The following is a 113249-nucleotide window of genomic DNA, read 5'->3' as shown; positions in this document are numbered from 1 at the left end:
CCTGGCGTTGCACAATCTGCATACCACGCTCTACCGGCGCTGGCGCGAGGCGCAGCTGCGCCACTGCGCGGCGACCGGCCGGCCAGGCAGCCTGACTTCCGACAACAACCGAAGGTGAAACAATGGATATTGCAATGATCGGCCTGGGCCGCATGGGCGCCAACATGGCCCAGCGCCTGCATCGCGGTGGTCACCGCGTCGTCGGCTACGACCCGGGCGAAGCGGCGCGCCAGCGCGCGGCCGAGGCGGGGCTGGAGGTGGTCGATTCGCTGGCTGCCGCGGTTGCCGCGCTGCCGGTACCGCGCGTGGTGTGGCTGATGGTGCCGGCCGGCGAGACCGTGGACCAGACCCTGGGCCAGCTGACCCCGCACCTGGCCGAAGGGGACATCGTCATCGACGGTGGCAATTCCAACTACCAGGATTCGATCCGCCGTGCCAAGGCGCTGGCCGCCGATGACCTGGGCTATGTGGACTGCGGCACCAGCGGCGGCGTGTGGGGCCTGCAGGAAGGCTACAGCCTGATGGTCGGTGGCGACGCGGCGGTGGTGGAGCAGATCGCGCCGCTGCTGCGCACGCTGGCACCGGCCGAGGATCGTGGCTGGGCGCGTGTCGGACCGTCCGGTGCGGGCCACTTCACCAAGATGGTCCACAACGGCATCGAGTACGGGATGATGCAGGCCTATGCCGAAGGCTTCGCGCTGATGGAGCGCAAGGAAGAGCTGCAGCTGGACCTGGCCCAGGTGGCCGAGGTGTGGCGCCATGGCAGCGTGGTGCGTTCGTGGCTGCTGGACCTGAGTGCCGACGCGCTCAAGCGCAACCCGTCGCTGGAAGGCATCGCCCCGTACGTGGAAGATTCCGGCGAGGGCCGCTGGACCGTGGCCGAGGCGATCGCGCTGGATGTACCGGCACCGGTGATTACTCTCTCGCTGCTGGAGCGCCTGCGTTCGCGCGAAGCCAATTCGTTCACCGACCGCCTGTTGGCGGCGATGCGCAACGAGTTCGGCGGCCACGCCATCAAGAAGTCGTAAGCCTTGCGCCGGGGTCAGGGTCCTTCGGCGTTGCCGAAGGGCTCCGCCCCCGGGCAGATCGACCGCCGTTTCCGATCATCCCAACGGCACCCGCCGCCCCTCGCGTGCGCTGCACATGCCCGCCTCCAGCAGCTGCATCAGCTGCAGCGCCTGCACATCGCTGACGGTCGGCTCGCCCTCGCCTCGCATCGCCGCTGCGAACTGTGCATACAGGTGGCGGTAATCGCCGGGCAGGTTGTCCACGGTGCTGCGCTGCACGCTGTCCTCGGCATCGCACTGCACGCATTCGCCATGCCGTGGGTCGATGCCCCAGCCCGGTGCCCCCGGCGCCACGCCCCGGCGCAGCTGGGCTTCCTGCACGTCCAGGCCATGCTTGATCCAGCTGGCGCGGTCGCCATGCACGGCAAAACGGGCGGTCGGTGCGGCCACCAGCGAACCGGCATGCACGATGGCGCGGTGCTGCGGGTAATGCAGCACCGCGTGGAAATAGTCGATGCCGGTGCCACCGCTGCGCTGCACGTCCAGATCGGCGGTGATGGCCTGCGGCATGCCGAACAGCACCAGCATCTGGTCCAGCAGGTGTGGGCCCAGGTCGTACCACAGGCCACTGCCGGGCCCCGCCTGTTCGCGCCAGCGCTCGCGTACCTGCGGGCGGAAGCGGTCGAAATGTGCGTGGCATTCGGCCACGTTACCCAGCGTGCCGTTGGCCAGCAGCTGCTGCAGGGTCAGGAAATCGGCATCGAAACGCCGGTTCTGGAACACCGTGGCGATGCGTCCGGCCTCGCGTGCCGCGGCCTGCACGGCCTGGGCCTGCGCCACGTCCAGCGCGAACGGCTTGTCCACCAGCACGTGCTTGCCGGCCTGCAGCGCCGCGATGGCCAGCGGCGCATGCTGGTCGTTGGGCGTGGCGATGACCACCGCGTCCACCGCGGGATCATCGAACACCGCCTGTGGCTGTGCCTGCACGTGCACATCGGTGAACTGCCGCAGCAACGTATCGCGCTGGCTGCTGACCACGCTGTGCAGCGCCAGGCCGGGGGTGTGCTGGATCAGCGGGGCGTGGAAGACACGTCCGGCAAGGCCGTAGCCGATCAGGGCCAACTGCAGGTCGGCAGGCATGGCGGGCTCCAGCAACGACGGTGGGGAAGGGCAGGGTAAACGACACGCGGCAGCGGCGGAACTCTGAACCGTTGCCGCACGCAGTCGCGCATTCACATCGGCATGACCACGGCGCTACGCGTGCCCAACACCCGCTTGCCGACACTGGCAGCCACATCCCTGAGGAGAACCGCACGATGCGCCTTTCGACCCGTACGCTGCTTGCTTCCGCCCTGGCCCTGGGCGTCGCGCTGTCCTCCACCGCGGCCCTGGCCAAGGACCCGGCAGCCAAATCCCCGCCCAAGACCGACGCGGCGGCCATGACCCATGCCGACCGCCATGATTCCAGCGAGCCGGTGACCGACAGCTGGATCACCACCAAGGTGAAGGCGGACCTGCTGGCGACCAAGAACGTGCCAGGCACCGAAATCAAGGTGGAAACGGTCAACGGCGTGGTCAGCCTGAGCGGTACTGTGGCCACCCAGGCCGAGCATGACAACGCCATCGCCAAGGCCAAGGCGATCAAGGGCGTCAGCCGCGTGGACGCGGCGGCGCTGAAGGTGAACGCTGCCGCCAAGCGCTGAGCCTGACCCTCACGCCACCACGACGGGCGCCCGCAGGGGCGCCCGTTTTTCGTTCAGGGAATTGAGCGGGGTGTGCATGTCGCGTGACCGCCTGCGCTATATTGCGGCTTCCGCCATGGTCGGCCCGGACCACCATGGCAGGCGTGGGTGCCCGACCGGCCCCGCCGTGGCCTTGGCTGACGAGGAACTATGGCGCTGGTTTTCAGTGACGACATCTGGGACCGCTGGCGGATGCCGGCCCTGGCGTTGGCCGCCGCCGCGATCATCGTGGTGCCTTGGTTGTTCCTGCGCAAACTCCAGGCCGACAGCGCGCAGGCCATGGCCTGGGTGAACCATACCCAGGCGGTGAGCGTGCTCGCCCAGCAGCTGCAGGCCGACGTGCGCGACATCGAGGCCGCGGCGCTGACCATGTCCAAGGGCGTGGACGGCCCCGGCCTGCGCGACCGCATGTCCAAGGCCGCCGAGATTCCCGGCAAGCTGGCCGAACTGGGCCGGATGACCCATGACAATCCGGACCAGCTGATCCGCATCGGCCGCATCGAATCGATGCTGGAAGGGCGGCTGGCGCTGGCGCGGCGGCTGGCCAGGGCCGAGCCGAACAGCGACCAGCGCGAACTGGTGAAGGACATGGCCACCCGTTACCCCATCCGCGCGCTGGTGGAGGAACTGCAGGCCAGCGAGCAGGCCCTGCTGGCCAAGCGTGCCCAGGAAGCGCAGCGACAGCGCCGGCAGACCGAGTTCGTTGCGTGGAGCTCGCTGGTCGTGCAGCTGGCACTGCTGGGCCTGGTGCTGTGGCTGCTGCGCCGCCAGGTGGGGCGGCGCCTGCAGGCCGAACGGCAGTCGCTGCGGGCGGCGGCGCGGGCGGCATCGGTGCTGCAGACCGTACGCGAACCGATCGTGCTGCTCGACCGCGAACTGCGCGTGCAACTGCACAACCCGGCCTTTTCCGAGCTGTATGGCCTGGCCGACGAACGGGCCGATGGCCTGCTGCTGGAACACGTGGGCGCGGGCAGCTGGTCCGACCCGCTGGTGCGGCAGCGCCTGTCCGACGTGCTGCTGCGGGGCCGCGAACTCTGGGATTTCGAGCACGAACAGCGCACCGCCGATGGCCTGGCGCGCTACATGCTGCTCAACGCGCGGCGGATGCCCCTGCCCGATACCGATGACGAAGTGGTGCTGCTGACCATCAGCGATGTCACGATGCAGCGCGCCGTGCAGCTGCGCGTGGAGGAACTCAACCGCCAGCTGGAAGGCAAGGTGGCGCAGGTGTCGGAAGTGAATCGTGAGCTGGAAGCCTTCAGCTATTCGGTTTCGCATGACCTGCGCGCGCCTCTGCGCCATGTCGCCGGTTTCTCCGACAAGCTGGCCCGCCATCTCGGTGCGGCCGCCGATGACAAGAGCCGGCACTACCTGGAGGTGATCGCCGGTTCCGCCCAGCGCATGGCCGCGCTGATCGACGACCTGCTGGTGTATTCGCGGCTGGGGCGCGCGGCCATGCGCCTGCAGGCGGTGGACATGCAGTCGCTGGTGGCCGATACCCGTGCGATGCTCGATGCCAACATCGCCTCGGACAACGAAGCCAGCGGGCGCACCCACCAGGTCCACTGGCACATCGCACCGCTGCCGATGGTGGTGGCCGACGAGAACATGATGCGCCAGGTGTGGTTGAACCTGCTGGGCAACGCCGTGAAGTATTCCGGCACGCGCGAGCCGGCCCGCATCCGCGTGGACCACGTGCAGCAGCCCGATGGCAGCCATCTGTTCACGGTCGGCGACAACGGCGCCGGCTTCGACATGGCCTATGCCGGCAAGCTGTTCGGTGTGTTCCAGCGCCTGCACAAGGCCAGTGACTACCCCGGTACCGGCATCGGGCTGGCCAGCGTACGGCGGGTGGTCACCCGCCATGGCGGCCGCATCTGGGCCGAGGCCGAGCCCGATGCCGGCGCCACCTTCCACTTCCTCCTGCCGCCCGCGCTCGACGCGGAAAAACAAGGGCACACCGCATGACGACCCTGCGAACCATCCTGCTTGCCGAAGACAGCCCGCATGACGCGGAAATGGCGATCGATGCGCTGAAGGAAGCGCGGCTGGCCAACCCCATCGTCCATGTCGAGGATGGCGTGGAAGTCATGGACTACCTGCTGCGCCGCGGCGCGTTCGCCAGCCGCGAGGAGGGCCTGCCCGCGGTGCTGCTGCTGGACATCAAGATGCCCCGCATGGACGGCCTGGAAGTGCTGCAGCAGATCCGCGAGCACGACGAGCTCAAGCGCCTGCCGGTGGTGATCCTGTCCTCCTCGCGCGAGGAAAGCGATCTGGCCCGCAGCTGGGACATGGGCGTGAACGCCTACGTGGTCAAGCCGGTGGACGTGGACCAGTTCTTCGGTGCGGTGCAGACGCTGGGCCGGTTCTGGGCGGTCATCAACCAGGCACCGGAGGGCGAGTGAGGCCATGCCCTTGACTGGACCGGCACTGGGACGCCTGCGCATCCTGCTGGTGGAGGATTCACCGGAGGATGCCGAGCTGATGTCCGAGCAGATGCTCGATGCCGGCATGGAAGCCGCGTTCGAACGCGTGGAGAGCGAGGCGGAGTTGCGCCAGGCGCTGCTGTCGTTCCAGCCGGATATCGTGCTGTCGGACCTGAGCATGCCCGGCTTTTCCGGCGACCAGGCCCTGCGCATCGTGCGCGATGCCGCGCCGGAGATTCCCTTCATCTTCGTTTCCGGCACGATGGGCGAGGAGAATGCCGTGGAGGCCCTGCAGAAGGGCGCCAACGACTACATCATCAAGCATTCGCCCGCGCGCCTGCCCTCGGCGGTAGCCAGGGCCGTGCGTGAAGCACGCAGCGCGGCGGAGCGGATGCGGGTGGAAACCGAACTGATGCGTGCCCAGCGCCTGGAAAGCCTGTCGCTGCTGGCTGCCGGGCTCAGCCACGACCTGCGCAACATCCTGCAGCCGCTGCTGATCATGCCGGACCTGCTGAAGGCGCGTACCGACGATGCGCAGCTGCACCATCTGGCCGATGTCATTGCCGAATGCGGGCGCCGTGGCCATGAGATGGCCGAATCGATGCTGTCCTTCGTGCGTGGCTCGCGCAAGCCCAGCGAGCGCATCCGCATCGCCGACCTGTTCGGTGCGGTGGCACTGCTGCTGCGCAGCAACCTGCCGCAGGCGGTCATCCTGCAGGTGGAGGTGGCCGATGAGGCACTGGCCGTGGAGGCCAACTACACCGAACTGCAGCAGGTCCTGCTGAACCTGGCGCTCAATGCGATCCAGGCGATGCCCGAGGGCGGGCGGCTGTGCCTGGAGGCCTGCCAGGACACCGGGGTGGCCGGCGAGGATGCGCTGCGCATCTCGGTCATCGACGAGGGCACCGGCATGGATGCCGATACGCTTTCGCACCTGTTCAACCCGTTCTTCACCACCAAGGCCAACGGCACCGGGCTGGGGCTGATCTCCTGCAAGCGCATCGTCGAGGGCGTCGGCGGCAGCATCCAGGTGCACAGCCGGTTGGGGCAGGGCACGCGTTTCGACCTGCGCCTGCCGATGCAGCAGCACGCCGAAGGCCTGGAGCCGGTGGAGCAGCTGATCGCCGCCGGCAGCGGCCAGTCGATCCTGGTGGTCGATGGCGAAGCCACGCGGCTGTCGCTGCTGGGCAATGCCCTGTCCAGCCAGGGCTACCAGCTGCAGCTGGCTTCCGATGGCGCCGCCGCGCTGCGCTGGATGCAGCAGGAAGCCATGCCGGCACTGGTGATCGCCGATGGTGGCTCCAAGCTGCTGCCGGCCAGCCAGCTGCTGGGGGAAATGGTGGCACTGGGCTACCGCGGTCCGGCACTGGTGCTGGAAGACACGGGCGTGGAGCCGGCGGGTACCGCGTTCCTGGAGGGGATCGACGTGCACCTGCTGCGCAAGCCGCTGCAGATGCAGCAGGTGTTCCGCGCCGTGGCCGAGGCGCTGGGGAATGACGCGGGATAGCGCAGTGCGGCGCAGGAAGCGCAGTCGGCCGGCACGCGACGCTGTCGGCGTATGACGCGTGACATGCAGGGCCTGGCAGGGGGGCCGGGCCGTGGATCAACCACCACGCCCCCCGGTGGGCCCGGCACCTTCCCACGGGAACCGGGGCAGGCTGGCCACGGCCTGTTCCAGCCGGTGCGACCAGTTGCGGTGGATGTCCGCATACAGCGGTGAATCACCGGACAGGCGCAGCTGCTGGGTCAGTTTCAGGTCGCCATCGCGCAGCAGGGCCAGGTCGATCGGCAGGCCCACCGACAGGTTCGAGCGGATGGTGGAATCGAGCGAGACCAGCGCCGTGCGCGCAGCATCCTCCAGGCCGGTGGCCGGGGTGAGGATGCGGTCCAGGATCGGCTTGCCATACTTGGATTCACCGATCTGCAGGTACGGCGTTTCCGGCGAGGCGGCGATGGCGTTGCCCAGCGGGTAGACCATGTACAGCCCCGGACGCTCGCCGGCGATCTGCCCGCCCAGGATCAGCGTGGCCTGGGTGTTGACCCCATCATGGCCATGCCCGGCGTCGTGGCCATGCACCTGGCTGTCCACCAGCAGTGCGCCCACGTACCCGGCCGCCTCGAACAGGTGGCGGCTGTCGCGCAGGTTCGGCGTGCGCCGTTCCTGCGCATCGCGGTGCAGGCGCGAGACCAGCAGCTGGGTGGTGGCCAGGTTGCCGGCGGCCATCAGCACGAAGGTCGCCTCGCCGGGGTAATCGAACACATGCAGCTTGCGGTGCACGCGTACATCGTCCAGCGAGGCATTGGTGCGGGTGTCGGCGGCGAAGACCAGGCCCTCGTCCACCTCGATTCCAACGCAATAGGTCATGGCTGTGCCCTATCATGTGCGTCCCGGATTGTAGGCAGGCCACCGTGACGATGGCATGCCTGCGCCCCCCCCCAACGCCGCCGAACCGCATGACCACCGTGCTCCTGAGCCTGGGCAGCAACATCCAGCCCCGTCGCTACCTCCATGCGGCGGTGGAAGCCCTGCGCGAGCGCTTCGGCGCCATCGTGGTGTCCCCGGCGTACCGCACCGCTGCGGTTGGCTTCGAGGGGCCTGCGTTCGTGAACAATGCCGTGGCCCTCACCACCGACCTGCCGCTGCAGGTGCTGGACGATTGGCTGCACGCGCTGGAGGACGCCCATGGCCGCGACCGCAGCGGGCCGCGTTTTTCCGACCGGACGCTGGACGTGGATGTGGTGTTCTATGGTGACCTGGTGGTGGAAGGCCCGGGCCACCTGCGCATCCCGCGGCCGGAGCTCAAGCATGCCTTCGTGCTCAAGCCGCTGGCGGACATCGCACCGCACTTCATCGATCCGGTCAGTGGGCACGACCTGGCCACGCTGTGGCGCGCGCACCGGCAGCATGGGGATGCCTTCGAAACGGTGACGCTGGCCCCCGACGCGGTGGATTGACCCGCCACGGCGCTACCGGCCGAACGGATCGGCAGCGCCGGGCCAGGCCCGGCGGATGTCAGCTGACCGTCCGCCCGCCATCCACGCGCAGGGTGTGGCCGGTGACGAAGTGCGCCTCGGCCACCAGCCAGTAGACCGCTTCGGCAATCTCCTCGACGGTACCGGTGCGTGCCAGCGGCGTGCGCTGCAGCAGGGCCTGGCGGGCGAAATCATCCTTGCCCTGTTCCGGCCACAGGATCGCGCCGGGGGCCACGGCATTCACCCGCACCTTCGGTGCCAGCTCCAGCGCCAGCGCCCGGGTCGCCATTTCCAGCGCGGCCTTGGCCATGGTGTAGGCGGCATGGTCGCGCATGGGGTCGGTGCCATGCAGGTCGGTCAGGTTGACGATGCTGCCCTGCTGGCGGCGCAGGTGCGGTGCGGCGGCCTGCGCCAGCAGCAGCGGGGCGCGGGCGTTGACCGCATACAGCGCATCCATCGCCTCGGCGGTGATCTGCCCCAGCGGGGTGGGGAAGAAGTTGGAGGCGTTGTTGACCAGCGCATCCAGGCGGCCGAAATGCGCCACGGCCTGCTCGACCAGGTCGGGCAGGGTGGTGGCGTCGGCCAGGTCGGCCTGCAGCGCCAGCACGCTGCCCGGGCGCTGGTTGTCCAGGTCGAAGGCCAGCTGCTGCAGCTCGCCGCTGGAAGTGTGCGCGTGCAGCACCACCGACCAGCCACAGGCGTGGAAGTGGCGGGCGATGGCAGCGCCGATGCGGCGTGCGCTGCCGGTGATCAGCACTACCGGGGCGGTTTCGGTCATGAGGGGCCTCCTGGGCTCGGCTATCCTGTACCCATTGTCACCGCAATCGAAGACACCATGCAGTCCACCCTGCCCCTGCCCGAAGCCGATGCCCTGGCCCACAGCGACCAGCTTGCCGACGCGCTGCGCGCGGAAATCCGCGCCCAGGGCGGCGCCATCCCGTTCTCGCGTTTCATGGAGCTGTGCCTGTACACCCCCGGCTGGGGCTACTACAGCGCCGGGGCCAGCAAGTTCGGTGGTGGCGGCGATTTCACGACCGCCCCGGAAATGGGGGGGCTGTTCGCGGCTACGGTCGCCAATGCGCTGGCCCCGGTGTTCGGCCAGCTGGGGCCGCAGGCGCGCCTGCTGGAACTGGGCGGCGGTACCGGTGCCTTCGCCGAGGCGGTGCTGCTGCGCCTGGCCGAACTGCAGGCCGTGCCGGCCCGCTACGCCATCCTCGAGCCCAGTGCGGACCTGCGCCAGCGCCAGCGCGAGCGCCTGCAGCAGAACCTGCCGGTGGAACTGAGCGGCATCGTGGAATGGCTGGACCGCCCCTTCGATGACGACTGGGAAGGGGTGGTGTTCGCCAATGAAGTGATCGATGCGCTGCCGACCCCGCGTTTCCTGGTCAAGGACGGCGAGGTCTACGAGGAAACCGTGGCACTGGATGCGCAGGACGGTTTCGTGCGCGGCGCGCAGCCGGCCGACATCCTGCTCAACGGCGCGGTGCGGCACCTGGAGCGCTACCTTGAAAAGCCCTTCGCCGACGGTTACCGCTCCGAAGTGCTGCCGCACCTGCCGTACTGGCTGCAGGCCGTGGCCGGTGGCCTGCAGCGCGGCGCGCTGCTGTTCGTGGATTACGGCTACACCCGTGCCGAGTTCTACCAGCACGACCGCGACGATGGCACCGTGCGCGCGTTCTACCGCCACCATGTCCACAATGAGGTCTATCGCTGGCCCGGCCTGCAGGACATCACCGCCTCGGTGGACTTCACCGCCATGGCCGAGGCAGGCCTGCACAGCGGCTTCGACCTGGCCGGCTACTGCAGCCAGGCCAGTTTCCTGCTCGGCAACGGCCTGGACCAGGTGCTGGCGCTGGCCGATGAGCGCACCGACGAGGTGGGCCGCGTGCAGCTGCGCGACCAGGTGAAGAAGCTGACCCTGCCGACCGAGATGGGCGAACGCTTCCAGGTGATCGGCCTGCAGCGCGAGGTCGATTTCGAGCCGGCCTTCGAACTGGGTGACCTGAGCTGGCGGCTGTGAGCGTGCGCGCGGGGGCCATCAAGCCGCTGCGGCGGCCGGTGCTGTGGGCCACGCTGTGGTGGTTGGCGGTGCTGGTGGTGATCGTTGTCTGCCTGATTCCGCCACCGCCGATTCCCGTGCCGGAAAATGGCGACAAGGTGGAACACTTCCTGGCGTACTTCATCCTGGCCGGGAGCGCGGTGCAGTTGTATCGGCGTGGCCGGCCGCTGGCATGGGTGGGCGTGGGGCTGGTGCTGATGGGTATCGGCATCGAGTTCGCGCAGGGGGCGCTGACCGCCGACCGCGTGGCCGACCCGATGGATGCACTGGCCAACGGCATCGGTGTGCTGGCGGGCCTGGCCATCGCCGCCACCCCGCTGCGCGACCTGCTGCTGCGCTGGCGCGGATGATCCGCACCGGCATGGCGGCTTGAGGCGGCTGTAGATCCACGCCATGCGTGGATGCTGTTGGCACCCCGCGAAAATCCGCCAGGCATGGCCTGGCGCTACCGGGTACCGCGGGGTCTACACCAGACATGGCCTGGCGCTACCGGATGCCACGGGGTCCACGCCAGGCATGGCCTGGCGTGCCGCTTGGGCTACTTCAACGTCACTTCATCCAGCACCCACATCGCCGGGCGGGTGTCGCCGGTGAAGTTGATGCACAGGTCACCGCTGCCGGCCGTGCCCTTGGGCAGTGCGGCAGTCAAGGTGACGAAGCCGTCGGCATCGGGCGCGGCCGGCAGCGGGACTTCGGCCAGCACCTTGCCGGTGCAGTCGCCCCGGCGGATGCGCATCTCACCGTGCGCGCGCCTGGCCTTCTCGAACACGCGCTTGGGCTCGTCGTGGGCCAGCTGGAAGTAGTACGGAATGCGGCCGGCACGCACGCTCACCGAGGTGATGCCGTCCAGGTTGGCCTGCGGCCAGCGCCAGCAGGGGGTGAAGATATCCACCTTGAACACGGCGCGGGCGCCCTCGCGCGGGCCGTCATCTTCCAGCCGCAGCACCAGCCCGTTCTTGCCGGCGCAGTTGAGCAGTTCTTCGCTGGGGCGATGCAGCAGCGACTGGGCGGTGAAGCTGGCCACCGTCGGTGCGGCTGCCAGCATCTGGCCCTGGTAGAACGCGGCTGCCTGCACGGTGGCCGGCAGCGTGGCAGACAGCGGCTGCTGGTACAGCGGCGACTGTGCGGTCACCGGCTGACCGTCGGTGCGGTAGCGCACCTCATAGCCCAGCGGGTTGGCCAGCGAGACGGTCACCGTGTTCGCGGCGCGGTCATCGCGGTAGTCCACGCCCACTTCGAACGGGGTCTGTGCATAGGCCAGGCCCCAGGCGCGGTAGCGCTCCAGCTGCGAGGGCAGGCGGGCGAGGAAATCGCGGAAATCACGGCGCTCGGCCGGGCTCCAGCCGGTTTCGGCCACGGCGGCCAGCCGCGGGAACAGGTTGTGCTGCAGGCGCGCGTAGGTACGCGTGTGCTCGGTGAACATGTTGGCCTGCAGGCCCAGGATGTGGTGGCGCTTGTCGGCGGGCAGTTCGGCCGGCACCGGCTCGAAGCCGTACAGCTTGCCGAGGTTGACCTGGGTCGGCCGGCCCGGCGGCTCGTTCGGCGAGGCGGTCTGCAGGTAGTCCAGGTACAGGTAACCGACCGGCGACATCACCACGTCATGGCCGGTGCTGGCGGCTGCCAGCCCGCCTTCGGTGCCCTGCCAGGACATCACCGTGGCCTGCGGCGGCAGACCACCTTCGAGGATCTCGTCCCAGCCGATCAGGCGCCGGTCGTGTTGTTCCAGGAAGGTTTCCAGGCGCTTGATGATGTGGCTCTGCATGGCCATCTCATCCTTGATGCCGAGCGCGCGCATGCGCTGCTGCACCTGCTTCGATGCCTTCCACTGGTCCTTGACGGCTTCGTCGCCACCGACGTGCACGTACGTGGCCGGGAACAGCTGGATCACTTCTTCCAGCACGTTTTCCAGGAAGGTGACGGTGCTGTCTTCGACGTTGAACAGGTTCGGGAACACGCCCCATTCGCTGGTCGGCTTCAGCGGCGTGCTGATCGTGCCCAGCTCGGGGTAGGCGGCGATGGCGGCGGTGGCATGGCCGGGTACATCGATTTCCGGAATGACCTGGATATGCAGCCTGGCCGCATAGGCGATCACCTCGCGGATCTGTTCCTGCGTGTAGTAGCCGCAGTACGGATGCTCCTTGCCGGTGGCCGGATCGATGCCGCCATCGCCCGCCGGCAGGCGGCAGCTGCCGGCCTCGGTCAGTTTCGGGTAGCGCTTGATTTCCATGCGCCAGCCCTGGTCATCGGTCAGGTGCCAGTGGAAGGTGTTGAGCTTGTGCGCGGCCATCGCATCGAGCACGCGCTTGATCTCGTCCAGGCTCTGGAAATGGCGGGCCGAATCAAGCATGAAACCGCGCCAGGGGAAGCGCGGTGCATCCTGGATCTGCACGGCCGGCAGCGCGCCATGGCTGCCGCCGGTCGCCAGCTGCGCCAGCGTGGTGGCACCGTAGAACAGGCCGGCCTCGTTGCCGGCCTGCACCACCACGCCCTGCGCGGTGCTGTCCAGGGTGTAGCTCTCGCCGCTGTCGCGGAAGGTGGGGATGATCTCGAAGCGGATGCTGCCGCCCTTGGCCGCGCCGTTGCCGGTGGCCGGCGCCAGGCGCGGGCCGCCACTGCGGGCGAGCAGGTCGGCGAACTGGGCGGCCACCCGTTGCGCGGCCTCGCCCTCGGCCAGCAGGTGCGTGCCCGCGCCAAGCGTGATGCCGGTGCCGTTGCCGCGCTGCACGTTGGCCGGTGCGGGAATGAGCATCAGGCTGCCGGCGCGCAGCTGCGGGCCAGGGGCATCGGCGCTGGCCGGTGCATCGGCCGCCAGTGCCGGCAGCGCCGGCACGGTGGCCAGCAGGGTGCTCAGCAGCAGGAAGGTACGCAACCTGGCGCGGGTGGGCTTCGTCATCGGAAGGACTCCTGGGGTCTGGTGCGGTAAAGGCTATACATGAAAAACGCCGGGCCCGGAATGATCCAGGCCCGGCGTGCGTGCACTACGTAGCGATGATGCTGCCAGCGATCAGTACTTGAAGCGGAAGTTCAGGTAGTACTGGCGGCCGTTGCTGTAGAACGAGGTCGGGATGGCCGCGGTCTGGTAGTACTTGTAGGTCGGGTTGTTGAGGTTGAGCGCATCCAGGCTCACGCTCAGCCACTCGGTGGCCTTGTAGCTCAGCGACGCCGACAGGGTGCCGAAATCATCCTGGTAGTACGGGTTGGCGCCGGACAGACCGATCAGGAACGACGAGCGGCGGGTGTAGCTCACGCGGGCGCCGAAGGTCTCGTTCTCGAAGTAGGCACCGACGTTGTAGGTGTTCTTCGAGGTGCCCAGCAGGTTGTCGGTACCGTCAGCCCAGGTATGCGAAGTGCTGCCGTTGGCGTAGGTGTAGTTGGCATTGACGCCGAAGTACTCGCCGATCGGCTGCTCATACGCCACTTCGATGCCGCGCACCTTGCCGTCGGCATTCTTGGGACGCGAGATGTCATATTCCTCGAGCTTGTTGGTCAGCTCGCTGAACAGCATCTGCTTCTCGGTGCTGAAGGCCACGTAGTCCTTCAGGCGCATCGAGTACGCACCGATGGACAGCAGGCCGCGCGGCATGAAGTACCACTCCAGGTTGGCGTCGAAGTTGGTCGACACCACCGGCTTCAGCTTCGGATTGCCACCACCGCCGGTCTTGTTCAGGTCCGAGCCCCACGAGGACGCGCCCAGGGCCGAGAAGTCCGGCAGGGTCTGGGTCTGCGATGCGGCGAAGCGCAGCACCAGGTCGTCACGCAGGTCGAACTTCAGGTTGGCGCTGGGCAGGACACGGTTGTGCTTGTTCTCGAAGGCCTGACGCGTCCAGGCACCGAACAGGCTGCTCACGTCCGGCACAGTCGAGCCGGTAGCGGTCGCGTAGGTGTCGATGTCCTGCTTGATGTTGACGTAGCGCAGGCCGAAGTTGCCGCTCCAGCCGTCACCGGCGAAGTTGCTCTGCACGTAGGCGGCGAAATTCTTCTCGGTCACCTTCCATTCGGCGCCGTAGTTGTGGCGGCCGGTCGGGCCGTCATTGCCGGACAGCCAGGTGGAGTTGTTGGTGACCGCATTCTTCAGCGCGCCCGGGGTGTAGTACCACAGGTTGCGCGGGAAGGTGCCACCGATGTCGCCGGCAAAGCCGCTGGGATAGTTGCCGGTGGCACTGCCCTTGAGTGCCGCCCAGATGTTGCCCGGGGTGGCGCCTTCCGGCGACAGCGCTTCACGCTTGTGGTCGGCGTAGCGTGCACCGAAGTCGATCGAGGTCAGCGGGCCGGCGCTGTTGAAGTACTGGGTGAAATCCAGGTTGGCCCACTTTTCCTTGTCTTCAGCGGTAACCTGCTGGTTGCCCCAGGTACCGAAGCTGGTCACGCCATTGGGGCTGATGTCGCCGCCAACGTTCCAGTCGATCGGCGAGCCGTTGCCATGGGTCGCCCAGCTGGCACCGCCGCCATTGGCCACGGTCACTTCGGCGATGTACTGGCGCGGGGTTTCGCCGGTGCCCTTGGTGCTGCCGGCCTGGAACTTGGAGACCAGGTTGTCGTTGATCTGCCAATCGGCATCGAAGGTGATGTAGTTCGTCTTGGCGGTCGACTCGCGGTAGATCATGTCGTACACCGCGTAATCGGTGCCCGGCTTGCCCGCATAGGTCGCGTTGGTCAGCACGCCATCCTTGACCACATAACCTGGGTTCGGCGCCTGGTTCTTGGCAAAGCTGTTGCCGAACATCATGAAGTTGCGGTTGTAGTTGTTGGCCTTCAGCTCCGAGGTGAAGCCATTCAGGCCCAGGGTCAGCGAGTCGTTCGGCTTGAACTGCAGCGAGATCAGGCCGCCGTTGCGCTTGCGGGTCTGTTCAAACAGGGTCGAACCCAGCAGGCCGGGGACCTTGACGCCAACCAGATCCGGGTTGGTCTGTGCCACCGGGTCCTTGCTGGTGATGGTGAAGAAGCCGCCCGGGATTTCCTGCGCTTCGCGGCGCAGCTCACGCTTCTGGCTGAAGGCCTGCACCATCACGCCGAAGTTGCCTTCGTCGTTCTTGTAGTTGAACAGTGCCGACAGCTGCGGATCGGTCGACTTGGCCTGGTCCGAATACACCGCGCCAATGGAACCTTCGGCCGTGAACTGCTTGGCGAACTCCAGCGGCTTGCGGGTGATGATGTTGACCGTACCGGTGGTGCCGCCATCCTGCAGCTTGGCCTGCGAGGACTTGTTCACTTCCACCGAGCTGACCAGTTCCGACGGCAGCAGCGAATAGCTGACGCTGCGGCCCACGTTGTTGCCCTGGCTGAGCACGAACCAGTCCGCCGAGGCGACGGTGTGGCCGTTGATCAGGGTCTGGGTCAGGCTCGGGCTGGTGCCGCGCAGGCTGACACGGTCGGCTTCGTCGAAGCCGCCTTCATCGGCGCTGGACGAGCTGATGTTCACGCCCGGCAGGCGCTGCAGGGTGTCGGCCACGTTGTGCGCGGGCAGCTTGCCCACGTCTTCGGCGGTGACCACTTCCACGCGCGCGTTGGATTCGCGCTTGGTGTCCAGCGATTTTTCCATCGAACCGCGGATGCCGGTGACCTGCACGGTGTCCAGGTCCGTGGCGGTCTGCGGCGCCTGCTGCGCGTGCGCGCTGAAGGCAAGGCAGCTGACGATGGCTGCAGAAAGCAAAGTCTTGCGGGTGTTCATGATGTCTCTCCTCATCACTCGATGGTTGCCGGCTGCGGCGTTCGATTTACGGTTGCGTTGGCCTGCGCGGGTGTGGGGCATCCCGGCGGTGTCTGCCACGTGGTGCGTACTGCGTTTTCGGTGCTGCTGAAGCGGTAGCGCGTGGATGGATCTCAGGAGTCCTGGTGGCCCAGGTACCAGCTGGCGGCGCCGATGACGCCCAGCTGGCCGTGTTCGACCACCTTCACCGGGATGCGCTCGAGCTGCTCGCGCATCGGTCCCTTTTCCAGGTAGCGGCTGATGAAGGTGCTGTTCTTCAGGTAATCGCGGATCTGGGTGAGGATGCCGCCGGCCAGGTAGACACCGCCCTGCGCCCCGTAGAACAGGGCCATGTCGCCGATGGTGCTGCCGAGCAGGCCGCAGAACACATCCAGGGCCTGGCGGGCGAGGGCATCCTCGCCGGCGATGGCCGCGGCGGTCACTGCGTCCGGGCTGGCCAGCGTGGCCGGCTGGTCCTGCAGGGCGCACACCGCCGTATACAGGTTCATCAGGCCGGGGCCGGACAGGGCATGCTCGATCGACACATGCGCGCGGCTGCGCTGCATGTGGCGGACGATGGCCATTTCCAGTTCGGTGGTGGCCGCCAGGGTGGGCTGGCCGGCTTCGGTGGGCAGCACCACCGGGCCGTGCGCGGTGGGAATCCACAGCGCGGCGCCCAGACCGGTGCCGGGGCCGACCACCAGGGTCGGGCCGCGCGGCGCGCTGTCCGGCCCGCACAGGTGCAGCACGCCGCTGGCGTCCACCTGCGCGGCGGCATGGGCCACCGCTTCGAAGTCGTTGACGATGTACACGCGCTCCAGGTCCAGGTCGGCTTCGATCTGGCGGGCCGACAGCGGCCACGGCACGTTGGCGGTGATGACCGTGCCATCCTCGCGGGCGTACCCGGCCGTGGCCACCACGCAGTGCGCCGGGCGCGGGCCGGTGCCGATGAAGTCGGCCAGGATCGCGCTCAGGCCGGCATGGTCGGCATTGCGGTACTTGCGGTAATCCAGCAGCTGCACCGGGTGGGTGTCATCGCCGCTGGCCTGCACGCGGGCCACCCGCACATGGGTGCCACCCACATCGGCAGCCAGGAACACCGGCGCGGCGAGGGACAGGACATGGGCCGGGGCGGGGTGGCTGGCGGTCACGCGGGCTCCTGCGGATGAGGGAGGCCACCCCGTCACAGGGGGGCTGTTGGGCCGGAGTCTGTCGTGGTGCTGACAACGATGTCAACGAGTTCGTGACACTTTCGTTGCTGCGCCGCAACGATTGCGGTGGCCCGGAAACGTTTACACGGCGTGAATCCGCTTTTGCCGTGCAATCCGTTGTGCCGCTTGGCGCTTGGGGTTCCCGCGTATTCAGTACGACCCCGGATGTCCTGTGCTGCTCCGCAACATCGCGTTCACGGCATCGCGATGCGAAGTTGACAAACCGCGCCTGTCCATCGAAAGAATGTGACAACGTTGTTCCCAGCCACTCTCCGACGCCGCGCCGCGGCCGTCGCCGCAGGAGCCTTCCCGATGTCCGCTGTCTCAGCTGCAAGCGCGCGCCCGAACGTGGCCACCTCCATCGCCATCGTCGGCGTGCTGTTCTTCCTGATCGGCTTCTTCACCTGGCTCAACGGCCCTTTGATCACCTTCGTCAAGCTCGCCTTCGAGCTGGATGAGGTCGGCGCCTTCCTGGTGCTGATGGTGTTCTACCTGTCCTACTTCTTCCTGGCCCTGCCTGCCTCGTGGATCCTGCGCCGCACGGGCATGAAGAAGGGCCTGAGCCTGAGCCTGCTGGTGATGGCCGGTGGCGCGGCCCTGTTCGGCGAATTCGCCACCCAGCGCTGGTACCCGGGCGCACTGGGGGGCCTGTTCGTGATCGGCAGCGGCCTGGCCCTGCTGCAGACGGCCATCAACCCTTACATCTCCATCCTTGGCCCGATCGAGACCGCTGCGCGCCGCATCGCGCTGATGGGCATCTGCAACAAGATCGCCGGCATGCTGGCCCCGGTGCTGATCGGCACGCTGGTGCTGCACGGCATCGGTGACCTGGCCAGCGCGGTGGAAGCGGCCGATGAAGCCACCAAGGCCAGCCTGCTCAACGAATTTGCCGCCAAGATCCACACCCCGTACCTGGCCATGGCCGGCGTGCTGGTGGTGCTGGCGGTCGCCGTGCTGTTCTCGCCGCTGCCGGAAATCAAGCCGTCCGAGGCCAATGCCACCCCGGCCGGTGCCGGCGCCAGTGAACGCCGCAGCATCTTCCAGTTCCCGCACCTGTGGCTGGGCGTGCTGTGCCTGTTCGTCTACGTGGGCGTGGAGGTGATGGCCGGCGATGCCATCGGTACCTACGGTCACGGCTTCGACCTGCCGCTGGACCAGACCAAGATGTTCACCTCGCTGACCCTGTTCGCCATGCTGGTCGGCTACGTGGTCGGCCTGCTGCTGATCCCGCGCGTGGTCTCGCAGTCGCGTTACCTGACCGTGTCGGCCGTGCTGGGCGTGGTGTTCTGCCTGGGCGCCTGGGCCACCCATGGCTACGTGTCGGTGGGCTTCGTGGCGGCCCTGGGCTTTGCCAATGCCATGATGTGGCCGGCCATCTTCCCGCTGGCCATCCGCGGCCTGGGGCGCTTCACCGAAACCGGTTCGGCCCTGCTGGTGATGGGCATCGCCGGTGGCGCGATCATTCCGCAGCTGTTCGCCGTGCTCAAGCAGCACATCGATTTCCAGCTGGTGTTCGTGCTGCTGATGGTGCCGTGCTACCTGTACATCCTGTTCTACTCGGTCGTCGGCCATCGCGCCGGCCTGCCGCGCGACGCGGCCTGATCGGCGATCATGGACGCGCCTACCGCCCAGGAAACGCCCATGCGCAGAGCCACCATCAAGGACGTTGCCGAGAAGGCCAAAGTCTCCCTGAAGACGGTCTCCCGGGTCATCAACAACGAACCATCGGTGATGCAGGCCACCCGTGCACGGGTGCTGCGTGCCATCGCCGAGCTGGATTACGAGCCTGATCCGTCCGCGCGCAACCTGCGCAGTGGCACCACCTTCGTGATCGGGCTGGTGTATGACAACCCGAACCCGTACCACATCATCGGCGTGCAGAACGGTGTGCTGGCGGCGTGCCGGGAGACCGGCTTCGGCCTGCAGATCCACCCGTGCGATTCCAGCTCGCCGCTGCTGGCCGATGAACTGGCCGACTGGGTGCAGCGCTCGCGCCTGGCCGGGCTGGTGCTGACCGCGCCGATGTCCGAGCGCCGCGATCTGGTGCAGGCGCTGACCGCGCGCGGCATCAAGCTGGTGCGCATCATCGCGGCCACCGAAGACCCGGCCGATGGCGCCTGTGTCTACGTGGATGACCGCGAGGCCGCCTACGAGATCACCGAACACCTGATCCAGCTCGGCCACCAGCGCATCGGCTTCCTCTGGGGCGGCACCTCGCACCGTTCCTCCGGCGAACGTTATGCCGGCTACGAAGCAGCGCTGAAGGACTACGGCATGACCGTGGACAAGCACCTGGTGGTGCAGGGCGACTACACCTTCGATGATGGCTTCCGCGGTGCACGCCGCCTGCTGGCGCTGCGCGAGCCGCCGACCGCCATCTTCGGTTCCAATGACGAAATCGCCGCCGGCGTGCTGGCGGCGGCCAAGTCGGCCGGCATGAACGTGCCCTATGACCTGTCCATCGCCGGCTTCGAGGACAGCCCGTTCTCGCGCCAGTCGTGGCCGCCGCTGACCACCGCCAAGCAGGCCACCGAAGACATCGCCCGCCATGCCGCGCGGCTGCTGATCGCGCAGCTGCGCAACGATGCCTATGACGATGCGCCGGCGCCGCTGCACAACCAGGGCTTCGTGCCCCAGCTGGTGGTGCGCGGCTCCACCGCGCCGATGCGCCCGGCCGGCGCCCGTCCCCTCCCTCCCGAACCTGCCTGAGCCTGCCCATGCCGTTGCCTGATGCCTCCGCCACGATGATGTTCAGTGAAGCCGCCGAAGCGGCCGACGTCATCGCCCGCCAGTTCGCCCGCAACCACGCCACGATGGAAACCCTGGCCGCCTCGCTGCGCGCGGCACCGCCGCCGTTCGTGGTGACCTGTGCACGCGGCAGTTCCGACCATGCCGCCACCTACGGCAAGTACCTGCTGGAAACCCAGCTGGGCCGCGTAGTGGCCTCGGCGTCGCCGTCGGTCGGTTCGGTGTACGCCGCGCCGCTGCAGCTGCGCGGCGCGCTGTTCATCGTCATTTCCCAGTCCGGCAAGAGCCCGGACCTGCTGCGCAATGCCGAAGCGGCCAAGGCCGCCGGTGCGCGCGTGGTGGCGCTGGTGAACGTGGAGGATTCGCCGCTGGCGCAGCTGGCCGACACGGTCATTCCGCTGCATGCGGGTGCGGAAAAGAGCGTGGCCGCCACCAAGAGCTACCTGGCATCGCTGTCGGCACTGCTGCAGCTGGCTGCGTACTGGAAGCAGGACAGCGGCCTGCGCTCGGCGCTGGACCTGCTGCCGGCGGCCATGCACCAGGCCTGGCAGTGCGACTGGAGCGCGCTCACCGAAGGCCTGGTGGATGCGCACAACCTGTTCGTGCTCGGCCGTGGCCTGGGCTTGGGGGCGGCGCAGGAAGCGGCGCTCAAGTGCAAGGAAACCTGCAGCCTGCATGCCGAAGCCTACAGTTCGGCCGAGGTCAAGCACGGCCCGATGGCGCTGGTGGACCGTGGCTTCCCGGTGCTGGCGTTCGCCCAGCCGGATGAAACCGGCGCCGGTACCCGTGCCGTGGTGGAGGAATTCACCGCCCGTGGCGCGCAGGTGTGGATGGCCGGGGCCGGTGGCAACCTGCCGGTGGCCGCTGCGCCGCACCCGCTGTGCGCACCGCTGCTGACCGTGCAGAGCTTCTACCGCGCCAACAATGCGCTGGCCATCGCCCGTGGCTTCAATCCCGACCTGCCGCCGCACCTGAACAAGGTCACGGAGACGGTGTGATGGCAACGGTGCTGCGCAATGCCCGCATCCTGGCGGGCGATGACTTCCGCGACGACCTGGCCGTGGTCATCGAGCAGGGGCGCATCACCGCGCTGCTGCCCGATGCGGCCCCGCAACTGGGCCAGGCCGGTGAACAGGTGGATCTGGGCGGCGGCTGGCTGCTGCCCGGTTTCATCGATGTGCAGGTCAATGGCGGTGGCGGCGCGCTGTTCAACAACACGCCCGATGTGGCCGCGCTGCGCACCATTGCCCAGGCGCACCGGCGCTTCGGCACCACCGCGATGCTGCCAACGCTGATCAGCGACGACGTCGGCGTGATGCGCACCGCCATGGCCGCGATGCGCGAAGCCATCGCGCAGGGCGTGCCCGGTGTCATCGGCATCCACCTGGAAGGCCCGTACATCGCCCCGGCGCGCAAGGGCACGCACGATGCCAGCAAGTTCCGCGTGCCCGATGCCGAGGAGATCGCGCTGGCCGCGTCGCTGGACAACGGCGTGACCCTGCTGACCCTGGCGCCCGAGCGGGTGCCGCTGGAAAGCATCCGTGCGCTGGTCGAGCGCGGGGTGATCGTGGCGGCCGGGCATACCGCCGGCACCTACGAAGAGGTCCGTGCCGGATTGGATGCGGGCATCCGCGGCTTCACCCACCTGTACAACGCGATGTCGCCGCTGCAGGGCCGCGAGCCCGGGGCGGTCGGTGCCGCGCTGGAGGACCGCGACAGCTGGATCGGCATCATCGTAGATGGCGTGCACGTGCACCCGGGCAGCCTGCGGGTGGCGCTGGCCGCCAAGCCGCGTGGACGCCTGCTGCTGGTGACCGATGCGATGCCGCCGGTCGGGGCCGACGATCCCAGCTACGTGCTGTACGGGGAAACCATCACCGCCGTCGATGGCGTGGTGCGCAATGCCGCCGGTGCGCTGGCCGGCTCGGCGCTGGACATGGCCACCGCCGTGCGCAACACCGTGCAGCTGCTGGGCCAGCCGCTGGCCGAAGCGGCGCGCATGGCCTCGACCTACCCGGCGCAGTTCCTCAACGTGGATGACCGCCTGGGCCACATCGCCGAAGGCTACCAGGCCGATCTGGTGCTGCTGGACGATGCACTGCAGGTACGTGGCACCTGGATTGCCGGGGATTATCAAGCCGCATGAACGCCGTGCCCTCCGCTCGCCTGGGTTCCATCGATGCCCTGCGTGGCATCACCGTGGCCGCCATGCTGCTGGTCAACAACCCCGGTGACTGGAGCGCGGTGTTCGCACCGTTGCGCCATTCGGAATGGCACGGCTGCACGCCCACCGATCTGGTGTTCCCGTTCTTCCTGTTCCTGGTGGGTGTATCGATGGCCTTCAGCGTGATGCCACGCGCGGCCGCCCCCACCGCGCGGCCGGCGCTGGCACGGGGCGTGCTCGAACGCGCCCTGCGCATCGCCGTGGCCGGGGTGCTGCTGCACCTGCTGATCTGGTGGGGGCTGCACACCGCCAACTTCCGCATATGGGGCGTGCTGCAACGCATTGCGCTGTGTGCGGCACTGGTCGGAATGATGGCGGTGTACCTGCGCCCGCGCGCGCAGGCCGCCGTGCTGGTGGTGCTGCTGGTGGCCTATTCGCTGGTATTGCTGGAGGGCGGTGGCCTGGCCCCGTGGACCAACCCGGCCAGCCGTCTGGATACCACCCTGTTCGCGCCGTTCCTGTACCAGTGGCACCCCGACACCGGCCTGGGCCACGACCCGGAAGGTCTGCTCAGCACCGCTGGCGCGCTGGCCAGCACCGTGTTCGGCCTGCTGGCCGGGCAGCTGCTGCGGCAGGGGCGCACCGCACTGCTGGTGGGGACCGGCGTGGGTGTGGCCGTGCTGGGCGCGCTGCTGGCGGCCGCACTGCCGATGAACAAGCAGCTGTGGACGCCCAGCTATGTGCTGTGGACCGGTGGACTGGCGGCGCTGGCGCTGTGGCTGGCCCACGTGCTGGTCGACCGGCGTGGCTGGCCGGCCCTCGGCCGCCGGTTCGGCGTCAATGCCATCACCGCCTACCTGGGCAGCAGCGTGATGGCGGTCGGGCTGCTGGGCAGCGGTGCCTGGGCGTGGGGCTGGGAGCAGCTGGCCACCGCGATGCCCCATGCGCTGGAACTGGCCTCCCTGCTGCAGGCCCTGGCCTTCGTTGCGCTCTGGTGGGGTGTGGCGTGGTGGCTGGATGCGCGCCGCATCTACCTGAAGATCTGACCCTCCGGCCTGCCGATGGCGGGCCACACCGCGGCGGATGAATACGGGCGCAGGCGTGGCGTGGGCCGGCCGTGCTTGATCGGGCACTCACATCGGCGCAGGTACAACCGCCTACGGCGCCGGATGGGATGCCGCAGCGTCATGTACGGCTGTTCCCGCCCCCGGTTCCAGGAGTGCCGCATGTCCCGTGCCCTCTGCCGCCCACCGCGCCTGCGCCGCCTGGTTGTCGCCCTGCTGCCGTTGCTGTGCGTCCCCGTCGTGCTGGTGGCGGTGGCCCCCGTGGCCCGCGCCGGCTGTGATTCCAGCGCGCCGGTGGCGGGGCAGGCCGTCACCTGCAGTCCGGCAACCCCGAACCCGCAGACGGTCCCGGTGCAGGTCGGCCCAGGTGCCACCGGCGTCACCATCACGGTGCTTGCGGGCGCACAACTGGCCACCAGCAATGCCAACGCGGTGTACATCGATCCGGCCGGTGGTGCGGTCATCAACAACCAGGGCAGCATCGCCGCCAGCGGCACGGTGGGCAGTGGCACCGCAGCGGGCATCAACGCCGATGCCGTGGTGACGGTGAACAACGCAGCCAGCGGCAGCATCACCTCCGCACAGGGCTATGCGCTGTATCTGCTGGGCGGCAGCACGCTGACCAATGCAGGCAGCATCAGCGCACCGGCTGGTTACGGGGTGGCATTCAAGGGCGCCGGTGACAGTACGCTCATCAACCGTGGCGCCATCAACGGCGGCAGTGGCGGCGTGCAGTTCGGCAGCGGCAATGACTACATGGAGATGCACGATGGCACGGTGTCCACGGTGGAACAGGGCGCCGGGGATGACCGCCTGCAGGTGACCGGCGGCACCATCACCGGGCTGGTGCAGCAGGGCAGTGGCCGCGACGATTTCGTCATGACCGGTGGTACCGTCGGTGCGCTGCAGCAGGGTGACAACATCGATACCTTCCGCATGAGCGGCGGGCGCATCATCGGGGCCTTCGAAGATGGCGACCAGGCCTGGATGACCGGCGGGCGCATCGGCCGGGTCAACATGAAACTGGACAAGAACCTGTTCGACATGTCCGGTGGCACGGTGGATGGCAACGTGGTGACCGGCTTCGACACCGATACCGTGCTCATTTCCGGTACGGCCTACATCGGCGGCAACATCAGTGTCAGCGGTGGCGATGACAGCCTGACCCTCACCGATGGCACGGTGCGTGGCCAGGTGCTGATGAGTACCGGCAACGATACCTTCAACTGGAATGGCGGCGGCATCATCTACGGTGCCATCGATCTTGGGCCGGATGACGATGTGGCCACGCTGGCCAACCTCAACCAGTCCCACCTGGGCGCGCTGCCGCGGCTGGACGGTGGCAGCGGCAATGACCGGCTCAACGTCAGCAACGTCAAGACCGGTGGCGTCGGCCGCTTGCAGAACTGGGAGGCCATCAGCCTGGCCAACAGCACCGAGCTGACCTTCGATGGCGATCTGGTGCTCGGTGACAGCGCAACCGGCACCGGTACGCTCACCGTGGATGACACCAGCACCCTCTATGCGGGCAGTGGCGGCCATGCCATCCGCCCCTTCAACGGGGCGGCCCTGGTGGAGATGGTCAATGCCGGGCGCATCGATCTGACCGGGACGGGTGCCGGTGATGTGTTCACCGTGCGCGGAAACTATCGCGGCGACGGGGGCGGCCTGTACCTGCGCACGGTGCTGGGGGCGGACAACGCCATCAGCGATCGCCTGGTGATCGATGGCGGAACCGCCACCGGCACGACCGGTATTGGTGTCCTCAATGCCGGCGGCAGCGGTGCGGCCACCCTGGCCGATGGCATCCTGGTGGTGCAGGCCTTGAATGGCGCCCATACCGCACCCGGGGCGTTCGCGCTGTTCGCGCCCGTGGCCGCCGGTGCCTACGAGTACTTCCTGTTCAAGGGCGGTGTGAGCGCCGGTACCGGCGAGAACTGGTACCTGCGCTCGACCCTGGTGGCCGGGCCGGTACCTGCGCCCAATGGAGGCAACACCGCGCTGCCGCCTCCGCCCACGCCGCCGGGCACGCCCCCGCCGCCCATCGCACCGGCGCCGCCACCCCCGGTGGAAGGCGCCGCCGACCCGGACCTGACCGCCGGTGAAGCCACACCGCCGCCGCCGCCGCCGGAACCGGCACCGGTGGCACCGCCCAGCGATCCGCCGGTACCGGACGTGCCGGTGGCCGGCGGCAGCCTGCCCGGCATGGGCCCGCCGCCCACGCCCGGTGCGCGGCGGCCACGCGCGGCCCTCGTGCCGATCTACCGCCTGGAAACCGCCGCCTATGCCGCCGTGCCACCGGTGCTGCAGGGCCTGCAGCAGGCCAGCCTGGGCACCTTCCACGAACGGCAGGGCGAACAGCGGCTGCTGGTCGGGCAGGGGGCCGTGCAGGGCGGATGGATACGCATGGTCGGGCAGAGCAGCGAACAGCACTGGAAGGGCGACGCGCTGGCCGGTTTCGATGGTGATCTGCTCGGCCTGCAGGCAGGGGCGGATCTGTACGCCAGTGACGGCGATGGCTGGCACCAGCAGGTGGGCGTGCTGGTGGGCCGCACCCGCGCCACCGGCACGGTTAGCGGCCTGGCACTGGCGTGGGAAAACGTGCAGGTCGGGCAGTTGCGGCTGGATGACCGTCATGCGGGCCTGTACTGGACCGGGGTAGGCAACGCCGGCGGCTACATCGATGTGGTGCTGCTGCGCAGCCGCTTCCGCGGGGAGGCGTGGTCCACGCGCGGGCTGGGCATCAATGTGCGGGGCGATGGCACGGCCGCCTCGCTGGAAGCCGGCCGTCCGTGGCCACTGGGGGCGTCAGGCTGGTCGCTGGAACCGCAGGTGCAGGTGCTGTGGCAGCGGCAGTCGCTGGACGATGCACGTGATGCGTTCGCCGCGCTGCAGTTCGACAGCGACACCGCCTGGAGCGGGCGCATCGGCCTGCGTCTGGCCGCCGACCGTGGCCTGGCCGACAATGGCTGGCAGCCCTATTTCAAGCTGGATTACTGGCAGGCGGCCAGCGGTGAGCATCGCGTGCGCTTCGATGGCGAACCGATCCGCAGTGAACAACGGGCCCGCGCGTGGCAGGCCGGCGTGGGCATGGTCGGGCGCTTCAACCGCACGATCAGTGCGTACGCCGTGGCTGACTACACGGCCGATATCGGCGGTGGCCGCGATGCACGGCGGCGCACGCTGGAAGCCACCCTCGGCCTGCGCGCGGACTGGTAGCGCCGACGTTACATCATCCCACCCACGCAGCCGGTGCCACCAGCGCTCCCGCATGATCGGCCAGCACCACCACCGCATGCAGCAAGCCTTCCTCCTCCTGTGGCGGACGCTGCGCTGCTGCATCAGTAAAGGTGTAAATCGCGCCGGGGCGCAGGAGTTTCAATCCCGACACACCGCGCGATTTCCAACAGCGTATGCTGCTGTTTCTCTCTTCCGACGAAGGAGCGTCGAATGCCCGTTGATGTCCGCGTCACGACGCTGGCCTTGGCCGCAGCCGTTGCGATGAGCGCGCTGGCGGCCCCCGCCGCAGCCATCGAACTGCCCACACGGCAGGCACAGATCGAACTGGTGGACATGCTCGAACGCGAAGCGCTCTACCGCGACCGTGTGGATTGGCCGGAAATCCGTGCGCACATGAGTGCCGCACAGGATGATCCGGAAAAGATCCGCGATGTGCTGAAGGACGCCATCGACCGCAGCTCGGGTGGGCATGGTGCCTGGATGAGCGCGGAGCAGATGCATGCGCGGGGACAGCGCATTGGCCGTGTCAACGCCGCCGCTGCAGCGGCGGCGGGTGCACCTGCCACAGCCGTTGATGCGCCTCGTCTTGATCCGCGTATCGGCCGGGTCGGCATCGGCGGATTCGCCGTCGTGCCCGGTCCGACCGGGCAGCAACAGATGCGGGAACGCGCATCGCGCTGGCAGGCTGAGATCCGAGAGCAGGACAATGACACCCGCTGCGGTTGGATCGTGGATCTGCGCGGCAACACCGGTGGCAACATGTGGCCGATGCTGCTGGGCGCCGCGCCGCTGTTGAGGACCGCTGAGGGCGATGACCAGACCGTGGGTGGGTTCGTCACCACCGAAGGCCCCTCGCTCTGGCAATTGACCGCGTCCGGCGTGCGCCTCGGTACGCGCGTGATCGTCGATCTCGGTGCGCCCGGTTTCACATTGAAGCGCGGAGGCGCGCCTGTGGCTGTGCTGACCGGGCCGCGCACCGCCAGCTCCGGCGAGGCGACGGTGCTGGCCTTCCGTGGTCGTCCGGACACGCGCAGTTTCGGCGAGCCGACCCGCGGCGTGTCTACCGCCAATGTGGTGCGTCGATTGGTCGATGGCAGTTCGCTGGTGCTGACCACCAGCGTGATGCAGGACCGCAACGGCCACGGCGATGGGCTGAAGATCGAGCCGGACCAGTACACCGGCGGCGATGCGGCGACCGTCGCCGCCGCCCAGGCGTGGCTGCTGGCACAGCCTGCCTGCAGCGGTGGCTGACCGATGATGATGCTGATCGGCCAGCAGGAGCGCGTCGTGGTGGTCGGCCCGACCGAGGCCCATCACTGCCTGCGCTGCCAGACGGAAACCGACTTCGCCCCGCAGCTGCGCTACAGAATGGCGCGCATCGACCTGTTGTTCGGCTTCGCCTACCAGCGCCGCTACGAACTGGCCTGCACCCGCTGCCAGCACGGCTGGGTGCTGGACACCGTGGCCATGGACCAGCAGCTGGGTGGCGTGCCGATCCCGTGGCGTCACCGCTTCGGCTTGCCGCTGATGCTGGTGGTGGTGGCAGGGCTGGCGTTGCTGGGCTGGCTGTGGCGGTACGGACACATCGCCTGAAGCCCGGGGCTGGTAAAGTCGCACCCGTTAACCACCCTCGGACGCAACATGGAACACGACACCCCCTTCGAACCCCTCAACGACCTGGAAGCACGCCTGGTACAGGCCCAGGACGGCTCGCTGGCCGCACAGGATTTCCTGGACAGCCTGCTGGCCGACCAGGTCTTCGTGCTGCTGGATTCGCCGGTGGAAGCCGATTCGGAATGGGATGAATCGATCACCCCGCTGGTGCTGACCGCCGAAAGCGGCGAGCCGATGTTCGCGGTGTTCTCTGCCGTGGAACGGGCGTTGCCGTGGAGCGAGCAGCTGCCGCAGTTCGACAACGCCCTGCCGGTGGACGTGCTGTGGCTGCTGGGCGCCATGTCCGACGGCGTGGGCATCGTGCTCAACCCGGGCTTCGACCTGGGCATGGAGATGATTCCCGACGCGGTGGTGCACCTGAAGCAGCGCGCAGCGGCGATCACCCGCGCGGCGCAGTAAGCGGGCCGGTTTCAGCCCGCGCGTGCGGCGGCGATGGCGGCCGTACGTGCCTTGGCCAGCGCCTGGCCGATGGCCGGGCCCTGCAGGTGCGTGGTGTCGATATCACGTGCCTGTACCGACAGCGCCGCCCGGTGCAGGCGCACCAGGGTGTCCCCCTGCGGATAGGCGCTGTCCTCAAAGCCGAGCCGGCCCCGGTTGTCCGCGTCGCAACACAGCGCGATGCGGGCGATGCGCTCCGGGCGCCGGAAGGCATCCATGCGGCCCAGCATCTCCAGCACCGTGGCATCGCGCAGTTCATCGATGCGGTGCACGTTGAGGTGTTCGCGGCAGACCGTTTCGGCCAGCTGCAGGTGTTCGGTCGGCACCTTCAGGCGAGCGCACAGTGCCTTGAGCGGTTTCACCCCGCGCTGCTCGTGCATGATGTGGCGCGGCCATTCCTCCCGGGGCGTCAGCCCTTTGCCCAGATCGTGGGTGAGCGCGGCGAACCCGACCAGGTCGTCACCCGGTGCCAGGCGCGCGGCCATGTCGCTGACCATTTCCTGGTGCAGGCCGGTATCGATTTCCGGGTGGAACTGGGCACGCTGCGGCACGCCGTACAGGGCTTCCAGTTCGGGCAGGATCGGGCCCAGCGCCTGCGCGTCGTGCAGCGTGCGCAGGAAGGCGGAAGGGCGTGCACTGGCCAGGGCCTTGCGCAGTTCCTGCCACACCCGCTCGGGTACCAGGGCATCCAGTTCGCCGCTGGCGGCGACCTGGCGCATCAGGTCCATCGTCTCCGGCGCCACGGTGAAGCCCAGCGGCGCAAAGCGGGCCATGAAGCGCGCCGCGCGCAGTACGCGCAGGGGATCTTCCACGAACGCCGGGCCGACGTGGCGCAGGATCTTCCGTTCGATATCGCGCACGCCTGCATACGGGTCCACCAGGGTGCCGGTGGCTTCATCGCAGGCGATGGCGTTGATGGTGAAGTCGCGGCGCAGCAGGTCCTGTTCCAGCGTCACCGACGGGTCGGCGTCGACCACGAAGCCGCGGTAGCCTCGGCCGGATTTGCGTTCGGTACGGGCCAGGGCGTATTCCTCGCCGGTATCCGGGTGCAGGAACACCGGGAAATCGCGGCCCACGGCACGATAGCCCTGCGCCTCCATCTGTGCGGGCGTGGCACCGACCACGACCCAGTCACGGTCGCCGGCAGGGCGCTGCAGCAGGCGGTCGCGCACGGCGCCGCCGACAAGATAGATCTTCATGCCGGGCATGATCGCATGGTGGGCGCGCCCGGCGCCGGGCCACGCGGCCCCACACCGTGCGTGGATCGAATCCCTCACCACGCCGGTGGGGGCCGTGCCGTAGATCCACGCCATGCGTGGATTGAATCCATCATCACGCGGTGGGGGCCGCAGCCAGGCATGGCCTGGCGCTACCGTGCGCTCACGCCCGGGGCGATCAGTCCCCGCCCTGGTCGGCGTTGGCCGCGCAGGTGAAGGCCTTGCGACGGTCCTGCAGCTTGCCCAGCATGCGGTCGCCCAAGGGCAGCGCATCGCCGTTCAGGCGCCAATCGTAGATCACGCTGAAAGCCAGCACGCGCGCGACATATTCACGCGTTTCCTTGTAGCTGATCGTTTCGATCCACACGTCCGGGTCGAAATCCGGGCGCTGGCCCAGCCAGCGCGCGGTAGGGGTCGGCCCGGCGTTGTAAGCGGCGATGGTGACGTAGGGCTGGCCGTTGTACTTGTTCAGCAGTTGGCGCAGGTAGGCGCTGCCGATGGCGATGTTGGTGTCCGGGTCATACAGGCTGGCGGCACCGCCATACCCGGTCAGCCCGATCGATTTGGCCACCGCCGCACCGGTGGCCGGCACTACCTGCATCAGCCCCATGGCGTTGGCCGTGGAGCGTGCGCGCGGGGTGAAGGTGCTTTCCGCGCGGATTTCCGCCGCCACCCAGGCCGGGTCCAGCGCATTGCGGGCGGCTTCGCGGCGGATGGTGTCATCGTGGTGCAGCGGGAAGCGCAGTTCGTACAGGCGCTGCTCGTCCGGCTTGCGGCCCAGCGAGAACACGGCGCGGTCGAACCAGCCGTTGTCCTGGGCGACTTCCACGGCCAGGCGGCGCTGGGTGTCATCGAAGCGGCCCAGTGCATTGTTCCATTCGGCCACGGCCCAGCTGTTGCGGTCGATCTGGAACAGTTCCATGGCGCGCACGATGGCCGGATCGCGTGCGACGGTGGCGCGGGCCTGGGCGCTGTCGTTGGGCTTCCACGGGCACAGCGTATAGGCCTGCTGCAGCTTGTCGGCAGCCAGGAAGCCGTGGAAGGTGGAGGCGCGTGCGGCGTCGCGGAACAGCGGTTGTGCCTGTGCCGCCTGGCCGGTCTTTTCCAGCATGCGGCCTTCGAAGTAGCGCCAGCGCGAGTCGTTGCGCTGGGTCGGGCCCATCTTGCGGATGGCCGCCAGCGCGGCGGGCCAGTCACCGCGGGCCATGGCTTCGCGCGCACGCCATTCGTGCAGGCGCTCGTCATAGGCCGATTCGGGCACGGCGTTGAGGCGGCGTGCGGAATCGGGCAGGTACGAAGCCACGGTCCACAGCGCGATCTGGTAACGCACCTGGCCCTGCTGCGCCGCACTCAGGCCCAGGGCCTGCGCGTACTGCGGCAGCTGCTGTTCGGTCGCATCCGGGTTGGCCTTGGCCAGTTTCAGCAGGCCATCGGTGGCGATGCGTCGGCTGCGTTCGCTGCGCGGCCAGTTCAGTGCCTTGGCGCTGGGGGCATCGACGAAGGCCGCGTAGTCGTTGGCCATCGCCAGATCGGCAGCGGGCAGGCCACGCGCCGCGGCGCGCATCACCGCCGGCTGCTGCGCATCGGCGGCGGCATCCACGCGTTCCCAGCGCAGGGCATCGGTCAGGCCGCCCTGTGCCTGCAGCACGGCAAACACGGCATCGCAGCCATCGGGCAGGGCCTTGCCGTTCCTGCGCCACAGATCCTGTGCTTCGGTGGTCCACTGCGCATCGGCCTTGCCGGTGGCCTGGCGCGCGGTCAGCTGCGCGCAGCGCAGGCCGACATTGTCGGTGGGTACCCAGTTGGCCAGCAGGGTCGGCCAGTCCTGGCGGCGGGCCACGGCCGGCAGCCACACGCCGCGGAAATTGCTGGCCACCGGCTGGCCGTCATAGCGCTTGAGGAAATCCTGCGCCTGCACGTTGGTCACGGTGTCGATGTTGCGGCGCAGGCCGGCCAGTTCCAGCCAGCCATACAGCGGGTGGTTGCGCAGCGCGGCGGCCTGGGCCGGATCGAGCTGGCCGCGTTCGGCGGCGTCCAGCGCGGCGCGCATCTGCGCGCGCTGGGCATCGAGGGATTGGGCGGATGCGCAGGCAACCGTCCCCAGCAGGGTCGTGGCCAGCGCCATCAATGGCAGGACAGGGCGGAAGTGTCGGGTCATGCTGGCAGCATAGCGGCAACCGGCTGAATTCAACGTCGCAGAACGTAACCGCAGGCGCCGCCAGAACGCTGGCTGAATCAGCGTTCAGGCGTGCATTCCGGGCAGGGCGGGCGGCAGCGTAGTGTCGGCAACAGGGCAATCGGCCCGGCTGCAGGGAGCGGCACATGGCGTTCAATCGCGTGGAAGGACAAGGACCCCTGGCAGAGATCAACGTCACGCCGCTGGTGGACGTGATGCTGGTACTGCTGATCATCTTCATCGTGACCGCACCGATGATTTCCCGCCCCATCGCGGTGCAGTTGCCGCAGGCCACCGACCGGGCCATCGCGCGCCCGGACCCGCCGCCGCCGATCGAGCTGCGACTGGATGCGGCCAACCAGCTCAGCTGGAATGGCCAGGCCCTGGCCATCGGCGACCTGCGCGCACGCCTGCAGGCCGAGGCCGGTGCCAATGCCGGCAACCTGCCGGAACTGCGCATCGCCACCGACCCGGCGGCCGAGTACGACGGCATGGCCAAGATCCTGGCCGCTGCCGAAGCCACCGGCATGGAACGCATCGCGTTCGTGCGCTGACCGCATCCGGGGCCAGCAGGGAATGACACCGACGACGCCGGGTGCTGCCCGGCGTTCGTCGTTGTGGAGGAAGCGTCTAGTACTTTGGTGTTAGATCTGCGGCCATTTGACGTTATCTGCTTTCAGATTCGTCAAATTGACGTGAAAAGGTGTCGGGCGTCACGTCGCCGGATTTACCTCTTGTTTACAAAGGAGACGTTGCCGCGGTGCAGGGGATGCGGCAGCCACCGTCCCGACATTCCTTTGGAGAGAGAGCGAATGAACCATCTGCACCACCGCCCCTTGGCGGTCGCGGTCACGCTGTGCCTGGCCACATTCATGCCGCTGTCGGCATGGGCCCAGGACAGCAGCCGCAGCACCACGGACCTGGACCGCGTGGAGGTCACCGGATCGCGCATCAAGCGCGCCGAAGTGGAAGGCCAGACACCCATCCATACGCTGACCCGTGGCGACATCGAAAAGACCGGCCTGAATTCCATCGGCGAGGTCCTGCAGCAACTCACCGGTGCCGGCTCGGCGCTCAACGCCAAGTTCAATTCGTCCGGCAACTTCGGCTTCCCGCCCGATGGCAGTGGTGTGGGCGCCGGTTCGGCGCAGGTGAACCTGCGCCATCTGGGCGCCAAGCGCGTGCTGGTGCTGGTCGATGGCATCCGCTGGGTCAATGAATCGTCCGCGTCCGGCGTTGGCGCGGCCACCGATCTGAACACCATTCCGCTGGCCATCGTCGAGCGCATCGAAGTGCTGGAAGATGGCGCGTCGTCGCTGTACGGCTCCGATGCGATCGCCGGCGTGGTCAACATCATCACCCGCCGCGATTTCGATGGCGGGCAGGTGACGCTCAACTATGGCGAATACAGCAAGGGCGATGGCACGCAGAAGGGCGTGGACCTGGCCTGGGGCACGCGCGGTGACCGCTACAGCCTGTTCCTGGGCGCCAGCTGGACCAAGCAGGACCCGGTGTTCGCGCGTGACCGCGAACAGTCGCGTTTCCCGATTCCCGGCACCGGCCTGGCGTTCGGCAGCGGTGGCATTCCGCAGGGGCGTTTCATGTTCACCGACCCCAATACCGGCGCGGTGCAGAACATCGTGCCCAACACCGGGGTGAGCAACCCGCGCTATGACGGCAGTGCCGGGTGCAGCCGCACCGACGATTACCACTGCTTCACCACGGCCGATCGCTTCAACTTCGCCGAATACAACATGGTGCTGACCCCGTCCGAACGCAAAGGCGTGTTCGGCCAGTTCCGCTTCGACATCACCGACAACGTGCAGTGGTACGTCAAGGCACTGGGCAACCAGCGCAAGTCGACCAACCAGGCCGGCCCGGAACCGCTGTTCTTCGGCCCCGATGGCGCCACCGGCAACCCGCTGGCCGACAACATCGTGGTCTCGCGGTTGAACCCGTACAACCCGTTCGGCTTCGACCTGGTGTCCGGCGGCAACATGAGCCTGATCGGCCGGCGCCCGGTGGAAGGGGGCCCGCGCGTGTTCGAGCAGAAGGTCGATACCACGTATGTGGCCACCGGCCTGGTCGGCAATTTCCATGCGGCCGACCGCACGTGGGATTGGGACGTCAACGGCATGTACAGCAAGAACAAGGCCGAGCAGACCAACTACGGCAGCTATGACATCTACAAGGTGAACATGGCGCTGGGTGATCCGGCGGTCTGCGCGGCCACGCCCGGCTGCGTGCCGCTGAACATCTTCGGCGGTGCCGGCTCGATCACCCCGGACATGCTGAAGTGGATCCAGCCGGTGGTGCGTGACCGCAGCCAGAACGAACTGAGCCTGTTCACCGCCAACCTGTCCAGCGAACTGTTCGCGCTGCCGGCCGGCCCGGTGGCCTTCGCCACCGGTTTCGAATACCGCAAGTACAAGGGCGCCTACCAGCCCGATCCGCTGACGGTGATCGGCCACTACAACGGCGTGCCCTCGCAGCCCACCTCCGGCTCCTATGATGTCAACGAAGCCTACCTGGAGCTGAGCATTCCGCTGTTCGCCAAGAGTGCCATCGGCGAGAAGCTGGAACTGAGCCTGGCCGGGCGCTACTCGGATTACTCCACCTTCGGTGGCGAGTTCACCCCCAAGTATGGCCTGCGCTGGCAGGTGACCAATGATTTCGTGCTGCGCACCAGTTATGCCGAAGGCTTCCGCGCACCGTCCATCGGCGAACTGTACGGGTCGGCCGCACGTGCCGACCTGCAGCTGTTCGATCCGTGCTCGGTCGGCCTGGGCGGTACACCGCCGCGCGGCAGCGCCGCCAACTGCGCCACGCTGGGCGTGCCGGCCGGCTTCCAGCAGGCCAATTCGCAGATCTCGGTGACCACCGGCGGCAACCGCGAACTGGACCCGGAACGCTCGCGCAGCTTCAGTGCCGGCTTCGTGTGGAGCCCCTGGTTCGGCAGCAACGCCTCCTGGTCGGAACGCTTCGATGTGGAGGTGACCTTCTACCGCCACCAGATCGACGGCGCCATCCAGGCCATCAACGCGCAGACCCAGCTGGACCTGTGCGTGGATACGCTGGACCCGCTGTACTGCGGCGGCATCACCCGGGCCAGCACCGGTGCGGTCAGCAGCTTCAACAACCGCCTGACCAACCTGGGCTCGATCAAGACCGATGGCTGGGACGTGGATCTGTTCTGGACCCTGCCGCAGTCGAGCATCGGCCAGTTCAAGCTGGGCTGGCAGAACACCTTCGTCGGCCGCTACGAGGCGCTGGGTGCGGCCGGGCAGAAGCAGCCGCAGGGGCCGGGCATCGAGGTGGCCGACAGCGCCATTCCCGAATGGACCAGCAATGCCACGCTGAACTGGTCGCTGGCCAACTGGAGCGCAACGTGGACGGTGCGCCACATTTCCGAGTTGACCGAGGACTGCGGTGACGCGGTGGCCTTCCCGGTGTGCAGCAACCAGGCAGCCGGCACCAACACGCTGTCTGCCACCACCTTCCATGACCTGCAGGTGGGGTACCGGATCGACTGGATGAAGGGCCTGCAGCTGACGGCCGGGTTGAACAACGTGTTCGACAAGGATCCGCCGATCTGCCTGTCGTGCTCGTTGAACGGTTACGACGCATCGACCTACGACATCCCGCGGGGCCGCTACTGGTACCTGCGCGCCGACCTGCGGTTCTGACGGTGGGCACCGGTGCCGGGACGCCCCGCACCGGTGGTCTAGGACTAGTTGCAAACGTTGTTTTTTGTCGTGATCTGCAAAGTGTGTCGCGGATGACAGGGAGGGGCGGCAGGAATACTGCCGCTCCTTCCAACATCAAGGCTTTCCATGCAGATATCGACCTGGTTGCTGTTCGCCGCCGCCTGCTTCGCGTTGTGCGCGCTGCCTGGCCACAATCTCCGCCAGGTACTGGACCGTTCCAGCGAGCTGGGCCTGCACTGCAGCCGCGCCGCGCGCCTGGGGTGCCTGCTGGGGGCGGCGCTGCTGCTGGTGCTGGCGGTGCTGCTGCTGGGGGCCGTGCTGTGGCTGGCGCCTTCGGCGCTGGCCAGCCTGCGCGTGGCCGGCGTGGCGTGGCTGGCGTTTGCCTGCGTACGCGGCTGGCGGCGCCATGAGGCGGTGCTCGATGTCGGCGATGCGGCCGGCTGGCTGCGCCCGGCCCGTACCCTGCGGTTCCTGGAAGGGGTACTGGCCGGTGCCAGCAGCCCGCGCCTGCTGTTGCTGCTGCTGGCCTTCCTGCCACAGTTCATCGACGCCGGTTCCGGCCTGCAGCTGCAATGGCAGCTGCTGGTACACGCGGTGACCTTCGTTGCCGTGGCGGCGCTGTGCAACCTCGCCTACGCCCTGTTTGCCGTGCGCGGTGGGGACAAGGCCGTGCGTGCCCACTGGCGGTTGCCGCTGCAGCGGGCCAGCAGCGTGGCCATCGTGCTGCTGGCTGCGTCCGCACTGGCCTGAAGCCGGGTAGCGCTAGCGCGCATCCAGCGACTGCAGGTAAGCGCAGAACATGTCCGCTACCGCGTCGGCGTAGGCGGTGATGTCGGCGCGGGTTGGACGCGTGCTGGAAAAACGCTTGCCCACGCTGCTCAGCGTGGTGGCGATCAGCTCGCTGGCCAGCGCCTGCTGCTGCGGCGTGGCGGCAGGCAGTGCCTCGCGCATGAAGGCTTCCATCATGCCTTCGCCGGCGCTGCGCACCTGGCGTGCTTCGGGGGCATCGCGGTAGAGCGGGGCGGCATCGCTGAGTGCCACGCGCATTTCCACTTCCTCGCATTCGGAACGGATGAACGCATGCACCAGCGCGCGCAACCGCTGCAGCGGTGGTGCGTGGCCTTCCTGCAGCGTGCGCCGCAGCACGGCGGTGTTCTGCGCCCATTCGTCGGCCTGCAGGCGGAACAGGATCGCCGCCTTGTTCGGGAAGTACTGGTACAGCGAGCCGATGCTGACCCCGGCACGCTCGGCCACCCGTGCGGTGGTGAAGCGGGCCGCGCCCTGCTGGGCCAGAACCTGAGCCGCTGCCTCCAGGATCACCGCCACCAGCTCGTTCGAGCGGGCCTGCCGGGGCTGTTTTCTCGAGGAAATCTGCGGGGTTGCGGGAGTGCTCATGGAAGGCCCGGGCGGTCCGGGGAATGCGAATGGTGGGCCGCGATGATCGCACGTAGGCTGTAAATGCGACGAATCAATCGCATTCCAGGCGGCCCGCCGCCTCCCTACTGCCGGACGTTCCCCCGATGACAACCCTTACCTCCGAACCCCTGGCCACGCTGCTGGAGGACCTGTTCGACCAGGCCGATGCTGCCCACGACAGCAGCTTCGACGGCCTGAGCGCCGACGAGCAGGCGCGCCTGATGCACAGCCGCACCGACTACCTGGCCCTGTATGGGCGCCTGAAGAACCTGTGGCTGCCGGTGTCGCGTGATACCGGGCGGCTGCTCTACCTGCTGGCGCGCAGCAGCGGCGCACGCACGATAGTCGAGTTCGGCACGTCGTTCGGCATTTCGACCCTGCACCTGGCAGCGGCGCTGCGTGACAACGGCGGTGGCACGCTGGTCAGCAGCGAATTCGAGCCGGGCAAGGTGCAGCGTGCCCGCGCGCACCTGGCGGCGGCGGGGCTGGATGACCTGGTGGACATCCGCCAGGGCGACGCGCTGCAGACGCTGCGCCAAGACCTGCCTGAGCGCATCGATATGGTCCTGCTCGATGGCGCCAAGCCGCTGTACAGCGACATCCTGTTGCTGCTGGAAGACCGCCTTGCGCCGACGGCGGTGATCGTGGCCGACAATGCCGACTACGCGCCGGATTACCTGGCCCACGTGCGTGCGCCGGGACGCGGTTACCTTTCCGTGGCCGTGGGCGAGGAGGTGGAAGTATCGATGCGGGTTGGTTGAGCGCACCCGCCTGGCAGCAGGCGCCGGGCAGGGCCCGGCGCCCACCGGCGCGGATCAGAACGACCAGGTGAAGGTGATCGAGCCGTTGCGGCCATCGCCGAACGCACCGTAGCCATAGATCTGCGAGTAGTACTTCTTGTCCAGCAGGTTGTTGAGGTTCACCTGCACCGCGAACTGCGGGGCGATGCGGTAGCGCGCGAACGCACTGACCAGCGCATAGGCATCCTGCTCGAAGCGGCCGTAGGTGGCATCGGCGTAGTAGATGCGGTTCTGCCAGTTCACGCCGCCGCCGAAGGTCAGTTCGGCCAGCGACTGCGGCGTGTAGCTGGTGTAGGCCTTGAGCGAGGTCTGCGGCAGCTGGCTGTTGATGTCCTTGCCGTTGATGTCCTTGGCCACGTAGCGCGACGCACCGAAGGTGGCGTTCCAGCCCTGGGCCAGTTCACCGTTCAGTTCGAACTCGACGCCGCGGCTGACGGTGCCGCGTGCGGCGATGTAGGCGGTGTCGCCCGTGCCGGGAACCTTGTCCGGGGTGGCCTGGGCGACGTTGTCCTGCTCGATGCGGAACACCGACAGCGAAGCGTTGAGGCGGTTGTCGAACCAGGCCCCCTTCACGCCCACTTCGTAGCTCTTGCCGTCCACCGGGTCCAGGTAGCTGCCCTGGCGGTTGCGGGTGGTCTGCGGCTGGAAGATCTCGGTGTAGCTGGCGTAGGTGGACCAGGTGTCATTGATGTCGAACACCAGGCCCGCATACGGCGTGGTCACCTTGTGGCTGAACTGCATGACCACCGTGCCTTCGGTGGCATCAAGGCTGTAGTCGGTGTAGCGCGCACCGAGGATCAGCTTCAGCGGATCGGCCAGCGACAGGCGGGTCGCTGCGTAACCGGCCTTCTGGGTAATGGTGCCGCGGCTGAACTGCTGCATGGGTGCCCAGTTCGGCTCCGGGAACCGGCCGGTCCAGCCCAGGTAGCTGGGCATCGGGAGGGGGAAGTCGAATGCCCCGTTGTTGACGTACTGGCGCTTGTTGTAGCTCAGCCCGGCCATGAACTGGTGCTCGCGGCCGAACAGCTGGAACGGCCCGTCGATGTAGCCATCCACGCCGTTGACCTTGCGCTCGGTCTGGTAGTAGCCCGAATAGGGCACCACGCCGGCACCGGTGGTCTTGTCGAAACCGTAGATCGTGTAATACGGGTAGAACAGCTTGTCGTCCGAGTCGGTCTTGTCATGCGTGGCGCCGATCTTGAACTTCCAGCCGTTGGCGAAGCTGTGCTGCAGCGTGGCGAAGGCGCGCTTGGTGGTGGTGTCCCAGTAGGTCCAGTCAGTGGCCGGGTTGAAGGCTTCGTTGTAGTTCGTGCGGCTGCCGTCGGCATACCACATCGGGAAGCCGCCCCAGGTCACGCCGGTGGCGCGCTTCTGCTGGTAGTCGTAGCCCACGCTCAGCTGCGTGTCCGGGGTCAGGTCGGCATCGATGACCGCATAGCCCAGCGTCTTGCGCTGGTGGTAGCGGTCCATCTGGCCATCGGTGTCCAGGTAGCTGCCGATCACGCGGCCGCGCACCGAGCCGCTGGCGTTGAGCGGGGTGGTCACATCCACCGTGCTGCGGGTGCGGCCCCAGCTGCCCACGTTCACCGACACGCTGCCGGTCAGTTCGGCGCTGTCGGCGTGCTTGCGGATCAGGTTCACCGAAGCGGACGGGTTGCCGGCACCGGTGAGCAGGCCGGTCGCACCGCGCACCACTTCCACGCGGTCATACAGCGCCAGGTCCAGGCCGGAATCGCCGTAGCTCCAGTTCTGCACCATGGTGGTGGGCAGGCCATCGAACTGGTAGTTGTCGATGTAGAACCCGCGCGCGTAGAACTCGGTGCGCTCGCTGTCGGACTGGGTGCTGGTGACGCCGGTGGTGTTGGCCAGCACGTCGATGATGTCGTCGAGGTTCTGGTCCTCGATGCGCTGGTGGCTGATGATGCTGACCGACTGCGGAATCTCGCGCGGTGCCAGGTCGAAGCGGGTGCCGGCCGAGGTGCGGCGCACCGAATAGCCTTCGGCGCGCTCGCCCTTCACCACGACCTTGTCCAGCGTGGTCGGATCAGCCGCATCGGCGGCGAAAGCGGACGCGGCGGTGGCCATGCACAGGGCCGCGAGCACGGCGGCGGACAGGCGGTGCGGCAGGGGAGAGGCGGGGCGGGTCATCGGGGGTTCCTGGTCGGGCACGTGCGTGCGCCCGACCGGCTTCCCGGGTGGTCTGGCGCCGCGGCTGGGGGGATGTCGCGCCGTAGCGGGCCCTGGCGTCAGGGCGGTGGCTGGGCAGGGCGAACGGTGGCGCGCCGTCCTGGCGGCGCCGGAAACCCGGGCATGGTAATGGGAATTATTTCTATTTACAAATCGTGAATCCGCCGTGCGGCGTGGCGCGGTGGGCTGCTGCCCCGGCGGCATCAGCGCATCAGTGGCAGCGGATCGCGTGCCCCGGCCGGTCCGTAGAGCCCGAAGTGCAGGTGGGGGGGCGTGCCCTGGGCGTTGCCGCTGTCGCCGACATGGCCGAGCAGATCGCCGGCCTGCACGACCTGCCCCTGCGCCAGATTTTCCGCCCAGCGCTCCAGGTGCGCGTAGTAGTAGCGCTCGCGGCCCGGGCCGATGACCCAGACCTGGCGGCCGCCCAGCCCGCCCTCACGGATGCTGGCAACGACCCCGGGCGTGGCGCTGCGGACCGGGGTGCCACGGCGGGCGAAGATGTCGATGCCGGCGTGGTGGCGGTCGCGCCCGCGTGGGGCGCCGAACGTATCGGCGATCTGCCGCCACCGGACACCGTCCACCGGTACAGGCAGTGCCGTGGCCGGCGGCATCCGCGACAGTGACCACAGCATCTTCGCGGTGGTGGCCCATGGGCTGTTCCACAGCGCCAACGCCGCAACGCTGGCAATGGCCAGGCACAGGCCGCGCAGCAGCCAGCGGCGCAGGCGACGGGCGTTGCTTTGCATGTCCATGGCAGTGAAGTGTAGTCGAGCGATGCCCGCACCTCCCGGGAGGGCGGGATCCGCAGGAACGGGCAGTGCGGCCTGATGGGCGCAGTGTGGGCCGTGCGCCCCTCAAGGCGGCAGGGACTCGCTCAGGATGTGCTGCGCGCTGTCCGCCGTGGGCATGAAAGCCACAGCGTGGTCGCCGCCGGCATGAATCCACCATCCGGACCCTGCCGCCGTCGGCGTGAGTGCCAGGAGGTCTCCGGCCTTCAGCGCGGTGGCGGGATTATCCGGTCTCGCTGCCCACAGCATCGTGCCGTGTTGATCGGGGTGCCCCAGGGTTTCGACATCGATGTGATAGTCGCCATTGGCCTGCTGTCGGATTTCCTGAATCCGCAGGGGGGGCCGTGCCTGCGCCTTCTGCCGCGCTGCGGGGCCAGGGCGCTTCGGGTTGCCGGACGACGTGCCGACAGCGTCAACCGCCGCGCTGATCGCCAACGCGGGGGACGCGACCAGCCACAGGGATGCGTAGGTGGATGCGACACTTGCGGCCGCGCGCTTCTGTGCAGGGTCGTTGGCGGGAGCACAGGGTGACCATGCGAGCGCAAGCACAAGCGCGATCCGGGAGTGTCGATGCTTCCCGCTGAGGAAGGTGTTGATGGGGGCGTTCCGGTGGAGGCTCGATACAGTACCTTCCCGGTTTCCGCCCCGGGATTCCATACGAAACGTTGCAATCGGGATGAAGCCGGAGGCGGGTCGGTGGCCCGGCCAAGCCGGTTTCAATCCAGCGGCACTTGGAAACTCCGCTTCAATGTGCCCAGCGCCACCGAGGTGCGGAAGCGCTCGATGTTGTCATCGCCGCCGAACAGCCGCTCGGTGATCGCCTCGTATTCTTCCATCGACGCCGCCGAAAGCAGCAGCAGGAAATCGCCATCGCCGGTGATCGAATAGCACTGCTGCACGGCCGGGTCGTCCTGCACGCGGCGCTTGAACGGCGCTACCCGCGCGCGCTGTTCGCTGACCACGCGCACCTCGACGATGATGGTCAGCGGCCGCCCGACCTGGGCCGCGGCGACCACCGCCACGTTGGCGGCGATCACGCCGCTGTCCTGCAGGCGCTTGATGCGGCGCTGCACGGCCGGCGTGGACAGGTTCACGGCTTCGGCGATCTGCCGCTGCGGCAAGGTGTTGTCCTGTTGCAGCAGGGCCAGGATGGCGCGGTCGAAACTGTCCAGCACAGGGGGCGTGGCCATGGCGAGCAGAAATTGCACGGACGGGCTGTCAATTGAGCCAAGTGCTCGCCGCCGGCGCAATAGACTGTGCGTATGCAGACCTCTCGAATCGCGCCGCTGTTGCCGGCGCTGGCGGTGCTTGGCTCCGTCACCTCCCTGGCCATTGGCACCTCCTTCGCCAAGCAGCTGTTCCCGGCCATCGGCGCACAGGGCACCAGCGCGCTGCGCGTGGGGTTTTCCGCACTGTTGCTGCTGCTGTTCTGGCGGCCCTGGCGCTGGCGTACCGGGCGTGCCGATGCCGCCACCATCCTGCGCTATGGCCTCACCCTGGGGCTGATGAACCTGCTGTTCTACATGGCCCTGCGCACGATCCCGTTCGGGATCGCGGTGGCCATCGAATTCACCGGGCCGCTGGCGGTGGCCATGCTGTCCTCGCGACGGATGATCGATTTCCTCTGGGTGGGCTGTGCTGCCCTGGGGCTGCTGCTGTTGCTGCCGCTGGCCGGCGGCCCGGCGCTGGACCCCACCGGCGTGCTGTATGCACTGGGGGCGGCGGCGTGCTGGGCGCTGTACATCGTGTTCGGCAAGCGGGCCAGCCACCTGCATGCCGGCCACACGGTATCGCTGGGCCTGCTGGCGGCCTCGCTGGTGGTGGTGCCGGTGGGCGTGGCCCATGCCGGTGCGGCGCTGCTCGATCCGAAGCTCCTTGCCGCCGGCCTGCTGGTGGCGCTGGTGTCCAGCGCCATCCCGATGTCGCTGGAGATGATGGCGCTCAAGCGCCTGCCCAAGGAAACCTTCGGCATCCTGATCAGCATGGAACCGGCGGTGGCCGCGCTGTGGGCGATGCTGCTGCTGCATGAGCACCTGCATGGCCTGCAGTGGCTGGCGATCGGCTGCACGGTGCTGGCCTCGGTGGGCAGCACGCTGACCGCGCGACGCCTGAAGACCCCGGTGGTGGCCGCCCTGTAGATCCACGCCATGCGTGGATGGGTCTTTGTAGATCCACGCCATGCGTGGAGGTGCTTTTCAACGCAATGCACTGGCCGGCACGTCGATCGCCATCGCCAGGGCCAGGTGATCGGAAAACGCGGCCGGCACGGCTTCCACCGAACGGGGCTGCAGGGCGCTGCTGACCAGGATGTGGTCGATGGCGCGGTCCGGCCGCCAGCTGGGGAAGGTCGGCACGTTGCTGCCGGGGGGCTGCAGGGAGGTCTTCTGGTACAGCACCTGCATTTCCGGGCGTTCGGCCAGGCAGTTGAAGTCGCCCATCAGCACCGCGTTCGGGTGGTCGGAGAGCAGGTCGGCGATGAACGACAACTGGGCCATGCGCGAGGAGGTACCCAGCGACAGGTGGGCCACCGCGACGGCCAGGCCTTCGTCGCCATCACCGAACCGGGCCAGCAGCACGCCGCGCCCGCCGATGCGGCCAGGCAGGGCATGGTCCTGTACTTCCACCGGTTCGAGCCGGCTCAGCAGCCCGTTGGCGCTGGAGGCGACCCCACCCATGCGCCGGTTCGGCTGGTGGCTCCAGTAATTGAAGCCGGCGCGCTGGGCCAGGTAATGGGTCTGGTTGGTGAAGCCCGAGCGCAGGCTGCCCGGGTCGGCTTCCTGCAGGCCGACGATATCGTGGCCCCGGGCCAGCGTGGCAATGGCATCCAGGCTGCTGCGCTTGCGGCCCGCCGGCAGCGCATGTGACCAGCTGCGGGTCACGTAGTCGCTGTACCGGCGGGTGCTGGAGCCGGCCTGGATGTTGGCCGTCAGCAGGCGCAGGGTCCGTGTGTGGGGGGAACTCACGGCCGGGCTGCGTCGCTGCTTAGTGGGCGCCCTGGGCGGCGGCACGCTCACGGGCAATCAGGTGGTCGGTGATGCGCAGCATGTCGCCGAAGCTCTTGCCCTTGACCAGATACTTGCCATTGACGATGAGCGACGGGGTGCCGCTGATCTGGCTGCGCTGGGCGAACTGCTTGGCCGAATTGGTCTTGGCGTTCACCGCGAAGCTGCCCATGGTGGCGGCAAACTGCTTCGGGTCCACGCCGTAGCCGGCGTAGAACTTGGCGATGTCATCGACGCTGTCAGCGCCACGCTCGCCCTTGAGGGTCTTCTGTTCGTGGATGGCCAGGTACAGGGCTTCGTGGGTCTTTTCCTGCACGCCCAGGGTCTGCGCGGCATAGAAGGCACGGGCGTAGTTGTCCCAGGTGCCGCCGAACATGGCCGGGACGTAGACGAAGTTCACGTCACCGGGCAGGCCGGCCTTCCACGGGCCGACCAGCGGCTGGAACGCCGCGCAGGCCGGGCAGACGTAACCGAAGATCTCGACCACTTCGACCTTGCCCGCCACCGGCTGGAACGGCTGGCCGTTGGGGATGGTCTGGTAATCGCTGCCTTCCACCGGGGCCGGACCGGTCAGGGTGGTGCTGGCCGGTGCCGGCGTGGCGGCCTCGGCCGGTGCCTTGTCGCCTTCGCTGGCCGGCGCAGCACCTTCAGCCGGGCTGGCCGGTGCGGTTTCCGCCGGGGCCGGCGTGGTGGCCGGTTCGGCCGGTGCAGCGGTGTTGGCGGTGCCGTCCTGGGCCTTGCAGGCAGCCAGGATCGGCAGCAGCGCCATGAGCGCGAGGGCGTAACGGGTCTTCATTGAAGCGTCTCCAGCATCATGGTGGGGCCGGCGCAGGCGTCGGCCAGGGGGAAATGATGACATGCACCGGCGACGGTGCCGTGTCAAAGGGTCGGCCCCGGTTCAGCGAACCCGGGGACGGAGGCGGGCTCAGCGGGCCTTGCCGCTGCGCGCCTGCTCGATCAGGGCCGAGGCGATGCGCAGCTGTTCATCGAAGCTGTTGCCGCGCACCAGGTACTGGCCGTTGATGATCAGTGCCGGGGTGCCGGGCACTTTGGTGCGCAGGGCGAAAGCGCGCGCGGCATCGAACTTCTGCTGCACGGCATCGCTCCTGAGCGCCTCGATGTAGCGTGCCGGTGCGACCCCATAGTCCTTGTAGAAGGTGGCCAGCTCATCGGGGGAAACGTTCTGCATCGGCAGCGTGCCGGCCTCGTGCAGGGCCTTGAACACGGCGGCGTGGCTGCGCTTGGCCACACCCAGCTGGTCGGCGGCGTAATAGGCGCGGGCCCAGGCATCCCAGTGGCCACCGAAGGCGGCCGGCACCGGGGTGAAGCGCACGTCGGCCGGCAGCTTGGCGGCCCAGGCCGCCAGCTGCGGCTCGAAGTGGGCACAGTGCGGGCAGGTATAGCCGAAGACTTCCACCACTTCGATCTTGCCGGCCAGCGGCTGGAACGGACCGGCCTGGGCGATGCGTTCGTAATCGCGGCCCTCGACCAGCGGTACGGCGGCGGGGGCTGCCATGGCCGCCAGCGGCAGCAGGACCAGCAGGGACAGCAGCAAGCGGGGGAACAGCTTCATCGACACGCGTCTCCGTGAAAAAAACAACGCCGGCGCAACCGCCGGCGTGAAGGGAACATACCGCAGCTGCGGGCCGCCGTGGCGGCCCGTGCCGACCAGTGGTGGTCAGGGGGCGGCAGCCGGTTGCGCCGGAACGGCGTCGTCGGCGCGGTTGTGCAGGCCCTGCAGGTAGCTCGACAGCGCCTGCACTTCCTGTTCGGTCAGCTTGGACGCCACCGTGGCCATGATCTGGAAGTGCGCCTTGTCGGTCTCGCTGGTGTGGCCGGCCTGGTATTCCTGCAGGCGGCGGGCGACATAACTGGCGTGCTGGCCGCCCACGTGCGGGTAGGCCGGGCCCGGGTTGCCCGCGCCGGCCGGGCCGTGGCAGGCCATGCAGGCCGGCAGGCCGCGCTTGGCATCGCCACCGCGGTACAGCTGCTGGCCGATCTCGTAGAACTTCATGCCCTTGTAGGGGCCCTCGGCCACGGCCGTGTCATCGGCGATGCCGGCACCGGCCTTCTGCGTGGCGAAGAACGCGCCGATATCGCGCATGTCCTGTGGTGTGAGGTTCTGCACGAAGGGCACCATCGCCGCCGATGCGCCGGACGTGCGCTGGCCGTTGGCGATGAGCGCCATCTGCTGGGCCACGTAGCGTTCGCTCTGGCCGGCGATGGACGGGTACATGTCCAGCGTGGAATTGCCGTCGGCGCCGTGGCAGGCCGCGCAGGCGGCCGCCTTGCCCTGGCCGGCCTTGGCATCGCCCCAGGTGGTCTTCTTGAAGTCCACTTCCAGCGACGCGGTCTGGATCGGGCCGGTGTCGGGAAGCGGGGTGAGCGTGGTCTGCGCAAAGGCAGCGGCGGCAACGACAACGGCAGTGGCAAGGGCGGATACGGCAAGAACGCGAGCGTGGCGCATGCTGAAGCTCCGTTTGGACCGGGCCGGGCGGCGGCGACCGGCATCGCCCGGATTATCAACGCCGTTTCCGCGCACGGTCAACGAAGCAGCGCAGCATTTTCCGGCCCCGGGCCCCCGGATCGGGCGCGCGGCGCCGCAACATGCGATCCTATGGGCATGTCATTGCTCCTCGAACGCGCCCGTTACCACCTCTCGGCCCACAACGCGCGGCAGCTGCCGCCCGATGAAGGGGCCGAAGTGGCCTTTGCCGGCCGCTCCAATGCCGGCAAGTCCAGTGCCCTCAACGCGCTGACCCGCCAGAACGCGCTGGCCCGCGTGTCCAAGACCCCCGGCCGCACCCAGCAGCTGGTGTTCTTCCAGGTCACCCCCGAAGCCAGCCTGGTCGACCTGCCCGGTTACGGCTACGCCAAGGTGCCGCTGGAACTGCAGGCGCACTGGCAGGCCTTCATCGACAGGTATTTCCGCACCCGCGAAGCCCTCAAGGGTCTGGTCGTGGTGATGGACATCCGCCACCCGCTGAAGGACTACGACCGCCAGATGCTGTCCTATGCCGTGCAGCGGGGCATGCCGGCGCATGCGCTGCTGACCAAGGCCGACAAGCTGAGCCGCAGCCAGCAGATGCAGACTCTGCAGAAGGTGCGCAAGGAACTGCACTCGGCCTACGGCGACAGCGTCAGTGTCCAGGTGTTCTCCGGCGAGGACCGCACCGGCGTGGACGAGGCCCGTGCCGTCATCGGCGGCTGGCTGGGGCTGGCGTAACCCTGCCGTCGCCGCAGTTGCCGGGCCCGGCAACTGCGGGATGAGCCGCCGGCACTGGGCCGGCCTGTCAGGTGATGTGCGTGCCCAGCAGCCGGCCCACGCCGCCAGCGGCGGCCATGGCCAGCGCGCCCCAGAACATCACCCGCACCGCACCGCGCCAGGGCGAGGCGCCGCCGGCCCGGGCGGCCAGCGCTCCGGTCAGGCACAGGCCCAGCAGCGTGCTGGCCGTGGTGGCCAGCACCGCCTGCCCGGGGCTGGCGAACAGGGCCGTGAGTACCGGCAGCGCCGCACCACAGGTGAATGCACCGGCCGAGGCCAGCGCGGCCTGCAACGGGCGTGCGCGCAGGGTATCGGTGATGCCCAGTTCATCGCGCGCATGCGCCCCCAGCGCATCGTGGGCGGTCAGCTGTTCGGCCACCTGCCGCGCCAGGGCCGGCGCCAGCCCGCGGTGGCGGTAGATGGCCGCCAGTTCCTCCAGCTCGCTGTGCGGGTCCTCGCGCAGTTCACGGCGCTCCACGGCCAGATCGGCGTCCTCGGTGTCCGCCTGGGTCTGCACCGACACATACTCGCCGGCGGCCATGGACATCGCCCCGGCCACGGTGCCGGCCACGCCGGTGGCCAGGACGGTGCCGGCCGGCGCGCCGCTGGCCGCCACGCCCACGACCAGGCCCGCGACCGAGACGATGCCGTCATTGGCACCCAGCACGGCGGCGCGCAGCCAGCCGACGCGGTCGGCACGATGCAGCTCGGGGTGTCGCGAATGGCGGCTCATTGCGCTGAGTGTACGGGGGTCAAGACGCCGCCGGTAGGATGCTGAAACCCGTCACGGTCGCCTGCTGCTGCAGGGCGTCACGCTATAGTGCGCCCTTGCGACGGTGGGCTCCGATCCCCACCTCCCCACCTCTGCCCAGCGAGTCTGTCCCTTGTCGAGCCCCAGCCACGTCGCCGAGACGCCCATCACCGACCGTTCGCAACTGGTGGAGGTGCTTGCTTCCGGAGAAAAGCCCCGTGCGCAGTGGCGCATCGGCACCGAGCACGAGAAGTTCGGTTTCCGCCTGGATGACCTGCGCCCGCCCACCTTCGACGGCGAGCGTGGCATCGAAGCCCTGCTCAACGGCCTGACCCGCTTCGGCTGGGAGCCGGTGCAGGAGAACGGCCACACCATCGCCCTGCTGCGTGACAACGCCTCGGTGACGCTGGAGCCGGCCGGCCAACTGGAACTGTCCGGCGCGGCGCTGGAAACCATCCACCAGACCTGCGTGGAAACCGGCACCCACTTGAATGAAGTGGCACAGGTGGCCGGCGAACTGCAGCTGGGCTTCCTCGGCATGGGCTTCCAGCCGAAGTGGCGCCGCGATGAAATGCCGTGGATGCCCAAGGGCCGCTACAGGATCATGCGTTCGTACATGCCCAAGGTCGGTTCGCTGGGCCTGGACATGATGACCCGCACGTCCACCGTGCAGGTGAACCTGGATTACGCCACCGAAGCGGACATGGTGAAGAAGTTCCGCGTGTCGCTGGCGCTGCAGCCGATCGCCACCGCGCTGTTCGCCGATTCGCCGTTCACCGAAGGCCAGCCCAACGGCTACCTGAGCTACCGCTCGCATATCTGGACCGACACCGACGCCGACCGCACCGGCATGCTCGACTTCGTGTTCGAGGAGGGCTTCGGTTACGAGCGCTATGTCGATTACCTGCTCGATGTGCCGATGTACTTCTCCTACCGCGATGGCACCTACCACGATGCCAGCGGGCAGAGCTTCCGCGATTTCATGCAGGGCAGGCTGCCGGTGCTGCCGGGCGCGCTGCCGACGCTGCGCGACTGGTCCGACCACATGACCACCGCCTTCCCGGAAGTGCGCCTGAAGAAGTACCTGGAAATGCGCGGCGCCGACGGTGGCCCGTGGAGCCGCCTGTGCGCGCTGCCGGCGTTCTGGGTGGGCCTGCTGTATGACGACACCGCGCTGGATGCCGCCTGGGACCTGGTGCGTGATTTCACCCTGGCCGAACGCCATGCCCTGCGCGACGGCGTGCCGAAGTACGCCATGGGCCTGCCGTTCCGCAACGGCACCGTGCGCGACCTGGCCCGCGAGGCGCTGAAGATCGCCGTGGCCGGCCTGCAGCGGCGTGCGGCGCGCAATGCCGATGGCCAGGACGAGAGCAAGTTCCTGGACGTGCTGCAGGAAATCGTCGAATCCGGCCTGACCCCGGCCGAGCGCAAGCTGGCCCTGTTCCATGGCCGCTGGCATGGCGACATCGACCAGGTGTTCCGCGAGTTCGCCTATTGAGGCGTGGTGCCGGGCCTGGCCCGGTGCGCGCACGGCGGACATGAAAAACCCCGGCATTGCCGGGGTTTTTGCGTTTCACGCAGCGGTTGGATCAGGCCGCGTTCTTCAGCGTGGCCATGTCGATCACGAAGCGGTAGCGCACGTCGTTCTTCTGCATGCGGTCCCAGGCTTCGTTGACGTCCTTGATGTCGATCACTTCAACGTCGCTGACGATGTTGTGCTTGGCGCAGAAGTCCAGCATTTCCTGCGTTTCGGCCATGCCGCCGATGCCCGAGCCGGCCACGCTCTTGCGGCCGAAGATCAGGTTGCCACCGGTCAGCGGCGGGTCCATCTCGGTGATCACGCCGACCATGCACATGGTGCTGTCGCGCTTGAGCAGGCTCATGTACGGGTTGGTGTCATGGCCGACCGGCACGGTGTTGAGCAGGAAGTCGAAGCTGTTGGCGTGGGCCTTCATCTGTGCCGGGTCACGCGAGACCAGCACGTCATCGGCGCCCAGGCGCTTGGCATCGGCACCCTTCTCCGGGCTGGTGGTGATCATCACCACGGTGGCGCCCATCGCCTTGGCGAACTTCACGCCCATGTGGCCCAGGCCACCTAGGCCGATCACGCCGACCTTCTGGCCGGGGCCGACCTTCCAGTGGCGCAGCGGCGAATAGGTGGTGATGCCGGCGCACAGCAGCGGCGCGGCGGCCTTCAGGTCCAGCGTTTCGGAGACCTTGACCACGAAGCGCTGCTCGACCACAACGTGGTCGGAGTAGCCGCCCTGGGTGAGTTCGCCGCTGACGCGTTCGCGCGAATTGTAGGTCCAGGTCGGGCCCTGTTCGCAGTACTGCTCCAGGTCGTGTTCGCAGGCGTCGCAGGTGCGGCAGGAATCGACCATGCAGCCCACGCCGGCAATGTCGCCCACCTTCAGGCGGGTGACGTTGGCGCCGACCTCGACCACCCGGCCGATGATCTCGTGGCCCGGCACCATCGGGAACTGGGCGCCGCCCCAGTCGTCGCGGGCCTGGTGCAGGTCCGAATGGCAGATGCCGCTGTAGAGGATGTCGATGCGGATGTCGTCCGGACCCACCGCGCGGCGCTCGAAGCTGAAGGGCTTGAGCGGGGCGGTGTTGTCGGTGACGGCGTAACCACGGGCGAGGGACATGGGGAATCCTTGGCAGGGTTTGTGGGAAAGCGCTTTACAATACGCCCCGGGATCGGGCCCAAGAAGCCCGGATATCGGCATGATTCATCAAGTCTGGCAGGATAATCGTGGCTTCGGACAACCTCACCCATCTGGCCGCCTTCGCCGCCGTCGCCCGCCACCGCAACTTCCGTCGTGCGGGGGCTGAGCTGGGCTTGTCGACCTCGGCGGTCAGTTATGCCATCCGCGCGCTGGAGGAACGGCTGGGGGTGGGCCTGTTCCACCGCACCACGCGCAGCGTGGCCCCCACTGAAGCCGGCCAGCGCCTGCTGGAACGCCTGCAGCCTGCACTGGAGCAGGTGAACGAGGCGTTGGAAGAGATGAACCGCTTCCGCGCCGCGCCGGCCGGCCTGCTGCGCATCAACGCCACGCGTGCGGCGGTGGGCACCCAGCTGCGGCCGCGGCTGGTGCGTTTCCTGCAGCTGCACCCGGACGTGCGGGTCGAGCTGACCGAAGACGAGGACCTGGTGGACATCGTGGCCGATGGGTACGACGCAGGCGTGCGCCTGCATGAATCGGTACCGGAAGACATGGTGGCGGTGCCGTTGGGGCCGCCGCTGCGTGGCCTGATCGTGGCCTCGCCGGCCTACCTGCAGCGCCGGCCGGCGCCCCGGCACCCGCGCGAGCTGGTCCAGCATGAGTGCATCCGTTTCCGCTTCGTGAGCGGCCGCGTCTACAAGTGGCAGTTCGAGCGCGACGGCCAGGCGCTGGAGGTGGACGTGCCCGGGCGGCTGACCCTGGGCAACCAGAGCAGCATCATCGGTGCGGTGCTTGATGGCATCGGCCTGTCCTACGTGCTGGAGGACGCTGCGCGGCCTTATCTGGACGATGGCCGCATGGTGGCGGTGCTGGAAGACTGGTGCGATGTGTTCCCGGGCTTTGCGCTGTACTACCCCAAGCAGCGGCAGATGACCGCTGCCCTGCGGGCGTTCGTGGACATGCTGCGCGAGTAGCGCGGCCTGCGGGGAGTCACGACCGGGTGCGGGGCACCGTGTTTTCCCGCAGCAGGTGTACCGTGAACGCCGCTGCGGACTCCGCCGCCTGTTGCTGGTTCTGCGTCTTGTTCGTTGATTTCTTTCCATCCGCCCAGTCACAGACCGCCTTGACCAGCAGCCATTGGACATTGGCGTTCCGTCCGGCGACGTACAGCCCGGCGCCTTCCATCTCCCCGCCGATGGCTTCGGGTGCCATGGCCAGGATCGCATCCCGGTAGTCGAGGTTGTCGATCAGCTTTTCGCCGCTGAGGATGAGGCCGATCTTGAGCTTGGCAGCCTCCTGCGGCCAGCACAGTTGTGCATGCTGGACCCAGTTCAACATGGCCGGGGAAGCGGTGGCCTTGTCCCCGCGCAGCCTGATCGAACCATCGTTGTTGATCCGCTGCAGCTCGTAGGACTGGATCTGTCCGGAGACCAGCAGGGTGCCGATGGGCTGCTTCTTCCGGTCGGTACCAAAGGCGATGCCCACCATCAGCACGGCATCGGGCTTGATCGCCTCGATGCTGCGGCGGATGGACTCCTGCGATCCGTCCAGCCCGCCCGAACCCATGCCCGAGATCTGGTGGAAGACCTGGAAATCCCCCAGCATGCCGAAATCGCGGTAGGTGAAGTTGTCGATGCGGAGGGGGACTGCCTCCTGCCCGGTGGCCTGGACAAGCGCATCGCGCAACGCCCGTGATTCCACGTCGGTAACCGTGATGATGAGCAGGCGGGTGGAAGGGGTCGTCATGGTGGGCGGCCTGGAGGGGAGCGGAAGCGTGGAAGGCGGGGCGTGGGCGGTGGGCGCTGCGGCGGCGGTGTTCAACCGTGCCAGCAGTGCCGGCAATGCGAATTCCCGGGTGAGCAGGGACCAGATTTTCTGGCCGGAGATGCTGCCGGTGATGGACGCGGCGGGGTCACCGATGGCGGCGGCCAGATCGGCGCTGACAGGCTGGCGCCCGCGCAGCTGGTAGCGCGTCACGGCGGCCAGTTCCAGCATTGCCGCAGCATTGTGGAACCGCTTGAGGTTCATCCGTGCCGCATCGGGGGGGGCATGCGCCGGCACATAGGCGGCAAGCCCTTGCTTGTCGGCCAGCAGCAACGTGTCATCCAGCTGGTGTGCCTGGTTCTTCTCCAGCACGGTGCGCACGATGCCAGCGTTCAGGCCGGGATGCCCGGTCAGTGCACTTGCCAGGCGCTCGTTGACCGGTTCGCAGGGAATGCCCGAGGCCTGGACATGCAGTGCCGGCAGTATCTGCGGCGACGGGGCCAATGCCGGGGTCATGCTGCCCGATGCCGTGATGGCCAGGATCTGCCGGCTCAGTTCCCACAGGTCGTGCAGCGACGCCAGCTTCTGCAGCCCGCCCCAGTCGGTCTGCTCATCGATGTCCAGCATCGACAGCTGCACGGTCGTGCACAGCACCTGGCCATGCACGTGGAAGGCATAGTTGACGCCGGTGGACTGGCCGGGCAATACGAACGCATGGCGGTAGGGAAAGCGGTTTTCCGCAATGCCCAGGGCCGCCCGGACGTCGCGCAGCGCGTGGTGGAACCTGTCGGTGGGGGCCAGCACCACCGGTGCGTCCTGCAGATGGAAATCCCCGCCCAGCGAACGGACGAAGGTCCTGCCGCCTGCGCGGTTGAACAGACCATGGGGACGGCAGAGCTCATGCAATGCTGCGCCAAGCGGGAGAACCGTTTTCCACAGCAGGGTGACGTGAAATTTCATGCGTGTCCGGATGGGTGGGCAAGGAGGGCATCGAACCCTCTCTCTCCCGGAAAACCGGGCTCTCCAAAAGACATGCCCCCACAAGGCGGTGTCATGGCGTGGCCATCGCCGCATGGTAACCGGTGGTCGTGCGGACTTCCAAGGATGATGTGCCCGTGGCCATCCCGTGGCCACCGGCCGTGCGGGCCCCGGTGCAGGGGCGCCGCTGCCATCCGGCGCCCTTTTCATTATACTGTCCCCCAGTATAGTTCCCGCCGTGAGCCTGCCATGCCGCACTCCCCTGAAGAGAAGAAGAAGGTCCTGGCCCGGGTGCGCCGCATCCGTGGCCAGTGCGATGCGCTGGACCGGGCCCTGGAGGCGGGCGCCGACTGCGGACCGGTGCTGCAGCAGATCGCGGCCATCCGTGGCGCCGTGAACGGGTTGATGTCCGAAGTGATGGAAGCCCACCTGCGCGAGGAATTCGGCCAGCCGGCCGCATCTGCCGAACAACGTGCCGAACGCGTGCGTGACATGAGCGCCTTGATCCGCTCCTACCTGAAATAAGCCCTGGCGCCCCGCAGCGCCACCCCGTGTCCCCCGCTTTTCCTTGGAGAACCCACCATGAAATCCCGTGCCGCCGTCGCCTTTGGTCCCGGCCAGCCGCTGCAGATCGTCGAGATCGACGTCGCCCCGCCGAAGGCCGGCGAAGTGCTGGTCAAGATCACCCACACCGGTGTCTGCCACACCGATGCGTTCACCCTGTCCGGCGATGACCCGGAAGGCCTGTTCCCGGTCGTGCTGGGCCATGAAGGCGCCGGCATCGTGGTGGAGGTGGGCGAGGGCGTGACCAGCGTCAAGCCGGGCGACCACGTCATTCCGCTGTACACCGCCGAGTGCGGTGAATGCCTGTTCTGCAAGAGCGGCAAGACCAACCTGTGCGTGTCGGTGCGCGCGACCCAGGGCAAAGGCGTGATGCCCGACGGCACCAGCCGCTTCAGCTACAACGGCGCGCCGATCTACCACTACATGGGCTGCTCGACCTTCAGCGAGTACACCGTGGTGGCCGACGTGTCGCTGGCAAAGATCAACCCGGAGGCGAACCCGGAACACGTCTGCCTGCTCGGCTGCGGCGTCACCACCGGCATCGGCGCGGTGCACAACACCGCCAAGGTGCAGGAAGGTGACAGCGTGGCCGTGTTCGGCCTCGGCGGCATCGGCCTGGCGGTGATCCAGGGGGCGCGCCAGGCCAAGGCCGGCCGCATCATCGCGGTGGACACCAACCCGTCCAAGTTCGAACTGGCGCGCGAGTTCGGTGCCACCGACTGCATCAACCCGAAGGACTTCGACAAGCCGATCCAGCAGGTCATCGTGGAAATGACCACCTGGGGCGTGGACCACAGCTTCGAGTGCATCGGCAATACCAGCGTGATGCGTGCGGCGCTGGAATGCGCGCACCGTGGCTGGGGCCAGAGCGTGGTGATCGGCGTGGCCGGTGCCGGCCAGGAGATCTCCACCCGTCCGTTCCAGCTGGTCACCGGCCGCAAGTGGATGGGCACCGCCTTCGGCGGCGTGAAGGGCCGCAGCCAGCTGCCGGGCATGGTGGAAGACGCGATGAAGGGCGATATCGAGCTGGCCCCGTTCGTGACCCACACCATGGATCTGGACAAGATCAACGAAGCCTTCGACCTGATGCACGAGGGCAAGTCGATCCGCTCCGTCGTCCACTACTGAACCACGCCGGGTGGCGGGCCATCGTGCCTGCCGCCCCCGGGAGGAACCCCATGGAACGCATCGAACACCGCGCCTGCTTCGGCGGCTGGCAGGATGTCTACCGCCATCATTCGTCCACGCTGGGCTGCGACATGCAGTTTGCGATCTACCTGCCGCCGCAGGTGGCGGACGGACCGTTGCCGGTGCTGTACTGGCTCAGCGGCCTGACCTGCACCGAGCAGAACGTCATCACCAAGGCCGGTGCGCAGCGCTACGCCGCCGAACACGGGGTGATCGTCGTTGCGCCCGATACCAGCCCGCGCGGTGACGCCGTGGCCGACGCCGAGGGCTACGACCTGGGCAAGGGGGCGGGCTTCTACCTCAATGCCACCGAGCAGCCGTGGGCCAGGCACTACCGCATGCACGACTACGTGGCCCACGAACTGCCCGCGCTGATCGAGGCCAATTTCCCGGTGACCGGCGCGCGTGGCATCAGCGGCCATTCGATGGGCGGCCATGGCGCGCTGGTGATCGCGCTGCGCAACCCGGGGCGCTACCGCAGCGTGTCGGCGTTCTCGCCGATCGTGGCGCCCAGCCAGGTCCCGTGGGGCCAGAAGGCGTTCACCGCCTATCTGGGCCCGGACCGCAGCACCTGGGCAGCCTGGGATGCCAGCGCACTGGTGGCCGGCGCGCAGGAACGGCTGCCGTTGCTGGTGGACCAGGGCGATGCCGATGAGTTCCTGCAGGTCCAGCTGCAGCCGCAGCACCTGCAGCAGGCCTGCGCGGCTGCCGGGCACCCGCTGACCCTGCGCCTGCAGCCGGGCTACGACCACAGCTACTACTTCATCGCCAGCTTCATCGGCGAGCACATCGCCCACCACGCCGGCGCACTGCACGGCTGACACGGGCCGCGCATGGCCTGGGCGCCGGGCCGATGCCCGGCGTGCCGGGGCCCGGCATCGCCGCACGGGGGCGCTGGATCACGCCGCCGTGGCGGTACGGCACGCTATGGTGGGTGCAGACGGGCCTGCGACAGGGAACAGGCATGCCGGTACTGCTGGCGCTGCTGTACGTGCTCTGCCACGGCATGGTCGTGGCGTTCTGGCCGGGGACGGCCGGCGGGGGATCGTTCGTGTTCCTGGTCGCCGCGCCGTTGCTGGCGGCGGCGGCTTGTCTGCTGCGCGCCCGCCGCGACCGCGCCGCGCTGGGCTGGCGCGCCACCGCACTGGCGCTGCTGCTGTGGGCCGGGGGCATGGGCGTCAACATGATCGATGCGCTGGGCGCCGGCCGGGCCAACATCACGCCCACGGCCAGCCTGCTGCTGTACGTGCTGTATGGCGTGCCGCTGGTGTTCATCCTGGCCCGGGCGCGGCGCGAGCGCTGGAGCATCAGCCTCATCGACGGGGGAATGGCCGCCCTGCTGGGCGTGCTGTTCTTCGTGCACACCCGCTCCTTCGCCGACCGCATCGACGTCGACAGCCATGCCCTGGCGCTCATGCAGCGCATGTTCGACATCCAGAACCTGTGCATCGCCGCATTCGCGGTGGTGCGCTGGCTGGCCGGCGATGTACCCGAGCGCCGGGTCTTCTTCCGCGCGCTGGCGCTGTATGCACTGGCCTACCTGGGGGTCGCGTTCTACATCAACCATTACACCGCCGAGCAGTCCTTCGGCGCCTACAACGACCTGCTGATCGACGTGCCGTTCCTGCTGCTGGCCCTGCTGGCGCTGCGGCGGGCACCGGTACCCGGCGGGGTGCTGCACCCGCAGCTGTCGCGGCTGGTCCAGGCCGGAGGCCCGATCATCCTGCCGTTGCTGCTGCTGGTGGTGGGCACGCTGGTGGTGGACCATGCGCGCGCCCTGGCGCTGGCCGGCTTCGTCGTGGCCACGCTGGGCTTCGGCCTGCGCAGCACGCTGCTGCAGAGCGACCTGCTGGCCCGCCAGGCCGCGCTGGACCGCCTGGCCCATCAGGATGGCCTGACCGGGGTCGCCAACCGTCGCCAGTTCGATACCCTGCTGCAGGCCGAATGGAACCGCGCACGCCGCAGCGGCGCGGCGCTGGCGCTGCTGCTGGTTGACATCGATCATTTCAAAGCGTTCAACGACGCACATGGCCACCCCGCCGGCGATCGCTGCCTGCGCGCGGTCGCTGCCGTACTGCAGTCCACCGCCGGGCGGGCTGCCGACAGCGTGGCGCGTTATGGCGGGGAGGAATTTGCAGTGATCGTGCCGGCCAGCACGCTGTCAGGGGTGCTGGCGCTGGCCGAGCGCCTGCGCCTGGCGGTGGAAGCGCTGACCCTGCCCGAAGGCCCGGTCAGCATCAGCATCGGCGTGGGATACCTGCATCCCCCGGCGATGGCCAGTGCCGACCAGTTGCTGGCCGATGCCGATGCCGGCCTGTACGCGGCCAAGCGTGCCGGACGCAACCAGGTGGTCCTGCATGCGCGGGTGCTTGACGATGGGAGCAGCGGGGAAGGCGTGATCGATTGTTGACCGCGGTAGCGCCGGGGGGAGTACGGCCCGGGGACACCCCTCAGCGCACGTCGCGCAGTTCCCAGTGGTGGCCGGCCAGCAGGCGCAGGCGCTGCTTGAACACGTCACTGTCGATGCGGGTGGTGGCGACCAGGTTGATGCGCAGGTCCTTCTGTTCGCCGGTCACGGTGGCGTCCGGATCGGTGACCCCCCACTGCGGCTCCACCGCATCCGGATCGGGCTGCTTGGCACGCCAGCGCTCGAACAGGGTGCCGCTGCGCAGTGCGTCCTGCAGTTCCTCGGCGAAGCCGGCGGCGCCCTGCGAACGGAAGGACAGGTCAGGGTCGTTGCCGCGGGCCTTGGACGGGTCGGGCAGGCTGATGTGGTACTGCGCAGGCATGGTGATCTCCTTCTGGTACGGCAAGGCTGGCACAGGCGCGGTGGAATCGGCGTGCAGAGGTGGCCGTGCAGCCCACGGTCATTCGAAGCGGTGCGGCCCGTCGGCGAAGCCCACGGTCACCGCGCCCTTGCCGACGTTGACCATGCCGGTCAGGCTCATCACCGATTCGTACACCGTCACCCCGTGCGCGGCGCAGACCTCCTTCATCTGCGCATAGCCGGGCAGGGCGCGCAGGTCCTCCAGTTCACCGCCATAGCTGACACAGACGCTGGGGGTCATCAGGCCGGCACGCACGCGCTGGCCGACCACGCCGAACAGCTTCTGCACGGCGTTGTCGAAGCCCTTGATCTTGGCCACCGGGCCGGTTTCACCGCGGTAGCCGTGCAGCACCGGCTTGATGTCCAGCGCACTGCCCAGCGCGGCGCTGAGCAGGCCCACGCTGCGGTCGCCCTTGTGGCGGGCGCGGGCGCGCATGTAGTACAGGTCGCGGGTGATCATGTAGCCGTGCACGTTGCCGGCCAGTTCTTCCAGCCGCTCGCGGATCTGCTGCACGCTGGCACCACTGTCGCGCAGGCGCACCGCTTCCACTGCGGTCACCGCCTGGGCGGCGAACAGGTTCTGGGTGTCGAGCACGCGCAGGGCGAAGGGCGAGTTGTACCCTGCCGCCTGGCGCACCGGCTTGTAGTCGTTGAGGATGGCGAAGCTGGCCTGCATCGCGTTGTCGTGGATCGGGCTGCGCGTGCGCGTGATCGTCATGCAGAACACGTGGTCGTAGTCGATCACCAGGCGTTGCAGGAACAGGTCGCGGATCTGGTTGACGGTGAAGGGAATGGTTTCCGCTTCGGCGCCATGTTCGGCCACATGCGCATGCAGGAACCCCAGCGTGGCCTGTTCGTCGCGGTGGTCGGCCAGTACGGCCTCGCCGATGCGCACGGTGATGGGCAGCAGCACGATGTTGTGCTGGGCGATGAAGTCCTGCGGCAGGTCACAGGCAGAGTCGACGACGATTCCGATGCGCATCTGCGGGCCCCCTCCGGCCGGTAGTAGTGTCGGAAACGTGAAAACTATCGCAGAACTGAGGCCGCCGCGCGAGGTATACGCGACGGCGGGGTGTCAGCGGTTGCGGTGGATGGACACCGGAAGCGTTTCCAGTGCCTGCCAGTCCGGGCGTTGCAGCAGGGTGGGGTCGGCCAGCACGGCGGCCATCAGCGGGTGCGCATCGTTGCCCCAGAACAGCTCGCTGCCGACAGCCAGCGTCGGCACGCCGAACACGCCGGCGGCGATGGCGGCTTCGGTGTTGCGGCGCAGCTGCTCCTTGACCGCCGCATCGGCGGTGGCGGCCTGGACATCGCTGATGCCCAGCGCTTCGGCCACCGGCGCCAGCGCCTGTGCGCTGTCACCGGCATTGCCATCGCGCCAGATCCAGTTGAACAGGGCATCCACCGCCGCGCTGCCGGCACCGGCCGCCAGGCACAGCCGCAACGCGGCCAGCGGGTTGAACGGATGGCCGGGCGGGAAGCGCAGCGGCACGCCTTCCTGCTCGGCCGTCCAGGCCAGCTGCCGGTACATGAAGCGCCGCTTGGCCGGTATCTCCGCCGGCCCCAGGTTGCCCAGGTGGTGCAGCACCGCGCCGAAGGCGATCGGTACCGGCACGATCTGGCCGAACTGCGGCAGCCGCTTGAGCTTCTGCCAGTGCAGGTAGGAATAGGGCGAAACGAAGTCGAAGTACCAGCGCAGCGGGGTCATGGCAGGGCCTGCAGGATCAGGGAGTGGCGGTGCGTTGCAGGTAGCGGTCGCGCAGGTCGCTCTGGCGCGAGCGCATCGGCTGCGCGCGGCCGTCCAGCCAGACCTGTTCGGCATAGTGCGCCACGTCCAGCGGGTCACCTTCCCACAGCACCAGGTCGGCGCGCTTGCCGACGTCCAGCGTGCCGATCTGGTCGCCCACGCCCAGCACCTGCGCCGGCACCCGGGTCAGGCCGGCCAGGCCATCGGCCCAGGGCAGCCCATTGGCCACCGCATTGCCGGCCAGCTGGCGCATCTTGCGGGCATTGTGCGAGTTGTCGCCGCGCTGGGCGAAGCTGACCGGCACGCCGGCACGCTGCAGGCGGGCGGCGTTTTCCAGGGTGGCGCCGATCTGGTCGAAGCTGTCGGGCAGGTTGCCCAGGGCATCGACGAACACCGGTACCTGCGCACGCGCCAGTTCCGGGGCCAGCTGCCAGGCTTCGGCGCCCCCGGCAATGGCGATGCGCACCTTTTCGCGGGCGGCCCAGCGCAGCAGCTGGCGGATGTCCGCGGCGCGGTCCAGGGCCACCACGATGCGGCCCTGGCCGGCCAGGTACTGGGCCAGGGTGCGGCGCCCGGCCGGTGTCAGCAGGGCATGCGGCGAATCGGCAGCGACCTTGCCGCGGGCTTCGTCCACCATCTGCTGCAGCAGCATCCACTGTGCCGCGCGCGATTGCCCGGTCAGTTCGGCCGCGGCCGAACCCAGGCGCAGGAACAGCGCGTGCGGGCCGATCGGGTCGGCGCTGCCGTCCAGGCGCAGCACGCCGCCCTGGCCTGCCACGAAGCCACCGCCGGTACTGGCGCCCAGCAGGGTGAAGCCGAAGCCTTCCAGGCGCGTCACCGGCAGCAGTACCGAGGCCGGGTTGTACGCCAGGGTGACATCGAATTCCGGCCGCAACGGCTGCTCGCCCAGTTTCAGCGTGCTGTCCACGGTGCTCGATTCACCGCTGACCTCCTCCACGCCGATCTCGGTGATGCCGGCAAACAGGGCCGGTGTCAGCGGGCGGCCATTGGCGTCCACCACCGGCGTGCCGGCCGGGGCGGCCAGGCCGCTGCCGATGGCGCGGATGATGCCGCCCTGCACCAGCACATCGCTGCCCTGCAGGCTGCCGCGCGCGCTGGCCGTATGCACGGTGGCATTGCGCACCAGCAGGTCCTGCGCCGATGCGGTGGCCGCCAACAGCAGCAGCGCCACCACGGTAGCGCCGGGCCATGCCCGGCGTTGCTTGCGGGTCATCGCCATCACAGCACCTCCTGGCCCAGCTGGAAATCGGACCGCGGCGTGGCCGCGGGGTGGTTGCGGTCGTACTGCATGCGCCCGTCGATGAACACCTGCTCGGCGTGCGCGTAGCTGCTGAAGGGATTGCCGTTCCACACCACCACGTCGGCCATCTTGCCCGCTTCCAGCGTGCCGGTCTGGCCTTCGATGCCCAGCGAGCGGGCGGCGTTGGCGGTCATCCAGGCAATGGCGTGCTCGGGGGTGATGGCCGGCATGTTGGCGCGCCGGGCCGCGGCGATCACCTTGGCCGCTTCCTGGTTCAGGCGCTGGATGCCTTCGGGCGAATCGGAATGGACGATGGCGCAGCTGTTGGCCGGGCGGTCCACCAGCGCGATGTTTTCCGGAATGCCGTCGAAGGCTTCCATCTTGAAGCCCCACCAGTCGGCCCACAGCGCACCGCATACGCCTTCGGCGGCCAGCCGGTCGGCCAGCTTGTAGGCTTCCACGCCGTGGTGGAAGGCCGCGATCCTGAAGCCGAATTCCTTGGCCAGGTCGAGCATGGTGGCCATTTCATCGGCGCGGTAGCAGTGGATGTGCACGCGGATGTCGCCCTGGATCGCGCCGGCCAGCGTGTCCAGCTTCAGATCGCGCTTGCCACCGGCATCGCCGGCGCTGTCGCCCTTGTCGCTGCCGAACCAGCCCTTGCGCTTGGCCGGCTTCGGGCTGTTCTTGGCGATGTATTCGCTGGCATCGATGAAGGCGGCGCGGTAGCCGGCCACGTTGCCCATGCGCGTGCCGGGTGCCACGCCCTTGCCCCCGCCGTAGACGCGCTTGGGGTTTTCACCGCAGGCCATCTTCAGGCCCCACGGTGCGCCGGGGAACTTCATGGCCTGGTAGGTGGTGGCCGGCACGTTCTTCAGGGTGACCCCGCGGCCACCGACCAGGTTGGCCGAGCCCGGCAGCACCTGCATGGCGGTCACGCCGCCGGCCAGCGCCGCGGCGAAGCCGGGGTCCTGCGGCCAGACCGAATGCTCGGCCCAGACGTTGGCGGTGACCGGTGCGGTCATCTCGTTGCCGTCGCTGTGCGCGCCCACGCCGGGGCTGGGGTACACGCCCAGATGCGAGTGCACGTCGATCAGGCCGGGGGTGATCCACTTGCCGTGCGCGTCGATGCGCTGCACGTCGGCACCGGCCTGCAGGCCACGGCCGACCGCTTCGATGCGGCCATCGCGCAGCAGCACGTCGGCATCGTCCAGGCGCTGGCCGGTACCGGTCAGCACGGTGGCGTTGTGGATCAGCACCGGTGCGCCGGGCTGGGCACGGTAGGTGCTGGGGTAGGGGTCCTGTACGAAGCGCGAGGCCCCGGTGGCCGTGGCGGCGGTGAATGACAGCAGGGCCAGCCCCAGGCCGGCGCGCAACAACGAAGACATGCAGCTCCCTCTCGGCGGAATCCTCGAAGGGGACGACGCTAGCCGGGGGACAGGCGCATTGCCAAGTGCCCTTTTTCACTGCCCGGGCCGTCCATGCCTCGACGGCGGGCGGCCCGCTGCCGGAAAATACAGGCCATCGGCCGTACCGGAGCACCCCCATGAAAAGCAAGAAGGACATTGTCGACAACTGGCTGCCACGCTACACCGGCGTGCCGCTGGACCAGTTCGGCGAACACATCCTGCTGACCAACTTCGGCGGCTACCTGCATACCTTTTCCGAGCTGACCGGTGCCCCCATCGTCGGCCTGGACCGCCCGATGGCCAGTGCCACCGCCGATGGCATCACCCTGATCAACTTCGGCATGGGCAGCCCGAACGCGGCGATCATCATGGACCTGCTCTCGGCGGTGATGCCCAAGGCGGTGCTGTTCCTGGGCAAGTGCGGTGGCCTCAAGCGCAAGAACCAGCTGGGCGACCTGATCCTGCCGATCGCCGCCATCCGCGGCGAGGGCACGTCCAGCGATTACCTGCCGCCGGAGGTGCCGGCGCTGCCGGCGTTCGCCCTGCAGCGCGCGGTGTCCACGATGATCCGCGACCTGGGCCATGACTACTGGACCGGCACCGTCTACACCACCAACCGCCGGGTCTGGGAACACGACGAGGCCTTCAAGGAGCGCCTGCGGGCCATGCGCTGCATGGCCATCGACATGGAAACGGCCACCGTGTTCGCCGCCGGCTTCGCCAACCACATTCCCAGCGGTGCCCTGCTGCTGGTATCGGACCAGCCGATGGTCCCGGACGGGGTCAAGACCGAGGCCTCCGATGCCAAGGTCAGCTCCCAGTTCGTGGAAAACCATATCCAGATCGGCATCGAGGCGCTTAAGCTTATCCGGCGCAACGGCAAGTCGGTCCGCCACCTGCGCTTCGATGAATGATGACGGCGGCAGGGTGCCAGGCACCCGGGCCCGGGAGTAGGTGATGGACGTTGCCACGCAGGTGGTTGAATTCTGGAAAGACGCGGGCCCGGACAAATGGTTCGTCCGCGACGATGCGTTCGACGCACGCTTCCGCGAGCTGTTCCAGGATGAACACCATGCCGCCGCCGCACGCGGGCGCGAGCACTGGCTGTCCACTGCCGAAGGCGCGCTGGCGCTGATGCTGCTGCTGGACCAGTTCCCGCGCAACTGCTTCCGCGGTACCGCCCATTCCTATGCCACCGACGGCCTGGCCCGGCACTACGCCATGCGCGCCATCGAGGAAGGCCTGGACCTGCAGCTGGTACCCAAGCTGCGGGCCTTCATCTACCTGCCCTTCGAGCATTCGGAAGACCCGCTGGACCAGGACCGCTCGGTGGCGATGTTCGATGTGCTGGGGGACAAGGAGTACCTGGGCTACGCCGAACTGCACCGCGAGATCATCCGCCGCTTCGGCCGCTTCCCGCACCGCAATGCAGTGCTGGGCCGCATTCCGACCCCGGAAGAACTGGACTACCTGGCCGAGGGCGGCTTCGCCGGCTGAGCGGTGGATCTACCGGAAGCCGCGCCGCGTAGATCCACGCCATGCGTGGATCGCTTTTCCCGTGAACCACGGACAAAAAAACGCCGGCAGTCGCCGGCGTTTTCATTGTCGGGCCAGCCCCTTCCCGATGGGAAGGCTGCCGGCCCCGGCAGGGCGGATCAGTACTGCGGCACGCCGTTGTCGACGTTCTCCGACCAGGCATGGATACCGCCGGTCACGTTGTAGACCTGGGTGAAGCCCAGGGCGCGGAACTGCTCGGCGGCCTGGGCGCTGCGGCCACCGTGGTGGCACAGGAAGGCCAGCGCGGTGTCCTTGGGCAGCGCTTCCAGTTCGGCGCGGCCGTTGCCGTCGAAGGTCTTGAACGGCACGCCGACGGCGGCGATGGCGCGCTCGTCGGCCGGACGCACGTCCACCAGCAGCACGGCACCGGCGCGCACGCGGTCGTCGGCCTCGCGCACGTCCAGTTCCTGCACGGCCTTGGGTGCGTTCGGGTTGTCGATGGCCAGGCCCTTGCCGCGGATGTCGTCCACCCAGTCGATGGTGATGCCGTCGGCGCGGCGCGCGCTGGCCAGGTCGAACTGCACGCGCAGGCCGTTGGATTCGGCGGCGATGGCGGCGTCATCGTGCGGGGCCAGCTGGAAGTTCGGCTGGAAGCGCGCATCGATGCTCAGCTGCAGGGCGGCGCCCGGGGCATCGGCCAGCGCGCCCTTGAGCATTTCCACGGCGGCCGGGGTGACGGTGATCGACGGCGGGGTGCGGTCCGGCGCGGCCAGGCCCAGCACGCTGCTCAGCTCACCGCTGGCGGCCATCTGCAGGATGATGTCGCTGCCGCCGACCAGTTCCTGGTCGATGTACAGCTGCGGGATGGTCGGCCAGTCGCCATAGGCCTTGATGCCTTCGCGGATTTCCTGGTCGGCCAGCACGTTGACGTGGGCGAACTCCACGCCCAGGTCCTGCAGTGCGCCCACGGCCTTGGCCGAGAAGCCGCACTGCGGCATCGACGGCTGGCCCTTCATGAACAGCACGACGCGGTTGGCGTTGAGGATGGATTCGATGCGCGAGCGCAGGGCGGGGTCGAGGGACATGGTCGTGATCCGGACGGTTGAACCCGGCATTTTACCCCTGACCACCGGTGCGGGCATGACCGACAGGGGAACAATGCATTCGTGCGGCGTTGCCGAGGCTGCCCTCAGCCAGCGGGGGCCGGTTGTGCCCAGTGCTGGCCCGCCCACTGCACGGCGGCGATATGGCTGCCCAGCAGCACCAGGGCCAGCAGCAGGGCGACCACGCCCGGCAGGCGCCTGCGGCGGGCCTGCAGCAGGCTGCCCAGCGCCAGCAGCAGGGCCAGGCCCTGCAGGCCGGTGCTGACCAGCCCCAGCACGCCCAGGGTGGGGGCCATCACCAGGCCCTCGGCGGCGACGTGACGCTGCACCAGCAGCAGGCCCAGGCCGCTGGCGATCAGGAACAGCACCAGGCCCAGCAGGCTGACCCCCAGCGCGGCGATGCCCAGCGCGGAATGGCGCAGGCGCGGCGGGGGTGGGGAGGCTGGGGTCATCACGGTGGCCGGAGCGGGCAGGGGCCGAGTATGGCCGCCCGGCACAGGCACGGCCATTCAGCGGCGGTCAGCCCGCCAGCAGGCCCCGTGCCACCGGTTCGGCGCGCCGGGCCCACAGTGCATACATCGCGGCCGAGGGGTGCAGGCCGTCGCTGGCGATCATCGCCGGGTCATGGCCGTGGTCGCGGCTGATGCCGGTGATGTCCACGAACGCCACGCCGTGGCGGGCACTGGTCGCGGCTGCAGCGGCATTGAAGGCATCGGTCTCAGCGGCGATCCGGGCCAGGTCGCGACCACTGCCGGCACCGAACGGGGTCACGCCCCAGTCGGGGAAGGACAGCACCAGCACGCGGTCGGCGCGGCCACCGGCAAAACCGATCGCCCGTTCCAGCAGGGCCTGGAACTGGCCGTCGTATTCACCCAGTGGGCGGCCACGGTACTGGTTGTTGACGCCGATCAGCAGGCTGACGAAATCAAACGGCCCCTGTGGGCCGTCGCGGTCGATGCCGGCATCAAGCTCATCGGTGGTCCAGCCGGTGGTGGCGATGGTGTGCGGATCGTCCAGCGCGATGCCGGTGCCGCGCAGTGCTGCGGCCAGCTGGTGCGGCCAGCGGCCTTCCACCGCGACCGCTTCGCCGATGGTGTAGGAGTCGCCCAGGGCCAGGTAGCGCAGTGCCACGCTCAGGCGACCGAACGCCGCGGCTTCAGCGGCACCACCTTGGTGGCCGCTTCGGCACGGCGGGCCAGCACGCGGTCGATGCGCGCGAACACATCGCGCATCACCGTGGCTTCCGGCAGCAGGGTCACGCGGAAATGGTGGCGGTAGGGCACGTTGAAGCTGGAACCGGGCACCACCAGCACGCCTTCGTCGTTCATCAGCTGCAGGGCGAATGCGTGGTCGTCGAATGCCTTGGCGGCCGGGCCGACGACCGCCGGGAAGGCGTACAGCGCACCGGCCGGGGCCACCAGCGACAGGTGCTCGCTGGCGTTGCAGGCCTCGATCACCGCGCGCCGGGTTTCGTACAGGCGGCCACCGGGGGCACACAGCGCGGAAATGGTGTCCGGCCCGTTCACCGCGGCATCGATGGCGTACTGGCCGGGCACGTTGGCGCACAGGCGCAGGGCGCTGAGCAGGTCCAGCGCGGCGCGGAACTCGCCCAGGCGGGCCTCGTCGCCGCTCAGGTGGGCCCAGCCCACGCGCCAGCCGCAGGCGCGGTGCACCTTGCTCAGGCCGCTGAAGGTCAGGCAGGGCTGGTCGCCGGCCAGCGGCGCGACCGGCTGGAACACCGCATCGTCGTACAGGATCTGGTCGTAGATCTCATCGACCAGCAGCAGCAGGTTGTGCCGTCGCGCGATGTCCACCACGCGCTCGAGCAGTTCGCGCGGGTAGCTGGCGCCACTGGGGTTGTTCGGGTTGATCAGCACGATGGCGCGGGTGCGCGAGGACACCAGCGTCTCGATCTCGCTCGGGTCGGGCTGGAAGCCGTTCTCCGGCGCGCAGCGGTAGTACACCGGGCGGCCATCGTTGAGGATGGTCGCCGCCGACCACAGCGGATAGTCCGGCGAGGGCACCAGCACTTCGTCGCCCGGGTTGAGCAGGGCACGCAGGGACAGGTCGATCAGCTCGCTCACGCCGTTGCCGATGAACACCCGGTCCGGGTGGGCATCGGGGGCGCCACGGCGCGCATAGGCGGCGGCGACGGCTTCACGGGCCACCGGCAGCCCCTGCTGGTGGGTGTAGGGATCGGTGCGGCCCATGTCATCGGCGATGGCATGCTGCAGGTGCTCGGGCGCACGGAAGCCGAAGTTGCCCGGGTTGCCGATGTTGAGCTTGATCAGCTTGCGGCCCTGGGCCTCCAGTTCACGCGCTCGCCGGGCCAGTTCACCCCGGATTTCATAGCGCACTTCGGACAGGCGCTCGCGGGTGGCCAGGGGCTTGGGCGACGTGGTGGACATGGGCAGTGGGCCGTCAGTGGCGTGGAAACCCATGGTAGCGGAATTGTTGCAGTGCATGGCAAGGCCGCGCAGGGCCCGCCGGTGCTGGGCTGAGGGGCGGCCGGGCCGGGTAGAATGGCGGCGATGACCCCGACCCCCGATTTCACCGCCCTGCAGTCCATCGGCTGGCCCTGGCCTGGCCCGGCCGAGCAGTCTGACTGGCAGGCCTTGATGGCTGCCCACCCGGATGCCCGCCCGGCACGGGTGATCGAACAGCACCGCACCCATTATGTCGTGGCCGATGGCCCGGAGGCTTCGATCAAGGCCGAGTCGCTGCCGGAATGGCAGCGTCCGCGCTTCCCCAGCCATGAGCGCCCGGCGGTGGGTGACTGGGTGCTGCTGGAGGGCATCCGCATCGTCGCGCTGCTGCCGCGTCGTACCGCGATCAAGCGCGGCGCGGCCGGCGAGCATTACCACCAGCAGGTGATCGCGGCCAACATCGATACCGTCTTCATCGTCTGCGGCCTGGATGCGGACTTCAACCCGCGCCGGATCGAACGCTACCTGCTGCTGGTCGGCGGTGGTGGCGCCGAGCCGGTGGTGGTGCTGACCAAGGCCGACCAGACCGAGTACAGCGAAGACGCGCTGGCGGTGCTGGAGGAGCTGGAGATGCAGGGGATCGCCCTGCACGCAATCAACGGCCTGGATGCCGGCAGCGTGTCCGTGCTGGAGCCCTGGCTGGGCCCGGGCCGCACGGTGGTGCTGGTGGGCTCGTCCGGTGCCGGCAAATCCACGCTGACCAATACCCTGCTGGGCGAGCAGCGGATGAAGACCAACGCGGTGCGCGCCAACGATTCGCGTGGCCGCCATACCACCACCCACCGCGCGCTGATGCCGCTGCCGATGGGGGCGTGCCTGATCGACACCCCGGGCATGCGCGAGCTGAAGCCGACCGGTGAGGAAACCCTGTCCGAAGGCGGTTTTGCCGATATTGAAGCGCTGGCCGCCCAGTGCCGCTTCAACGATTGCATGCACCAGCAGGAACCGGGCTGCGCCGTGCGCGCGGCCATCGATGCCGGTGAGATCGAAGAGAGCCGCCTGCAGAACTACTTCAAGCTGAAGGAAGAGGTGGCTGCCGCTGCCGCCAAGCTGGCCGTACGCCAGGCCGAGACCGCGCAGGAGCGCGGCCGCAAGGGCAAGGGACAGCAGTTCCGCCCGGCCGGAAAGCCACGCCGGCGCTGACCCCGGCGCTTCACCCATGCGGCAGCGCGGGGCCCTGCCCGGTGCATTGTTCAGCGGGCTGAGCACTGAATTCGCGCGCGCCGCGTAGATCGGCCGGCCGTGCATTCCTAGACTTCTGCGCAGCGGTCGCGGCCTGTGCGCACGACCGCGCCGACGGCCTGGCGCGTTGCGCCCTGGCCACGACCTGTCATTCCGCGGGCGTATGCCCAGGAGCTCCGCATGCACGCCTCCCCCTTGCCCAACCAGCCGGCCGGCTATGTGCCGGACGCGGTCTGGTCGCCGAAATCCAATCACGGTGGCCAGTTCGCGGCCCTCAACCGCCCCGAATCCGGGGCGCGCTTCGAACGGCCGCTGCCGGTCGGCCGGCATCCCCTGCAGCTGTATTCGCAGGGCACGCCCAACGGCCAGAAGATCACCATTCTGCTGGAAGAGCTGCTGGCAGCCGGCCACGATGGCGCGGAGTACGATGCCTGGCTGATCGATATCTTCCAGGGCGAGCAGTTCGGCAGTGGTTTTGTCGAGGTGAACCCCAACTCGAAGATTCCCGCACTGGTGGATCAGAGTGCCACGCCGGGCATCCGGTTGTTTGAAAGCGGTTCGATCATGGTCTACCTGGCCGAGCGCTTCGGTGCGTTCCTGCCCATCGAACCGCGCGCACGGGCGCAGACCTTGAACTGGCTGATGTGGCAGATGGGCGCGGCGCCGTTCGTGGGCGGTGGGTTGGGGCATTTCTACGCATATGCGCCGATGAAGATCGAATATGCGATCGATCGCTACGCCATGGAAACCAAGCGCCAGCTGCACGTACTGGATACCCATCTGGCCCGCCACGAGTTCCTGGCCGGTGACCAGTACACCATCGCCGACATGGCGGTGTGGCCGTGGTACCCGGGCAGCCTGTACGGCGTATACAACGCCCATGCGTTCCTGCAGGTGGAGCAGTACACCCATCTGCTGCGCTGGTACACGGCGGTGGGCGCGCGCCCGGCGGTCGATCGCGGCCGCCGCGTGAACCGCAGCAACGGCGCACCCGGCCAGTTCCTGCGCGAACGCCATGATGCTTCCGATTTCGATGCACTGCAGCGCTGACCGCTGCCGCAGCATCCCGCTTGTCCCCACCCTGGAACCTGCATGAAACTCTATTACGCCCTTGGCTCCTGTGGCCTGTCGCCGCAGATCGCGCTGCGCGAGGCCGGCCTGGCCTTCGAACTGGTCAAGGTCGATTTCGCGACCAAGCAGACCGACGAAGGTGATTACCTGGCGGTGACACCGAAGGGCTTCGTGCCCGCACTCGCGCTGGAGGATGGTGATGTACTGACTGAAGGCGCAGTGATCCTGCAGTGGATCGCCGACCAGCACCCGCAGCACGCGCTGCTGCCGCCACCGGGCAGCCGTGAACGCTACACCGCACTGGAATGGCTGAACTTCGTGGCCACCGACCTGCACAAGGGCATGGCGGTGATGTTCTCGCCGCTGGTCGGGGCTGCGTCGAAGGCCCGCTTTGCCGAGGGCAACCTGGCCAGCCGTTTCGCACATGTAGACGCGCACCTGCACAGCAACGATTACCTGCTGGGCGATTCCTTCAGCCTGGCCGATGCTTACCTGTACAACGTGCTGTGCTGGCCGCCGCGGGTGGGCATCGACCTGTCCGCCTACACCGCCATCGCCGCGTACATGGCGCGCATGGCGCAGCGGCCCAGCGTGCAAGCCGCGCGACAGGCCGAAGGCCTGCCCAACGACTGAGCGCAGCAGCGTCCCGGCGTGCCTCAGCGCAGGGTCGGGTGTGCGGCGAACAGGGCCGCCGCCCAGTCCACGAACACGCGCACCTTGGCCGGCAGGTGCCGGTTCTGCGGGTACACCACGTGGATCGGCAGCGGCTCGTTGGTCCAGTCTTCCAGCACCGGCAGCAGGCGGCCGTCATCGATCATGGCGGCCATCAGGAAGCGTGCCATCTGCACGATGCCCAGTCCGGCGGCACCGGCGGCGGTATAGGCATGGCTGTCACTCAGTGCCATCTGGCTGGGCAGGGCGAACTGCAGCTGTTCGCCACCACGGGCGAAGTACCAGTCAAAAGCCCTGCCACTGCGCACCGAAAAATAGTTGATGCAGCGGTGCTGCACCAGATCGTGCGGGTGCAGGGGCCGCCCGTGTTTCTGCAGGTAGCCCGGCGAAGCACAGGTGGCGTAGTGCATGGTCCCGATGCGGCGTGCGACCAGATTCGAATCCGCCAGCCGGCGGCCACCGCGGATGGCGCAGTCAACGCCTTCCTCCACCAGGTCCACCTGCCGGTCGCTGCAGCCCAGTTCCAGCTGGATCTCCGGGTAGCGCGCCAGGAAATCCGGCAGCGCCGGCACCAGTACATCGTTGGCCAGCCCGGTGGGGGCATCCACGCGCAGCCGCCCGCTGGGGCGAAGGCGCGTGTGGAACAGGCTGTCGTCGGCATCACGCACGTCCGCCAGGATGCGCACGCAGCGTTCGTAGTAGGCGGCCCCTTCGGCGGTGACACTGACCCGGCGCGTGGTGCGGTTCAGCAGCGTGGCTGCCAGCGAGGTCTCCAGCGCCTGTATCAGCGTGGACACCGTGGCCTTGGGCAGCTTCAGGGTCTCGGCGGCGCGGGTGAAGCCCCCCGCATCCACCACCTGCACGAAGACTTCCATCGCCTGCAGCTTGTTCATCCCGGTCTCCGTCGCTGGCGGACATCACGCAGGGGCGCATCGCAGACGCGCCTGCTTTGCCTCAGGTGCGTTCACCCTTGTGGATGCGGTAGCTCGGAGTGTACATCGTGACCAGTTCCTCGGCGGCCGTGGGGTGCACGGCCATGGTGCGGCCGAACGCTTCCTTGCTGAGCCCGGCCTTGAGTGGAATGGCCAGCAACTGCGCCATCTCGCCGGCATCGTGGCCCAGGATGTGGGCCCCCACCACGGTGCGGCTGGCCGCATCGACCACCAGCTTCATCACCATGCGGTCGGTGCGCCCGGACAGCGTGGCCTTCATCGGGCGGAAGCGGGCCAGGTAGACCTCGACGTCCTCGTGGCACCTGGCGGCCTCCTCTTCGGACAGGCCGACCGTGCCGATTTCCGGCTGCGAGAACACGGCGGTGGCGATCAGTTCGTGGTCCGGCGCGGTGGGCTGGTTGCGGTACTCGGTGTCGATGAAGCACATCGCCTCATGGATCGCGACCGGGGTCAGCTGCACGCGGTTGGTGACATCGCCCAGTGCGTAAATGCCCGGCACCGAGGTGCGCGAGTAGGCATCGACGATGATCGCGCCGCGTTCATCGGTATCCACGCCCACCGCCTCCAGTCCCAGCCCGCGCGTATTCGGCTCGCGGCCGAGCGCCAGCATCACCGCATCGGCCGCCAGCGACTGGCCGCTCAACGTCGTGGCCACCAGGCCGCCACCATCGGCGCGTTGTACCTGTTCGATGACATCGGTCAGCAGAATGCGGATGCCTTTCTCTTCCATCGCCGCGTGCAGGCCCTGGCGCAGGTCGTGGTCGAAGCGCGAGAGGATTTCCTGCCCGCGGTAGATCAGCGTCACCTCCACCCCCAGGCCATGGAAGATGTTGGCGAACTCCACGGCGATGTAGCCGCCGCCGGCAATCAGGATCGAGCGCGGCAGGGTCTTCAGGTCGAAGGCCTCGTTGGAGGAAATGCACAACTCGTGGCCGGGCAGGGCCGCATGCGGGTTGGGCAGTGCACCGGTGGCAATGACGATGCGTTCGGCGGTGCAGGTAACGCCGCTGCCCACCCGTTGCACCGTGTGCGGCCCAACCAGGATGGCACGGTCGTCGATGATCTGCGCACCGTGGTTGTCCAGGCCACTACGGTAGAGCCCCTCCAGGCGCGCGATTTCCGTGTCCTTGGCGGCTTTCAGCGTCTGCCAGTCAAAACGGGTTTCGCCCACGTTCCAGCCATAGCCGGCCGCATCCTTGAAGTGCTCGTGGAACTGCGAGGCATACACGAACAGCTTCTTGGGCACGCAGCCGCGGATCACGCAGGTGCCTCCCCAGCGCGACTCCTCGGCGATGGCCACACGCTTGCCCAGCGAGGCCGCCATGCGTGCGGCGCGCACGCCACCGGAGCCGCCACCGATCACGAACAGGTCATAGTCATACGCAGCCACGGTGAAGTTCCTTGTTGAGAAGGGTTGCCACGGCAAGCGGCGGCGAACAGGGGGGAAGGGCGTGGGCGCCCGCTCCGCGTAGGGTGGGCGTTGCCGGGCCGCAGATAAAGCGCCCGGCGGCGAACGAACTGTTCAGGCGGCCGAACAATACGGCCCTGGCTTCCGTGCAGGGCAGCCGGCGGCCTGCCGGGGCGTTATAGTCGGCCCATGGAACCGACTGCGACGCTGGACCGTGACATTGCCCACCACGCCGTGCTCGATGCGCAGCTGGTGCAGGCCGTAGGGGGCATCAAGCTGCTGGGGCTGACCAGCTGGCCGGCCGCAGTGCAGGCCCCTTTCCTGGACAGCGTGGCGCGCGGGCAGCCGCAGCTGCCGCAGGTGGACTACCCCCGTCTCGACTTCAGCCAGGAGCGTCGCGCGCTGGCCGCGATCATGGCCGACTGCGATGAAGGCCATCCCCTGGGGCGCTATGTGCGCGAATCCGCACAGAGCTGGGATGTGGCCGCGCAGCTGCTGGAAGGGCTGGGAACGGCGACCGTGGATGCCTGCGCGGTGCAGTTGTTCGGTGCACCCGAGCAGCCGCTGCCCGGCAACGGCCCCAGCACGCGTGAGGCGGCACGGCATTTCATCCAGATCGCCTCCGAGCTGGACAGTGAACTGCTGGCACCGGAGGAGCAGGTGCCGGTGTCGGCCACCGCGCTGCAACTGCAGCTGCAGAACGACCTGGACGCGTTCTTTGAATCGCGCATCATCCAGGTGCAGCTCGACCCGGACCTGGTATCGAAGGCCGCGGCCGGCCCGACCCGCATCCGCCTGCGCACCAGCGCACGCTTCAGTGCTTACGACCGCGCGCAGCTGTTCCACCATGAAGCACTGGTGCATTCACTGACCGCGCTTAACGGGCGTGAGCAGCATGTGCTGCCCAGCCTGGCGCTGTCCTCGCCGCGGGTGACGGCCACGCAGGAGGGGTTGGCCACGTTTGCCGAGCAGATCACCGGCAGCATCGACATTGAGCGGCTCAAGCGCATCAGCCTGCGTACCGAGGCCATTGCGATGGCCCGCGAGGGCGCGGATTTCATCGAGGTCTACCGCTATTTCTGCGAGGCCGGGCAGAACCCGGAAGAGAGCTTCGCCTCGGCGCAGCGCGTATTCCGCGGCGTGCCGCCGAGCGGCGGCCTGGCCTTCACCAAGGACACGGTGTACCTGCGCGGGCTGGTCTCGGTGCATACTTTCTTCCGCCACATGCTGGCCGAAGACCGCCTGCAGGTCTGCCGCTGGTTGTTTGCCGGCAAGATGCGGCTGGACGATGCGATCGCGTTCGCCCCGCTGTTCGAGGCCGGCGTACTGGCACCGCCGCGCTGGCTGCCGCACTGGGTGAGCCGGGCCAATGGCCTGGCCGGCATGCTGGCGTTCTCGCTGTTCGCCAACCGCATCCGCATGGACCAGCTGGCACCGGAATGAAGGGCCCGCGCCCTCCCCGCGCAGCGTGGATCTACCCGTTCTTCAGTAGATCCACGCCATGCGTGGAGGTGCTGCATCACCTGATCAGAACTCCACGCCCACCGTCATGAACAGCTGGCGCGGTGCGCTGGCATGGATTGCGTACTTGGTACCGGTCGGGTCGGTCGGCGAGAACGCGCTGAGCTGGCCGGCATAGCGCTTGTTGGTCAGGTTGGTCGCGTTCAGTGACACCTTCACGTCACGCACGCCCATCGCCGGGCCGAACGAATAGCCTACGCCGGCATCGAAGGTGGTCACGCCCGGCACCGACTGGTCGTTGGTATAGGTGTAGTAGCGCTTGCCGGTGTACTTGGCACGCAGGCTGGCGAAGAAACCGTCGTGGTTCCAGCTCAGTTCGCTGGAGGCCATCTGCTGCGGGGTATCAACGGTGATCTTGCCGGCCACCGGCACGATCGCGCCACCGGAGGTGTAGTTGTCCTCGTAGGTGGTCTTGTTCCAGGACAGCGCGTTGTACCACTGCAGGCCCTCCATCGGCTTGAGGATGAAGGTCAACTCCGCGCCGTGGCTCTTCACCGAACCCACGTTGATGAAGCGGGTCACGCACTCCGGACGGGTGCCGACTTCGATGCTCGAGCATGGGTTGAGCGAGAGCAGGCGGTTGTCGAAGGTCACCGTGTAGGCGGCGATCGAGGCCTGGTACTTCTCACCGAAGGTGCGGAAGCCGGCTTCCAGCGTCTTCGACTTTTCCGGCTCCAGGCCGGCGCTGGCGGCGAACGATTCCGGCGACACCTGCAGCGGGCCACCGCTGCCGCCACCGACGAAGGCGGCGATGTTCTCGGCGTACGAAGCGAACACTTCGTTGTTCGGGTTCAGCTTGAAGCCCACCCCCAGCTGCGGCAGCACCGATTCCTTGGCCGTCAGCGTGCCCGAGGCGATGCTGGTTTCGCCGCCCGGCTGCGCGGTGGCACGCATGCGCGTGTTGGGGCTCTTGATGCCCACGTCCACGGTCAGGCGGTCATCGATGAAGCGCATGCGGTCCTGCACGTAGAACTGGCGCGTGCGGATGTCGAAGTCCTGGTTGAACAGGCGGCGGTCCGGGTTCTGCAGGTACAGGTCGTCCAGGAACGGGCCGCTGATGTAGTAGAAGTTGCGCGAAACGTTATGGTCGTTCTGCTCGTACCACAGGCCGGCTTCCAGTTCGTGGATGCCCACCTGCCAGCTCAGCGCGGCGGTCAGGCCGGTGCGGTTGATGGTGTAGTTGGTGCTGCGGATGGAGATGGGCAGCATGCGGTCGGTGCCCGGGTAGGACGGCTGGCCCGGTGCCCACCAGTGGCCCTGTCCACGGTTTTCGTGGTGGTAGGCCAGCAGCTTCAGGCGGCTCTGGTCGGTCAGGTGCAGGTCGGCGTTGACCGAGTACAGGTTGTCATCGCGCAGCGCACGGCTCTGGTAGTACGCATCGTCGATGCTGTTGACGCCGCCGCTGAACGCGCAGCGTGCCTTGTTGTAGGTGCCCGGGGCACAGTACGCGGCGGCCACGGCGCGGTCCCAGTCCGGCGCGTAGATGTTCCAGTCCCAGCCCAGGCCCCGGGCCAGCATGCTCTTGGACAGGTAGGCATAGTTGGCCTGGCTGACCCGTGAGGTCGCCACATAGGCACCGAAGCGGTTGTCGCCCACGTTCCACACCGCCTTGGCGTTGAACTGGCGGGTGGTCTGGTTCTGGTACGGCGCGGCCCACATGTCCTGGTCCTGGTGCACGCCGGAGACATAGGCCGAGAAGCCGTTGATGTCGCCGGTATCCACGCGCAGGAAGCCGCGGCGCTGGTTGTTGTCGCCGACGGTGACACTGGCACGGCCACCGAATTCGGTGGACGGGTCGGCCGAGAAGTACTGGATGGTGCCACCCAGGTTGCTGGTGGATGCCACGCCCAGCGAACCGATGCCCTGCGACAGCTCGGCACCGGCCAGGTTCTCGGCGATCACCGCGCGGGCGATGCTCAGGCCGTTGTAGTTGCCGTAGCTGTTGTCGCCCAGCGGAATGCCGTCGAGCGTGTAGCCCAGGCGGCTCTTGTCGAAGCCGCGCAGGCTGATCGACTGCGATTCCTCGTTGGCGCCGAAGGCATCGTTGGACTGCACCGACACGCCCGGCAGGCGGTCGAGGATCTTCTGGCCGCTGGTGCCCGGCGGCAACACTTCCTTGTCCACCGCAGTGATGCGCTGCACCTGGCGGGTCTCGCCCTGGCCGATGACGGACACGGTATCCAGCGTCTGCGCGCTCGGCGTGGCGGCACTGGCGTCGGCGGTGGAAGCGGCGATGTCGGCGGCGTTGGCCTGCACGGCGGCGGCCAGGGCGATCGCCACGGCGATCGTCAGGTGTCGGGTCTGCATGGTGGTCCGTTGCGTGGGGGAAGGTCACCGGCACGCCGGTGTACCCCCACTATGCGAACGCAACATGAAACCTTCTTTACGAAAAAACAACGAAAATGCAGGGCCGGAACGCGGCCCTGCAGGACGTGGATCCACCGGGGGAGGAGCGTAGATCCACGCCATGCGCGGAGGGAGCACGCCTGCCATGCGGCATGGCAGGGCATCACCCCATGTACAGCCCGCCATTGACCGGATAGTCGGCGCCGGTCACGTACGAGGCGTCGTCCGAGGCCAGCCAGGCGCACAGCCCGGCCACTTCCTCCGGCCGGCCCAGGCGGCGGATCGGCACCGAGGCCGCCAGCCGGTCCAGCACGTCCGGCGGGAAGCTGCTGATCGACTGGCTGGCGATGTAGCCGGGCGAGATGGTGTTCACCGTCACTCCGCGCGCGGCCACTTCGGCGGCCAGCGCACGGGTGAAACCGTGCATGGCGGCCTTGGCGGTGGCGAAGTTCACCTGGCCGATCTGGCCCTTGTGCGCGCTGACCGAACCGATGTTGATGATGCGGCCCCAGCCCCGTGTGGCCATGCCGTCCACCACCTGCTTGGTGATGTTGAACAGCGAATTGACGTTGGAATTGATCACCGCGTTCCAGTCGTCCGGGGTCATCTGCCGGAACAGCAGGTCGCGGCTGCCACCGGCGTTGTTGACCAGCACGTCGATCTCGCCGACCTCGGCGCGCACCTTGGCGAAGGCAGCACTGGTGGAGGCCCAGTCGGTGGCGTTGCCTTCGGAGGCGATGAAATCAAAGCCCTGTTCGCGCTGCTCGCGCAACCAGTTGGCCTTGCGCGGGGAGTTTGGCGCGCAGCCGGCGACGACGGTGTGGCCGGCACGGGCCAGGGCCTGGCAGATGGCAGTGCCGACACTGCCCATCCCGCTGGTGACATAGGCGATGCGAAGAGTCATGGCAGAACGCTCCTTGGTGACCGGATCAGGCGGCGAAGGGATACAGGGCGAACAGCAGGCTGCCGACCATCAGCAGCATCGAGATGGCGATGGCCCATTTCAGGGTGAACTTCTGGTGGTCGGCGAATTCGACCTTGGCCAGGCCCACCAGCAGGTAGGTGGACGGCACCAGCGGGCTGAGCAGGTGCACCGGCTGGCCTGCCAGCGAGGCGCGTGCCATTTCCACCGGGGTGATGCCGTAGTTGCCGGCGGCCTCGGACAGGATCGGCAGCACACCGAAGTAGAACGCATCGTTGGACATGAAGAAGGTGAACGGCATCGAGGCGATGGCGGTGATGACCGCCAGGTACGGCCCCCACGATTCGGGGATGACCGCCAGGAAGCTGTGCGACATCGCCTCGACCATGCCGGTGTTGTTGAGGATGCCGGTGAAGATGCCGGCGGCGAAGATCAGCGAGACCACCGACAGCACGTTGCCGGCGTGGTTGACCACGCGGCGGCGCTGTTCGGCCAGGTTCGGGTAGTTGATCACCAGCGCGATCGCGAAGCCGACCATGAACAGCACCGGCATCGGCAGCACGCCGATCACCAGCGCGGTCATCAGGGCCAGGGTCAGCGCCAGGTTCACCCACAGCAGCTTGGGCCGCTTGATGTCCTCGGCGTCCTCGACGGTGGGCAGCGTGTTGCCATCGTCGGACACGGTGCTGTCCATCCAGCTGCCGCCGGTGGGCAGCGCCACCACGCCCAGGCGGCGGCGCTCCTTCAGGCCCAGGTACCAGGCCAGCAGCAGCACGCCGGCACAGGCCATCACCATCGCCGGGATCAGCGGCACGAACACGTCGGCCGGGTCCACGTGCAGGGCGGTGGCGGCGCGCGCGGTGGGGCCACCCCACGGCGTCAGGTTCATCACGCCGCCGGCCAGGATGGTCACGCAGGTCATGTTCAGCGCGTTCATGCCCAGCCGCTGGTACAGCGGCAGCATTGCCGAGACGGTGATCATGTAGGTGGTCGAACCATCGCCGTCGAGCGAGATCAGCATCGCCAGCACGGCGGTGCCGAGCACGATCTTCATCGGGTCGCCCTTGACGAAGCGCAGGATCACCCGCACCAGCGGATCGAACAGGCCCGCATCGATCATCACCCCGAAGTAGAGGATGGCGAACATCAGCATCACGCCGGTCGGCGCGATCTTCTTGATGCCCTCCAGCATCATTTCGTCGATGCCCGCACCGAAGCCGCCGAGCAGGGCGAAGATGATCGGAATGGTGATCAGCGCCACCAGTGGCGACAGCCGTTTGCTCATGATCAAGTACATGAACGTAATGACCATGCCAAAGCCGAGGATGCTCAGCATCATCTGCGGACTCCTTGAAACGTAGGGTGTGGTGAAGGAATGCCGGGTGCAGGCACCCGGCTGCAACGGAGGATCAGAAGTCGTACTGCAGGCGCCCGGTCACTGCGCGGGTGCGGTCCACGGTCAGCCCGGCCAGGCGGTCGCGGTTGCGGCTTTCGATGACGTTGAGCATGAAGCGCAGGTTGTCGCGCAGGTACCAGTTGCCGCCCAGCGTCCAGGACTGCGTGCTGCCGCGGCGCAGGTCCGGCTGGCCAACCAGGTGCTGGTCGCCCCACATGCGGTCATAGCGCAGCGCCAGTTCGAAGGCACCGGCCTTGTGGCGGATGTCCTTGATGCGCGCGAAACGGCCGGTCTTGCGGTCATAGGCGCGCGATTCACCGGTGAGGAACCAGCTGACCATGCCGTAGGTGGCCATGACCGTGCCGCGCTGGGCGCCGTCATCGAAGGTGGCACCGCTGTACTCGCCCTGCCACGACCACGGGCCGCGGACCTGCGCGTATTCCAGGGACCATTTGTTGACGTCGGTATCGCGGCCGTTGGAGAAATCGACCAGGGTCAGGCGGCTGTTGTCGGACAGGTGGCCGGCCGGGCGCGGGCGGATCTTCAGGCCCGGTACGCCGCTGGCGCCCGGGTTGTCGTACGCCTCACGGGCCAGCGACAGCCCCAGGTGCAGCACGTCGCCATCGCGCGGGGAGGGCGCCCAGGTAACCCGGCCACCGGCCGCACGGCCCTTCACCTGCCAGGCATCGATGCTTTCCAGGCTGTAGACGCTGGCCGCCCAGGTGAAATCACCCGGATTGGCCTGCCAGGACGCGCCCCAGCGGTACAGCGGGGCCAGCGTGGTACCGGCATTGCCGCGCTCCAGGAACGTGCCGTAGTTGGAGCTGGTGCGGTCATCGAGCGAGTAGAACTGCTTGAACTGGCCCACCGTCAGCTTGCCGGCCTTGCCGAAGGTGTGGCTGAGGTAGACATCCTTGGCTTCGACGCGGTCGCCGGAAAAATCGGCTTCCAGCTTGTAGTCGACCAGGAAGAACTTGCCCGAGACATCAAACCAGGCACGGCGGATCTCGGTGTCGTTCTTGTTCGGGGTGCCGCGGTCATCGTTGTGGAACGTGGCGAAATCCAGATGGATGCGGCCGCCCACGGTCGCGGTGACCGGGCGGTCATCATCGGCGAACGCCGGCGCGGCGAGCGCGGCCAGGGCCAGGACGGCGGCCGGATGCCGCCAGGTGATGCTGTGTTCCACAAACCCTCCCAGGTACGCGCCAGGCGCGTGGCAATCGTGGGCACCGGACGGTGCGAGGGCGCAGTCTGGGCGTGGCAAGCTGTCATCCGCCTGTCAGCGGTTTGTGCGCTGCAGCGAAAAACGGCCGCTGCGTCCGCCGGGCGGGGCCGGGCAGGGCAGGGCCTTCCTGCCGCGATGCCCGGCAGGCAGCGGAGCGCCCCACGCGGTAGCATTCGCTTCCCCCGTTCCTTTCCGTGCCGATGCGCCTGCTGCTGGTCGAAGACAACCCGGACCTGGCCGATGCGATCATCCGGCGCATGCGCCGCAGTGGGCACGCGGTGGACTGGCAGGCCGACGGCCTGGCTGCCGCGAGCGTGCTGCGCTACCAGAGTTTCGACCTGGTGGTGCTGGATATCGGCCTGCCCAAGCTGGATGGCCTGCGCGTGCTGGCCGGCATGCGCGAGCGCGGCGATGCCACCCCGGTGCTGATGCTGACCGCCCGCGATGGCATCGAGGACCGCGTGCAGGCGCTGGACGTGGGCGCCGACGACTACCTGGGCAAGCCATTCGATTTCCGCGAATTCGAGGCGCGCTGCCGCGTGCTGCTGCGGCGCGCGCGCGGGCATGCCAGCGAAGTGGTGCAGATCGGCGGTTTCCAGTTCGACAACGCCGCGCACAAGGTGAGCCTGGATGGCGAGCCGATCGAACTGCCCAACCGCGAGTACCGCCTGCTGGAAATCCTGGTCGGGCGGCTGGGCCAGGTGGTGGGCAAGGATGAAATCGGCAACGGCCTGTTCGGCTTCGATGACGAGGCCGGCCCGAATGCCATCGAGCTCTATGTGGGGCGCCTGCGTCGGAAGCTGGCCGCCGCGCCGCTGCGCATCACCACCGTGCGCGGTGTCGGCTACCTGCTGGAGGCCAGCGATGGCCCCGCCGATGGCGACGGCTGAGCCGCGAGCCGGCGCGCCGGGATCACTGCGGCGCACCCTGCTGCTGTACCTGGGGGCGCTGCTGGCGGTGTTCGCGGTGGCGCTGCTGTTTGCCGCGCGTGATTACGGCCAGCGTGCCGCCAACCGTTCCTATGACCATCTGCTGGTGTCCTCGGCGCTGTCCATCGCCGATTCGGTCGCGCTGGTCGATGGCCAGTGGCAGGTCGACCTGCCCTATGCCGCGCTGGACCTGCTGTCGATGGCGGCCGAAGACCGCGTGTTCTATCGCGTGGCCGACAGCCGCGGGCGATTGATCACCGGCTATGGCGACCTGCCCGCGCCGCCACGCCGGCCGGGCATGCAGCCGCAGCTGTTCGATGCGCCCTACAGCGGCGAGACCGTGCGTTTCGTCGTGGTCCAGCGCAGTTTCGCGGCGGCGTCCGCGCAGGGCGAAGTACAGGTGCAGGTGGGCCAGACCCGGCGCGCGCGCGAAGCCTTGGCACGCGACATGGTGACCCGTGCGCTGCTGGCCATCGGCGTGCTCTCGGGCCTGCTGCTGGCGCTGGTGGCCTTTGGCGTGCACCGGGCCTTCCGGCCCCTGGTGCGTGTCGAACGCGAGCTGTCACGGCGCGAACCGTCCGACCTGAAACCGCTCGATGCGCGCGTGCCGCGCGAGATGGACCAGATGGTGGCCGCCCTGAACCGCTTCATGGGGCGCCTGTCCAGCAGCAACGAGACCCTGCGGGCGTTCATGGCCGAAGCCGCGCACCAGATGCGTACACCGTTGGCGGCGCTGCGTGCGCAGGCGCAGCTGGCACTGGACGACGACGACCCGGACGACATGCGGCGCAGCCTGCAGGCCATCGAGCGCAATGCCACCCACATGAGCCGCCTGCTCAACCAGCTGCTCAGCGATGCCAGCGTGATCCACCGCTCCAACCTGCAGCGGTTTGCTGCGGTGGACCTGGCCGAGACCGTGCATCAGGCCCTGCACGAAGCGTTGCCACAGGCGGGGCCTGCGCCGCGCGTGCAGCTGGCGATGACCGCCGAGCCGGTGCAGGTGCATGGCGATGCGCTGCTGCTGCGCGAGGCGATCAAGAACCTGGTCGACAACGCGCTGAAGTACGGCGGCAACGGTGCGCTGCAGATTGCGCTGACCGTGCAGGAGGCGCAGGCCGTGCTGACCATCGCCGACCACGGCCCCGGAATCGCGGCGGCCGATGCCGGCCGCGTCTTCGAGCGTTTCGCCCGTGGCGAGGGTGCGCCGGCCGGTGGTGCCGGCCTGGGCCTTGCCATCGTCAAGCGCGTGGTTGACAGCCATGGTGGCACCATCGACCTGGCCAACCGCCCGCAGGGGGGCCTGGTGGCCACCATCCTGCTGCCCCGGAGTGCATCATGATCCGCGTGTTGTCCACCCTGTTCATGCTGCTGCTGGCAGGCATGGCCGTGGCCGCACCGGGCGATGTGCGCCGCTTTCCCGCACAGGGCACGGCCAGCGCGCAGCTGCGCATCCATGGCACCACCGATATCGAGGTGTTCGCGGTGGTCATCGCCGACTACCAGCGGCTGCACCCGGGTACCGAGGTGGTCTACGAGGACATCATCACCCAGGACCTGTATGCCCGTTACCTGCAGGACCGGCAGGGGCCGGCATCACCGGACCTGCTGATTTCCAGCGGCATGGACCTGCAGACCAAGCTGGTCAACGATGGCCACGCGCTGCCGCACCGGTCGGCGCAGACCGAGGCGCTGCCGGGCTGGGCGCAGTGGCGCCATGAAGCCTTCGGCATCAGCTACGAGCCGGTGGCGATGGTGTACAACACGCGCATGCTGCCGCCATCGCGCGTGCCGCATACGCGCCGACAGCTGCTGGACCTGCTGCGTGCCGAGGGCGCACCGCTGCGCGGCAAGGTCGGTACGTATGACATCGAGCGCAGCAGCGTGGGCTACCTGCTGGCCACCCAGGATGCGCAGCGTGGCAGCATCGCCGGTGCGTTGCTGGCCGCGCTGGGGGACAACGGCGTGGTACGCGAGGAGCGCACCGGCGTGCTGCTGGACAAGGTGAGCAGTGGCGAGCTGGCGCTGGTCTACAACGTGCTCGGTTCCTATGCGCAGGCCCGCATCGATGCCGGTGCACCGCTGGGTATCATCGAACCGGAAGACTACACGCTGGTGGTGCTGCGTACCGCGTTGATTCCGCGCACCAGCCCGCACCCGGGCGAGGCGCGGCGCTTCCTGGACTACCTGCTCTCGCCGCGCGGCCAGCAGGTGCTGTCGCGCGAGGCGCGGCTGATGCCGATCGTGCATACCGATGGCCGCTACGCCGACCCGGCGCGCAACCTGCGCCCGATCCAGTTGGGCCCCGGCCTGCTGGTGTACCTGGATGCGCTCAAGCGCCGGCAGTTCCTGGATGCCTGGCGCAGCAGCGTGGAAGCGGCCGGGCACTAGCGGCGCAGCCGGGGCGTCGGCAGCCGGGACAGCCCGTACAATGGGGCCATGAGCGACGTGAACCTGCTGGTAGCCGACGACCATCCCCTGCTGCGCGCTGCGGTGGTGCATGCCCTGCGCGAGAGCCTGCCGCACGCGCGGGTGCGTGAGGTAGCCAGTGCCGAGGCGCTGGAGCAGGCGCTGGACGCGCACCCGGACATCGAGCTGGTGCTGCTGGACCTGACCATGCCGGGCGCGCACGGCTTTTCCGCGCTGCTGCACGTGCGCGGCGCGCACCCGGACATTCCGGTGGTGATCCTGTCCTCCAACGACCACCCGCGGGTGATCCGCCGTGCGCAGCAGTTCGGCGCGGCCGGTTTCGTGCCCAAGTCCGCACCGCCGGAAACCATCGGCAAAGCGGTGGTGGCCGTGCTGGAAGGCGGGCTGTGGTTCCCGGCGATGGCGGCCGAGCGTTCCGAGGCCGATGCGCTGCTGGCCAGCCGCCTGGCCCAGCTGACCCCGCAGCAGTTCCGCGTGCTGCTGTGCCTGGCCGACGGCCTGCTCAACAAGCAGATCGCCTACGAACTGGGTCTGGCCGAGAACACGGTGAAGGTGCACGTGACTGCAATCTTGAAGAAGCTTGAGTGCCACAGTCGCACCCAGGCGGCGGTGCTGGTGAAGGCGCTGGAGCCGGAAGGCGACGCCAGCGGGATCTGACCGATGCGCGAAACCCAGGCGCCGTTCTACGCCCTCATCAACACGACCCTCGGCGAGGATCCTGCGGTGGTACTGGTCAACACGGCGCTGCGGAGCGTTGCAGGCCGGGACGCATTCCCCTGGCACCTGCGCATCTGCATCGCCTGCAGGGGGTTGGGTGACAACGGTATGCCCACCCCGGAAGAGCTGGAGGTGGTCACGCGCCTGGAAGGGCAGATCCAATCAAGCGTTGGAGCGGACGGCAACGGCGTTTTCCTTGCGCGCATCACCGCCCGTGGCGAGCGCGTGCTGCTGTATCGGGTAGATGATCCCGAACAGGCGAATGACCACCTGCAGCAGCTGCTCGTCGCACCCGTGCAGTTGCGGGAATGGGAGTTCCAGATGGAATACGACCGCGAGTGGACACTGGCCCAGCCCGAGCTTGACCTGCCGCTGCAGGATCCCCGGGTCAACTGACCCGTGTAGCGCCGAGCCCACGCTCGGCTGCATTTTCCCGATCGTTTCAGTCGAGCAAGCTCGACTCTACCCCCGATGCCGCAACAGCATCTGCGTCATTAACGCCCGCAACGCCGGTGGTCGCACCGGCTTGGGCAGGAAGCCCCAGCCCTGTTCGGTCGCATGCTTCTTCAGCGCGTCATCGCGCTCGGCAGTCACGAGGATCACCGGCGGCCGTGCCTGCCACAGCGTGCACAATGCTTCGTACAGATCCGGGCCGTGCCACTGACCCATGCGTACGTCCAGCAGCAGCAACTGCGGCACGTTCAGTGCACTGGCTATCTCCAGCGCGCCGGGCGGGCCATCGGCCAGTTCCACGTTGCAGCCCCAGCGCTCCAGCAAGGCACGGGTGGCCGCGCACACGCGCGGGTCGTCATCAATGCTCCACACCCGGCACTGGCGCAGCGGACTGTCGTCGGACGGCTCTGCCGCCGCGACCGGCGTGAGTACCGGCGCGGCCACATCGTCGGCATGCCCCAGCGCCACGCTCACCGCGAACACGCTGCCCTTGCCCAGGGTGGAGCGCAGGCTGATGCGGTGGCCGAGCAGGCGGCCGATGCGCTCGACGATGGCCAGGCCCAGGCCGGCGCCGCGTTCCTGTTCGACGCCATCGTTCAAGCGGCGGAACTCTTCGAAGATCTCGCCCTGCAGGCTTTCCGGAATGCCCGGCCCCTGGTCGTGCACTTCGATGCGCAGCTGGTCGCGCACGCGTCGGCAACCGATCAGCACGCGCCCGCGCGGGGTGTAGCGCAGCGCATTGGAGAGGAAGTTCTGCAGGATGCGGCGCAGCAGCGCTTCATCGCTGACCACCACCGCTCGGGTGTCCACCCAGTGCAGCTGCAGGCCACGGCTCTTTGCGGCGATGCCGAATTCGCGGGCCAGGGTTTCCAGCAGCGGCGACAGCATGAATGCACGCACACGGGTTTGCAGTGAGCCCGATTCCAGCCGCGAAATATCCAGCAGGCTGTTGAGGATGGCGTCCTGCGCGGCCAGCGCGGTATCGATGTGGTCGGTGGTCTGCTGCAGGGCCGGGTCGGCCAGCTTGCCGCGCAGCACGGACACGAACATGCGCGCCGCATTGAGCGGCTGCAGCAGGTCATGCACGGCCGAGGCGACGAAGCGGCTCTTGTAGCGGTTGGCCTGTTCGGCTTCGCGGCGGGCCTCGTCCAGGTCACGGGTGCGCTCGGCGACGCGGTGCTCCAGCGCGTCGGCCAGCGAGCGCAGTTCGCGCGCGGCATTCTTGTAGCTGGTGATGTCCGCGTAGCTGGTGACGAAGCCGCCGTCGGGCAGCGGGTTGCCGCGGATCTCCAGCACCGTGCCGTCATCCTTCTCGCTTTCGCGCATGTGCGGGCGGCCGCTGCGCAGATGGGTCAGGCGGCGTTCGATCGCTTCATCGATCGGACCGGGGCCGAGCAGGCCGCGACGTGCGTTGTAACGGAAGATTTCCTCGATCGGGCGACCGACGCGGACCAGCCCCGGCGGGAAGCGGAACAGTTCCAGGTAGCGTGAGTTCCAGGCCACCAGCCGCTGCTGGCCATCGATGATGACCACACCCTGCGGCAGGTGTTCCAGACTGCGGCTCAGTCCCTGGTCGGCGTCCTGCGCGGCCTGCAGCAGGCCATCCTGGGCGGTGCGCAGTTCCTGCGCATGCTGTTTGAGCAGGGTTTCCAGCTCGCTGCGGCTGCGCTGCCGATGTGCGGCCAGGCGGCGGCGCTGCTGCACGAACAGCAGCAGGAAGCCCAATGCCAGCCATGCGGCCGCCCCGGTGATCGCCGCGGTACGACCGGCGGTCACCGCGCCGCTGGCATCGTGCAGCAGGTGCAGGTTCCAGTGTTCGTCGGGCAGGGCCAGGGTCTGCCACAGCATGGCCCGGGGCAGGGCGGGGTCCACCAGCTGCACCATGCGCCCGCCATCGGCCAGCACGTCTTCGGTGCGCGCGCGCAGCGGTTTCAGGGTGCGGTCGGCGTACTGGCGGCTGTCCAGCATCTCGCGGTGCTCGGTGCGGCCCAGCGGCCGCAGCAGCCGGTAGCGCCAGGCATCGCGGTTGGCCAGGAACACCACGTCGTGGTCATCGCTGGCCAGCACCACGTCCGGGCTGGACAGCCATTCCTGCTCCAGCGCGGACAACTCGATCTTGATCACCACCGCGCCCAGGCGTTGCCCCTGGGCGCCGACGATCGCTTCGGACATGAAGTAGCCGGGCACGCCAGTGGTCATGCCGATGCCGTAGAAGCGGCCACGGCCGGTGGCCATCGCCTGCCGGTAGTACGGGCGGTAGCTGTAATCCTCGCCGACATTGCTGCTGGGCAGGTTCCAGTTGCTGGCGGCCACGGCCACGCCATCGCGGCCGACCACGGTCAGGGTCGAGGTACGGGTGACCTGGTTGGCCTGCTGCAGCTTCAGGTTCAGCCGCTGGCGGCCGGCCGGCGACAGCGGCCCGCTCAAGGCCTGCAGCAGGTCCGGGTCCAGCGCCATCACCTGCGGCAGGGTGCCGAAGCGGTCGATGCGCTGCTGCAGGCCCTGGCCGTACAGGTCCAGCTGGCGCTGCACCTGGCTGCTTTCGGCGGCCAGCGCATGGCGCCAGGCATAGTGGCCGGTGGCCACCGCGCACAGCACTGCGCCGCCGGCCAGCAACAGCAGGGTCAGCAGGAGCGAGCGGTGGCGGCCGAGCCAGTACATGGCGGCAGTTTACGGAAGGTCCGCCGGGCGCGGCAGCCGCGCCCGGGGAGGTGCATCGGTCAGAAGTGGACCTGGGCGCGCAGCTCGAAGATTTCCGGGGTGCTGCGCACGCCGCGGCGGCTGGCGTCCACCTTCACGTAGTTGGCCTGGAACTTGAAGTGGGTGGTCAGGTACCAGTTGGCGCCCAGGGTCAGGTCATGCTGGCGGCCACCGAGAATGCTGCCGTCGTCCAGGTCCAGGCGGCTGTAGCGGGCCACCAGTTCCACCGCGCCGTAGTCGTGGGCCGGTACCACGTTGGCCACGCCGCCGGCGCTGTAGGGGCGCGATTCGCCGGTCAGGATCCAGCTGGCCATGGCGTACTGGCCGCTGCCGGTGAAGTCGGGCTTGCCGTCACGGGTGATGGTGGCACGCAGGGCTTCGGCCTGCAGTGACAGCGGGCCATGGATCCAGATGCCTTCCAGGCCGGTGCGGCGGATCTGGTCAGCGGTGACCAGCGCCCCGGAATCGACCAGGCGGATGTCGGTCAGGCCGGCTTCCGGGCGTGCACGCAGCCGTGCGCTGGCCTCATGGTGCACATCGCGGCCGTCGCTGAAACCGCGCGGGTTTTCCTGCGAATAGGCCACGCCCAGGTGGATCACATCGCCGGGGGCCTTGACCGGGGTCCACACCGCGCGCACGGCCTGGGTGGTGCCGGGGTTGTCGCCCTGCAGGTCCTTGCCGCCGTAGGCACCGGCCTGCAGCAGGTACTGCGGGCGTTCCAGCACCCAGTCGATACCGGTGCGGCGGCCTTCATAGATGGCCTGCACGGGCAGGGCGAATTCCATGAAGCTGCCGGCGCGGGATGCCGTCACCGCATCCAGGCCCACCGGGGTCTTCATGTAGCCGACCCGGAACTTGCCGATGTCGCTGCCGAACAGCGCCTTGCTTTCCAGCCGCAGGTAGACGTCCAGCCAGGTGTGGGCCTGGAAGTCGAAGTAGACCATGGCGTCGTAGACACCCTTCTTCTTCAGCGTGGCGCCGAATTCCTTGCGGCGCACGGCGTCGGCATCCTCGATGCCGCTGCCGGAGGAGAAGTTGTTGACGTCATAGGCAATGTTGCCGATGGCCGCCAGTTCGGTGCCGTCGTCGAAGGTGACCTTGGTCGGCCAGTTGTCGTACTTCGACGCGGCCGAGGCCAGGGCGGGGGTGGCGGCCAGGCACAGGGCCAGCAGGGTGGGAGTCGTGCGCATGGGTGGGTGCGGCTCTCTCTGGATACGTATGGAGGACAACAACGGCCGCGGTGGCGGGAACTTGCGCGCCGGGAAGCGCGGCCGGAACAGATGGTCACCAGCCCCGGGGACTGTGCGGCGCCAGTGTAGGGATCAACGCCAGCTGAACCGGGGGGCTAGTACCAATAGGTTATCTGCGTGGGCGTGCCGGACGCGTACAAAGGCGTCCATCGGTCGCACCCTTGGCCCGCCGTGGCGGGGGTGTGGGCCTTCCCTTGGAGTCGGCCCCTGCCTGGTCAGGGACCGAATGCGTCAAATCCCGCGTCTTCCGGAGCCCGCCATGCACGTTCCCACTACCCCGACGGTTCCCGCCAAGCCGTTGCCGTTCTACCGGCAGCTGTACTTCCAGGTGATCGTGGCGATCATCCTCGGCGCTGTCCTGGGCCACTACGAGCCGCTGATCGGCGAGAAGATGAAGCCGCTGGGCGATGCCTTCATCAACCTGGTGAAGATGATCATCGCGCCGGTCATCTTCCTGACCATCGTCACCGGCATCGCCAGCATGACCCACCTGCGCACGGTGGGCCGGGTGTTCGCCAAGGCGATGGCGTACTTCCTGTTCTTCTCCACGCTGGCGCTGATCGTCGGCATGATCGTCGCGCACGTGGTGCAGCCCGGCGCCGGCATGAACATCAACCCGGCCGAGCTGGACCAGACCGCGGTCCACAGCTACGTCGAGAAGTCGCATGACCTGACCCTGGTCGGCTTCATGATGGATGTCATTCCCAAGACGATGGTCAGCGCCTTCGTCGACGGCAACATCCTGCAGGTGCTGTTCGTGGCCGTGCTGTTCGGCATCGCCCTGGCGATGGTGGGCGAGAAGGGCAAGCCGATCCTGAACTTCCTGGAGGCGCTGACCGCCCCGGTGTTCAAGCTGGTGCACATCCTGATGAAGGCCGCCCCGATCGGTGCCTTCGGCGCGATCGCCTTCACCATCGGCAAGTACGGCGTCGGCTCGCTGATCAACCTGGCCTGGCTGGTGGGTTCGTTCTACATCACCGCCTTCCTGTTCGTGGCGGTGATCCTGGGCGTGGTGTGCCGGATGTGCGGCTTCTCGGTGTTCAAGCTGGCGCGCTACCTGAAGGCCGAACTGCTGCTGGTGCTGGGCACGTCCTCCTCCGAATCGGCACTGCCCTCGCTGATGGAGAAGATGGAGCGCGCCGGCTGCAGCAAGTCGGTGGTGGGCCTGGTGGTCCCGACCGGCTACTCGTTCAACCTGGACGGCACCAACATCTACATGACCCTGGCCGCGCTGTTCATCGCCCAGGCCACCAACACCGAACTGACCCTGGGCCACCAGATCGCCCTGCTGCTGGTCGCCATGCTCAGCTCCAAGGGCGCGGCCGGCGTCACCGGTGCCGGCTTCATCACCCTGGCGGCCACCCTGGCCGTGGTGCCGGAAGTGCCGGTGGCCGGCATGGCGCTGATCCTGGGCGTGGACCGCTTCATGAGCGAATGCCGCTCGCTGACCAACTTCATCGGCAATGCGGTGGCCACCGTGGTGGTCTCGCGCTGGGAAGGCGCGCTGGACCGTGACCGCCTGAAGCTGGCGCTGGACGGCCGCGAAAGCGAGCTGCCGCCGCCGGTGGATGCGGTCCTGCCGGCCGGCGTACCGGTCAAGGGCTGACCCACGAGCGTCCCGATGCGGGGCCCGCCAGCGATGGTGAGGCCCCGCACGCGTTTCACCGCTGCTTCACAGGCTCCACCCGGTCCCGTCCACATGCTGTCATGCCGCTGCGCCAAGCTGGGTCCAGCACGGCACATACGCGGCTGGATTGTGCGGTCGCAGCATCGCTGCGACAGGATTGCGACAGGTCCGGCCCGTCCAACGGGGGTATCATCCCCTGTCCCACTTGCCCATTCATCTAGTCCACGTCGATGTCCAACGAAGATTTCAAACAGGCCGCCCTCGATTACCACCGCATGTCGCCGCCCGGCAAGATCAAGGTGACCGCGACCAAGCCGATGCTGACCCAGCGTGATCTGTCGTTGGCCTACTCCCCCGGCGTGGCCTATGCCTGCGAAGCCATCAAGGCCGACCCGCAGCAGGCCAGCGAACTGACCGCACGCGGCAACCTGGTGGCCGTCATCTCCAACGGCACCGCCGTGCTGGGCCTGGGCAACATCGGCCCGCTGGCCGGCAAGCCGGTGATGGAAGGCAAGGGCGTGCTGTTCCAGAAGTTCGCCGGCATCGATGTGTTCGACATCGAAGTGGACGAGATGGACCCGGACAAGCTGGTGGACATCATCGCCTCGCTGGAGCCGACCTTCGGTGGCATCAACCTGGAGGACATCAAGGCCCCGGAATGCTTCATCGTCGAGCGCAAGCTGCGCGAGCGCATGAAGATCCCGGTGTTCCATGACGACCAGCACGGCACGGCGATCATCGTCGGCGCGGCGGTGCTCAACGCCATGGCCATCACCGGCAAGAAGATCGAAGAAGTGAAGCTGGCGACCACGGGCATGGGCGCGGCCGGCATCTCCTGCGTGAACATGCTGGTGCAGCTGGGCCTGAAGCCGGAGAACATCCTGGCCTTCGACCGCGAGGGCGTCATCCACACCGGCCGTACCGACCTGGACCCGGAAAAGCAGCGCTACGCGCGCGACACCGACAAGCGCACGCTGGCCGAGATCGTCGATGGCGCGGACATCTTCCTGGGCCTGTCGGCGCCGGGCATCCTCACCGCCGACATGGTCAAGACCATGGCCCCGGACCCGGTGATCTTCGCCCTGGCCAACCCCACCCCGGAAATCATGCCGGAACTGGCGCGCGCCGCCCGTCCGGACGCGATCATCGGCACCGGCCGTTCGGACTACCCGAACCAGGTCAACAACGTGCTGTGCTTCCCGTACCTGTTCCGTGGCGCGCTGGACGTGGGCGCCACCGCGATCAACGAGGAAATGAAGATCGCCTGCGTGCGCGCCATCGCCGCGCTGGCCCGCCGCGCGGCCACCGACATGGGTTCGGCCTACGGCGGGGACACCCCGAGCTTCGGCCGTGAATACCTGATCCCGCGCCCGTTCGACCGCCGCCTGCTGGTGGAGCTGTCCGCCGCCGTGGCCCAGGCCGCGATGGATTCGGGCGTGGCCAGCCGCCCGATCGCCGACATGGAAGCCTACCGGCAGAAGCTGTCGCAGTTCGTCTACCGCACCAGCCTGATGATGAAGCCGGTCTACGACCGCGCGCGCAGCGACAAGCAGCGCGTGGTCTATGCCGAAGGCGAAGAGGAAGTGGTGCTGCAGGCGGTGCAGAACGTGGTCGACGACGGCCTGGCGCACCCGATCCTGATCGGCCGCCCGGAAGTGATCGAATCGCGCATCGAGCGCCTGGGCCTGCGCCTGAAGATCGGCGAGAACATCGAAGTCACCAACATCAACGATGACCCGCGCTTCAACGAGTACTGGCAGTACTACCACAGCCTGACCGGCCGCCGTGGCGTGACCGTGGCCGCGGCCAAAAACCTGATGCGCTCGCGCCCGACGCTGATCGCCGCGGTGATGGTCGCCCGCGGCGAAGCCGATGCGATGCTGACCGGCATCGTCGGCCGCTTCCACAAGAAGCTGGGCTACGTGCGCAGCGTGCTGCCGCTGGAACCGAAGGTCACCTCGACCTCGGCGATGACTGGCGTGATCAACCAGCAGGGCGTGTTCTTCTTCGTGGACACCCACGTGCAGGAAGACCCCACCGCCGAGCAGATCTGCGAGGCCACCCTGCAGGCGGCCTACCGCATGAAGCTGTTCGGCATCGAGCCGAAGGTCGCGCTGCTGTCGCACTCCAACTTCGGCAGCCACGATTCCAAGGACGCGCTGAAGATGCGCCAGGTGCGCGAGCTGCTGCTCAAGCGCAACCCGCGCCTGAACGTGGATGGCGAGATGCAGGGCGACACCGCATGGGATGAAGCCCTGCGCCAGAAGCTGCTGCCGGGTTCGACCCTGCAGGGCCGTGCCAACCTGTTCGTGCTGCCGAACCTGGAAGCGGCCAACATCGCCTACAACCTGGTGCGCGTGTTCACCGACGGCGTGGCGATCGGCCCGATCCTGATGGGCGTAGCCAAGCCGGTGCACATCCTGACCACCAGCGCGACCTCGCGCCGGATCCTGAACATGACCGCGATCGCCGCGGTGGATGCACAGATCCGCAAGCAGCTGGAAGCGGAAAAGAAGGCCTGAGCCTTCTTTCCAGCGACAGCTGCGGAAACGCGCCCTGCGGGGCGCGTTTCTGTTTCCGCAACGTGGAAACGCGTCAGGCGGGCATGTCGCGGGTTTCCTGCGGCCCGGTCGAACAGCAGTCGACGCTGGCGGGGACAGTGCCGCAACCGCCTGGCATCACCGGTCGCATCATCCGTGCATGCAACGGCGCGGACCCTCGGTCCGCGCCTTCATGCCTGCGCGCTTACCGCGCCGGGTGTGCCTTCGCGTATTCGGCCCACAGTGCCGGCAGTGTCTTGCCGGTGCGCTTCTGCCACAGTGCGGGCACGTACTTACCCGAACGCAGGGCGCCGTCCAGCGCCAGCACCAAGCCCGGGTGCTGGGCCTCGCTCCACTTCAGGAACGCGCCGGTCACGCGGTAGCCGGTATCGAAGTTGTGGTCGGCCTTGACCACCGGCGGCAGCGCCCAGCCACCGGCGGCGTTGTCCACGCCATAGCGGTCGCGGGCGTAGTCAGCGATGCCTTCCACCAGCCAGCCCGGCACCTTCTCGTCGGCGTAGCTGGGGTAGCCCTGCACGATGTGCATGGCTTCATGGGTCACCAGGTCCACGTCATCGGGATGCTTGGCCAGCCAGCCCGGGTTGATGGTGATCGTGGCGGCCTTCTCCTTCTCGCCCACGTAGGCCACGCCGTCGTAGCCGGGATCGATGACGATGCCGACCTGGGTCGGTGCCGCCGGGTGGAAGTCGGCACGCTCGCGCAGATAGGCCGAGAAGAACGTGTCGATGATGCGGTCGCGCACCGGCGCGGCCAGCGCGTCGGTGGCATCGGTGTAGCGCAGGGTCACGCCCTGGCGGACCTGGGTGGTTTCCAGCGCCGAAGCGCTGGCGCAGGCCAGGGCAGCAGCCAGGCCGGTAACGGTGAGCAGCAAGCGGGAAACAGACATCGGCATCCTCAGCGGTTCGGGGTCGTAACGGGGGCAAGCAGTTCGATTTCAGCCAGCGGCACGCGGCCAGGGGCGGCCACGCGCAGTCGGTATTCGGCATAGCGGCCAGGCTTGGCGATGCGGAACGGGCGGGTCTGGCGGGCCCAGGCGAAGGCTTCGCCCTTGCGCTCGTCCAGCACGGTCCAGCTGCCGCCAGTGCTGCGCGCTTCCAGCGTCCAGCTGCCACCACGGATGGCACCTTCGCCGCTGGTCAGCGTGTACATCGACGGCGCGCCGTCGGCCAGGCCGGTCAGCAGCACGGTGCTCTTGCCACCCAGCGTCACCGTGGTGGTGGCATCGTCATCGACCAGCACCGGCAGCGCGGTGCCATCGTCCAGCGTGGCCTTGGCGCCGGTGCCGAGCAGGTCATGCAGCAGGGCAGGGTGCTGGCCACGGGCCGTCAGCGAACGCGGGGCGTCGTCCGCGCCGGTGCCCCAGCGCGAGGGCTTGGGGCCCATCTCGAAGTCCAGGGTGGCGCCCTTGGCCAGCAGTTCGTGCGGAATCCAGGTGCGGGTCCACGGCTTGCCGTTGACCTTCAGCGACTGCACGTAGACGTTCTGCGGCGAATTGGCCGGCGCGTTGACGGTCAGCACGGCACCGCCCTGCAGTTCCACGCGCGCATGGCGGAACAGCGGCGAGCCGATCACGTACTCCGGCGCACCCATGCGCAGCGGGTACAGGCCCAGCGACGCGAACACGTACCACGCCGAGGTTTCGCCGTTGTCCTCATCGCCCGGGTAGCCCTGGCCGATCTCGCTGCCCACGTACAGGCGCGAGAGGATCTCGCGCACGTGCTGCTGGGTCTTCCACGGCTGCCCGGCATACAGGTACATCCACGGGATGTGGTGCGAGGGCTGGTTGCTGTGCGCGTACATGCCCATGCGCACGTCACGCGCTTCGGTCATTTCATGGATGATCCCGCCGTAGGAGCCGGAGAACGCCTGCGCGGCGGTTTCCGGCGTGGCGAAGAACGTGTCCAGCTTGGCGGCCAGCTTGTCACGGCCACCGTACAGGCTGGCCAGGCCCTCGCCGTCGTGGGCGGCGGTGAAGGCGAACGTCCAGCCGTTGGATTCGGTGTAGTCGTAGCCCCATACGCGCGGGTCGTAGGCCTTGGCATCCAGGCGCCAGCTGCCATCGGGCTTGCGGCCCTGGAAGAAGCCCACGGCCGGGTCGAACACGGTGGCGTAGGTGCCGGCCCGGTGGCGGAAGTAATCGGCCTCGGTGGCGTAGCGCTCGCGTGCTTCGGCGGTGGTCGCGCGCTTGGACAGCGCTTCGGCCATGTTGGCGATGCCGAAGTCGTTGAGTGCGCCTTCCACCGTCCACGACATGCCTTCATGCACATCGGTGGTGGCGTAGCCACGGAAGGTCGAACGGCTCATGCCCTTGCGGCCGACATGGCGGTCCGGCGGCACCACGGTGGCGTTCCTCAGCGCGGCCGCGTAGGCCTCTTCCGGGTTGAAGCCGCCGATGCCCTTCAGCCACGCATCGGCGAAGGCCACGTCCGAGCTGGTGCCCACCATCAGGTCGGCGTAGCCCGGCGAGGACCAGCGGGCCACCCAGCCGCCGGCGTGGTACTGCTCCAGGAAGCCCTGCACCAGCTGCCCGGCATCCTGCGGGGTGAACAGCGCATAGGCCGGCCAGGTGGTGCGGAAAGTGTCCCAGAAGCCGTTGTTGACGTAGACCTTGCCGTCGCGCACCGGCGCATAGCTGCGCACGGCGCTGCCATCGGTGTTGTTGTCATCGGCGCTGGCCTGGCTGGCGTAGCGCCAGTCCGGGGCGGCGGCGGTGCCGGCGTTCTCATGCCCGGAATTGGGGTACAGGTACAGGCGGTACAGGTTGGAATAGAGCGTGGTCTTCTGGTCGTCGCTGGCATCGCCGATGTCGAAGCGGGCCAGGCGGGCATCCCAGGCGTCCTGCGCACGGCCGGCCACGGTTTCCAGCGTGTCATCGCTGGCCAGTTCCAGGGCCAGGTTGTGGCGGGCCTGCTCGACGGAGATCAGCGAGGTGGCGATGCGCATGGTCACGCGACGGTCGCTGCCGGTGTCGAACTTGACGTAGCCGGTCGGGCGACCGGTATCGATGCGGCCGCTGCTGCGCCAGGGCTTGTCGAAGCTGGCCACCACGAACATGCGGGTGGCGCCGGTGGACAGGCCGCTGCGCGTATCGGTGTAGCCGGACAGCGTCTGCGTGGCGGCATCCAGGGTCAGGCCGCCGCGTGCATCGACGTTGTCGAACAGCAGGTTGGCATCGCCTTCGGCCGGGAACGCGAAGCGGAACACGGCGGCATGGTCGGTGGGGGCGATCGAGGCAGCGATGCCGTTGTCGAAGCGCACGTCGTAGCGGTACGGGCGCGCGCTTTCGTTGTCGTGCGAGAACGACAGCGCGCGCTTGCCACGGTCGGCTTCCGGCACGCCGCTGCCCAGCGAGGGCATCACCTGGAAGGTCTGGCGGTCGCCCATCCACGGGCTGGGCTGGTGGCTCAGCGCCAGCGCCTGCAGCTGCGGGCGGTTCTGCGCGTTGTTCTGCTCGTTCCAGCGGTACAGCCAGCCCAGCGAGCCGGCGTCGGTCACCGGGGTCCAGAAGTTGAAGCCGTGCGGCACGGCGGTGGCCGGGAAATTGTTGCCGCGCGAGAACGCGCCGTTGGCCTGGGTGCCGCGGGTAGTGAGCACCCAGTCGGAAACACGCTGCGGTGCAGCACGATTCTGCGCATCCAGCCGCACGTCATCGATCCAGCCGGACACCGGGGCGCCATCGGCGCTGGCCACGTCCAGTTCGATGGCCACCACGCGGCGGCCGCGCAGCGCGGCGACGTCGCCCAGGCGCACGGCCTTGCGCGCCCACTGCTGCGGGTAGAGGGTCTTCGAATCGCCCTGCGCACGCGCGCCCAGCGCAATGCCGTGCTGGTCCCGCGCGGCGCTGGCCGAGACTCGGCTGCCGTCATCCAGCAGCAGGTCCAGCGAGACATAGGTGGAGGCCACGGTGTCCTCGCCGACGATCTCCGGCAGGACCAGCCAGGACAGGGTGGTGTCGGCGCCGATGGTCACGTCGGCCGGCAGCAGCGTGCGCCGCGCGGCGCCGCCCTTGCTGGCGTAGTGCAGCGCGTGCAGCCCGCTGTAGCCGGCCTTCGGCTTGGCGGTGTAGGGCTCGTCCGGGCCTGCGCCAATGTTGAGTTGCAGTGCAGCATCGGCGGCCGCCTGGGGCGCCGGTTCACCGGGCTCGAAGGAGGTCCGTAGGCCGTCGGCAGCGTGGGCCGTGGAGGCACAGGCCAGGGCCAGGGCGAGCGGAAGAAGGGCGCGCCGGGCGCGGAGCGGAACGGCCTGGTGAAGCAGCTGGGACATGGACGGAGTCTCCCGGAAGGGGCTGGCAACGCCGACCTGCCGTCGTGCGCCGGGGGGCCGGGGCGGTCGGGCCAGAGGGGTCGGGGCGAAGTGCGGAACCGTCGCGATCCTGCATCAGCCCATCCGCCCCTGACAAGTGCATTTGGTTCGATCCAAATCCGGCAAATTCGTTTCACTACAAATTATTGACACTTGGCTTGGATCGATTTAAAAATCGGCCGGATCGTGATCGGAGGGGAACACCGTGAACGTTGTCGAACGCCTGTACTGCCGCCTGCCTGCCCCCACGGCGGGCGGCACCGGGCAACCCGCCGTCCGTCCGCTGCCCGCCCTGCCGCTTGTCCTGGAGAACCCACGCATGCCCTGAGCTGGGCTGGCGTCCCGTTGCTGTGCTGTTGCTGCCCGTTCCTGCTGCCCGTTCCTTCCCGTTTCTGGTCCCTTCCCACCGCTATCCGTCCACGACCCTCCCGCCCGCCCCACAGGTTGGACCGTCATCGCATCTGGAGAGAGTTCGATGAAACCCCGGTTGTTGTCGTTGTTGATGTCCTCGTTGCTGCTGACCCCGCTGGTCGTACACGCCCAGTCCACCAACGATGGCAAGGACGCCAGTGCTTCCAAGACCCGTGACCTGGACGCCGTGCGCGTTACCGGTTCGCTGATTCCGCGCGCGCAGATCGAAGGCCCGTCGCCGGTCACCACCATCACCGCCGAGCAGATCCAGGCGCAGGGCTTCACCACCGTGTTCGACGCACTGCGTTCGCTGCCGGTGGCCAACGGCTCGGTGCAGGATTCGCAGGGCACCGGCTTCTACACGCCCGGTGCGAAGACGGTCAGCCTGTTCGGCCTGGACCCGAGCTACACCCTCACGCTGATCAACGGCCGTCCGATCAACAGCTACCCGCTGGCCTACAACGGCAACACCAGCATCGCCGACATCGCCAACATCCCGCTGGGCATGGTCGAGCGCATCGACGTGCTGACCGGTGGCCAGTCGTCGGTGTACGGCTCCTCGGCCGTGGCCGGTGTCATCAACATCGTGCTGAAGGACCGCGTGGAAGGCACCCACTTCCGCTATCGCGTGGGTGGCTACAGCCAGGGCGGTGGTTCCAGCCAGCGCTTCAGCTTCAGCAGCGGCCAGACCTTCGGCAACCTGGATATCAGCTACGGGCTGGAATACACCAACCAGAAGGCGATCTACGCCTTCGATCGCAGCACCATCGACAGCGTCACCGACAACCCGACCGGCGCGCAGGATCCTTCGCGTACGTTCCTGCGCATGCGCGTGGGTCCCAACGGTTACATCGATCCGGGCGCGGCCACCTGCGCACCGCTGTCCAACCTGTTCGGCGGCAGCACCCTCTACGCGCACCGTGATGCACCGGGTACCGGCTACTACTGCGGCAGCCCGAACAACGTCGGTACCGCGTCGCTGTACAACAAGAGCCAGGACGTCAACGCCACCACCTTCCTGCGCTATCACCTGACGCCGGATACCGAACTGTACTCGGACATCCTCTTCAGCTTCGGCCGCCCCACCTACAGCGGCGGCAGCCCGTTCTGGAACAAGACCTTCTACAACCAGACCACCGGCCAGTACGAGCAGTGGCAGCGCATCTACTCGCCCGAGGAAGTGGGCATCGATGCGAAGGACCAGCGCGTCTACACCCGTTCGTTGAACGTCACCGCCGGTATCCGCGGTGGCCTGGGCAGCACCGGCTTCGACTACGACGTGTACGTCAACCGCTCCAGCACCGACGTCACCCGCAAGTCGATCGACTTCCTCGCCCGCAACGGTGTGGATGACTACTACCTGGGGCCGAAGCTGGGCACGCAGAGCGGCTACGACGTGTACGCGCCGAACCTGTCGCGCCTGTACCAGCCGATCACCCGTGACCAGTACGACAGCTTCAGTGGCATCAACCGTGCCGCTTCCTCGGCATCGCGCACGGCGGTCACCGCACTGGTGACCAACACCTCGCTGTTCACCCTGCCGGCCGGTGATGTGGGCTTCGCGCTGATCGCACAGGGCCAGCGCGAGAAGTTCTTCAACCTGTCGGCCGACCCGAACTCGGGCGTGCTGTTCCGCGGCCAGACCGCCGGTACCTCCGCCGAGGGCCAGCGTGACCTGTACGCCGTGGGTGCCGAGCTGCAGGTGCCGATCCTGGATACCTTCAGCGCCAACCTGTCCGGCCGTTACGACAAGTACGCCCTGCAGGGCGGCGGCGGCAACGGCAAGGCCACCTGGAAGATGGGCCTGGAGTACCGCCCGATCGAATCGCTGCTGCTGCGTGGCAGCTACGCCACCGCGTTCCGCTCGCCGGACATGTTCTACCTGTTCTCGCGCGAAAGCAGCGGTTACACCACCAACACCGACCTGTACCAGTGCCGCCAGGCCGGCTACACCTCCGACAACTACAACCAGTGCCAGCAGTCGGGCCTGTCCGTGCTGTCCTCCAGCACCGGCAACCGTGACCTGAAGGACATCACCGCACGCACCTTCACCTATGGCGTGGTGTGGTCGGGGCTGGACAACGCGTTGAACGTGTCGGTGGACTACAACTCGGTGGTGATCAAGAACGAGGTGCGCATCCTCGGTACCGACAGCATCCTGGCTACCGAAGCCAACTGCCGCCTGGGCCGCTCGGAAAACGGTGCGACCCTGTTCGACATCAACTCGCCGACCTGCCAGCAGGTGCTGGCCCAGGTGCAGCGCAAGCCGGCTACCGATCCGCTCAATCCCAATGGCGTGGACAAGGTGTTCTCCTACCCGATCAACGTCGCCAGCCAGCGCCAGACCGGTGTGCAGGCCGCACTGGACTACCGCTGGACGACCGGTGGCTGGGGTGATTTCTCGGTGAACGCGGGTTACTACCGCCCGATCAAGCACACCATGCAGGATCAGGAAGGCGACCCGGTCTACGACCTGCTGTGCTGTGCCAACTCCAACGAGCTGCAGTACCGTGCCACCCTCGGCGCAACCTGGAAGCGTGGGCCGTTCAGCGCCACCGCCTACGGTGTGCGCAACGCCCCGACCTGGGACAGCAAGGGCGAGCACCGCAACATCGGCCCGTGGACGACCTGGAACGCCACCGTCGGGTACCGCATCAACGATCTGGCCAGCGTCCTGCTGACGGTCAACAACCTGACCGACGAGATGCCGCCGATCGACCGTACCAACGGCAACTGGCCGTACTACGACCAGGGCGTCTACAACGCCTTCGGCCGTTCGGCCTTCCTGGAACTGTCGCTGGACTTCAAGTAAGCCCGTGGCCGGGGCAGGGGGCCGGGTCCCCCTGTCCCGGGCTGCCCGGGGTGGCGGCTGGCCGCCGCCCCAGGTGGTAGAATCCGGTTCCTCGCACTTCGTTTCCGACACCCGCCATGAGCCATACCGCCACTGCGCCCGCCAACGCCGAGAAGCGCTACACCGTGCACCGCAGCGACCTGCCGCTGAGCTGCCCGACCCCGGAAATGGCGCTGTGGAACTCGCACCCGCGCGTGTACCTGCCGATCGAAGACGAACCCAACGGTGAAGCGCAGTGCCCCTACTGCGGTTCGGTGTTCGTGCTGGCCGACTGACCGGCCCCCGTCGATGCGCCGGTTGACCGTGGTGCAGTTGCTGCCGGCGCTGCACTCCGGCGGCGTTGAACGTTCCACCCTGGAAATCGCTGCGGCACTGGCCGCTGCCGGCCATCGTGCGCTGGTGGTCTCGGCCGGTGGGCGGCTGGTGCAGCCCCTGCTGGACAGCGGTGCCGAGCACCTGACCCTGGATATCGGCCGCAAGTCGCCGTGGACCCTGCGCCACCTGCCGACCCTGCGCCGCCTGTTCGCCGAGATCGGCGCCGACATCGTCCACGCGCGTTCGCGCCTGCCGGCCTGGCTGGGCCTGTATGCGATCCGGGCCATGCCCGCTGCGCAGCGTCCGCATTGGGTCACCACCGTGCACGGGCTCAATTCCCCCAGCCGCTACAGTGCCGTGATGACCAGCGGTGAGCGGGTCATCTGCGTGTCCGATACCGTGCGCGATTACGTGCGTCGGCATTACCCCACCGTGCCCGCACAGAACCTGCAGGTGATTCCGCGCGGGGTGGACGTGGCGCAGTTCCCGCGTGTGGCGGGCGGCGATCGCCGCCCGCGGCTGGCACTGGCGGCCGACTTCCCGTGGCTGGCGGCGGTGGATGGCCCGCTGCTGCTGCTGCCTGGCCGCGGTACGCGCCTGAAGGGCCACACCCATGCGCTGCAGCTGCTGGCCCAGGTGCGCGCGGCCGGCGTGCCGGCACAGCTGTGGATGCTGGGTACCGATGAGCCCGGGCGCGAGCGCTATGTCGCTGAGCTGCGCCAGCAGGCGGCGGCGCTGGGCGTGGCGGAGGCGCTGCATGTCAGCGCGCCCACCGCCCGGATCGCCCAGGCCTATGCGGCCAGCGACCTGGTGCTGCAGCTGTCGGACAAACCCGAAGCCTTCGGCCGTACCGTGGTGGAGGCGCTGTCTGTCGGCCGCCCGGTACTGGGCTGGGACCATGGCGGTGTCGGTGAACTGCTGCACCGGTTGCAGCCGGGCGGTGCCGTCACGCTGGGCGACCTGCCGGCCCTGCGCGACCGTGCAATGGCGCTGCTGGCCGCCCCCCCGTCGCTCCCTGGCCGTATCCCGTTTACTCTGCAGGCCATGCAGCGTGACACCCTTCGCCTCTATGCCGACCTTGCCGGCTGACCTGCCCGTGCCCGATGACCGTGCCGGACGCTGGGCCCCGTGGTGGGTACTGGCCTTTGTCGCGTTGTGGCCGTTGCCCGGCGTCGCCGAGAGCGTGCTGGTGCTGGGGGCCCTGTATGCGGCCGGCCGCATGCTGCTGCGCCGCCTGCGGCGGCAACCGCGCCTGCTCAGCCCGGCGGCCTGGGCACTGACCTCGATCCTGTTCCTGGGGTATTGGCTGCCGCAGGCCTTGTCCGCCTTTGGCGCCGTGGACCCGGCCGTGGCCTGGGGCAAGGCGGCCGGGGGCCTGCGCTACCTGCCTTTCATGTGGCTGGTGGCGATTGCCGTGGCCACGCCGCAGCGGCGGTCCCGCGTACTGGGCGGGCTGGCGATCATCACCGCGGCATGGACCCTGGACGCACTGGTGCAGGCCGTGGCCGGTACCAGCCCCTGGTTCTGGTCGCTGGACCACCTCAAGCAGCTGGCGGGCGGGCACACCCTGTGCCCGGCGGCCGAAGCCGCCGCGGCTGATCGCCTCAGCGGCGTGCTGGGGCCGTGCAACCTGAAGTTCGGGCAGGTACTGGCCAGCCTGTCCCCGTTCCTGCTGCTGCCGGTGGCGCAGCGCTGGGGGGCGTGGGGATGGGCGTTGGTGGCCGCAGCGCTGGGGGCGGTTCTGCTGCTGGCCGGCTCGCGTGCCTCGTGGATCACCTTCGCGCTGGTGCTGGCATACAGCGGCGTGCGCCTGATGGGCTGGAAGCGCCTGGTGCTGCTGGCGTTGGCCGGCGTGGCCGGGGCCAGCGTGCTGGCGGCAACGGTGCCGCAGGTGCGCGAGCGCGTGGCGCGTACGGCGATGGCCCTGCAGGGCGGCCCGCAGGGCATGGATGAGGCATTGTCCGGGCGTGGGCGGATCTGGAGTGCGGCGGGCTGCATGATCCAGGAACACCCGATCAACGGTGTGGGCGCGCGCGGCTTCCGCGATGCCTATCCGGCCTGCGTGGCCGGGCAGGGGCCGGCCGTGTGGGGGGAAGCGCCCGCGCTGCATGCGCACCAGATCGTGCTGGAGATCCTGGCCGAAACCGGCATCATCGGCCTGTTGTTGTGGCTGGCCGCCGCCGCCCAGGCCTGGCGCGCCTGGCGCTATGCCCCACCGCAGGCGCGCGAACGCGCACGCCCGGCCATGCTGGCGCTGGCGGTGCACGTGTTCCCGTTGAACACCCATCTGGCCTTCTATTCGACCTTCTGGGGCGGCGTGACCGTGCTGCTGGCCGCGCTCTATGCCGGCAGCCTGCTGGCCCGCGACGAAGCGCACCGCCCCTGACTGTGTAGATCCACGCCATGCGTGGATGGAGCTTTCCCGACCGTGCGTGGTCGCAGGCATCACGCCATCCAGGCATGGCCTGGATCTACCCGGAATCCATCGGCCGGCGTTTCCTGACCTGCGTGCGGTGCGTTCTCCAATGGAGCCTGCAATGCCGGCGCGGCACGCTGGCGTCATGGCCAGCCCTCGTCTTCGCTACGGTCGTTACGTCCAGACCGGCAACGTCTATTCGCTGACGACGGTGACCGCCCAGCGCGCGCCCTTCTTCTCCGATCCTGGCAACGCCACATTGCTGGTGGAGGCCCTGCGGCAGGTGGAAGCGAGAGGATTCAGTCACAGCCTGGCCTGGGTGGTCATGCCGGACCACCTGCATTGGCTGATGCAGCTGCGTGCGGGAACACTGGCGGGATGCATGAACCTGCTGAAGTCACGCAGCGGCCGTCTGATCAATCAACGCATGGGGCGACAGGGAGCGCTCTGGCAGCATGGATTTCATGATCACGCGATACGCAGTGATGAATCGTTGTTGGAGCATGCCGCGTACATCCTCGCCAATCCGGTCCGGGCGGGCCTGGTAGGCGCGCTGGACGAGTATCCCCACGCCTGGTCGCGCTGGTCCGTGTAGATCCACGCCATGCGTGGATGGGGCTTTCCCGACCGTGCGTGGTCGCAGGCATCGCGCCATCCAGGCATGGCCTGGATCTACCCGGAAGGCGATGTAGATCCACGCCACGCGTGGATGGGGCTTTCCCGGTACTGCGTGATCGCAGGCGTTACGTATCCAGGCATGGCCTGGATCTACCCGGAAGGCGATGTAGATCCACGCCATGCGTGGATGGAGCTTTCCCGACGGTGCGTGATCGCAGGCGGCACGCCATCCAGGCATGGCCTGGATCTACCCGGGGGGCGATGTAGATCCACGCCATGCGTGGATGGGGCTTTCCCGATATTGCGTGATCGCAGGCGGCACGTATCCAGGCATGGCCTGGATCTACCCGGGGGGCGATGTAGATCCACGCCACGCGTGGATGGGGCTTTCCCGACCGTGCGTGATCGCAGGCATCACGCCATCCAGGCATGGCCTGGATCTACCCGGGGGGCGATGTAGATCCACGCCATGCGTGGATGGGGCTTTCCCGATATTGCGTGATCGCAGGCGGCACGTATCCAGGCATGGCCTGGATCTACCCGGGGGCGATGTAGATCCACGCCATGCGTGGATGGGGCTTTCCCGACCGTGCGTGATCGCAGGCATCACGCCATCCAGGCATGGCCTGGATCTACCCGGGGGCGGATCCACGGCCTGGGTGGCGGCGTGCGAGGGGCCCGCAGTCAGCCGTAGAAGTCGCTGCGTCCACCCGGCTGCCGCTTGAAGCGGCGGTGGATCCACAGGTACTGGTCCGGGGCTTCGCGCACCATCTGTTCGATGGCCTGGTTGACCCGGGCGGTATCGGCTTCCACGTCCTGGCTGGGGAAGTCCTCCAGCGGGGCGCCGATCTTCAGGAAGTACTTCCCGCCTTCACGACGGTGGAAATAGGGAATCACCGCGCAACCGGTCATCCGCGCCAGCTGGTGGGTCGCGGTGATGGTGGCGGCGGTCTGGCCGAAGAACGGCACGAACACGGTGTCCTTGCCGCGCATGTCCTGGTCCGGGGCGTACCACAGGAATCCCCCCTTCTTCAGGTGGCGCACGGTCGCGCGGATGTCCTCGTTGGCATACATCGCCTTGGCATAACGCAGGCGGCCGAACTTCACCGCCCATTCGTACACCGGGTTCTTGTGCCGACGGTACATGCCCGACAGCTCGACGTGGTCGCACAGCAGGCGGCCGCACATCTCCAGCGTCATGAAGTGGCCCGATACCAGCAGCACGCCGCGGCCGTCGGCCTGCATGCGTTGCAGGTGCTCCAGGCCCTCCACGTGGACCTGCGGGCGGATGGCATCGATGCTGCCCCACCACGCGCGGGCGAACTCGAAGATACCCACGCCCAGTGCATCGAAGCTCTCACGCAGCAGGCGCTGGCGCCAGGCATCGTCCTTTTCGGGGAAGCACAGCTTCAGGTTCACTTCGGCCGCATGGCGGCGGCTGCCGGCCAGGCGCCAGGCCACGGCCCCCACGACACGGCCCAGCGCACGCTGCACTGCCCACGGCAGGCGGGCGACGGCGAAGGCGCCCAGCATGGCGGCGAACATCGGCCAGTGGCGGGGATCGCGCAGCGATGGGCGGACGGCAGTGGTTGCATCGGACATGCGGGCATTCTACCAACCCTGTCCACGGCCCGGCCGCGTGTCTTTCCCCGGGGCCTCCCGTATCCTTGCCGGCATGCGCAAAGACCCTGTCGAATGGATCCTGCGCGGCCTGTATTCGGCCGTGCTCTACGTGCTGCTGCCGATCACCGTCTACCACCTGGTCTGGCGCGGCTTCCGGGTCCGTGAATATTTCCAGCGCTGGGACGAGCGCTACGCTTCCTACCCTGAATCGAGCTGCCAGCCCCGGGTGTGGCTGCATGCGGTGTCGGTGGGGGAAGTCAACGCGGCCGCACCGCTGGTCAACGCGCTGCGTGCGCTGCGCCCGGACATCCGCTGGGTGATCACCACCATCACGCCCACCGGCTCGGAGCGCGTGCGTGCGCTGTGGGGCGACGCGCAGGGCCTGGATCATGTTTACCTGCCGTACGACGTGCCGGGCAGTGTCGGCCGCTTCCTCGGTCATTTCCGCCCGAGCCTGGCGCTGATCCTGGAAACGGAGCTGTGGCCGAACATGCTGTTCGGCTGCCGTGACCGGGGCATACCGGTGTACATCCTCAATGCACGCCTGTCCGCGCGTTCGCTGCGCGGCTACCGCCTGCTGGCCGCACTGATCCGCCGCGCGCTGTGTACGGTGACCTGCGTGGCCGCACAGTCGGCCGATGATGCCGCGCGCTTCGTGCAGCTGGGGGCGGCACCGGAACAGGTGCAGGCGCTGGGCAACCTGAAGTTCGAGATCGCCACCCCCGATGTCAGCGCGCTGGTGGCCCGTTTCCGGGCCAGCGTGCCTGCGTCACGACCGGTATGGATCGCGGCCAGCACGCATGAAGGCGAAGAGGCGGCCGTGCTGGACCTGCATCGCCGCCTGCGCGCGCGGCACCCGGACCTACTGCTGCTGTGGGCGCCACGGCACCCGGAACGGTTCCCGAAGGTGGAAGCGCTGGCGCGCGAACAGGGCTGCGCGGTGGCCACGCGGCGGGGGCAGCAGTGGCCCGATGCGGCCACCGATGTCTTCGTCATCGATACGCTGGGCGAACTGATGTCGTTCTACGCCTGCGCGCAGGTGGCCTTCGTCGGCGGCAGCCTGCAGCCGATCGGCGGCCACAACCTGCTGGAACCGGCAGCGATGGGCACGCCGGCGGTGACCGGTCCGCACCTGCACAACTTCTCGGAAATCTCACGGCGCATGCGCGAAGCCGGTGCGCTGCTGATCGGCGAGGACGTGCAGGCGGTGGGGGATGCCCTGCAGCAGCTGCTGGATGATGCCGGCCAGCGCGAGACGATGGCGCGTGCCGGTTGCGCGCTGGTGAACAGCGGGCGGGGGGCACTGGCCCGTACCCTGGCATTGGTCGAGCCGCACCTGCCGCCGCCGCGCGGTTGAGCCCGGCGGACATGGCGCAGGCAAGAAAAAACCACCCTTGCGGGTGGTTTTTTCGTTTCGCCCAACCGAGGGATCAGTTGTTGGTCGTGGTCGACGGCGTGCCGGCGTCCAGGGTCAGCAGGCGGTTGATGTCCTGCAGTTCGGCGATGTCCAGCGCACCCACCGACTGGCTCAGCAGCAGGCGGTTCTGCAGGAAGTTGTAGCGGGCCTGCGCGTAATCCAGCTGCGCGGAGAACAGGATGCGCTGGTTCTGGATCACGTCCAGCACGGTGCGGGTACCCACTTCCAGGCCGACCTGGGAAGCGTCATAGGCGCTCTGGGCCGAGACCACCGCCAGGCGGCGGGCTTCCACTTCGCTGATGCCCTGCACCAGGGTCTGATAGGCATTGCGGGTGTTGCGGTCCAGCGCACGGCGCTGCTGCTCGTAGCCGTCCTGGGCGATATCGCGCTGGGCCAGCGCCTGGCGCACGCCGGACTGGGTGGCGCCACCGGCGAAGATCGGCACGTTCAGGGTCAGGCTGATGCTGTTGGTGCGCGCATCCGGCGACTGCGAGGCCGCACCGATGCTGTCACCCCAGTTGGCGCTCTTGCCGGCGCTGGCGCCCAGCGACAGGGTCGGGTAGTGGCCGCCACGGGCCGCCTGCACGCTGGCTTCGGCGGCGCTGACCTTCAGTTCCTGCGCCTTCAGCGCCGGGTTCTGGGCCACCGCTTCCTTCACCAGGGTGTCGATGTTGCCGCGGTTGGCCGGCACTGCCGGGCGGAAGTCGGCCGGCAGGCCCTTCAGGTTCAGCACCGGCTGGCCGGTCAGTTCGGTCAGCGCCTGGTAGTTATCGGCCAGGGTGTTCTGCGCCACGATGGTGTTGGCGCGTGCCTGGTCGTACTGGGCGCGGGCTTCATGCACGTCGGTGATCGGCGCCAGGCCCACTTCCAGGCGCTTGTCGGCGAAGTCGAACTGCTTCTTGGCGGCCGCTTCGTTGGTCTTGGCGGCGTTGAGCGATTCGATCGCCACCAGCACGTTGAAGTAGGCCGCCGAGGTCCGCACGATCAGGCTGTCGTTGGCCGAATCCAGGGTGAAGTCCGCGGCCTTGCTCAGGTCGCGCTGCGCACGCAGGTTGCTGAACTGCGACCAGTTGAACAGGGTCTGCGAGCCCTGGATGGTGTAGTTGCGGCGCTTGTCGGTAGCCGAACCGGAGTTGGCGTCATGGTTCGCTTCGGTGCGCGTGCGGCTCAGCTGGGCCTGGCCGTTGAGCTGCGGCAGCAGGGCGGCACGGGCCTGCACGGCCCCTTCCTTGTCATACAGCCGGGTCGATTCAGCGGCCGACAGCTGCGGATCGCCATTGCGCGCCATTTCGTAGACCTGCAGCAGGTCGGCGGCATGGGCAGACAGCGGCAGCAGGGCAGTGGCCAGCGCAACAGCGAGGGATCGGCGGATCATTGCGGCTTCCTTGGACTCAGAGGTGGAACTGGGGCGCCGGGGCAGCGCCGCGCAGGTAATCGATATCGGTTTCAAACAGGGACTCGGTGCTGCCGTCGGCCTTCACCAGCAGCGCTTCCATGGCCGGCGAACGGCCCTGGATCACGAACAGGCGACCACCCGGACGCAGCCACTGGGCGAACTGTGACGGCACAGTGTCCACGGCGCCAGTGACACAAATCACATCAAAGCGGCGTTCGGTCTGCCAGGCCAGGGCATCGGCCACTTCCACGCGCACGTTGGTGCCCAGGCCGGTGGCGTCCAGGCGCGCACGCGCGGCGGCGGCCAGTTCCGGGTCGATCTCCAGGCTCAGCACGTCGCGCGCCAGCGCGCCGATGCAGGCCGACAGGAAGCCGCTGCCGGTGCCGATTTCCAGCACTTCATCACCCGGCTGCAGGTCCAGCGCCTGCAGGGTGCGGCCTTCGATGACCGGCTTCATCATCTTCTGGCCGTTGCCGATCGGCAGCTCGACATCGGTGTAGGCCAGCGCACGGCGCGCGTCGGCGACGAAGGCCTCGCGCGGCAGGCGGGCCAGAACGTCGAGCACCTTGATGTCCAGCACGTCCCAGGGACGGATCTGCTGTTCCACCATCAGTTCGCGGGCGTGGGAGTAATCGATCGTCATGAGGTTCTAAATCCAGCGCAGTGGGCCGGCCATTTTACCGGTGCCGGAGGCCGGCGGCGCGCCCAGAGCATCGCTTCGGGGGGGCCGGGGATCGCAGTGCCGGAAGTCATCGCGACCTCCGGTTCGTTCAGCTTCGTGGTGTCAGCCCGTCCCGGTCGGCCGTGGCGCATAGGCGCGCAGGAAGAAATCGACACTGGCCGTGACATGGGCATGGGCACTGGCCTGGGCATCGTAACCGACCGGGAGGGGGGGCATGCCGCACATCATATGGGTATGCAGCTCGCCCTTGACCAGGGTCAGCAGCTGCTGGGCCGCCACCTGGGCGTCATCGATCTCCAGTTCGCCCCGCGCGGTGCGGGCCTGCAGGAACGCAGAGACCACCGCGCAGGTGCGCTGCGGGCCGGCCTGCCAGAACAGCTCGCGCAGGCGTTCATCGGTGTCCGGGGACATCATGACCCGCTGCACCGACACCGCCGCATCGGAGGTGATCATGTCGAAGAAGGCCTGGGCGATGCCGATCAGCTGGTCGCGCACCGGCCCTTCGGCGTCGGTCACGAACAGCTCGTCGGGCATCATTTCGATGCATTTCGACTGCACCGCCTGCAGGAACAGGGCTTCCTTGTCGCCGAAATGGCTGTAGACGGTCAGCTTGGACACCCCGGCCAGCGCCGCGATGCTGTCCATGCTCACGCCCGTGTAGCCCTGTTCGGTGAACAGGGTCTTGGCCGCTTCCAGGATCGCCGCGCGCTTGCCCAGGTCCTTGGGACGCCCGGGACCGGCAGCCTTGGCAGCGGGCTTGGCCGACGGTTTGCGGGGAGTGGGGGAAGTCATTGAAACAATACTAGACCAATCGGTTCGATATTTATACTATACCGCTCGGTTTATTAATGGCGCCGCCCCGTCAGGCAGGCTGGCGCTCCGTGGCAGGACCTGTGTTTCCAGGACGTTGACCGATGAAGAGCATGCGCTGGGCAAGCGGTGGGGTGTGGGGGGCTGCGCTGGCAGCCGTGCTGGCAGGGTGCTCCGGGCCGGATGCCGCGCCGCAGGCGGCGGTGCCGGTGCTGGTGGTGCACCCGGCCACCCAGGACGGGCAGGTGGCTGCCGCCTTCCCGGGCGAGGTGCGCGCCCGCCAGGAAAGCCCGATCGCGTTCCGCGTCGGTGGCAATCTGGTCAAGCGCCACGTCGATGCCGGCCAGCGCGTGCACAAGGGGCAGGTGCTGGCGGAACTGGATGTGGCCGATTTCTCGCTGCAGGCCCGCGCCGCGCAGGCGCAGCTGGCCTCGGCCGAAGCGGACTTCATCCGTGCCCGCGATGACCACAAGCGCTATGAGGCCCTGGCCGCGCAGCAGCTGGTCAGCCGTTCGGCGCTGGACCAGCAGACCGCCGCGCTGAAGGCGGCGCAGGGCCAGGTCAATGCGGCCCGCGCCAACTGGGATGTGCAGAAAAACCAGGCCGGCTATGCCGAACTGCGTGCCCCGGCCGACGGCGTGATCGCCAGCCGCGAGGCCGAAGCGGGGCAGGTGGTGTCGGCGGGGCAGACCATCTTCAACCTGGCCGTCGATGGCGCCCGCGAAGTGCAGATCGCGCTGCCCGAAGCCACCCTGCGCGACTATGCGGTGGGCCAGCCGGTGCAGGTGGAACTGTGGAACGCGCCGGGCACCCTGCTGCCGGGCACCCTCCGCGAGATCGCCGCCGGCGCCGATGCACAGACCCGCACCTATGCCACGCGCATCAGCCTGGCACCGGAGGCGCTGGCCAACGTCGAACTGGGCCAGAGCGCACGGGTGTTCAGCACTGCCGGGCGCCACGGCACCCTGCAGCTGCCGCTGGCGGCCCTGCAGCGCGGCAGTGACGGCAAGGCCAGCGTATGGGTGGTCGATCCACAGCGCAGCACCCTCAAGGCCGTCCCGGTGACCACCGGCGCCTACGGCCGCGAGAGCGTGCCGGTGCTGTCCGGTGTGACCGCTGCCGACTGGGTGGTGGCCGCCGGCGGCCATCTGCTGCGTGCCGACCAGGTCGTGACCGCCGTGGACCGCCAGAACCGCCCGGTGGTGCGCGCGCCGGCACCGACCTCCACCGCCGCGCCGCAGGGCAAGGAGTAAGCCCGTGCGCCGCTTCAATCTTTCCGAATGGGCGTTGGCGAACCGCCCGCTGGTGCTGTTCGCCATGCTGGCCTTCGCCCTCATCGGCGCCTGGTCGTACAAGCACCTGGGCCAGTCCGAAGATCCGCCGTTCACCTTCAAGGCGATGGTGGTGCGCACCTTGTGGCCTGGTGCCACCGCCGAGCAGGTGTCGCGGCAGGTGACCGAGCCGATCGAAAAAGCGCTGATGAACACCGGCGAATTCGAGTTCATCCGCTCGTACTCGCGCCCCGGTGAATCGCAGGTCATCTTCATGGCCCGCGACAACATGCGGTCCAAGCAGATTCCGGACCTGTGGTACCAGGTGCGCAAGCGCGTGGGCGACATCCGCGCGACGCTGCCGCGCGAGATCGTCGGCCCGTTCTTCAACGATGAGTTCGGCGATACCTTCGGCAACATCTATGCGTTGACCGGCAAGGGGTTCGACTATGCGGTGATGCGTGACTACGCCGACCGCATCCAGCTGGAGCTGCAGCGCGTGCCCGACGTGGGCAAGGTCGACCTGGTCGGCCTGCAGGACGAGAAGGTGTGGATCGAACTGTCCAACACCAAGCTGGCCACGCTGGGCATTTCCATGCAGCAGGTGCAGCAGGCGCTGGCCGACCAGAATGCGGTCACTGCCACCAGCTTCTTCGAGACTGCCACCGACCGCGTGCAGCTGCGCGTGAGTGGCCAGTTCAACAGCATCGAGGACATCCGTGCCTTCCCGATCCGGGCCAACGGCCGCACGGTGACCCTGGGCGACATCGCCGAGGTGACCCGTGGCTTTGCCGACCCGGCCGCACCGAAGATGCGCTTCATGGGCGAGGAAGCCATCGGCCTGGCCGTGGCGATGAAGGACGGCGGTGACATCCTCAAGCTGGGCAGCAACCTGGATGCCGAATTCGAGCGCCTGCAGAAGACCCTGCCGGCCGGCATGGTGCTGCGCAAGGTGTCCGACCAGCCGCAGGCGGTGGAGGAATCGGTCGGCGAGTTCGTGCACGTGTTGACCGAAGCGGTGGTGATCGTGCTGCTGGTCAGCTTCTTCTCGCTGGGCCTGCGTACCGGCCTGGTGGTGGGCGTGACCATCCCGCTGGTGCTGGCGATGACGTTCTTCGTCATGCACTACTTCGACATCGGCCTGCACAAGATCTCGCTGGGCGCGCTGGTGCTGGCGCTGGGTCTGCTGGTGGACGATGCGATCATCGCGGTGGAAATGATGGCCACCAAGATGGAGCAGGGCTACGACCGCCTGCGCGCGGCCAGCTTCGCCTGGGAATCGACGGCGTTCCCGATGCTGACCGGTACCTTGATTACCGCCGCCGGCTTCCTGCCCATTGCGACGGCCGCTTCCAGCACCGGTGAATACACCCGCTCGCTGTTCCAGGTGGTGACCATCGCCCTGGTGGTGTCCTGGATTGCCGCGGTGCTGTTCATTCCCTACCTGGGCGACAAGATGCTGCCGGACCTGTTCAATCCGCAGCCGCCCAAGCCCGGCAGCGTGGCCGGTCGCTGGCGCGCGCTGCGTCTGCGCTGGGCCGACCGTTACCCGGCGCTGGCCAACCTGCTGCGCCCGGCCGAACATGGCCATGACCACGACCCGTACCAGCGCCCGTTCTACCAGCGCTTCCGCCGCTTCCTCGATGCCTGCCTGCGCCACCGCTGGTGGGTGATCGCCGCGACGATCGCGCTGTTCGTGTTCTCGCTGCTGATGTTCCGCTTCGTGCCGCAGCAGTTCTTCCCCGATTCGACCCGCCCGGAACTGATGGTGGACATCGAACTGGCCGAAGGCGCATCGCTGCGCGCGACCCAGGCCCAGGCCGAGAAGCTGGAAAAGCTGCTGTCCACGCGCGAGGGCATCACCAACTACGTGGCCTACGTGGGCACCGGTTCGCCGCGCTTCTACCTGCCGCTGGACCAGCAGCTGCCGGCGACCAACTTCGCCCAGTTCGTGGTGCTGGCCAAGGATGCCAAGGCCCGCGAGAGCACCCGGGCGTGGCTGCTGCACGAGGTCATTCCGCAGTTCCCCGACCTGCAGATGCGGGTGACGCGCCTGGAGAACGGCCCGCCGGTGGGCTACCCGGTGCAGATGCGCGTGTCCGGCGAGCACATCGAACAGGTGCAGGCCATCGCCCGCCAGGTGGAAGCCAAGGTGCGCGAGAACCCACACGTGGTGAACGTGAACCTGGACTGGAGCGAGCCGAGCAAGGTGGTACGCCTGGTGATCGACCAGGAGCGTGCCCGCGCGCTGGGCGTGAACAGCGCCCAGGTCAGCCAGTTCCTGTCCAGCTCGCTGTCCGGGCAGTCGGTCAGCGTCTACCGCGAAGGCAACCGCCTGATCGAGATGCTGGTGCGCGGCCCGGCCGATGAACGTGCGCAGCTGGACCTGCTGGGCAGCCTGGCCATTCCGACCGGCAACGGCGGCAGCATCAGCCTCTCGCAGGTAGCCAGCCTGGAATACGGCTTCGAGGACGGCATCATCTGGCACCGCAACCGCCTGCCGACGGTGACCGTGCGTGCCGACATCGGCGATGGCATGCAGCCGCTGG

The 113249-nt window shown here is 68.1% G+C and carries 95 protein-coding genes (2 of these 95 cut by a window edge); 51 read left to right on the top strand and 44 right to left on the bottom strand.

All coding sequences use genetic code 11. The features are described 5' to 3' along the window. On the top strand, window positions 1-118 hold the 3' portion of the coding sequence (locus Q9R17_RS05265) for a hypothetical protein (protein ID WP_308157385.1). Its footprint begins 1139 nt before the window's first position; 118 of the gene's 1257 nt are visible here — the last part of the coding sequence; its start codon lies off the left edge, out of view; the stop codon is at window positions 116-118. Window positions 119-122: 4 nt separating this feature from the next. Next, the gene (gnd, locus tag Q9R17_RS05260) at window positions 123-1028 is read left to right on the top strand and encodes a phosphogluconate dehydrogenase (NAD(+)-dependent, decarboxylating) (protein ID WP_308157384.1); all 906 of its coding nucleotides are present in this window, start codon (window positions 123-125) and stop codon (window positions 1026-1028) included. Between the two features lie 75 nt (window positions 1029-1103). Here the strand turns inward: gnd and Q9R17_RS05255 are convergent, their stop codons facing one another. Further along, the gene (locus Q9R17_RS05255) at window positions 1104-2147 is read right to left on the bottom strand and encodes an oxidoreductase (RefSeq protein WP_308157383.1); all 1044 of its coding nucleotides are present in this window, start codon (window positions 2145-2147) and stop codon (window positions 1104-1106) included. Between the two features lie 176 nt (window positions 2148-2323). Between Q9R17_RS05255 and Q9R17_RS05250 the strand changes: the two genes are divergently transcribed. The 4 genes from Q9R17_RS05250 to Q9R17_RS05235 all read left to right on the top strand — a co-directional run bounded on the left by Q9R17_RS05250 (window position 2324) and on the right by Q9R17_RS05235 (window position 6682). Beyond that, window positions 2324-2710, top strand: a complete 387-nt coding sequence (locus Q9R17_RS05250; RefSeq protein WP_308157382.1) for a BON domain-containing protein — start codon at window positions 2324-2326, stop codon at window positions 2708-2710. A gap of 189 nt (window positions 2711-2899) precedes the next feature. Continuing rightward, entirely contained in the window at window positions 2900-4717 is a 1818-nt protein-coding gene (locus tag Q9R17_RS05245; protein WP_308157381.1) for an ATP-binding protein, read from the top strand. Further along, the gene (locus tag Q9R17_RS05240; protein ID WP_308157380.1) at window positions 4714-5154 is read left to right on the top strand and encodes a response regulator; all 441 of its coding nucleotides are present in this window, start codon (window positions 4714-4716) and stop codon (window positions 5152-5154) included. Before Q9R17_RS05245 ends, Q9R17_RS05240 begins: the two co-directional genes overlap by 4 nt. Before the next feature lie 4 nt (window positions 5155-5158). After that, window positions 5159-6682 carry an ATP-binding protein gene (locus Q9R17_RS05235; protein ID WP_308157379.1) on the top strand — a complete coding sequence of 508 codons (1524 nt, stop codon included), beginning with the start codon at window positions 5159-5161 and terminating at the stop codon, window positions 6680-6682. Between the two features lie 96 nt (window positions 6683-6778). Here Q9R17_RS05235 and Q9R17_RS05230 read toward each other — a convergent pair whose 3' ends face one another. Then, window positions 6779-7540 (bottom strand): 20S proteasome subunit A/B, encoded by a 762-nt coding sequence (locus Q9R17_RS05230; protein WP_308157378.1) that lies wholly within the window; start codon window positions 7538-7540, stop codon window positions 6779-6781. An 89-nt stretch (window positions 7541-7629) separates the two neighbouring features. Here Q9R17_RS05230 and folK point away from each other — a divergent pair, with 89 nt between their 5' ends. After that, window positions 7630-8130, top strand: a complete 501-nt coding sequence (gene folK / locus Q9R17_RS05225) for a 2-amino-4-hydroxy-6-hydroxymethyldihydropteridine diphosphokinase (RefSeq protein WP_308157377.1) — start codon at window positions 7630-7632, stop codon at window positions 8128-8130. Window positions 8131-8188: 58 nt separating this feature from the next. On the opposite strand, the gene Q9R17_RS05220 is transcribed toward folK, so the two are convergent. Beyond that, complete coding sequence (locus Q9R17_RS05220) at window positions 8189-8926, bottom strand: pteridine reductase (RefSeq protein WP_308157376.1); 738 nt, start codon at window positions 8924-8926, stop codon at window positions 8189-8191. Window positions 8927-8983: 57 nt separating this feature from the next. On the opposite strand from Q9R17_RS05220, the gene Q9R17_RS05215 reads away from it, so the two are divergent. Continuing rightward, window positions 8984-10168 carry an SAM-dependent methyltransferase gene (locus Q9R17_RS05215; protein ID WP_308157375.1) on the top strand — a complete coding sequence of 395 codons (1185 nt, stop codon included), beginning with the start codon at window positions 8984-8986 and terminating at the stop codon, window positions 10166-10168. A 2-nt stretch (window positions 10169-10170) separates the two neighbouring features. After that, window positions 10171-10557, top strand: a complete 387-nt coding sequence (locus Q9R17_RS05210) for a VanZ family protein (RefSeq protein ID WP_308158287.1) — start codon at window positions 10171-10173, stop codon at window positions 10555-10557. Between the two features lie 188 nt (window positions 10558-10745). On the opposite strand, the gene Q9R17_RS05205 is transcribed toward Q9R17_RS05210, so the two are convergent. The 3 genes from Q9R17_RS05205 to Q9R17_RS05195 all read right to left on the bottom strand — a co-directional run bounded on the left by Q9R17_RS05205 (window position 10746) and on the right by Q9R17_RS05195 (window position 17044). Beyond that, a complete protein-coding gene (locus Q9R17_RS05205; RefSeq protein ID WP_308157374.1) occupies window positions 10746-13100 on the bottom strand; it encodes a family 20 glycosylhydrolase in 2355 nt (784 codons plus the stop codon). Between the two features lie 111 nt (window positions 13101-13211). After that, a complete protein-coding gene (locus Q9R17_RS05200) occupies window positions 13212-15875 on the bottom strand; it encodes a TonB-dependent receptor (protein WP_308157373.1) in 2664 nt (887 codons plus the stop codon). 152 nt (window positions 15876-16027) lie between these two features. Then, entirely contained in the window at window positions 16028-17044 is a 1017-nt protein-coding gene (locus Q9R17_RS05195; RefSeq protein WP_308157372.1) for a glucokinase family protein, read from the bottom strand. A gap of 372 nt (window positions 17045-17416) precedes the next feature. Between Q9R17_RS05195 and Q9R17_RS05190 the strand changes: the two genes are divergently transcribed. From Q9R17_RS05190 to Q9R17_RS05165, 6 genes are all read left to right on the top strand, one after another. Next, window positions 17417-18706, top strand: a complete 1290-nt coding sequence (locus Q9R17_RS05190; RefSeq protein WP_308157371.1) for a sugar MFS transporter — start codon at window positions 17417-17419, stop codon at window positions 18704-18706. A gap of 39 nt (window positions 18707-18745) precedes the next feature. Then, a complete protein-coding gene (locus tag Q9R17_RS05185) occupies window positions 18746-19813 on the top strand; it encodes a LacI family DNA-binding transcriptional regulator (protein WP_308157370.1) in 1068 nt (355 codons plus the stop codon). Between the two features lie 8 nt (window positions 19814-19821). After that, window positions 19822-20850 carry an SIS domain-containing protein gene (locus tag Q9R17_RS05180; RefSeq protein WP_308157369.1) on the top strand — a complete coding sequence of 343 codons (1029 nt, stop codon included), beginning with the start codon at window positions 19822-19824 and terminating at the stop codon, window positions 20848-20850. Then, a complete protein-coding gene (nagA, locus tag Q9R17_RS05175) occupies window positions 20850-21998 on the top strand; it encodes an N-acetylglucosamine-6-phosphate deacetylase (protein WP_308157368.1) in 1149 nt (382 codons plus the stop codon). The genes Q9R17_RS05180 and nagA overlap by 1 nt, the downstream gene beginning before the upstream one ends. Continuing rightward, window positions 21995-23062: a heparan-alpha-glucosaminide N-acetyltransferase domain-containing protein gene (locus Q9R17_RS05170; RefSeq protein WP_308157367.1), complete on the top strand. Its 1068-nt coding sequence runs from the start codon at window positions 21995-21997 to the stop codon at window positions 23060-23062. Before nagA ends, Q9R17_RS05170 begins: the two co-directional genes overlap by 4 nt. 180 nt (window positions 23063-23242) lie before the next feature. Then, window positions 23243-26299 carry an autotransporter outer membrane beta-barrel domain-containing protein gene (locus Q9R17_RS05165; RefSeq protein ID WP_308157366.1) on the top strand — a complete coding sequence of 1019 codons (3057 nt, stop codon included), beginning with the start codon at window positions 23243-23245 and terminating at the stop codon, window positions 26297-26299. Between the two features lie 13 nt (window positions 26300-26312). Here the strand turns inward: Q9R17_RS05165 and Q9R17_RS05160 are convergent, their stop codons facing one another. Continuing rightward, window positions 26313-26462, bottom strand: a complete 150-nt coding sequence (locus Q9R17_RS05160; protein WP_308158414.1) for a hypothetical protein — start codon at window positions 26460-26462, stop codon at window positions 26313-26315. Window positions 26463-26530: 68 nt separating this feature from the next. Between Q9R17_RS05160 and Q9R17_RS05155 the strand changes: the two genes are divergently transcribed. The 3 genes from Q9R17_RS05155 to Q9R17_RS05145 are packed head-to-tail and all read left to right on the top strand — an operon-like array spanning window position 26531 to window position 28393. Next, window positions 26531-27571, top strand: coding sequence for a S41 family peptidase (locus tag Q9R17_RS05155; protein WP_308157365.1), 1041 nt, complete (start codon window positions 26531-26533; stop codon window positions 27569-27571). Window positions 27572-27577: 6 nt separating this feature from the next. Continuing rightward, window positions 27578-27913 (top strand): hypothetical protein, encoded by a 336-nt coding sequence (locus Q9R17_RS05150; RefSeq protein WP_308158286.1) that lies wholly within the window; start codon window positions 27578-27580, stop codon window positions 27911-27913. A 48-nt stretch (window positions 27914-27961) separates the two neighbouring features. Beyond that, window positions 27962-28393, top strand: coding sequence for an SseB family protein (locus Q9R17_RS05145; protein WP_308157364.1), 432 nt, complete (start codon window positions 27962-27964; stop codon window positions 28391-28393). Window positions 28394-28404: 11 nt separating this feature from the next. Here the strand turns inward: Q9R17_RS05145 and Q9R17_RS05140 are convergent, their stop codons facing one another. Both Q9R17_RS05140 and Q9R17_RS05135 read right to left on the bottom strand, forming a co-directional pair. Beyond that, a complete protein-coding gene (locus Q9R17_RS05140; RefSeq protein ID WP_308157363.1) occupies window positions 28405-29631 on the bottom strand; it encodes a multifunctional CCA addition/repair protein in 1227 nt (408 codons plus the stop codon). Between the two features lie 196 nt (window positions 29632-29827). Then, complete coding sequence (locus Q9R17_RS05135) at window positions 29828-31774, bottom strand: transglycosylase SLT domain-containing protein (protein WP_308158285.1); 1947 nt, start codon at window positions 31772-31774, stop codon at window positions 29828-29830. Window positions 31775-31971: 197 nt separating this feature from the next. Here Q9R17_RS05135 and Q9R17_RS05130 point away from each other — a divergent pair, with 197 nt between their 5' ends. The 3 genes from Q9R17_RS05130 (at window position 31972) to Q9R17_RS05120 (ending at window position 36282) form a co-directional block, all read left to right on the top strand. Further along, window positions 31972-32379 (top strand): biopolymer transporter ExbD, encoded by a 408-nt coding sequence (locus tag Q9R17_RS05130; protein WP_308157362.1) that lies wholly within the window; start codon window positions 31972-31974, stop codon window positions 32377-32379. Between the two features lie 258 nt (window positions 32380-32637). Further along, the gene (locus tag Q9R17_RS05125; protein WP_308157361.1) at window positions 32638-35511 is read left to right on the top strand and encodes a TonB-dependent receptor; all 2874 of its coding nucleotides are present in this window, start codon (window positions 32638-32640) and stop codon (window positions 35509-35511) included. A 147-nt stretch (window positions 35512-35658) separates the two neighbouring features. Continuing rightward, window positions 35659-36282 carry a LysE family transporter gene (locus tag Q9R17_RS05120; RefSeq protein ID WP_308157360.1) on the top strand — a complete coding sequence of 208 codons (624 nt, stop codon included), beginning with the start codon at window positions 35659-35661 and terminating at the stop codon, window positions 36280-36282. Between the two features lie 12 nt (window positions 36283-36294). Here Q9R17_RS05120 and Q9R17_RS05115 read toward each other — a convergent pair whose 3' ends face one another. Next, window positions 36295-36927, bottom strand: coding sequence for a TetR family transcriptional regulator (locus Q9R17_RS05115; RefSeq protein WP_308157359.1), 633 nt, complete (start codon window positions 36925-36927; stop codon window positions 36295-36297). Window positions 36928-37052: 125 nt separating this feature from the next. Here Q9R17_RS05115 and Q9R17_RS05110 point away from each other — a divergent pair, with 125 nt between their 5' ends. Then, window positions 37053-37709: a class I SAM-dependent methyltransferase gene (locus Q9R17_RS05110; protein WP_308157358.1), complete on the top strand. Its 657-nt coding sequence runs from the start codon at window positions 37053-37055 to the stop codon at window positions 37707-37709. Between the two features lie 54 nt (window positions 37710-37763). Here the strand turns inward: Q9R17_RS05110 and fhuE are convergent, their stop codons facing one another. The 4 genes from fhuE to Q9R17_RS05090 form a co-directional block, all read right to left on the bottom strand. Next, window positions 37764-39896, bottom strand: a complete 2133-nt coding sequence (gene fhuE / locus Q9R17_RS05105) for a ferric-rhodotorulic acid/ferric-coprogen receptor FhuE (protein ID WP_308157357.1) — start codon at window positions 39894-39896, stop codon at window positions 37764-37766. A gap of 242 nt (window positions 39897-40138) precedes the next feature. Then, on the bottom strand, window positions 40139-40687 hold the full coding sequence (locus tag Q9R17_RS05100) for a M23 family metallopeptidase (protein WP_308157356.1): 549 nt from the start codon (window positions 40685-40687) through the stop codon (window positions 40139-40141). Window positions 40688-40789: 102 nt separating this feature from the next. Next, a complete protein-coding gene (locus tag Q9R17_RS05095; protein ID WP_308157355.1) occupies window positions 40790-41272 on the bottom strand; it encodes a hypothetical protein in 483 nt (160 codons plus the stop codon). A gap of 167 nt (window positions 41273-41439) precedes the next feature. Then, window positions 41440-41913: an Lrp/AsnC family transcriptional regulator gene (locus Q9R17_RS05090; RefSeq protein ID WP_308158284.1), complete on the bottom strand. Its 474-nt coding sequence runs from the start codon at window positions 41911-41913 to the stop codon at window positions 41440-41442. A 72-nt stretch (window positions 41914-41985) separates the two neighbouring features. On the opposite strand from Q9R17_RS05090, the gene Q9R17_RS05085 reads away from it, so the two are divergent. After that, the gene (locus Q9R17_RS05085; protein ID WP_308157354.1) at window positions 41986-42861 is read left to right on the top strand and encodes an EamA family transporter; all 876 of its coding nucleotides are present in this window, start codon (window positions 41986-41988) and stop codon (window positions 42859-42861) included. A 57-nt stretch (window positions 42862-42918) separates the two neighbouring features. Here Q9R17_RS05085 and Q9R17_RS05080 read toward each other — a convergent pair whose 3' ends face one another. From Q9R17_RS05080 to Q9R17_RS05065, 4 genes are all read right to left on the bottom strand, one after another. Next, complete coding sequence (locus Q9R17_RS05080; protein ID WP_308158283.1) at window positions 42919-43656, bottom strand: endonuclease/exonuclease/phosphatase family protein; 738 nt, start codon at window positions 43654-43656, stop codon at window positions 42919-42921. Between the two features lie 49 nt (window positions 43657-43705). After that, a complete protein-coding gene (locus Q9R17_RS05075; RefSeq protein WP_308157353.1) occupies window positions 43706-44521 on the bottom strand; it encodes a thiol:disulfide interchange protein DsbA/DsbL in 816 nt (271 codons plus the stop codon). Between the two features lie 129 nt (window positions 44522-44650). Beyond that, window positions 44651-45298 carry a thiol:disulfide interchange protein DsbA/DsbL gene (locus Q9R17_RS05070; protein ID WP_308157352.1) on the bottom strand — a complete coding sequence of 216 codons (648 nt, stop codon included), beginning with the start codon at window positions 45296-45298 and terminating at the stop codon, window positions 44651-44653. Window positions 45299-45403: 105 nt separating this feature from the next. Continuing rightward, a complete protein-coding gene (locus Q9R17_RS05065; protein ID WP_308157351.1) occupies window positions 45404-46192 on the bottom strand; it encodes a c-type cytochrome in 789 nt (262 codons plus the stop codon). A 156-nt stretch (window positions 46193-46348) separates the two neighbouring features. On the opposite strand from Q9R17_RS05065, the gene yihA reads away from it, so the two are divergent. Beyond that, window positions 46349-46951, top strand: a complete 603-nt coding sequence (gene yihA / locus Q9R17_RS05060; protein WP_308157350.1) for a ribosome biogenesis GTP-binding protein YihA/YsxC — start codon at window positions 46349-46351, stop codon at window positions 46949-46951. A 67-nt stretch (window positions 46952-47018) separates the two neighbouring features. Here the strand turns inward: yihA and Q9R17_RS05055 are convergent, their stop codons facing one another. Next, the gene (locus Q9R17_RS05055) at window positions 47019-47723 is read right to left on the bottom strand and encodes a VIT family protein (RefSeq protein WP_308157349.1); all 705 of its coding nucleotides are present in this window, start codon (window positions 47721-47723) and stop codon (window positions 47019-47021) included. Window positions 47724-47874: 151 nt separating this feature from the next. Between Q9R17_RS05055 and Q9R17_RS05050 the strand changes: the two genes are divergently transcribed. After that, window positions 47875-49239 (top strand): glutamate--cysteine ligase, encoded by a 1365-nt coding sequence (locus Q9R17_RS05050; RefSeq protein WP_308157348.1) that lies wholly within the window; start codon window positions 47875-47877, stop codon window positions 49237-49239. A gap of 91 nt (window positions 49240-49330) precedes the next feature. Here Q9R17_RS05050 and Q9R17_RS05045 read toward each other — a convergent pair whose 3' ends face one another. Then, window positions 49331-50389 carry an NAD(P)-dependent alcohol dehydrogenase gene (locus Q9R17_RS05045; protein WP_308157347.1) on the bottom strand — a complete coding sequence of 353 codons (1059 nt, stop codon included), beginning with the start codon at window positions 50387-50389 and terminating at the stop codon, window positions 49331-49333. 107 nt (window positions 50390-50496) lie between these two features. Between Q9R17_RS05045 and Q9R17_RS05040 the strand changes: the two genes are divergently transcribed. Beyond that, window positions 50497-51381: a LysR family transcriptional regulator gene (locus Q9R17_RS05040; RefSeq protein ID WP_308157346.1), complete on the top strand. Its 885-nt coding sequence runs from the start codon at window positions 50497-50499 to the stop codon at window positions 51379-51381. A 16-nt stretch (window positions 51382-51397) separates the two neighbouring features. On the opposite strand, the gene Q9R17_RS05035 is transcribed toward Q9R17_RS05040, so the two are convergent. Continuing rightward, window positions 51398-53215 (bottom strand): hypothetical protein, encoded by a 1818-nt coding sequence (locus tag Q9R17_RS05035; RefSeq protein WP_308157345.1) that lies wholly within the window; start codon window positions 53213-53215, stop codon window positions 51398-51400. Window positions 53216-53398: 183 nt separating this feature from the next. Between Q9R17_RS05035 and frmR the strand changes: the two genes are divergently transcribed. The 4 genes from frmR to Q9R17_RS05015 all read left to right on the top strand — a co-directional run bounded on the left by frmR (window position 53399) and on the right by Q9R17_RS05015 (window position 57311). Next, a complete protein-coding gene (frmR, locus tag Q9R17_RS05030) occupies window positions 53399-53674 on the top strand; it encodes a formaldehyde-responsive transcriptional repressor FrmR (protein ID WP_308157344.1) in 276 nt (91 codons plus the stop codon). A gap of 57 nt (window positions 53675-53731) precedes the next feature. After that, complete coding sequence (locus Q9R17_RS05025; protein WP_308157343.1) at window positions 53732-54841, top strand: S-(hydroxymethyl)glutathione dehydrogenase/class III alcohol dehydrogenase; 1110 nt, start codon at window positions 53732-53734, stop codon at window positions 54839-54841. Window positions 54842-54891: 50 nt separating this feature from the next. Continuing rightward, window positions 54892-55722 carry an S-formylglutathione hydrolase gene (gene fghA, locus Q9R17_RS05020; protein ID WP_308157342.1) on the top strand — a complete coding sequence of 277 codons (831 nt, stop codon included), beginning with the start codon at window positions 54892-54894 and terminating at the stop codon, window positions 55720-55722. Between the two features lie 143 nt (window positions 55723-55865). Further along, a complete protein-coding gene (locus Q9R17_RS05015; protein ID WP_308157341.1) occupies window positions 55866-57311 on the top strand; it encodes a GGDEF domain-containing protein in 1446 nt (481 codons plus the stop codon). Window positions 57312-57351: 40 nt separating this feature from the next. On the opposite strand, the gene Q9R17_RS05010 is transcribed toward Q9R17_RS05015, so the two are convergent. The 5 genes from Q9R17_RS05010 to Q9R17_RS04990 form a co-directional block, all read right to left on the bottom strand. After that, window positions 57352-57690 carry a hypothetical protein gene (locus Q9R17_RS05010; protein ID WP_308157340.1) on the bottom strand — a complete coding sequence of 113 codons (339 nt, stop codon included), beginning with the start codon at window positions 57688-57690 and terminating at the stop codon, window positions 57352-57354. A gap of 78 nt (window positions 57691-57768) precedes the next feature. Next, a complete protein-coding gene (locus tag Q9R17_RS05005; protein ID WP_308157339.1) occupies window positions 57769-58710 on the bottom strand; it encodes a DegV family protein in 942 nt (313 codons plus the stop codon). A 93-nt stretch (window positions 58711-58803) separates the two neighbouring features. Next, window positions 58804-59436, bottom strand: a complete 633-nt coding sequence (locus Q9R17_RS05000) for a 2-hydroxychromene-2-carboxylate isomerase (protein WP_308157338.1) — start codon at window positions 59434-59436, stop codon at window positions 58804-58806. Window positions 59437-59452: 16 nt separating this feature from the next. Continuing rightward, on the bottom strand, window positions 59453-60715 hold the full coding sequence (locus Q9R17_RS04995; RefSeq protein WP_308157337.1) for an amidohydrolase family protein: 1263 nt from the start codon (window positions 60713-60715) through the stop codon (window positions 59453-59455). Beyond that, window positions 60715-62121: an amidohydrolase gene (locus Q9R17_RS04990; protein ID WP_308157336.1), complete on the bottom strand. Its 1407-nt coding sequence runs from the start codon at window positions 62119-62121 to the stop codon at window positions 60715-60717. The genes Q9R17_RS04995 and Q9R17_RS04990 overlap by 1 nt, the downstream gene beginning before the upstream one ends. Window positions 62122-62279: 158 nt before the next feature. Here Q9R17_RS04990 and Q9R17_RS04985 point away from each other — a divergent pair, with 158 nt between their 5' ends. Together Q9R17_RS04985 and Q9R17_RS04980 are read left to right on the top strand one after the other, a co-directional pair. Next, window positions 62280-63056 carry an AMP nucleosidase gene (locus Q9R17_RS04985; protein WP_308157335.1) on the top strand — a complete coding sequence of 259 codons (777 nt, stop codon included), beginning with the start codon at window positions 62280-62282 and terminating at the stop codon, window positions 63054-63056. A 43-nt stretch (window positions 63057-63099) separates the two neighbouring features. After that, window positions 63100-63639 carry a DUF924 family protein gene (locus Q9R17_RS04980; RefSeq protein WP_308157334.1) on the top strand — a complete coding sequence of 180 codons (540 nt, stop codon included), beginning with the start codon at window positions 63100-63102 and terminating at the stop codon, window positions 63637-63639. A gap of 158 nt (window positions 63640-63797) precedes the next feature. On the opposite strand, the gene grxD is transcribed toward Q9R17_RS04980, so the two are convergent. The 4 genes from grxD to Q9R17_RS04960 all read right to left on the bottom strand — a co-directional run bounded on the left by grxD (window position 63798) and on the right by Q9R17_RS04960 (window position 67150). Then, on the bottom strand, window positions 63798-64724 hold the full coding sequence (grxD, locus tag Q9R17_RS04975) for a Grx4 family monothiol glutaredoxin (protein ID WP_308157333.1): 927 nt from the start codon (window positions 64722-64724) through the stop codon (window positions 63798-63800). 104 nt (window positions 64725-64828) lie between these two features. Continuing rightward, the gene (locus tag Q9R17_RS04970; protein WP_308157332.1) at window positions 64829-65194 is read right to left on the bottom strand and encodes a hypothetical protein; all 366 of its coding nucleotides are present in this window, start codon (window positions 65192-65194) and stop codon (window positions 64829-64831) included. Between the two features lie 67 nt (window positions 65195-65261). Next, window positions 65262-65873, bottom strand: coding sequence for an SGNH/GDSL hydrolase family protein (locus Q9R17_RS04965; RefSeq protein ID WP_308157331.1), 612 nt, complete (start codon window positions 65871-65873; stop codon window positions 65262-65264). Between the two features lie 2 nt (window positions 65874-65875). Then, window positions 65876-67150 (bottom strand): pyridoxal phosphate-dependent aminotransferase, encoded by a 1275-nt coding sequence (locus tag Q9R17_RS04960; protein ID WP_308157330.1) that lies wholly within the window; start codon window positions 67148-67150, stop codon window positions 65876-65878. A 123-nt stretch (window positions 67151-67273) separates the two neighbouring features. Between Q9R17_RS04960 and rsgA the strand changes: the two genes are divergently transcribed. The 3 genes from rsgA to gstA all read left to right on the top strand — a co-directional run bounded on the left by rsgA (window position 67274) and on the right by gstA (window position 70114). Beyond that, window positions 67274-68371 carry a ribosome small subunit-dependent GTPase A gene (rsgA, locus tag Q9R17_RS04955; RefSeq protein WP_308157329.1) on the top strand — a complete coding sequence of 366 codons (1098 nt, stop codon included), beginning with the start codon at window positions 67274-67276 and terminating at the stop codon, window positions 68369-68371. Between the two features lie 219 nt (window positions 68372-68590). Beyond that, window positions 68591-69460, top strand: coding sequence for a glutathione-dependent disulfide-bond oxidoreductase (gene yghU / locus Q9R17_RS04950; protein WP_308157328.1), 870 nt, complete (start codon window positions 68591-68593; stop codon window positions 69458-69460). A gap of 42 nt (window positions 69461-69502) precedes the next feature. Beyond that, the gene (gene gstA / locus Q9R17_RS04945; protein ID WP_308157327.1) at window positions 69503-70114 is read left to right on the top strand and encodes a glutathione transferase GstA; all 612 of its coding nucleotides are present in this window, start codon (window positions 69503-69505) and stop codon (window positions 70112-70114) included. 23 nt (window positions 70115-70137) lie between these two features. Here the strand turns inward: gstA and Q9R17_RS04940 are convergent, their stop codons facing one another. Beyond that, window positions 70138-71046 carry a LysR family transcriptional regulator gene (locus tag Q9R17_RS04940; protein ID WP_308157326.1) on the bottom strand — a complete coding sequence of 303 codons (909 nt, stop codon included), beginning with the start codon at window positions 71044-71046 and terminating at the stop codon, window positions 70138-70140. A gap of 61 nt (window positions 71047-71107) precedes the next feature. Then, window positions 71108-72496 carry a glutathione-disulfide reductase gene (gene gor / locus Q9R17_RS04935; protein ID WP_308157325.1) on the bottom strand — a complete coding sequence of 463 codons (1389 nt, stop codon included), beginning with the start codon at window positions 72494-72496 and terminating at the stop codon, window positions 71108-71110. Window positions 72497-72703: 207 nt separating this feature from the next. On the opposite strand from gor, the gene Q9R17_RS04930 reads away from it, so the two are divergent. Beyond that, the gene (locus tag Q9R17_RS04930) at window positions 72704-73957 is read left to right on the top strand and encodes a flavohemoglobin expression-modulating QEGLA motif protein (protein ID WP_308157324.1); all 1254 of its coding nucleotides are present in this window, start codon (window positions 72704-72706) and stop codon (window positions 73955-73957) included. An 84-nt stretch (window positions 73958-74041) separates the two neighbouring features. Here Q9R17_RS04930 and Q9R17_RS04925 read toward each other — a convergent pair whose 3' ends face one another. The 4 genes from Q9R17_RS04925 to Q9R17_RS04910 all read right to left on the bottom strand — a co-directional run bounded on the left by Q9R17_RS04925 (window position 74042) and on the right by Q9R17_RS04910 (window position 79873). Then, window positions 74042-76342 (bottom strand): TonB-dependent receptor, encoded by a 2301-nt coding sequence (locus tag Q9R17_RS04925; protein WP_308157323.1) that lies wholly within the window; start codon window positions 76340-76342, stop codon window positions 74042-74044. 202 nt (window positions 76343-76544) lie between these two features. Continuing rightward, window positions 76545-77285 (bottom strand): acetoacetyl-CoA reductase, encoded by a 741-nt coding sequence (gene phbB / locus Q9R17_RS04920; protein WP_308157322.1) that lies wholly within the window; start codon window positions 77283-77285, stop codon window positions 76545-76547. Window positions 77286-77310: 25 nt separating this feature from the next. After that, complete coding sequence (locus tag Q9R17_RS04915; protein WP_308158282.1) at window positions 77311-78639, bottom strand: CitMHS family transporter; 1329 nt, start codon at window positions 78637-78639, stop codon at window positions 77311-77313. Between the two features lie 73 nt (window positions 78640-78712). Further along, the gene (locus tag Q9R17_RS04910; protein WP_308158281.1) at window positions 78713-79873 is read right to left on the bottom strand and encodes a porin; all 1161 of its coding nucleotides are present in this window, start codon (window positions 79871-79873) and stop codon (window positions 78713-78715) included. Window positions 79874-80124: 251 nt separating this feature from the next. On the opposite strand from Q9R17_RS04910, the gene Q9R17_RS04905 reads away from it, so the two are divergent. Genes Q9R17_RS04905 through Q9R17_RS04885 form a run of 5 tightly spaced genes read left to right on the top strand, consistent with a single transcriptional unit; the run spans window position 80125 to window position 84393 of the window. Then, window positions 80125-80814 (top strand): response regulator transcription factor, encoded by a 690-nt coding sequence (locus tag Q9R17_RS04905; protein ID WP_308158280.1) that lies wholly within the window; start codon window positions 80125-80127, stop codon window positions 80812-80814. After that, a complete protein-coding gene (locus Q9R17_RS04900; protein WP_308157321.1) occupies window positions 80789-82192 on the top strand; it encodes a sensor histidine kinase in 1404 nt (467 codons plus the stop codon). The genes Q9R17_RS04905 and Q9R17_RS04900 overlap by 26 nt, the downstream gene beginning before the upstream one ends. Continuing rightward, window positions 82189-83241 carry an ABC transporter substrate-binding protein gene (locus tag Q9R17_RS04895; RefSeq protein WP_308157320.1) on the top strand — a complete coding sequence of 351 codons (1053 nt, stop codon included), beginning with the start codon at window positions 82189-82191 and terminating at the stop codon, window positions 83239-83241. Before Q9R17_RS04900 ends, Q9R17_RS04895 begins: the two co-directional genes overlap by 4 nt. Before the next feature lie 48 nt (window positions 83242-83289). Next, a complete protein-coding gene (locus Q9R17_RS04890) occupies window positions 83290-83937 on the top strand; it encodes a response regulator transcription factor (RefSeq protein ID WP_308157319.1) in 648 nt (215 codons plus the stop codon). A gap of 3 nt (window positions 83938-83940) precedes the next feature. Then, window positions 83941-84393, top strand: coding sequence for a DUF695 domain-containing protein (locus tag Q9R17_RS04885; protein WP_308157318.1), 453 nt, complete (start codon window positions 83941-83943; stop codon window positions 84391-84393). A 66-nt stretch (window positions 84394-84459) separates the two neighbouring features. On the opposite strand, the gene Q9R17_RS04880 is transcribed toward Q9R17_RS04885, so the two are convergent. Together Q9R17_RS04880 and Q9R17_RS04875 are read right to left on the bottom strand one after the other, a co-directional pair. Continuing rightward, the gene (locus tag Q9R17_RS04880; RefSeq protein WP_308157317.1) at window positions 84460-87111 is read right to left on the bottom strand and encodes a PAS-domain containing protein; all 2652 of its coding nucleotides are present in this window, start codon (window positions 87109-87111) and stop codon (window positions 84460-84462) included. Between the two features lie 59 nt (window positions 87112-87170). Next, window positions 87171-88340, bottom strand: a complete 1170-nt coding sequence (locus Q9R17_RS04875; RefSeq protein WP_308157316.1) for a porin — start codon at window positions 88338-88340, stop codon at window positions 87171-87173. Between the two features lie 319 nt (window positions 88341-88659). Here Q9R17_RS04875 and Q9R17_RS04870 point away from each other — a divergent pair, with 319 nt between their 5' ends. Together Q9R17_RS04870 and Q9R17_RS04865 are read left to right on the top strand one after the other, a co-directional pair. Continuing rightward, window positions 88660-90006, top strand: a complete 1347-nt coding sequence (locus Q9R17_RS04870; protein ID WP_308157315.1) for a dicarboxylate/amino acid:cation symporter — start codon at window positions 88660-88662, stop codon at window positions 90004-90006. A 251-nt stretch (window positions 90007-90257) separates the two neighbouring features. Next, window positions 90258-92549, top strand: a complete 2292-nt coding sequence (locus tag Q9R17_RS04865) for an NADP-dependent malic enzyme (protein WP_308157314.1) — start codon at window positions 90258-90260, stop codon at window positions 92547-92549. A gap of 223 nt (window positions 92550-92772) precedes the next feature. Here Q9R17_RS04865 and Q9R17_RS04860 read toward each other — a convergent pair whose 3' ends face one another. Next, entirely contained in the window at window positions 92773-93474 is a 702-nt protein-coding gene (locus Q9R17_RS04860) for a basic secretory protein-like protein (protein ID WP_308157313.1), read from the bottom strand. A gap of 8 nt (window positions 93475-93482) precedes the next feature. Next, entirely contained in the window at window positions 93483-96851 is a 3369-nt protein-coding gene (locus tag Q9R17_RS04855) for a GH92 family glycosyl hydrolase (protein WP_308157312.1), read from the bottom strand. A gap of 514 nt (window positions 96852-97365) precedes the next feature. Here Q9R17_RS04855 and Q9R17_RS04850 point away from each other — a divergent pair. The 5 genes from Q9R17_RS04850 (at window position 97366) to Q9R17_RS04830 (ending at window position 103478) form a co-directional block, all read left to right on the top strand. Then, a complete protein-coding gene (locus tag Q9R17_RS04850) occupies window positions 97366-100113 on the top strand; it encodes a TonB-dependent receptor (protein ID WP_308157311.1) in 2748 nt (915 codons plus the stop codon). A 116-nt stretch (window positions 100114-100229) separates the two neighbouring features. Beyond that, window positions 100230-100427, top strand: a complete 198-nt coding sequence (locus Q9R17_RS04845; protein WP_005410967.1) for a zinc-finger domain-containing protein — start codon at window positions 100230-100232, stop codon at window positions 100425-100427. Window positions 100428-100440: 13 nt separating this feature from the next. Beyond that, entirely contained in the window at window positions 100441-101556 is a 1116-nt protein-coding gene (locus Q9R17_RS04840; RefSeq protein ID WP_308157310.1) for a glycosyltransferase, read from the top strand. After that, window positions 101537-102853 (top strand): O-antigen ligase family protein, encoded by a 1317-nt coding sequence (locus tag Q9R17_RS04835; RefSeq protein WP_308157309.1) that lies wholly within the window; start codon window positions 101537-101539, stop codon window positions 102851-102853. Before Q9R17_RS04840 ends, Q9R17_RS04835 begins: the two co-directional genes overlap by 20 nt. Before the next feature lie 175 nt (window positions 102854-103028). Then, a complete protein-coding gene (locus Q9R17_RS04830; protein ID WP_308157308.1) occupies window positions 103029-103478 on the top strand; it encodes a transposase in 450 nt (149 codons plus the stop codon). A gap of 707 nt (window positions 103479-104185) precedes the next feature. On the opposite strand, the gene Q9R17_RS04825 is transcribed toward Q9R17_RS04830, so the two are convergent. After that, window positions 104186-105103, bottom strand: a complete 918-nt coding sequence (locus tag Q9R17_RS04825) for an LpxL/LpxP family Kdo(2)-lipid IV(A) lauroyl/palmitoleoyl acyltransferase (protein ID WP_308157307.1) — start codon at window positions 105101-105103, stop codon at window positions 104186-104188. Window positions 105104-105176: 73 nt separating this feature from the next. On the opposite strand from Q9R17_RS04825, the gene waaA reads away from it, so the two are divergent. Further along, window positions 105177-106481: a lipid IV(A) 3-deoxy-D-manno-octulosonic acid transferase gene (gene waaA, locus Q9R17_RS04820; RefSeq protein WP_308157306.1), complete on the top strand. Its 1305-nt coding sequence runs from the start codon at window positions 105177-105179 to the stop codon at window positions 106479-106481. 73 nt (window positions 106482-106554) lie between these two features. Here the strand turns inward: waaA and Q9R17_RS04815 are convergent, their stop codons facing one another. The 3 genes from Q9R17_RS04815 to Q9R17_RS04805 form a co-directional block, all read right to left on the bottom strand. Then, window positions 106555-107916, bottom strand: a complete 1362-nt coding sequence (locus Q9R17_RS04815) for a TolC family outer membrane protein (protein ID WP_308157305.1) — start codon at window positions 107914-107916, stop codon at window positions 106555-106557. 16 nt (window positions 107917-107932) lie between these two features. Beyond that, the gene (locus Q9R17_RS04810) at window positions 107933-108580 is read right to left on the bottom strand and encodes a protein-L-isoaspartate O-methyltransferase (protein ID WP_308157304.1); all 648 of its coding nucleotides are present in this window, start codon (window positions 108578-108580) and stop codon (window positions 107933-107935) included. 141 nt (window positions 108581-108721) lie between these two features. Continuing rightward, window positions 108722-109411 (bottom strand): TetR/AcrR family transcriptional regulator, encoded by a 690-nt coding sequence (locus Q9R17_RS04805; RefSeq protein WP_308157303.1) that lies wholly within the window; start codon window positions 109409-109411, stop codon window positions 108722-108724. 122 nt (window positions 109412-109533) lie between these two features. Here Q9R17_RS04805 and Q9R17_RS04800 point away from each other — a divergent pair, with 122 nt between their 5' ends. Together Q9R17_RS04800 and Q9R17_RS04795 are read left to right on the top strand one after the other, a co-directional pair. Next, on the top strand, window positions 109534-110682 hold the full coding sequence (locus Q9R17_RS04800; RefSeq protein ID WP_308157302.1) for an efflux RND transporter periplasmic adaptor subunit: 1149 nt from the start codon (window positions 109534-109536) through the stop codon (window positions 110680-110682). Between the two features lie 4 nt (window positions 110683-110686). After that, window positions 110687-113249 carry the 5' portion of an efflux RND transporter permease subunit gene (locus tag Q9R17_RS04795; RefSeq protein WP_308157301.1) on the top strand. It continues 608 nt past the right edge of the window, so only the first 2563 of its 3171 coding nucleotides appear in the window; its start codon is at window positions 110687-110689; its stop codon lies beyond the right edge, outside the window.

The sequence above is a fragment of the Stenotrophomonas sp. 24(2023) genome (assembly GCF_030913365.1).
In the GTDB taxonomy this organism is placed as follows: Bacteria; Pseudomonadota; Gammaproteobacteria; order Xanthomonadales; family Xanthomonadaceae; genus Stenotrophomonas.
This window is presented reverse-complemented; position numbering and strand designations above follow the sequence as displayed.

What these genes read in the sequence shown, in the direction of transcription:
- Q9R17_RS04865 (WP_308157314.1), top strand. Translation starts at nt 90,258, where the DNA reads ATGTCCAACGAAGATTTCAAACAGGCCGCCCTCGATTACCACCGCATG.
- Q9R17_RS05070 (WP_308157352.1), bottom strand. Translation starts at nt 45,298, where the DNA reads ATGAAGCTGTTCCCCCGCTTGCTGCTGTCCCTGCTGGTCCTGCTGCCG.
- Q9R17_RS05120 (WP_308157360.1), top strand. Translation starts at nt 35,659, where the DNA reads ATGCAGATATCGACCTGGTTGCTGTTCGCCGCCGCCTGCTTCGCGTTG.
- Q9R17_RS04840 (WP_308157310.1), top strand. Translation starts at nt 100,441, where the DNA reads ATGCGCCGGTTGACCGTGGTGCAGTTGCTGCCGGCGCTGCACTCCGGC.
- Q9R17_RS05155 (WP_308157365.1), top strand. Translation starts at nt 26,531, where the DNA reads ATGCCCGTTGATGTCCGCGTCACGACGCTGGCCTTGGCCGCAGCCGTT.
- Q9R17_RS04845 (WP_005410967.1), top strand. Translation starts at nt 100,230, where the DNA reads ATGAGCCATACCGCCACTGCGCCCGCCAACGCCGAGAAGCGCTACACC.
- Q9R17_RS05055 (WP_308157349.1), bottom strand. Translation starts at nt 47,723, where the DNA reads ATGAGCCGCCATTCGCGACACCCCGAGCTGCATCGTGCCGACCGCGTC.
- Q9R17_RS05205 (WP_308157374.1), bottom strand. Translation starts at nt 13,100, where the DNA reads ATGACGAAGCCCACCCGCGCCAGGTTGCGTACCTTCCTGCTGCTGAGC.
- Q9R17_RS05025 (WP_308157343.1), top strand. Translation starts at nt 53,732, where the DNA reads ATGAAATCCCGTGCCGCCGTCGCCTTTGGTCCCGGCCAGCCGCTGCAG.
- Q9R17_RS05250 (WP_308157382.1), top strand. Translation starts at nt 2,324, where the DNA reads ATGCGCCTTTCGACCCGTACGCTGCTTGCTTCCGCCCTGGCCCTGGGC.
- Q9R17_RS04970 (WP_308157332.1), bottom strand. Translation starts at nt 65,194, where the DNA reads ATGACCCCAGCCTCCCCACCCCCGCCGCGCCTGCGCCATTCCGCGCTG.
- Q9R17_RS04800 (WP_308157302.1), top strand. Translation starts at nt 109,534, where the DNA reads ATGAAGAGCATGCGCTGGGCAAGCGGTGGGGTGTGGGGGGCTGCGCTG.
- Q9R17_RS05220 (WP_308157376.1), bottom strand. Translation starts at nt 8,926, where the DNA reads ATGACCGAAACCGCCCCGGTAGTGCTGATCACCGGCAGCGCACGCCGC.
- Q9R17_RS05135 (WP_308158285.1), bottom strand. Translation starts at nt 31,774, where the DNA reads ATGGCGCTGGCCACGACCCTGCTGGGGACGGTTGCCTGCGCATCCGCC.
- Q9R17_RS04895 (WP_308157320.1), top strand. Translation starts at nt 82,189, where the DNA reads ATGATCCGCGTGTTGTCCACCCTGTTCATGCTGCTGCTGGCAGGCATG.
- Q9R17_RS05000 (WP_308157338.1), bottom strand. Translation starts at nt 59,436, where the DNA reads ATGACCCCGCTGCGCTGGTACTTCGACTTCGTTTCGCCCTATTCCTAC.
- Q9R17_RS04890 (WP_308157319.1), top strand. Translation starts at nt 83,290, where the DNA reads ATGAGCGACGTGAACCTGCTGGTAGCCGACGACCATCCCCTGCTGCGC.
- Q9R17_RS05215 (WP_308157375.1), top strand. Translation starts at nt 8,984, where the DNA reads ATGCAGTCCACCCTGCCCCTGCCCGAAGCCGATGCCCTGGCCCACAGC.
- Q9R17_RS04810 (WP_308157304.1), bottom strand. Translation starts at nt 108,580, where the DNA reads ATGACGATCGATTACTCCCACGCCCGCGAACTGATGGTGGAACAGCAG.
- Q9R17_RS04900 (WP_308157321.1), top strand. Translation starts at nt 80,789, where the DNA reads ATGGCCCCGCCGATGGCGACGGCTGAGCCGCGAGCCGGCGCGCCGGGA.
- Q9R17_RS05150 (WP_308158286.1), top strand. Translation starts at nt 27,578, where the DNA reads ATGATGCTGATCGGCCAGCAGGAGCGCGTCGTGGTGGTCGGCCCGACC.
- Q9R17_RS05255 (WP_308157383.1), bottom strand. Translation starts at nt 2,147, where the DNA reads ATGCCTGCCGACCTGCAGTTGGCCCTGATCGGCTACGGCCTTGCCGGA.
- yghU (WP_308157328.1), top strand. Translation starts at nt 68,591, where the DNA reads ATGCACGCCTCCCCCTTGCCCAACCAGCCGGCCGGCTATGTGCCGGAC.
- phbB (WP_308157322.1), bottom strand. Translation starts at nt 77,285, where the DNA reads ATGACTCTTCGCATCGCCTATGTCACCAGCGGGATGGGCAGTGTCGGC.
- Q9R17_RS04985 (WP_308157335.1), top strand. Translation starts at nt 62,280, where the DNA reads ATGAAAAGCAAGAAGGACATTGTCGACAACTGGCTGCCACGCTACACC.
- Q9R17_RS05140 (WP_308157363.1), bottom strand. Translation starts at nt 29,631, where the DNA reads ATGAAGATCTATCTTGTCGGCGGCGCCGTGCGCGACCGCCTGCTGCAG.
- Q9R17_RS04825 (WP_308157307.1), bottom strand. Translation starts at nt 105,103, where the DNA reads ATGTCCGATGCAACCACTGCCGTCCGCCCATCGCTGCGCGATCCCCGC.
- gnd (WP_308157384.1), top strand. Translation starts at nt 123, where the DNA reads ATGGATATTGCAATGATCGGCCTGGGCCGCATGGGCGCCAACATGGCC.
- yihA (WP_308157350.1), top strand. Translation starts at nt 46,349, where the DNA reads ATGTCATTGCTCCTCGAACGCGCCCGTTACCACCTCTCGGCCCACAAC.
- Q9R17_RS05130 (WP_308157362.1), top strand. Translation starts at nt 31,972, where the DNA reads ATGGCGTTCAATCGCGTGGAAGGACAAGGACCCCTGGCAGAGATCAAC.
- Q9R17_RS04930 (WP_308157324.1), top strand. Translation starts at nt 72,704, where the DNA reads ATGGAACCGACTGCGACGCTGGACCGTGACATTGCCCACCACGCCGTG.
- Q9R17_RS04885 (WP_308157318.1), top strand. Translation starts at nt 83,941, where the DNA reads ATGCGCGAAACCCAGGCGCCGTTCTACGCCCTCATCAACACGACCCTC.
- Q9R17_RS05110 (WP_308157358.1), top strand. Translation starts at nt 37,053, where the DNA reads ATGACAACCCTTACCTCCGAACCCCTGGCCACGCTGCTGGAGGACCTG.
- fghA (WP_308157342.1), top strand. Translation starts at nt 54,892, where the DNA reads ATGGAACGCATCGAACACCGCGCCTGCTTCGGCGGCTGGCAGGATGTC.
- Q9R17_RS04980 (WP_308157334.1), top strand. Translation starts at nt 63,100, where the DNA reads ATGGACGTTGCCACGCAGGTGGTTGAATTCTGGAAAGACGCGGGCCCG.
- Q9R17_RS05115 (WP_308157359.1), bottom strand. Translation starts at nt 36,927, where the DNA reads ATGAGCACTCCCGCAACCCCGCAGATTTCCTCGAGAAAACAGCCCCGG.
- Q9R17_RS04880 (WP_308157317.1), bottom strand. Translation starts at nt 87,111, where the DNA reads ATGTACTGGCTCGGCCGCCACCGCTCGCTCCTGCTGACCCTGCTGTTG.
- Q9R17_RS05145 (WP_308157364.1), top strand. Translation starts at nt 27,962, where the DNA reads ATGGAACACGACACCCCCTTCGAACCCCTCAACGACCTGGAAGCACGC.
- Q9R17_RS04905 (WP_308158280.1), top strand. Translation starts at nt 80,125, where the DNA reads ATGCGCCTGCTGCTGGTCGAAGACAACCCGGACCTGGCCGATGCGATC.
- frmR (WP_308157344.1), top strand. Translation starts at nt 53,399, where the DNA reads ATGCCGCACTCCCCTGAAGAGAAGAAGAAGGTCCTGGCCCGGGTGCGC.
- Q9R17_RS04860 (WP_308157313.1), bottom strand. Translation starts at nt 93,474, where the DNA reads ATGTCTGTTTCCCGCTTGCTGCTCACCGTTACCGGCCTGGCTGCTGCC.
- gstA (WP_308157327.1), top strand. Translation starts at nt 69,503, where the DNA reads ATGAAACTCTATTACGCCCTTGGCTCCTGTGGCCTGTCGCCGCAGATC.
- waaA (WP_308157306.1), top strand. Translation starts at nt 105,177, where the DNA reads ATGCGCAAAGACCCTGTCGAATGGATCCTGCGCGGCCTGTATTCGGCC.
- Q9R17_RS05125 (WP_308157361.1), top strand. Translation starts at nt 32,638, where the DNA reads ATGAACCATCTGCACCACCGCCCCTTGGCGGTCGCGGTCACGCTGTGC.
- Q9R17_RS05185 (WP_308157370.1), top strand. Translation starts at nt 18,746, where the DNA reads ATGCGCAGAGCCACCATCAAGGACGTTGCCGAGAAGGCCAAAGTCTCC.
- Q9R17_RS05180 (WP_308157369.1), top strand. Translation starts at nt 19,822, where the DNA reads ATGCCGTTGCCTGATGCCTCCGCCACGATGATGTTCAGTGAAGCCGCC.
- Q9R17_RS04925 (WP_308157323.1), bottom strand. Translation starts at nt 76,342, where the DNA reads ATGCAGACCCGACACCTGACGATCGCCGTGGCGATCGCCCTGGCCGCC.
- Q9R17_RS04940 (WP_308157326.1), bottom strand. Translation starts at nt 71,046, where the DNA reads ATGAACAAGCTGCAGGCGATGGAAGTCTTCGTGCAGGTGGTGGATGCG.
- Q9R17_RS05200 (WP_308157373.1), bottom strand. Translation starts at nt 15,875, where the DNA reads ATGAACACCCGCAAGACTTTGCTTTCTGCAGCCATCGTCAGCTGCCTT.
- Q9R17_RS04915 (WP_308158282.1), bottom strand. Translation starts at nt 78,639, where the DNA reads ATGCTGAGCATCCTCGGCTTTGGCATGGTCATTACGTTCATGTACTTG.
- Q9R17_RS04830 (WP_308157308.1), top strand. Translation starts at nt 103,029, where the DNA reads ATGGCCAGCCCTCGTCTTCGCTACGGTCGTTACGTCCAGACCGGCAAC.
- Q9R17_RS04815 (WP_308157305.1), bottom strand. Translation starts at nt 107,916, where the DNA reads ATGATCCGCCGATCCCTCGCTGTTGCGCTGGCCACTGCCCTGCTGCCG.
- Q9R17_RS05165 (WP_308157366.1), top strand. Translation starts at nt 23,243, where the DNA reads ATGTCCCGTGCCCTCTGCCGCCCACCGCGCCTGCGCCGCCTGGTTGTC.
- Q9R17_RS05045 (WP_308157347.1), bottom strand. Translation starts at nt 50,389, where the DNA reads ATGTCCCTCGCCCGTGGTTACGCCGTCACCGACAACACCGCCCCGCTC.
- Q9R17_RS05100 (WP_308157356.1), bottom strand. Translation starts at nt 40,687, where the DNA reads ATGGACATGCAAAGCAACGCCCGTCGCCTGCGCCGCTGGCTGCTGCGC.
- folK (WP_308157377.1), top strand. Translation starts at nt 7,630, where the DNA reads ATGACCACCGTGCTCCTGAGCCTGGGCAGCAACATCCAGCCCCGTCGC.
- Q9R17_RS04875 (WP_308157316.1), bottom strand. Translation starts at nt 88,340, where the DNA reads ATGCGCACGACTCCCACCCTGCTGGCCCTGTGCCTGGCCGCCACCCCC.
- Q9R17_RS05085 (WP_308157354.1), top strand. Translation starts at nt 41,986, where the DNA reads ATGCAGACCTCTCGAATCGCGCCGCTGTTGCCGGCGCTGGCGGTGCTT.
- Q9R17_RS05015 (WP_308157341.1), top strand. Translation starts at nt 55,866, where the DNA reads ATGCCGGTACTGCTGGCGCTGCTGTACGTGCTCTGCCACGGCATGGTC.
- fhuE (WP_308157357.1), bottom strand. Translation starts at nt 39,896, where the DNA reads ATGACCCGCCCCGCCTCTCCCCTGCCGCACCGCCTGTCCGCCGCCGTG.
- Q9R17_RS05090 (WP_308158284.1), bottom strand. Translation starts at nt 41,913, where the DNA reads ATGGCCACGCCCCCTGTGCTGGACAGTTTCGACCGCGCCATCCTGGCC.
- nagA (WP_308157368.1), top strand. Translation starts at nt 20,850, where the DNA reads ATGGCAACGGTGCTGCGCAATGCCCGCATCCTGGCGGGCGATGACTTC.
- Q9R17_RS04805 (WP_308157303.1), bottom strand. Translation starts at nt 109,411, where the DNA reads ATGACTTCCCCCACTCCCCGCAAACCGTCGGCCAAGCCCGCTGCCAAG.
- Q9R17_RS04960 (WP_308157330.1), bottom strand. Translation starts at nt 67,150, where the DNA reads ATGTCCACCACGTCGCCCAAGCCCCTGGCCACCCGCGAGCGCCTGTCC.
- Q9R17_RS04995 (WP_308157337.1), bottom strand. Translation starts at nt 60,715, where the DNA reads ATGGCGATGACCCGCAAGCAACGCCGGGCATGGCCCGGCGCTACCGTG.
- Q9R17_RS04835 (WP_308157309.1), top strand. Translation starts at nt 101,537, where the DNA reads ATGCCGACCTTGCCGGCTGACCTGCCCGTGCCCGATGACCGTGCCGGA.
- Q9R17_RS05245 (WP_308157381.1), top strand. Translation starts at nt 2,900, where the DNA reads ATGGCGCTGGTTTTCAGTGACGACATCTGGGACCGCTGGCGGATGCCG.
- Q9R17_RS05240 (WP_308157380.1), top strand. Translation starts at nt 4,714, where the DNA reads ATGACGACCCTGCGAACCATCCTGCTTGCCGAAGACAGCCCGCATGAC.
- Q9R17_RS04855 (WP_308157312.1), bottom strand. Translation starts at nt 96,851, where the DNA reads ATGTCCCAGCTGCTTCACCAGGCCGTTCCGCTCCGCGCCCGGCGCGCC.
- Q9R17_RS05235 (WP_308157379.1), top strand. Translation starts at nt 5,159, where the DNA reads ATGCCCTTGACTGGACCGGCACTGGGACGCCTGCGCATCCTGCTGGTG.
- Q9R17_RS05190 (WP_308157371.1), top strand. Translation starts at nt 17,417, where the DNA reads ATGTCCGCTGTCTCAGCTGCAAGCGCGCGCCCGAACGTGGCCACCTCC.
- Q9R17_RS04870 (WP_308157315.1), top strand. Translation starts at nt 88,660, where the DNA reads ATGCACGTTCCCACTACCCCGACGGTTCCCGCCAAGCCGTTGCCGTTC.
- Q9R17_RS05005 (WP_308157339.1), bottom strand. Translation starts at nt 58,710, where the DNA reads ATGCGCATCGGAATCGTCGTCGACTCTGCCTGTGACCTGCCGCAGGAC.
- rsgA (WP_308157329.1), top strand. Translation starts at nt 67,274, where the DNA reads ATGACCCCGACCCCCGATTTCACCGCCCTGCAGTCCATCGGCTGGCCC.
- grxD (WP_308157333.1), bottom strand. Translation starts at nt 64,724, where the DNA reads ATGTCCCTCGACCCCGCCCTGCGCTCGCGCATCGAATCCATCCTCAAC.
- Q9R17_RS05230 (WP_308157378.1), bottom strand. Translation starts at nt 7,540, where the DNA reads ATGACCTATTGCGTTGGAATCGAGGTGGACGAGGGCCTGGTCTTCGCC.
- Q9R17_RS04990 (WP_308157336.1), bottom strand. Translation starts at nt 62,121, where the DNA reads ATGTCTTCGTTGTTGCGCGCCGGCCTGGGGCTGGCCCTGCTGTCATTC.
- Q9R17_RS05065 (WP_308157351.1), bottom strand. Translation starts at nt 46,192, where the DNA reads ATGCGCCACGCTCGCGTTCTTGCCGTATCCGCCCTTGCCACTGCCGTT.
- Q9R17_RS05010 (WP_308157340.1), bottom strand. Translation starts at nt 57,690, where the DNA reads ATGCCTGCGCAGTACCACATCAGCCTGCCCGACCCGTCCAAGGCCCGC.
- Q9R17_RS05170 (WP_308157367.1), top strand. Translation starts at nt 21,995, where the DNA reads ATGAACGCCGTGCCCTCCGCTCGCCTGGGTTCCATCGATGCCCTGCGT.
- Q9R17_RS04850 (WP_308157311.1), top strand. Translation starts at nt 97,366, where the DNA reads ATGAAACCCCGGTTGTTGTCGTTGTTGATGTCCTCGTTGCTGCTGACC.
- Q9R17_RS05075 (WP_308157353.1), bottom strand. Translation starts at nt 44,521, where the DNA reads ATGAAGACCCGTTACGCCCTCGCGCTCATGGCGCTGCTGCCGATCCTG.